This is a genomic window from Bradyrhizobium sp. UNPA324 (assembly GCF_006658635.1).
Lineage (GTDB): Bacteria > Pseudomonadota > Alphaproteobacteria > Rhizobiales > Xanthobacteraceae > Bradyrhizobium > Bradyrhizobium nanningense.
The window spans coordinates 4518987-4630798 of sequence record NZ_LFJD01000004.1 but is presented as its reverse complement, the minus strand read 5'-3'; the positions used below and the strand labels follow the sequence as shown (position 1 = coordinate 4630798).

At 64.9% G+C, this 111812-nt stretch carries 110 protein-coding genes and 1 pseudogene (1 of these 111 only partly in view); 59 read left to right on the top strand and 52 right to left on the bottom strand.

From position 1 onward, the window contains the following. Positions 1-902 carry the 3' portion of a GNAT family N-acetyltransferase gene (locus UNPA324_RS22295; protein WP_141935968.1) on the top strand. Its footprint begins 280 nt before the window's first position, so only the last 902 of its 1182 coding nucleotides appear in the window; its start codon lies off the left edge, out of view; its stop codon occupies positions 900-902. A gap of 236 nt (positions 903-1138) precedes the next feature. Here UNPA324_RS22295 and UNPA324_RS22290 read toward each other — a convergent pair whose 3' ends face one another. The 3 genes from UNPA324_RS22290 to UNPA324_RS22280 all read right to left on the bottom strand — a co-directional run bounded on the left by UNPA324_RS22290 (position 1139) and on the right by UNPA324_RS22280 (position 3637). Next, complete coding sequence (locus tag UNPA324_RS22290; RefSeq protein WP_141935965.1) at positions 1139-2230, bottom strand: TRAP transporter substrate-binding protein; 1092 nt, start codon at positions 2228-2230, stop codon at positions 1139-1141. Between the two features lie 113 nt (positions 2231-2343). Continuing rightward, positions 2344-2601, bottom strand: a complete 258-nt coding sequence (locus UNPA324_RS22285; protein ID WP_024338019.1) for a hypothetical protein — start codon at positions 2599-2601, stop codon at positions 2344-2346. 67 nt (positions 2602-2668) lie between these two features. Then, positions 2669-3637: a DUF2778 domain-containing protein gene (locus UNPA324_RS22280; protein WP_141938977.1), complete on the bottom strand. Its 969-nt coding sequence runs from the start codon at positions 3635-3637 to the stop codon at positions 2669-2671. A 203-nt stretch (positions 3638-3840) separates the two neighbouring features. Here UNPA324_RS22280 and UNPA324_RS22275 point away from each other — a divergent pair, with 203 nt between their 5' ends. Then, on the top strand, positions 3841-4284 hold the full coding sequence (locus UNPA324_RS22275; RefSeq protein ID WP_128917461.1) for a DUF1810 domain-containing protein: 444 nt from the start codon (positions 3841-3843) through the stop codon (positions 4282-4284). Between the two features lie 89 nt (positions 4285-4373). Then, entirely contained in the window at positions 4374-6455 is a 2082-nt protein-coding gene (locus UNPA324_RS22270) for a methyl-accepting chemotaxis protein (RefSeq protein ID WP_141935961.1), read from the top strand. A 42-nt stretch (positions 6456-6497) separates the two neighbouring features. Here the strand turns inward: UNPA324_RS22270 and UNPA324_RS22265 are convergent, their stop codons facing one another. Both UNPA324_RS22265 and UNPA324_RS22260 read right to left on the bottom strand, forming a co-directional pair. Continuing rightward, positions 6498-7088 (bottom strand): NADPH-dependent FMN reductase, encoded by a 591-nt coding sequence (locus tag UNPA324_RS22265; RefSeq protein ID WP_141935958.1) that lies wholly within the window; start codon positions 7086-7088, stop codon positions 6498-6500. A gap of 50 nt (positions 7089-7138) precedes the next feature. Next, entirely contained in the window at positions 7139-8086 is a 948-nt protein-coding gene (locus UNPA324_RS22260) for an AraC family transcriptional regulator (RefSeq protein WP_141935955.1), read from the bottom strand. Between the two features lie 302 nt (positions 8087-8388). Between UNPA324_RS22260 and UNPA324_RS22255 the strand changes: the two genes are divergently transcribed. Genes UNPA324_RS22255 through UNPA324_RS22245 form a run of 3 tightly spaced genes read left to right on the top strand, consistent with a single transcriptional unit; the run spans position 8389 to position 10999 of the window. Further along, positions 8389-9501 (top strand): DUF2336 domain-containing protein, encoded by a 1113-nt coding sequence (locus UNPA324_RS22255; protein ID WP_141935952.1) that lies wholly within the window; start codon positions 8389-8391, stop codon positions 9499-9501. Next, positions 9498-9827 carry a PilZ domain-containing protein gene (locus UNPA324_RS22250; RefSeq protein WP_141935949.1) on the top strand — a complete coding sequence of 110 codons (330 nt, stop codon included), beginning with the start codon at positions 9498-9500 and terminating at the stop codon, positions 9825-9827. Before UNPA324_RS22255 ends, UNPA324_RS22250 begins: the two co-directional genes overlap by 4 nt. A 50-nt stretch (positions 9828-9877) precedes the next feature. After that, positions 9878-10999: an HD-GYP domain-containing protein gene (locus UNPA324_RS22245; RefSeq protein WP_141935946.1), complete on the top strand. Its 1122-nt coding sequence runs from the start codon at positions 9878-9880 to the stop codon at positions 10997-10999. 27 nt (positions 11000-11026) lie between these two features. On the opposite strand, the gene UNPA324_RS22240 is transcribed toward UNPA324_RS22245, so the two are convergent. The 3 genes from UNPA324_RS22240 to UNPA324_RS22230 form a co-directional block, all read right to left on the bottom strand. Continuing rightward, a complete protein-coding gene (locus tag UNPA324_RS22240; RefSeq protein ID WP_128917468.1) occupies positions 11027-11230 on the bottom strand; it encodes a hypothetical protein in 204 nt (67 codons plus the stop codon). 123 nt (positions 11231-11353) lie between these two features. Next, positions 11354-13369, bottom strand: a complete 2016-nt coding sequence (locus tag UNPA324_RS22235; RefSeq protein ID WP_141935943.1) for an FIST N-terminal domain-containing protein — start codon at positions 13367-13369, stop codon at positions 11354-11356. Between the two features lie 271 nt (positions 13370-13640). Continuing rightward, on the bottom strand, positions 13641-14318 hold the full coding sequence (locus UNPA324_RS22230; RefSeq protein WP_128917470.1) for a nitroreductase: 678 nt from the start codon (positions 14316-14318) through the stop codon (positions 13641-13643). A 119-nt stretch (positions 14319-14437) separates the two neighbouring features. Between UNPA324_RS22230 and UNPA324_RS22225 the strand changes: the two genes are divergently transcribed. Next, complete coding sequence (locus UNPA324_RS22225) at positions 14438-15400, top strand: alpha/beta hydrolase (protein ID WP_128917471.1); 963 nt, start codon at positions 14438-14440, stop codon at positions 15398-15400. 126 nt (positions 15401-15526) lie between these two features. Here UNPA324_RS22225 and UNPA324_RS22220 read toward each other — a convergent pair whose 3' ends face one another. Continuing rightward, positions 15527-15985, bottom strand: coding sequence for a cupin domain-containing protein (locus UNPA324_RS22220; protein WP_141938974.1), 459 nt, complete (start codon positions 15983-15985; stop codon positions 15527-15529). A gap of 211 nt (positions 15986-16196) precedes the next feature. Here UNPA324_RS22220 and UNPA324_RS22215 point away from each other — a divergent pair, with 211 nt between their 5' ends. Then, positions 16197-16445, top strand: a complete 249-nt coding sequence (locus UNPA324_RS22215; protein ID WP_128917472.1) for a hypothetical protein — start codon at positions 16197-16199, stop codon at positions 16443-16445. 143 nt (positions 16446-16588) lie between these two features. Here the strand turns inward: UNPA324_RS22215 and UNPA324_RS22210 are convergent, their stop codons facing one another. Further along, entirely contained in the window at positions 16589-17464 is an 876-nt protein-coding gene (locus UNPA324_RS22210; RefSeq protein ID WP_128917473.1) for an MBL fold metallo-hydrolase, read from the bottom strand. Positions 17465-17604: 140 nt separating this feature from the next. Here UNPA324_RS22210 and UNPA324_RS22205 point away from each other — a divergent pair, with 140 nt between their 5' ends. Then, positions 17605-18660 (top strand): glycerophosphodiester phosphodiesterase family protein, encoded by a 1056-nt coding sequence (locus UNPA324_RS22205; protein WP_181769475.1) that lies wholly within the window; start codon positions 17605-17607, stop codon positions 18658-18660. A 389-nt stretch (positions 18661-19049) separates the two neighbouring features. Here the strand turns inward: UNPA324_RS22205 and UNPA324_RS22200 are convergent, their stop codons facing one another. Next, positions 19050-20672 (bottom strand): ABC-F family ATP-binding cassette domain-containing protein, encoded by a 1623-nt coding sequence (locus tag UNPA324_RS22200; RefSeq protein ID WP_128917475.1) that lies wholly within the window; start codon positions 20670-20672, stop codon positions 19050-19052. A gap of 121 nt (positions 20673-20793) precedes the next feature. Then, positions 20794-22353, bottom strand: a complete 1560-nt coding sequence (locus UNPA324_RS22195) for a multicopper oxidase family protein (protein WP_181769474.1) — start codon at positions 22351-22353, stop codon at positions 20794-20796. 277 nt (positions 22354-22630) lie between these two features. On the opposite strand from UNPA324_RS22195, the gene UNPA324_RS22190 reads away from it, so the two are divergent. Genes UNPA324_RS22190 through UNPA324_RS22180 form a run of 3 tightly spaced genes read left to right on the top strand, consistent with a single transcriptional unit; the run spans position 22631 to position 26549 of the window. Continuing rightward, on the top strand, positions 22631-25402 hold the full coding sequence (locus tag UNPA324_RS22190) for a xanthine dehydrogenase family protein molybdopterin-binding subunit (RefSeq protein WP_141935938.1): 2772 nt from the start codon (positions 22631-22633) through the stop codon (positions 25400-25402). After that, positions 25399-25923 carry a (2Fe-2S)-binding protein gene (locus UNPA324_RS22185; protein WP_128917478.1) on the top strand — a complete coding sequence of 175 codons (525 nt, stop codon included), beginning with the start codon at positions 25399-25401 and terminating at the stop codon, positions 25921-25923. Before UNPA324_RS22190 ends, UNPA324_RS22185 begins: the two co-directional genes overlap by 4 nt. Before the next feature lie 8 nt (positions 25924-25931). Continuing rightward, entirely contained in the window at positions 25932-26549 is a 618-nt protein-coding gene (locus UNPA324_RS22180; RefSeq protein ID WP_141935936.1) for an Isoquinoline 1-oxidoreductase subunit, read from the top strand. Positions 26550-26636: 87 nt separating this feature from the next. Here UNPA324_RS22180 and UNPA324_RS22175 read toward each other — a convergent pair whose 3' ends face one another. The 6 genes from UNPA324_RS22175 to UNPA324_RS22150 form a co-directional block, all read right to left on the bottom strand. Beyond that, positions 26637-27341: a hypothetical protein gene (locus UNPA324_RS22175; RefSeq protein ID WP_141935934.1), complete on the bottom strand. Its 705-nt coding sequence runs from the start codon at positions 27339-27341 to the stop codon at positions 26637-26639. Positions 27342-27620: 279 nt separating this feature from the next. Continuing rightward, complete coding sequence (locus UNPA324_RS22170; RefSeq protein WP_007609497.1) at positions 27621-27770, bottom strand: hypothetical protein; 150 nt, start codon at positions 27768-27770, stop codon at positions 27621-27623. Between the two features lie 73 nt (positions 27771-27843). After that, positions 27844-28665 (bottom strand): tetratricopeptide repeat protein, encoded by an 822-nt coding sequence (locus UNPA324_RS22165; RefSeq protein ID WP_141935932.1) that lies wholly within the window; start codon positions 28663-28665, stop codon positions 27844-27846. A gap of 32 nt (positions 28666-28697) precedes the next feature. Next, positions 28698-29381 carry a substrate-binding domain-containing protein gene (locus UNPA324_RS22160; RefSeq protein WP_128917481.1) on the bottom strand — a complete coding sequence of 228 codons (684 nt, stop codon included), beginning with the start codon at positions 29379-29381 and terminating at the stop codon, positions 28698-28700. 18 nt (positions 29382-29399) lie between these two features. Beyond that, a complete protein-coding gene (locus UNPA324_RS22155) occupies positions 29400-30101 on the bottom strand; it encodes a GrlR family regulatory protein (RefSeq protein ID WP_141935930.1) in 702 nt (233 codons plus the stop codon). Positions 30102-30297: 196 nt separating this feature from the next. Continuing rightward, entirely contained in the window at positions 30298-31332 is a 1035-nt protein-coding gene (locus tag UNPA324_RS22150) for a glutamine synthetase beta-grasp domain-containing protein (RefSeq protein ID WP_141935928.1), read from the bottom strand. 540 nt (positions 31333-31872) lie between these two features. On the opposite strand from UNPA324_RS22150, the gene UNPA324_RS22140 reads away from it, so the two are divergent. Continuing rightward, positions 31873-32076: a DUF2735 domain-containing protein gene (locus UNPA324_RS22140; protein WP_128917484.1), complete on the top strand. Its 204-nt coding sequence runs from the start codon at positions 31873-31875 to the stop codon at positions 32074-32076. A gap of 114 nt (positions 32077-32190) precedes the next feature. On the opposite strand, the gene UNPA324_RS22135 is transcribed toward UNPA324_RS22140, so the two are convergent. Continuing rightward, a complete protein-coding gene (locus tag UNPA324_RS22135) occupies positions 32191-32502 on the bottom strand; it encodes an MliC family protein (RefSeq protein WP_128917485.1) in 312 nt (103 codons plus the stop codon). An 87-nt stretch (positions 32503-32589) separates the two neighbouring features. Between UNPA324_RS22135 and UNPA324_RS22130 the strand changes: the two genes are divergently transcribed. Both UNPA324_RS22130 and UNPA324_RS22125 read left to right on the top strand, forming a co-directional pair. Next, positions 32590-33333 (top strand): tyrosine-protein phosphatase, encoded by a 744-nt coding sequence (locus UNPA324_RS22130; protein ID WP_141938971.1) that lies wholly within the window; start codon positions 32590-32592, stop codon positions 33331-33333. 24 nt (positions 33334-33357) lie between these two features. After that, on the top strand, positions 33358-34038 hold the full coding sequence (locus UNPA324_RS22125; protein WP_141935926.1) for an SDR family oxidoreductase: 681 nt from the start codon (positions 33358-33360) through the stop codon (positions 34036-34038). On the opposite strand, the gene UNPA324_RS22120 is transcribed toward UNPA324_RS22125, so the two are convergent. Further along, positions 34039-34386, bottom strand: a complete 348-nt coding sequence (locus tag UNPA324_RS22120; RefSeq protein ID WP_128917487.1) for a GrlR family regulatory protein — start codon at positions 34384-34386, stop codon at positions 34039-34041. 127 nt (positions 34387-34513) lie between these two features. Here UNPA324_RS22120 and UNPA324_RS22115 point away from each other — a divergent pair, with 127 nt between their 5' ends. Further along, positions 34514-35200, top strand: coding sequence for a DUF2161 domain-containing phosphodiesterase (locus UNPA324_RS22115; protein WP_128917488.1), 687 nt, complete (start codon positions 34514-34516; stop codon positions 35198-35200). 95 nt (positions 35201-35295) lie between these two features. Continuing rightward, positions 35296-35601, top strand: a complete 306-nt coding sequence (locus UNPA324_RS22110; RefSeq protein WP_128917489.1) for a hypothetical protein — start codon at positions 35296-35298, stop codon at positions 35599-35601. Between the two features lie 79 nt (positions 35602-35680). On the opposite strand, the gene UNPA324_RS22105 is transcribed toward UNPA324_RS22110, so the two are convergent. From UNPA324_RS22105 to UNPA324_RS22075, 7 genes are all read right to left on the bottom strand, one after another. Next, positions 35681-36286 carry a GNAT family N-acetyltransferase gene (locus UNPA324_RS22105; RefSeq protein ID WP_141935924.1) on the bottom strand — a complete coding sequence of 202 codons (606 nt, stop codon included), beginning with the start codon at positions 36284-36286 and terminating at the stop codon, positions 35681-35683. A 152-nt stretch (positions 36287-36438) separates the two neighbouring features. Further along, complete coding sequence (locus UNPA324_RS22100) at positions 36439-36837, bottom strand: PaaI family thioesterase (protein ID WP_141935922.1); 399 nt, start codon at positions 36835-36837, stop codon at positions 36439-36441. A gap of 247 nt (positions 36838-37084) precedes the next feature. After that, positions 37085-38287: a kynureninase gene (kynU, locus tag UNPA324_RS22095; protein WP_141935920.1), complete on the bottom strand. Its 1203-nt coding sequence runs from the start codon at positions 38285-38287 to the stop codon at positions 37085-37087. A gap of 8 nt (positions 38288-38295) precedes the next feature. Further along, positions 38296-39135: a tryptophan 2,3-dioxygenase gene (gene kynA / locus UNPA324_RS22090; protein ID WP_128917493.1), complete on the bottom strand. Its 840-nt coding sequence runs from the start codon at positions 39133-39135 to the stop codon at positions 38296-38298. Positions 39136-39172: 37 nt separating this feature from the next. Next, positions 39173-39982, bottom strand: a complete 810-nt coding sequence (locus UNPA324_RS22085) for a hormone-sensitive lipase (RefSeq protein WP_128917738.1) — start codon at positions 39980-39982, stop codon at positions 39173-39175. Between the two features lie 274 nt (positions 39983-40256). Further along, entirely contained in the window at positions 40257-41534 is a 1278-nt protein-coding gene (locus UNPA324_RS22080) for an ArgE/DapE family deacylase (RefSeq protein WP_128917494.1), read from the bottom strand. A gap of 53 nt (positions 41535-41587) precedes the next feature. Continuing rightward, positions 41588-42313, bottom strand: coding sequence for a pyridoxamine 5'-phosphate oxidase family protein (locus UNPA324_RS22075; protein WP_128917495.1), 726 nt, complete (start codon positions 42311-42313; stop codon positions 41588-41590). Between the two features lie 74 nt (positions 42314-42387). On the opposite strand from UNPA324_RS22075, the gene pdxR reads away from it, so the two are divergent. Both pdxR and UNPA324_RS22065 read left to right on the top strand, forming a co-directional pair. Beyond that, positions 42388-43860, top strand: coding sequence for a MocR-like pyridoxine biosynthesis transcription factor PdxR (gene pdxR / locus UNPA324_RS22070; RefSeq protein WP_141935918.1), 1473 nt, complete (start codon positions 42388-42390; stop codon positions 43858-43860). Positions 43861-43926: 66 nt separating this feature from the next. Further along, positions 43927-44172 carry a DUF6719 family protein gene (locus tag UNPA324_RS22065; protein WP_141938969.1) on the top strand — a complete coding sequence of 82 codons (246 nt, stop codon included), beginning with the start codon at positions 43927-43929 and terminating at the stop codon, positions 44170-44172. Here UNPA324_RS22065 and UNPA324_RS22060 read toward each other — a convergent pair whose 3' ends face one another. Together UNPA324_RS22060 and UNPA324_RS35245 are read right to left on the bottom strand one after the other, a co-directional pair. Further along, positions 44173-44538 carry a hypothetical protein gene (locus tag UNPA324_RS22060; protein ID WP_141938967.1) on the bottom strand — a complete coding sequence of 122 codons (366 nt, stop codon included), beginning with the start codon at positions 44536-44538 and terminating at the stop codon, positions 44173-44175. A 34-nt stretch (positions 44539-44572) separates the two neighbouring features. Then, positions 44573-44737: a hypothetical protein gene (locus tag UNPA324_RS35245; protein ID WP_181769473.1), complete on the bottom strand. Its 165-nt coding sequence runs from the start codon at positions 44735-44737 to the stop codon at positions 44573-44575. Here UNPA324_RS35245 and UNPA324_RS22055 point away from each other — a divergent pair. Then, entirely contained in the window at positions 44718-45161 is a 444-nt protein-coding gene (locus UNPA324_RS22055) for a hypothetical protein (protein ID WP_141935917.1), read from the top strand. The two genes, UNPA324_RS35245 and UNPA324_RS22055, sit on opposite strands and share 20 nt — an antisense overlap. Further along, positions 45158-45343 (top strand): hypothetical protein, encoded by a 186-nt coding sequence (locus UNPA324_RS22050; RefSeq protein WP_164935986.1) that lies wholly within the window; start codon positions 45158-45160, stop codon positions 45341-45343. Before UNPA324_RS22055 ends, UNPA324_RS22050 begins: the two co-directional genes overlap by 4 nt. Here the strand turns inward: UNPA324_RS22050 and UNPA324_RS22045 are convergent. Further along, entirely contained in the window at positions 45333-45881 is a 549-nt protein-coding gene (locus UNPA324_RS22045; RefSeq protein WP_141935915.1) for a CreA family protein, read from the bottom strand. The two genes, UNPA324_RS22050 and UNPA324_RS22045, sit on opposite strands and share 11 nt — an antisense overlap. A 207-nt stretch (positions 45882-46088) precedes the next feature. Between UNPA324_RS22045 and UNPA324_RS22040 the strand changes: the two genes are divergently transcribed. The 5 genes from UNPA324_RS22040 to UNPA324_RS22020 all read left to right on the top strand — a co-directional run bounded on the left by UNPA324_RS22040 (position 46089) and on the right by UNPA324_RS22020 (position 51623). Then, positions 46089-47690 carry a L,D-transpeptidase gene (locus tag UNPA324_RS22040; RefSeq protein WP_181769472.1) on the top strand — a complete coding sequence of 534 codons (1602 nt, stop codon included), beginning with the start codon at positions 46089-46091 and terminating at the stop codon, positions 47688-47690. A 90-nt stretch (positions 47691-47780) separates the two neighbouring features. Continuing rightward, entirely contained in the window at positions 47781-48350 is a 570-nt protein-coding gene (locus tag UNPA324_RS22035; RefSeq protein WP_141935910.1) for a glutathione peroxidase, read from the top strand. 165 nt (positions 48351-48515) lie between these two features. Then, on the top strand, positions 48516-49538 hold the full coding sequence (locus UNPA324_RS22030; RefSeq protein WP_141935908.1) for a polysaccharide deacetylase family protein: 1023 nt from the start codon (positions 48516-48518) through the stop codon (positions 49536-49538). Positions 49539-49545: 7 nt separating this feature from the next. Then, positions 49546-50097, top strand: coding sequence for a dihydrofolate reductase family protein (locus UNPA324_RS22025; RefSeq protein ID WP_181769471.1), 552 nt, complete (start codon positions 49546-49548; stop codon positions 50095-50097). Positions 50098-50507: 410 nt separating this feature from the next. Next, complete coding sequence (locus tag UNPA324_RS22020; RefSeq protein WP_141935906.1) at positions 50508-51623, top strand: helix-turn-helix domain-containing protein; 1116 nt, start codon at positions 50508-50510, stop codon at positions 51621-51623. A 3-nt stretch (positions 51624-51626) separates the two neighbouring features. Here UNPA324_RS22020 and UNPA324_RS22015 read toward each other — a convergent pair whose 3' ends face one another. The 3 genes from UNPA324_RS22015 to UNPA324_RS22005 all read right to left on the bottom strand — a co-directional run bounded on the left by UNPA324_RS22015 (position 51627) and on the right by UNPA324_RS22005 (position 57962). Then, a complete protein-coding gene (locus tag UNPA324_RS22015; RefSeq protein ID WP_141935905.1) occupies positions 51627-52079 on the bottom strand; it encodes a DoxX family protein in 453 nt (150 codons plus the stop codon). A 342-nt stretch (positions 52080-52421) separates the two neighbouring features. Further along, positions 52422-55016, bottom strand: a complete 2595-nt coding sequence (locus UNPA324_RS22010) for an autotransporter family protein (protein WP_246667196.1) — start codon at positions 55014-55016, stop codon at positions 52422-52424. 636 nt (positions 55017-55652) lie between these two features. After that, positions 55653-57962 carry an NADP-dependent malic enzyme gene (locus tag UNPA324_RS22005; RefSeq protein WP_141935903.1) on the bottom strand — a complete coding sequence of 770 codons (2310 nt, stop codon included), beginning with the start codon at positions 57960-57962 and terminating at the stop codon, positions 55653-55655. Positions 57963-58209: 247 nt separating this feature from the next. Here UNPA324_RS22005 and UNPA324_RS22000 point away from each other — a divergent pair, with 247 nt between their 5' ends. Then, positions 58210-60183, top strand: coding sequence for an aq_1923 C-terminal domain (locus tag UNPA324_RS22000; RefSeq protein ID WP_141935901.1), 1974 nt, complete (start codon positions 58210-58212; stop codon positions 60181-60183). Between the two features lie 144 nt (positions 60184-60327). Here the strand turns inward: UNPA324_RS22000 and aspS are convergent, their stop codons facing one another. Further along, the gene (gene aspS, locus UNPA324_RS21995; protein WP_141935899.1) at positions 60328-62100 is read right to left on the bottom strand and encodes an aspartate--tRNA ligase; all 1773 of its coding nucleotides are present in this window, start codon (positions 62098-62100) and stop codon (positions 60328-60330) included. A gap of 198 nt (positions 62101-62298) precedes the next feature. Between aspS and UNPA324_RS21990 the strand changes: the two genes are divergently transcribed. Continuing rightward, positions 62299-63771 carry a protein adenylyltransferase SelO gene (locus tag UNPA324_RS21990; protein ID WP_141935897.1) on the top strand — a complete coding sequence of 491 codons (1473 nt, stop codon included), beginning with the start codon at positions 62299-62301 and terminating at the stop codon, positions 63769-63771. A 129-nt stretch (positions 63772-63900) separates the two neighbouring features. Here the strand turns inward: UNPA324_RS21990 and UNPA324_RS21985 are convergent, their stop codons facing one another. Further along, entirely contained in the window at positions 63901-64434 is a 534-nt protein-coding gene (locus tag UNPA324_RS21985; protein ID WP_141935895.1) for an REP-associated tyrosine transposase, read from the bottom strand. A gap of 185 nt (positions 64435-64619) precedes the next feature. Between UNPA324_RS21985 and UNPA324_RS21980 the strand changes: the two genes are divergently transcribed. From UNPA324_RS21980 to rnd, 5 genes are all read left to right on the top strand, one after another. Then, entirely contained in the window at positions 64620-65471 is an 852-nt protein-coding gene (locus UNPA324_RS21980) for a phosphodiesterase (protein WP_128917509.1), read from the top strand. Beyond that, positions 65468-66418 carry a carbohydrate ABC transporter permease gene (locus UNPA324_RS21975; RefSeq protein WP_128917510.1) on the top strand — a complete coding sequence of 317 codons (951 nt, stop codon included), beginning with the start codon at positions 65468-65470 and terminating at the stop codon, positions 66416-66418. Before UNPA324_RS21980 ends, UNPA324_RS21975 begins: the two co-directional genes overlap by 4 nt. Beyond that, the gene (locus UNPA324_RS21970) at positions 66415-67284 is read left to right on the top strand and encodes a carbohydrate ABC transporter permease (protein ID WP_128917511.1); all 870 of its coding nucleotides are present in this window, start codon (positions 66415-66417) and stop codon (positions 67282-67284) included. The genes UNPA324_RS21975 and UNPA324_RS21970 overlap by 4 nt, the downstream gene beginning before the upstream one ends. 11 nt (positions 67285-67295) lie before the next feature. Further along, on the top strand, positions 67296-68630 hold the full coding sequence (locus UNPA324_RS21965; protein WP_128917512.1) for an ABC transporter substrate-binding protein: 1335 nt from the start codon (positions 67296-67298) through the stop codon (positions 68628-68630). 453 nt (positions 68631-69083) lie between these two features. Then, positions 69084-70247, top strand: a complete 1164-nt coding sequence (gene rnd / locus UNPA324_RS21960) for a ribonuclease D (RefSeq protein ID WP_141935893.1) — start codon at positions 69084-69086, stop codon at positions 70245-70247. Positions 70248-70537: 290 nt separating this feature from the next. Here rnd and UNPA324_RS21955 read toward each other — a convergent pair whose 3' ends face one another. The 5 genes from UNPA324_RS21955 to UNPA324_RS21940 form a co-directional block, all read right to left on the bottom strand. Further along, the gene (locus UNPA324_RS21955; protein WP_141935891.1) at positions 70538-71920 is read right to left on the bottom strand and encodes an aspartate aminotransferase family protein; all 1383 of its coding nucleotides are present in this window, start codon (positions 71918-71920) and stop codon (positions 70538-70540) included. A gap of 203 nt (positions 71921-72123) precedes the next feature. Then, a complete protein-coding gene (locus tag UNPA324_RS35240; protein WP_181769470.1) occupies positions 72124-72294 on the bottom strand; it encodes a hypothetical protein in 171 nt (56 codons plus the stop codon). A gap of 30 nt (positions 72295-72324) precedes the next feature. Further along, positions 72325-72888 (bottom strand): isochorismatase family protein, encoded by a 564-nt coding sequence (locus UNPA324_RS21950; RefSeq protein ID WP_141935888.1) that lies wholly within the window; start codon positions 72886-72888, stop codon positions 72325-72327. 24 nt (positions 72889-72912) lie between these two features. Beyond that, on the bottom strand, positions 72913-73533 hold the full coding sequence (locus tag UNPA324_RS21945) for a GNAT family N-acetyltransferase (RefSeq protein WP_024338084.1): 621 nt from the start codon (positions 73531-73533) through the stop codon (positions 72913-72915). After that, the gene (locus tag UNPA324_RS21940; RefSeq protein ID WP_181769469.1) at positions 73520-74137 is read right to left on the bottom strand and encodes a hypothetical protein; all 618 of its coding nucleotides are present in this window, start codon (positions 74135-74137) and stop codon (positions 73520-73522) included. The genes UNPA324_RS21945 and UNPA324_RS21940 overlap by 14 nt, the downstream gene beginning before the upstream one ends. Positions 74138-74208: 71 nt before the next feature. Between UNPA324_RS21940 and UNPA324_RS21935 the strand changes: the two genes are divergently transcribed. Beyond that, the gene (locus tag UNPA324_RS21935; protein WP_141935887.1) at positions 74209-75249 is read left to right on the top strand and encodes a LysR family transcriptional regulator; all 1041 of its coding nucleotides are present in this window, start codon (positions 74209-74211) and stop codon (positions 75247-75249) included. A 20-nt stretch (positions 75250-75269) separates the two neighbouring features. On the opposite strand, the gene UNPA324_RS21930 is transcribed toward UNPA324_RS21935, so the two are convergent. Continuing rightward, the gene (locus UNPA324_RS21930) at positions 75270-76433 is read right to left on the bottom strand and encodes an autotransporter outer membrane beta-barrel domain-containing protein (RefSeq protein WP_141935885.1); all 1164 of its coding nucleotides are present in this window, start codon (positions 76431-76433) and stop codon (positions 75270-75272) included. A gap of 370 nt (positions 76434-76803) precedes the next feature. Between UNPA324_RS21930 and UNPA324_RS21920 the strand changes: the two genes are divergently transcribed. Then, positions 76804-77010, top strand: coding sequence for a cold-shock protein (locus UNPA324_RS21920; RefSeq protein WP_007591938.1), 207 nt, complete (start codon positions 76804-76806; stop codon positions 77008-77010). A gap of 92 nt (positions 77011-77102) precedes the next feature. Here UNPA324_RS21920 and purN read toward each other — a convergent pair whose 3' ends face one another. Together purN and purM are read right to left on the bottom strand one after the other, a co-directional pair. Beyond that, positions 77103-77756 carry a phosphoribosylglycinamide formyltransferase gene (gene purN, locus UNPA324_RS21915; RefSeq protein WP_164935990.1) on the bottom strand — a complete coding sequence of 218 codons (654 nt, stop codon included), beginning with the start codon at positions 77754-77756 and terminating at the stop codon, positions 77103-77105. Further along, positions 77756-78829 carry a phosphoribosylformylglycinamidine cyclo-ligase gene (purM, locus tag UNPA324_RS21910; protein ID WP_141935883.1) on the bottom strand — a complete coding sequence of 358 codons (1074 nt, stop codon included), beginning with the start codon at positions 78827-78829 and terminating at the stop codon, positions 77756-77758. The genes purN and purM overlap by 1 nt, the downstream gene beginning before the upstream one ends. A 157-nt stretch (positions 78830-78986) precedes the next feature. On the opposite strand from purM, the gene UNPA324_RS21905 reads away from it, so the two are divergent. The 4 genes from UNPA324_RS21905 (at position 78987) to ppx (ending at position 84179) form a co-directional block, all read left to right on the top strand. Then, positions 78987-79529 carry a CDP-alcohol phosphatidyltransferase family protein gene (locus UNPA324_RS21905; protein WP_128917520.1) on the top strand — a complete coding sequence of 181 codons (543 nt, stop codon included), beginning with the start codon at positions 78987-78989 and terminating at the stop codon, positions 79527-79529. 106 nt (positions 79530-79635) lie between these two features. Then, on the top strand, positions 79636-80313 hold the full coding sequence (locus tag UNPA324_RS21900) for a P-loop NTPase family protein (RefSeq protein ID WP_141935881.1): 678 nt from the start codon (positions 79636-79638) through the stop codon (positions 80311-80313). Positions 80314-80468: 155 nt separating this feature from the next. Continuing rightward, positions 80469-82661, top strand: coding sequence for an RNA degradosome polyphosphate kinase (locus tag UNPA324_RS21895; RefSeq protein ID WP_164936018.1), 2193 nt, complete (start codon positions 80469-80471; stop codon positions 82659-82661). A 15-nt stretch (positions 82662-82676) separates the two neighbouring features. After that, complete coding sequence (gene ppx / locus UNPA324_RS21890) at positions 82677-84179, top strand: exopolyphosphatase (protein ID WP_141938959.1); 1503 nt, start codon at positions 82677-82679, stop codon at positions 84177-84179. 16 nt (positions 84180-84195) lie between these two features. On the opposite strand, the gene UNPA324_RS21885 is transcribed toward ppx, so the two are convergent. From UNPA324_RS21885 to UNPA324_RS21875, 3 genes are read right to left on the bottom strand one after another with little or no spacing between them, the layout of a single operon-like run. Then, on the bottom strand, positions 84196-85563 hold the full coding sequence (locus UNPA324_RS21885) for a sensor histidine kinase (RefSeq protein WP_141935879.1): 1368 nt from the start codon (positions 85561-85563) through the stop codon (positions 84196-84198). Continuing rightward, on the bottom strand, positions 85560-86225 hold the full coding sequence (locus UNPA324_RS21880; RefSeq protein ID WP_128917523.1) for a response regulator transcription factor: 666 nt from the start codon (positions 86223-86225) through the stop codon (positions 85560-85562). The genes UNPA324_RS21885 and UNPA324_RS21880 overlap by 4 nt, the downstream gene beginning before the upstream one ends. After that, positions 86225-86512, bottom strand: a complete 288-nt coding sequence (locus tag UNPA324_RS21875; RefSeq protein WP_502705468.1) for a PepSY domain-containing protein — start codon at positions 86510-86512, stop codon at positions 86225-86227. Before UNPA324_RS21875 ends, UNPA324_RS21880 begins: the two co-directional genes overlap by 1 nt. A gap of 172 nt (positions 86513-86684) precedes the next feature. Here UNPA324_RS21875 and UNPA324_RS21870 point away from each other — a divergent pair, with 172 nt between their 5' ends. From UNPA324_RS21870 to UNPA324_RS21850, 5 genes are all read left to right on the top strand, one after another. After that, complete coding sequence (locus tag UNPA324_RS21870) at positions 86685-86960, top strand: PepSY domain-containing protein (protein WP_128917525.1); 276 nt, start codon at positions 86685-86687, stop codon at positions 86958-86960. Between the two features lie 12 nt (positions 86961-86972). Beyond that, complete coding sequence (locus tag UNPA324_RS21865) at positions 86973-87536, top strand: cytochrome b/b6 domain-containing protein (protein WP_141935877.1); 564 nt, start codon at positions 86973-86975, stop codon at positions 87534-87536. Between the two features lie 281 nt (positions 87537-87817). Continuing rightward, positions 87818-88852 (top strand): efflux RND transporter periplasmic adaptor subunit, encoded by a 1035-nt coding sequence (locus tag UNPA324_RS21860; protein ID WP_245471589.1) that lies wholly within the window; start codon positions 87818-87820, stop codon positions 88850-88852. Continuing rightward, positions 88853-91927 carry an efflux RND transporter permease subunit gene (locus tag UNPA324_RS21855; protein WP_141935876.1) on the top strand — a complete coding sequence of 1025 codons (3075 nt, stop codon included), beginning with the start codon at positions 88853-88855 and terminating at the stop codon, positions 91925-91927. After that, on the top strand, positions 91924-92235 hold the full coding sequence (locus UNPA324_RS21850; RefSeq protein WP_128917529.1) for a DUF3240 family protein: 312 nt from the start codon (positions 91924-91926) through the stop codon (positions 92233-92235). The genes UNPA324_RS21855 and UNPA324_RS21850 overlap by 4 nt, the downstream gene beginning before the upstream one ends. Positions 92236-92241: 6 nt before the next feature. Here UNPA324_RS21850 and UNPA324_RS21845 read toward each other — a convergent pair whose 3' ends face one another. Next, entirely contained in the window at positions 92242-93102 is an 861-nt protein-coding gene (locus tag UNPA324_RS21845) for a TerC family protein (protein WP_141935874.1), read from the bottom strand. 43 nt (positions 93103-93145) lie between these two features. Beyond that, positions 93146-93568, bottom strand: coding sequence for a nucleoside-diphosphate kinase (gene ndk / locus UNPA324_RS21840; RefSeq protein WP_141935872.1), 423 nt, complete (start codon positions 93566-93568; stop codon positions 93146-93148). Positions 93569-93878: 310 nt separating this feature from the next. Here ndk and UNPA324_RS21835 point away from each other — a divergent pair, with 310 nt between their 5' ends. The 3 genes from UNPA324_RS21835 to UNPA324_RS21830 all read left to right on the top strand — a co-directional run bounded on the left by UNPA324_RS21835 (position 93879) and on the right by UNPA324_RS21830 (position 96453). Further along, complete coding sequence (locus UNPA324_RS21835; protein ID WP_027576269.1) at positions 93879-94130, top strand: hypothetical protein; 252 nt, start codon at positions 93879-93881, stop codon at positions 94128-94130. 223 nt (positions 94131-94353) lie between these two features. Beyond that, positions 94354-94527, top strand: coding sequence for a hypothetical protein (locus tag UNPA324_RS35235; RefSeq protein ID WP_164935992.1), 174 nt, complete (start codon positions 94354-94356; stop codon positions 94525-94527). Positions 94528-94590: 63 nt separating this feature from the next. Continuing rightward, positions 94591-96453 carry an ABC-F family ATP-binding cassette domain-containing protein gene (locus UNPA324_RS21830; RefSeq protein ID WP_128917532.1) on the top strand — a complete coding sequence of 621 codons (1863 nt, stop codon included), beginning with the start codon at positions 94591-94593 and terminating at the stop codon, positions 96451-96453. Between the two features lie 167 nt (positions 96454-96620). On the opposite strand, the gene UNPA324_RS21825 is transcribed toward UNPA324_RS21830, so the two are convergent. The 3 genes from UNPA324_RS21825 to UNPA324_RS21815 form a co-directional block, all read right to left on the bottom strand. Beyond that, positions 96621-97112 carry a hypothetical protein gene (locus tag UNPA324_RS21825; protein ID WP_181769673.1) on the bottom strand — a complete coding sequence of 164 codons (492 nt, stop codon included), beginning with the start codon at positions 97110-97112 and terminating at the stop codon, positions 96621-96623. Positions 97113-97277: 165 nt separating this feature from the next. Next, positions 97278-97730, bottom strand: a complete 453-nt coding sequence (locus UNPA324_RS21820) for a DNA polymerase III subunit chi (protein WP_141935871.1) — start codon at positions 97728-97730, stop codon at positions 97278-97280. Between the two features lie 6 nt (positions 97731-97736). After that, the gene (locus UNPA324_RS21815) at positions 97737-99236 is read right to left on the bottom strand and encodes a leucyl aminopeptidase (protein WP_141935869.1); all 1500 of its coding nucleotides are present in this window, start codon (positions 99234-99236) and stop codon (positions 97737-97739) included. A 340-nt stretch (positions 99237-99576) separates the two neighbouring features. Here UNPA324_RS21815 and lptF point away from each other — a divergent pair, with 340 nt between their 5' ends. The 9 genes from lptF (at position 99577) to UNPA324_RS21770 (ending at position 109679) form a co-directional block, all read left to right on the top strand. Continuing rightward, positions 99577-100746 carry an LPS export ABC transporter permease LptF gene (gene lptF / locus UNPA324_RS21810; RefSeq protein ID WP_128917536.1) on the top strand — a complete coding sequence of 390 codons (1170 nt, stop codon included), beginning with the start codon at positions 99577-99579 and terminating at the stop codon, positions 100744-100746. Beyond that, the gene (gene lptG, locus UNPA324_RS21805) at positions 100743-101840 is read left to right on the top strand and encodes an LPS export ABC transporter permease LptG (RefSeq protein WP_128917537.1); all 1098 of its coding nucleotides are present in this window, start codon (positions 100743-100745) and stop codon (positions 101838-101840) included. The genes lptF and lptG overlap by 4 nt, the downstream gene beginning before the upstream one ends. Continuing rightward, entirely contained in the window at positions 101840-104326 is a 2487-nt protein-coding gene (locus UNPA324_RS21800) for an LPS-assembly protein LptD (protein ID WP_181769468.1), read from the top strand. The genes lptG and UNPA324_RS21800 overlap by 1 nt, the downstream gene beginning before the upstream one ends. Before the next feature lie 69 nt (positions 104327-104395). Continuing rightward, on the top strand, positions 104396-105334 hold the full coding sequence (locus UNPA324_RS21795; protein WP_164935994.1) for a SurA N-terminal domain-containing protein: 939 nt from the start codon (positions 104396-104398) through the stop codon (positions 105332-105334). After that, a complete protein-coding gene (gene pdxA / locus UNPA324_RS21790) occupies positions 105334-106374 on the top strand; it encodes a 4-hydroxythreonine-4-phosphate dehydrogenase PdxA (RefSeq protein WP_141935866.1) in 1041 nt (346 codons plus the stop codon). The genes UNPA324_RS21795 and pdxA overlap by 1 nt, the downstream gene beginning before the upstream one ends. Continuing rightward, positions 106371-107228, top strand: a complete 858-nt coding sequence (gene rsmA / locus UNPA324_RS21785; RefSeq protein ID WP_128917541.1) for a 16S rRNA (adenine(1518)-N(6)/adenine(1519)-N(6))-dimethyltransferase RsmA — start codon at positions 106371-106373, stop codon at positions 107226-107228. The genes pdxA and rsmA overlap by 4 nt, the downstream gene beginning before the upstream one ends. 23 nt (positions 107229-107251) lie before the next feature. Next, a complete protein-coding gene (locus UNPA324_RS21780) occupies positions 107252-108310 on the top strand; it encodes an alcohol dehydrogenase (protein ID WP_141935864.1) in 1059 nt (352 codons plus the stop codon). A gap of 77 nt (positions 108311-108387) precedes the next feature. Further along, entirely contained in the window at positions 108388-108624 is a 237-nt protein-coding gene (locus UNPA324_RS21775; RefSeq protein WP_128917543.1) for a hypothetical protein, read from the top strand. Positions 108625-108962: 338 nt separating this feature from the next. Next, positions 108963-109679, top strand: coding sequence for a Crp/Fnr family transcriptional regulator (locus UNPA324_RS21770; protein ID WP_128917544.1), 717 nt, complete (start codon positions 108963-108965; stop codon positions 109677-109679). A 13-nt stretch (positions 109680-109692) separates the two neighbouring features. On the opposite strand, the gene UNPA324_RS21765 is transcribed toward UNPA324_RS21770, so the two are convergent. After that, entirely contained in the window at positions 109693-110430 is a 738-nt protein-coding gene (locus UNPA324_RS21765) for a Crp/Fnr family transcriptional regulator (RefSeq protein ID WP_141935863.1), read from the bottom strand. Between the two features lie 157 nt (positions 110431-110587). On the opposite strand from UNPA324_RS21765, the gene UNPA324_RS21760 reads away from it, so the two are divergent. The 3 genes and pseudogenes from UNPA324_RS21760 to UNPA324_RS21750 form a co-directional block, all read left to right on the top strand. Further along, positions 110588-110827, top strand: a complete 240-nt coding sequence (locus tag UNPA324_RS21760) for a hypothetical protein (protein ID WP_128917546.1) — start codon at positions 110588-110590, stop codon at positions 110825-110827. A 17-nt stretch (positions 110828-110844) separates the two neighbouring features. Continuing rightward, positions 110845-111093, top strand: a complete 249-nt coding sequence (locus UNPA324_RS21755; RefSeq protein WP_141935862.1) for a winged helix-turn-helix domain-containing protein — start codon at positions 110845-110847, stop codon at positions 111091-111093. A gap of 1 nt (position 111094) precedes the next feature. Continuing rightward, positions 111095-111271: pseudogene (locus UNPA324_RS21750) on the top strand (GyrI-like domain-containing protein); the annotation flags it as partial. Between the last annotated feature and the right edge of the window lie 541 nt (positions 111272-111812).

Genomic DNA, 111812 nt, shown 5'->3' with positions numbered 1-111812 from the left:
GCCAAAGCCACGGCGTGCGCACGGCGTGCTTCATGGGCGGCAAGCATACGACCTTCAACATGGGCCTGTGGAACGTCGCGTGCGCTGCGCAGACCGCCATCGCCGATCTCGAGGCGCTGCTGGCGCCGCTGCGCGAGCATGCCGACGTGCTCGCGCTGACGCAGCAGCCGCTGCGCTGGCACGACCAGCAGAACCCGTTTGCGCTGCTGCCGCGGCAGAGCGCGATCAACGGCTGCCCGCAGCTGGTGATGGAGCCGGGCGGGCCGCCGGCATCGCGGATCAGCAATTCCCTTCGCCGCCGTCTCAAGAGCAAGGAAAAGAAGCTCCAGCCGCTCGCCGGCTATCGCTACCACCTCGCCACCACCGACGCCGACATCACCCGCCTGCTCGACTGGTTCTTCCGCGTCAAGCCGGCGCGGATGGCGGAGCAGAAGCTCCCGAACGTCTTCGCCGAGCCCGGCGTCGAACAGTTCGTCCGCAGCGCCTGCCTTGCGCCGCGCGGCGAAGGCCGCGTCATCGACATCCATGCGCTCGAATGCGACGACGAGGTCATCGCGATCTACGCCGGGGTCGCCGACGGCCAGCGCTTCTCGATGATGTTCAACACCTACACGATGTCCGAGCACGCCCGCTACAGCCCCGGCCTGATCCTGATGCGCTACATCATCGATCGCTACGGCGAGCGCGGCTACCGCTCGCTCGATCTCGGCATCGGCTCGGACGAGTACAAGCGGATGTTCTGCAAGGACGACGAAGAGATCTTCGACAGTTTTGTCCCGCTGACCTCGCGCGGAAAACTCGCGGCGATGGCGATGTCATCGCTGAGCCGCGGCAAGCGGCTGGTGAAACAGAACCAGATGCTGTTCGATCTGGCACGCCGGCTGCGGCAGGCGTTCGGGTAGCTCTCTCTTCCCTTCTCCCCTCCTGTCCGCCGAAGCCTTGGCGAAGGCGGATGCGGGAAAAGGTGGCGCGAAAGCGCCGGATGAGGAATTCTCTCCGCCAACACGGATATCGCAGGCTGGGCAAAGCGACGCGTGCCCACCATTGCCAATGAAGCGAAAGAACGTGGGCACGGCGCAAATGCGCCTTTGCCCACCCTACGAGAGCGGGGCGCGGCGTTGTCACCGCGCCCTCCCGCTCAGCTCTTGTTGCGCATCTTGCTGAGCAGGTAGTTGTCGTAGAAGTTTTCGGCGATCTGCGTATAGAACAGCAGCTCCTTCATATACGCGTCGTGGCTCTCCTTGGTCCGCTTGAACAGCTCGCTCTTGGCGGCGAGCTCGTTCAGATGGTCCTGGGTCGCGTTGTAGCAGGCCTCCAGCACCGGTTGCGGGAACGCCTTCAGCTCCGCGCCGTTGGCGATCAGCCGCTTCAGCGCCGCCGGATTCACGCTGTCGTATTTCTCGAGCATCCAGGCGCCGGCCGCCGCGCCCGCCTGGTTGACGATCGCCTGATACTGCTTGGGGAGCGAGGCCCATTTCTCGTCGTTGACGATCATGTGCAGCATGGCGCCGCCTTCCCACCAGCCGGGGAAGTAATAGTACTTGGCGACCTTCTGGAAGCCGAGCTTCTCGTCGTCATAGGGACCGACGAACTCGACCGCGTCGATCGTGCCCTTCTCCAGCGCCGGATAGATGTCGCCGCCCGCGATCTGCTGCGGGACGACGCCGAGCCTTGCCAGCACGTGGCCGCCCATGCCGGCGATGCGGAATTTGAGGCCCTTGAGGTCGTCGACGGTCTTGATCTCCTTGCGGAACCAGCCGCCCATCTGGGTGCCGGAATTGCCGCAGAGGATCGCATGCGCCTTGAAAGGCTTGAGCGCCTCGTTGGCGAGGTCGGCGCCGCCGCCGAAGTGCCACCACGATTCCTGATGGCGATGGTTCATGCCGAAGGGCGCGCCGGTGGCATAGGCCAGCGCCGGCTCCTTGCCGATGTAGAAATAGAGGGGGGTCTGCGCCATCTCCACCGAGCCGGTGCTGACGGCGTCGAGCGCCTGCAAGCCCGGAACGATCTCGCCAGCGCCAAAGGTCTGGATCTGGAATTTGTTGTCGGTGGCCTCCGCAACATATTTCGCGAAGGTCTGCGCCGTGCCGTAGATGGTGTCGAGCGACTTCGGAAAGCTCGAGGTCAAGCGCCATTTGATCTCGGGCGCGCTCTGCGCGATCGCAGGTGCAGCAACCAGCGTCGTCGCGCCGGCGACGGCACCGCCCGTAAGGAATGTACGGCGTTTCATGATGGGCTCTCCTAATAAGTTTCAAGCATATGGACTTGCGGCGACGATCTTCGCGCACCGTTTGCCCGTTCCTGTAGCGGAGTTCAAGATGCGCGGAGAAGGCCTGTAGGCCGTCAGAGCAGCTTCGCGCTGACGAACAGCGCGCGCACGGCGTTGGTGGCCTGCACCGCCAGCATCGCGTTACCGGCCGCGCCTTCCAGGGCCGCGACGGCGTCCTCGTGCAGGGAGCGGAATTCCATCCACTCGACCGACTTGAAGTTGGTGAGGAATTGATAGGCCTGGCCGACAGTCGCGATCGCCAGCGTGTCACCGTTCAGCTTGATCTTGAACGTCGTACGCAGCGGGGTCTCTGAACTTGATGGATCACTCATGGGGCTGCTTCTGGACGATGACGGCTTAACGAAGGGGAAACGGCAGCCCCGCCGTAGCAGGCAAATATCAGGAGTCGGTGCTCGCGCGCTGCGAGGCGGTCGCTGATCCGCTCAGGCTCGGCACCACGACCAGGCGGTTGAACTCGCCATTGTCGTAAGCCTTGAGGAAACGATCATAGTCCTTGATCGAGACGCAGCCGTTGGAATCGCCGCGCGGTCCGAGCATGAAGCTATGGGTGAGAAGGCCGACGCGGCCGAGCGCGCTGGTGCCTTCGGTCGGCGTCAAGCGCAGCGCGCGGATGCCGTGGAACAGCTTCTCGCGCGGCTTCAAATCGTAGATCGCGGGCGGGGTCGCTCCCACCATGCGCTGATCGACATGATCGGGGTCGTCCATCAGCGCGCCCATGCCCGAATGGGCTTCCAGGGCCACGCCGCTCGGCAGGTAAAGCGCCTTGGCCTTGATGTCATAGACCGCGGTGCGCGAATCGTAGCCGAGGGCGGCGAGATCCGGTGCCTTGCCGAACAGGCCGTCGCCGGGCGTCAGCGACGCCAGCCTGATCTTGTCGGTGAACTTTTCGAAGAAGTTGCGGTTGTCGACCCTGGGATTGCTGGTGTCGGCATAGGCCTGGCTCGAGGCAATCTGGGCGGAGAGATCCGCCTGAACCGGGCGCGAGCGCGGCATCGGGACGGCGTCGGCGCGCTGCGAAGGCCTCGCCTCCTCGGTCACGGACCGGTCGTCGTCGGTCAGGGGCGAACGCCAATCATCGCCCTGGAGCTTCTGCGCCAGCATCGCCTTGGCGTCGCGGAGCTTGAGCTGGACCGCGTTCAGGGCAGAACGCTCCAGCGTCCGCAGGCCGAGGTCGCGGGCCGGCGGATTGCCGGACGCCGAAGCGAAGCGGTCCTCAAAAGAAGGGGTATTGGCCGGCGGCAACGCGGCGGAGACCAGCGCGCTCGAATCGCTCAGGTTCGAAGCTCCGATGTCCGCGACCCAGGCGGCGGCGCCCAGCGCCAGCGCGACGGCCGCCAGAGACAGCAGAACGCGCTCGGCCCGCCCAATACGGCGGCGCGGCAACAACAGCCTCTCGGCGCGTGCGCGGTCGGAAACCATCAGATCCCCAAATCGACCCCGGGGGGGCCCAACCCCCGCCCGGAGACTCTATACCAGCTACCACATTGGGAGCCAAAAGTTAGGCATAATCGCGGCCGGCAAGGGCCCGAAAGGGCATCCCAGGGTATCCAATGACCGATCCTTTCGATCTAGAGCGCTTCGTCAAGGCCCAGAATCCGGTTTTTCGCGCCGTCGAGGGTGAGCTGGCCCGTGGCCGGAAGCAGACTCACTGGATGTGGTTCGTCTTTCCGCAAATCACCGGTCTCGGCTTCAGCGCCATGTCGCAGCGCTACGCCATCGGCTCGCGTGCCGAGGCGAAGGCCTATCTCGCCCATCCCGTGCTCGGAGCGCGCCTGATCGAATGCACCGGGCTCGTGCTCGCCGTCCAGGGACGCAGCATCAACGCGATCCTCGGCGCGCCGGATGACACCAAATTCCGCTCGTCGATGACGCTGTTCGGTGCAGTGTCCGATCAGGCCATTTTCGGCGAGGCGCTCGCCCGCTATTTCGCAGGCGAGCACGACGCGGCGACGCTGGAGATCCTGTCGAAGCTGGATCGGCAGGCCTCCGGCTGAGTTGGCGGGATCGGTAGCGTAAACCCCGGATTAACACGCACAAACTATCGTCCGAGCAAAATAATTCTCCGTTATTTGCCGGACAGATCATGAAAATCGGTACGCTCCTGACCACCGCCATCGTCTCGCTCTCGACCGTGGGCGGCGGCCTCGCCGTCTACGTCGCCGTGACGAAATACCAGACGATGGAGCGGATCACCGAGGCCCAGGGGCGGCTGGCGATCGTCCGCACCGTCAGCGACATCCCGCGCTACCTCAATCCCGAGCGCGGCTTTTCGACCAACATCCTCTATGGGCCCGCCAGCATCGACCCGGCGCTGCTCACTGAACAGGACAAGCTGCGCAAACAGACCAACGGCGCCCGCGACAAGATGAATGCGGTGCGCAAGGAGCTGCCCGGCTCGTTCGACGACGGCGTGACCATCGGCAGCAATATCGACGGCATCAATGCGAAATTCAGCGCGCTGCGCGAGGCCATCGACAAGGCGCTCACCGGACCGGCGGAGACGCGCAAGGACGCCGCCAAGAAGATCGTCGCCGATAACGCGGTGCTCAACGGCAGCGTGACCGCGCTGCTCAACGAGCAGGTCCGCCGCATGGCGATCCTCAACGGCGACGCCTATCGCCAGGCCAGCTACGCCAACATCGCGATGACGCTGCGCGACGTCGGCGGCTTCAACTCCAGCCTGCACAAGAATCTCGTCGGCGGCAAGAAACCGGCGACCGACGCCGAGAAGGCCGACATCGCCCGCTCGCAGGGCCGCAACGACCAGCTCGTGATGGCGCTGCAGGAACTGCGCGGCAATCCGACGACGCCGGCGAACGTCGCCGCCGCGCTCGAGAAGTTCAATGCGATTTACGTCGAGGAGTTCGGCCGCGAGCTCAAGCTGGTCAAGGACGGGGCGGTCAGCGGCAAGTACGAACACGACATGGAGACCTATTACGCCGCCACGCAGCGCGGCCTCGGCACCATCATCGAGGTCCGCGACGCATTCTACGACAATGCCGAGCAGATCCTTGCCGGCGCTTCCTCCGCCGCGCGCACCAGCTTCACCATCGCGCTTGCAGGCCTTGCCGCCGTGTTGATCGCCAGCATCGGCCTCATCGTGATGGTCCGCCGCCGCGTCTGCGCTCCGATCGTCAACCTGACGAGCCGGATGTCGCGACTTGCCGAGGGCGAGGTTGCGGACAGCATCCCCGGCGCCGAGCGCTCCGACGAGATCGGGGCGATGGCTGCGGCCGTCCAGGTCTTCAAGGACAACATGATCCGGGCCGACCGGCTCGCGGCCGAGAAGCAGGCCGAGAACGACGGCAAGATGCGCCGCGCGCAGGCGCTCGACGAGCTCACCCGTGCATTCGAGGCCAAGGTCACCGAGCTGGTCGGCGGCCTGTCCCGGGCCTCCTCGACCATGGAAAGCACCGCGCAGTCGATGACCTCGACGGCGGCCCAGACCAACAGCCAGGCCGCCATCGTCGCCGCCGCCTCCGAGCAGACCTCGACCAATGTGCAGACCGTCGCCAGCGCCACCGAGGAGCTGACCTCCTCGATCTCCGAGATCGGCCGTCAGGTCGCACAAAGCACCGAGATCGCCGCCCGCGCCGTCGACAACGCCCGTCGCACCGGCGACACCGCACGCACGCTCGCCGAGGGCGCCCAGAAGATCGGCGACGTCGTCACGCTGATCCAGAGCATCGCCGAGCAGACCAATCTTCTCGCTCTCAACGCCACGATCGAGGCCGCCCGCGCCGGCGATGCCGGCCGCGGCTTTGCCGTGGTCGCCTCCGAGGTGAAGTCGCTGGCGGGTCAGACCGCCAAGGCGACGACCGAAATTTCCGAGCAGATCACGGCGATCCAGGCCGCGAGCGACGAGACCGTGGCCGCGATCCGCAACGTCGCCGACGTCATCGGCGAGATCGACCAGATCGGCACCGCGATTGCCGCGGCGATCGAGGAACAGGGCTCGGCCACCAAGGAGATCGCCCGCAGCGTCCAGGAGGCCGCCCGCGGCACCCAGGAGGTCAACACCAACATCTCCGGCGTGCAGCGTGCCGCCGACGACAGCGGCGCTGCCGCGCGGGAAGTGCTGGTCGCCGCCGAACAGCTCTCGACCCAGTCACGCGATCTCGCCGGACAGTTCGACCGCTTCCTCGGCGAGGTCAGGGCGGCTTGAGATCCGTTGTCTCAAAGACGGTCCCGTAGCCCGGCTTAAGGCTTAATAAGGCGGCGCCTTGCGTGCCCGCTGCGCTTTGGCGGCCTCCATCCACCAGGCGAGATCGTCGGCAAAGCGCGGGAACGCGCGCTCCAATACCTTGCCGCCCTCGCCGATCGGCTCACCCTCGGCCGACAAGGTCTGCGCGATCGGGCCGACGCCGATGGTGCTCGACACCACCACCATGCCCATCTCCGACAGCGTGCCGTGCCAGGCGGTTGCGGCGCGCGCGCCGGACAGGCGGCCGGCCGAATAGCTCACGATCGCGGCCGGGCGCCAGAACCATTCTTCGAGGAAGTGGTCGGTGAGATTCTTCAGGCCGGGCTGGATGCCCCAATTGTATTCGCCGGTGACGAACACGAAGCCGTCGGCGCCGCGAATCTGCCCGGCCAGCCTTTCCAGCGGCTCGGGCGCCGAGCCTGGCGGATATTCCTTGTACATGCGGTCGAGCATCGGCAGGCCGATCGCCTTGGCGTCGATGAATTCGACGTCCTCGCCGCGGCTACGCAGACGATTGATGACGAAATTCGCAAGGCGGATGCCCATGCGGTCGGACCGGTAGGAACCGTAGAGGACGAGAATGCGGTTGCTCATGGTCGGACGGTAACACGAAACCGGCAAGCGACCCTACTCGATTTGTCGCATTACCGTCCGCGACCGCGGTCCAGCGTTTGCGACGGCGCCTCGCCGAACTGGTCGCGGTAGCTTCTGGAGAAATCGCTGAGATGCCAGAAGCCATACGCCAGCGCGACCGCCTTGACGCTATCGGCCCCGGCAAGAAGGCGCCGGCGCACCAGCCACAGCCGGCGCAGACGCAAGTAGCGGTGCAGGCTCATGCCGCGATAGCGGCGGACGACGTCGTGCATGGTGCGAACGGACAGCCCGAGCTTGCGCGCAATCTCGTCGCTATAAATCGGCTGCGACAGGTCGTCGGACAGCAGCGCGCGGATGTCCTGGAATATCCTGAAATTCCGTGCGTCGTTGGGGCCCAGGGTCCAGCGGGCCGGAACGATCGATTCAAAGGCCTCGTCGACGGCTCCGAGCAGGGACTCCTTCATCGCAGCGCCCTTCGACAAGAGCTCCGGTGCCGGGACCGGCCGGGACGCCTCGGCCAACACCCCGCGAACCACGCTGCGCAGCCGCTGCAAGCCGGCCGCGGAAACCTCAAAGATCTTGAAGCTCGAGAGCGTGAGCGGCCAGCCACGATCCTTCACCTCCGGCCTGAAAATAACTGAGGCGATTTGCCGCTGCACCTCCTCGATGGTGGTGTAGGCCGCGCCGCCGTTGCCAATGACCACGACGGGTCGCGCACGTTGCGAGCCGTTGAAACGAATTGGCACGTTGAGATCGTCCATGGTGAAGCCGATCGCAGTGCAATTCTCAACGAGTTGTGCATCAACCACTCGGGGAAAGGCGTGCGTCAAATTCACATCGCAACCGGGCAACGACAGGATCGTCTGCTCGGCCGAAATCTTCCGTACGAAAGGCGTGAATTCGAAATTCAGCCCGCGTATAGCATTTCGAAATTCGTCGACGTCTGAAAAGCGAAATGTCTTGAGTGCCGACCTCGGCACATCATCAATGCTGTTCATGGAAATAGGAAACGCCGCGTCGAGTTACACGTGTGTCCGGCCGCGGTTCCGGACTCGCCTCCTCCGGTTTCTTCGTTGACCCGAAAGAATCAATCCCTAACGTATTCTGACAATTGAAACCGTCTGATTGAAAGAACAATCCGGGACAACCCTGTCTCGCCGAATTTCGATAGCGTTTCCCGCAATCGGCGCGGTGCGACAATACCTGCCGCCCTCGATATTTAAAATCAAATTAACGTCTCTGCGGCGGAATAATCGCTGTTTGATTGTGGATTTGTTTCATTTAATTTCAGGCTCCTGCCATGATGGCAAATTCGCCTGCTGATAGTCTGGTCGAGTTGGAGAACGCGGTTGCGACATGTCCGCTGGACCGGTGCGCTCGCATCATCTCCGGCATATTGCAACTGCTCACCGGCAGCCGCGACCGATCTCAGGAATTGCTCGCAGGCGTGGCCGACGGCGTCCTGCTGCGTTTGATCGAGCGGGTTGACGCCAGCACGCTGGTCAACGTCAGCACGGCGCTCGCAGAGCTCAAAGCGGCTCCGCCGAAGACTGTGCAACGTCTCGCCTCGCACCACGATCCGGAAGTCGCCTGCCCTGTCTTGCTCCGATCGCAGTCACTGTCCGCGGCCGATCTCAAATCGATCGCGGTCGCGAGCGGCGAACGGCAGCAATGTGCGATCGCAGGCCGCGAGCCGATCGATTCACTGGTGATCGAGACGCTAATCAAGGGTGGCGCTCGTAGCGTTTGTCTTGCGCTGATCGGCAACACGGAGGCAAGGTTCTCTGATGCCGCTTACGCTGCGCTGATTGAGAAGTGCCTGTCGGATGACGAACTGACGAAGGCATTGGCGCTCAGGCCGGACACGCCCGATACGATCATGCGGAAGTTGCTGTCGGCCTCGCCAGCGCCGAAATCCGGCCCGGGGTCGGAGGCCACCGTCTCGCATCAAACCGCAACGGCCGCGCCAATCGCCGCCAAGCTGCCTTACGCCGCCGCCTACGCAAGCGCGCGGCCGGAGATCGTCGCGCTCAACCGCATCGGCAAGCTCAACGATTCCACGGTGAACCGCTTCGCCATTCGCGGCGAGACCGCCAACCTCGTCACGGCGCTGTCGGTGCTGTCAGGGGCTCCCATCGAAATCGTCGAGCATGTCATGACCGACGAGGATTGCGAGGGTCTCGTCATGGCCTGCCGCGCCTCGCGGCTGAACTGGCAGACCACGCTCGCCATCCTGAGCAACCGCCGCGGCACAAGGCTTTCGTTCGCCGAGCGCGAACGCGCGCAGCACATTTTCGAGACGCTGCTTCTGTCGACCAGTCAGTGGACGGTGCGTTGGGGAGAAATTGCCGCAAACGCCAAGGAGAGCAGTCGGGGACATCGCGGCGCAAAAAAGATGGGGGTTAGCCGATGAAGTTCGACGGTCGCAAAGCCGTTCGCGTGAAAATGGACCACAGGCAGTCGGTCAATCTCATGGGTTCGGACGGCACCTGGCGGCGCAGCTGCGTCCTGCTCGACGTATCGCAGACGGGCGCGAAGGTCGAGGTCGAGGGCACGCTGGACGTGCTCCAGGCCAAGGAGTTCTTCATGCTGCTGTCGTCGACCGGCCTCGCCTACCGGCGTTGCGAATTGGTCTGGATCGACGGCACAACGGCTGGCATCCATTTCATTACCGCTGACGGCAGGAAGAAACCTGCAAGCTCAGCTGCGCCTGCGCAAAACGCAGCTCAGACCAAATAGCGTCAACAGTCCGCCCCTGACATCGTCACAGTGGCAATCCAGGTGAGACCGTGCAACACGCGCGAACCACATCCGGCTCCGTCAATGGTGAGGTCGGCATCCCAAGGACAGCAACGGCCCGCCCCTTCCTGCATGTGCTGGCCGACACGTCCGACAAGCTCTCAGGCATCTGCTCGATCCTCCAGGAGAGATTCACCATTGCGGGCGAGCGGCTCGATGCCGATTCCAGGCTGTCGCAGACACCGGCCGCCATCGTCATCCGCGCGGAGCTGCGCGACGTCGACAATATCGCCGCCATCAAGCGGCGGGCGGGCAAGCTGGCGAAGGTCAGGAAGCGCATCTTCCTGCTCGAGCACACCTCCCACGTCTGCATTTCGCAGGCCTATGCACTCGGGGCGACGCTGGTCCTTCCCAGCACGGTCGGCCGGACCAAGCTGCTGGCGGCACTGGCCGATCCGGCCGACCGGCCGTCCGCTTCGTCAGGCGATACGCTGCAATCCGACAACGCCGTCGAGACCGCGGCGACCGCGACCGCATCGATGTTCACGGCTGTCACCCTGGGTCAACCGCTCGACATCGACGGCACCAAGGAGGCCGGTCGCCAGATCGCCGATCGCATTACCCGGCATGGCCTGACGGAGTGGCTCATGACTGTGCGGCGCCATCACGAAGGAACCTATCAGCATTGCCTGCTCGTCACCGGCGTTACCATCGACTTCGGACTGAGCCTCGGCGTCGGCAGGGCCGACCTGGAACGTCTCTACACCGCGGCCATGTTCCACGACATCGGCAAGGCGCAGATTCCGCTCGCCATCCTCGACAAGGCGGGCCGCCTCGATGCCGCGGAACGCGCGCTGATCGAGACGCATCCCACCGCCGGCTACGCGTTCCTCAAGGATCATGACGGGATCTCGCCGGAGATCCTCGATGCCGTTCGCCACCATCACGAATACCTCGACGGGAGTGGCTATCCCGATGCGCTCTGCGGCGAGAGCATTGGCGACATCGTGCGGATTCTCACCATCTCGGACATCTTCGCAGCGCTGATCGAGCACCGGCATTACAAGCCGACCATGCCTCGCGCGGAGGCCTACGACGTTCTGTGCGGGATGACAGGCAAGCTCGAGAAGGCGCTGGTCCGCTCGTTCAAGCAGGTCGCGCTCACGCGGTGAGCTCGGGGGAGCAGCCTCGAACGCGGCCTAATGCGTCGCGCGGTAGCTGGCGCGGCGCGGGATGGACCGGCAGGCCAGCCCATCGGCCAGCAGCTTCATGTCCTCGCGCCGGCCGCTGCTAATCAGCCGGCCGAACTCTTCGGGTGTGAAAGGAAGATTTGGATCCCCATCGATCGGGCGCCGCATTCGCGGGCCGAAGAACCGCCGAACCAGGCTAGCCAGCCGCCGCATGTCAATTCCCTCGCGCCAGCAACAAACCTCTCACGAGGCGTATTGTTCCTGCTAGCGCGACGAGATTGCAAGAGCCAAGTGAATGGTCGTCACCAAAATCTGCGGCGGGGCGGACTCTGCGTCCTAGCCGATCCGTTTCAACGTCTCGATGTCGTGCATCGCGCTCGTCAATGCCCCGTTGCGGTCGCGCACGAAGCTTTCGAGATCCGACAGCACCGTGTTGATCATCTGAAGATTCTTGAACATGTCCTCGATCTGGGTCACGATGCTGTTGTAACCTTCCTGGGTCTGGATCAGCTGACTCCGGGTGTTGTCGATATTGGCTCCCAGCGACGCGAGCGAGGTTTCCATGCCTCCGATCGACGCATGGGTGTGCGTGAGGCTGCTCTTGGTGTCCTGCGCGAGCTTCTTCACCTCGGTCGCAACCACGGAAAAGCCGCGCCCCGCCTCGCCGGCGCGGGCCGACTCGATCGTCGCGTTGAGCGCGAGCAGGTTGGTCTGGCCCGCGATCGTGTCGATGATCTTGAGGATGTCGCGCAGCCCGTTCATGGCCTGAGTGAGGCCGGCGAACTCCTGCGACAGTGCCGTGGTGTCGGTCGCCTTCGCCGCGGATTGCGCGCTCGCCATGATGACCGAACGGATCTCCTCCACGATCGCGTTGATCGATGCCGTCTGCTGCAGCGCGCCCTCCACTTTGCCGCTCAGCGTGGCACTGGCGCTCAGATACTCCATCAGACGCTGGACGATGCCGTCCTTGATCCGGTTCAAGAGGACCATGCGGTTGAGATGGGTCCGCGTGAAATACTCGACGAAATGCGCATAGTGGATCGGGAACAGGTCGATGAACGGATCGCTCAACGACTTTTCCGTGACGTCGAAGAACACGATCGCCGTCAGCGTCTGGTTGATGTTGATTCCGAACAGCTCGCCGAAGGTCGAAAATCCCGCAACCGGCATCGGCCACATCCCGCTCATGTTGCGGAGCTGGCTCTCGTTGTTGAGGCGGCGCAGGATGCAGTCGTTCAGGATCGCGCCGATCGCCGGTGGCTTGTCGCGCAGGAAGGCAGCGAGGTCGCGCCGCGTCTGGTCGACGAAATCGGTCGCTTCCAAGAGTTCGAGCCTGTCGCCCGAATTGACGTCGCAGAAGAACGAGATGATTCCGGTCTCCGCATCGATGCCGGCGACCGAGCGCACGAACAGGTCGCCGCCGACCTCGACGCCGAAGGAATGCTTCGTCATCATCGACATCAGCTTCGCCGGCGCCGTGTTCAGTGCCTTCGCCACGACAGACGCGAACGGCTTGATCTCGCTCCCCTCCAGGACGCCCGAGGCGGTGCGCCGATCCGGATCGGCCCCCATGACGACAAAGGACTTGCCGGTTTTCTTGAAGTTCTGGGTCTTGAAGATGCTGTAGGCCCGGCCCGGCGCCAGCTTCATGAAGGCGATGAGGGCATGGTTTTCGAGGATCTGCCTGCCGTCGTAGAGATAGGTGTTCTTGAAATCGAGCTTGCCGCCGGCGGAGCCTCCGACGAAAGCGCACGGAAACTTGCCGCTCCTGTACACCGCCTCCATGAAATAGTTCTCCGACGCGGAGACGCCGTCCACGAGCGCGAAGGCGATGGTGTCGCGCACGTCGATCACGAAGGGCATGCGGATCGTTCCGAGCTCCCGGGCGATCGCCTCGATCCGCACGTCATGCGCCTTGGACGGCGCGCCCTGGCGGATGTCCTCGTTGTGGAGGCGAACGCTGTGGATGCTGACCGACTGAAAGAGGTCAGCGGGGAAGATCTGCACGACGACCGAGGACCAGTTCGCCCCCGTCGCCTTGTAGAGCGACTGACCCGCCGAGCACAATTCGCCGGCGGTCGACATCGCGATCACCGGCATCGAGCCCGCCAGCCTCTGCAACGACGACACCACGCGTGCGAAGTCGCAGTGCGGTGAGATGAACGCGAGGGCGAGCGGCGCGCGCGTGCCCGCGACAACGAAGTCGCTCTCGGAAATATTCTGCAGCCGGTCGTCGCTCTCGAGCACCCGGATTGCGCAAGGCTCACGGGAGGCCGGCGCTTCATCAGGAGCGGCCGGCACGATCGACAGCGCGACTTGCTTACGACTTGCCTGGGAAAAGAACGAGAGCATGGCAATATCCTTGTTCGACGCGAGCAGCGTCTCAAAGGAATCAATTACGGATTCGAAATTGCCATTCGGTTATGAAGCGCGCCGCGCGGTTGCGTTTGCGCAACGGATCGGCCCCGTAGGACTACGGCACCGCACCGGTAACGCGGGCTCATGATACCGATCGCGCCGGCACGTTTGATCTGAATCAAATTCGTGCACCGCAAGGACTCAAGGCGATGCCGAAGCGCGCTTCAAAGGCCAAGTTCGATCGATGTGCGCATGTTTGCGTGCATCAATCGGCGAAGCCGATGAAGCGCACGAAGTCGTCGTTCGCCTCGCGATCCGAGCGCACCGCGTTTGCGGCAAAGCCGTCGTCCGGATAGCCCAGCGCGACGCAAGTCATGATGACCTCGTCCTCCGGAATCTTCGCCACCTCGCGCACGATGTCGGAGCGCATGATGCCCTGCCCGTTGATGACGGAGCCGAGGCCGCGGTCCCAAGCTGCGAGCACGATGCCGTAGCAGAGCGCGCCGAGATCGAAATGGCAGACCGCACCGGGATCGAGCACGCGGTCGTAGGTCAAGACCAGCGACACCGGCGCGTCGAACTGACGGAAGCCGCGCAGCACCCAGTCCTGCCGCATCGGCTTGTCGTCGCGCGCGATCCCCATCGCGCCGAACAGCTTCTTGGCGATGTCGACCTGCCGCGAGCGGTGCACGCCCTGGTACTCGCCGTGACTGATGATGTCGCGCTTGACCTTGGCGCCGCCGACCATCTCCTCCATGTTGCGGCGGCGCACCTCTTCGAGCGGGCTGCCTGTGAGCACGTGGACATGCCACGGCTGAGTGTTCATCGACGACGGCGCGCGCTTGGCGCTCTCGATGATCGCCTCGATCACAGTGCGCGGCACCGGCTCCGTCTTGAAGCCACGCACGCTGCGGCGCGACTGGACCAGCGTTTCGAATTCCACCTCTGAGAACCTCCCTACCCGTTCATCCCCCGGCGTGACGACACGTGGCCGGTTGCCGATGCGGCGCGCAAAATCTATGCTAACCCGCAAGCAAGACCAAGAACCCTGGAGGACTCGCCATGGCCGCGCCGCTCGACCCCGTCATCGCCCAGATCATTCCGCTCATGCCGATGCGCGATCCCACGGTCATGACGCCACAGAGCGCCCGCGATTCCTTGCGCGCACTGGCTGCCTCGCGCGCCGCCATCCCGCCACCGCCCGTCGATCACGTGCGGGATATCACGGTGAAAGGCGGCGCCGGCCCGCTTGCTGCGCGCGTCTACCGGGTTGGCACCACATCCGCGCCGACAGTGGTGTTCTTCCACGGCGGCGGCTGGGTTGCGGGCGACCTCGAAACCCACGACCGGCAGGCGCGCAACCTTGCGATCGAGACCGGTGCCGTCGTCGTCTCCATCGACTATCGGCGCCCGCCGGAAACGCGGTTTCCCGGCGCCTTCGAGGATGCCTTCGCCGCAATGAGCGACGTGTTTGACCGCGTCGCGGAATTTGGCGGCGAGGTCAGACGCCTCGGCGTTGCCGGCGACAGTGCCGGCGGCAATCTCGCGGCGACCACCGCGATTGCCTGCCGGGATGCCGGCATCAAGCTCGCCGCGCAATTGCTGGTCTATCCCGTGACCGACGTCCTCGGCGGCTACGCCGATGCGCGCGAGAACGCGCGCTATCCCTCGCGTGCGGAGAATGCCGAGGGTTACTTCCTGACCCGAGCCACGATGGAATGGTTTTGCGGCCATTATCTCGCCGAGCCCGGCCACGCCGCCGATTGGCGCGTCTCGCCGCTGCGCGCGGCATCCCTTGCCGGCGTCGCGCCTGCGATCGTGACCACCGCCTGGTTCGATCCCCTCCGCGACGAGGGCGCGGCCTATGCGCGCGCGTTGGAGGCCGCCGGCGTGCGGGTCAAGCACCATGAGGGCCCCGGCCTGATCCATGGCTATTTCGGCATGGGCGACGCCTCGGACGTCGCGCGCGCCGAGGCGCAACGCGCGCGGGCCGACTTCAAGGCCCTGCTCACGCGCGGCGCATAGGCTTGCCACGAAGTCCGTAGCCCGGAGGAAGCGCAGCGCAATCCGGGATTCCCGCTACGCGAGCGGTCGAGCGATGCGGTTGGCCGGGCCCGGGATTATGCTGTGCTTCATCCGGGCTACAGGGACTCACTCAATTCTCCGCGCCTTCTGCGCGGCGGTGTGCCCCCAGGTTTCATCCCAATCCTGGCCGGCGGCATCGACGACGCGGCCGTCGGCTTCGAAGAACTTGTTCGGCACCTGGAAGATCGCCAGGATCAGGGCCCCGTCCGGACACCAGGCGGCGTGCCGGCTACCCGCCTCGCGCCAGATGAACTCACCGGCCTTGCAGGCGATGCCCTGAGCAGGTCCCTCCTTGTCGACGAGCGCGCCCTCGATCACCCAGCTCTGCTCGATGCCGACATGCTCGTGGTCAGGCAGCACCGATCCCGGCGCAAACCTCATCAAGGCGGTCATCAGGCCCGTGCGCCGATCGAACAGCAGCGTCTTGGCCTCGCATCCCGGAAAGCGGGTTCTCTGCCATTCCATGTCTTGAGGCCGAACCAGGTGGGAATGCTGATCGGCGGCTTCCTGGTGTTTGGGGATCATTGCGTCCGTCACGATGCTCCATCCAGCTCAGCTGACCAAGCCTAGCAGGATCGCCCAGCGCCGTCAGCGAGCAGTGCAGCAGGCCGCCGCCTGGCCCGACCTCGCGCGCCAAAATCGTCGGGCAGACAGGACGACAGGCCGTCATCAAGCTTGATTGCGCCACGATTCCCGGCTCCAATCTCTTCGCCATTTCTGGCTGACGGAGACACCCATGATGAAGCGGATTTTCCTGGTTGCGATCGTTGCCACCTTTGCAGCGGGCTCGGCCCTCGCGCAAGAAACATGCGAGAGCAAGGCGGTCGGCAAGGACGGCAAGGCGCTCGCCGGCGCCGCCAAGAGTTCGTTCCTGAAGAAGTGCAAGCAGGAGGCCTGCGCGCCCAAGGCCGTCGGCTCCGACGGCAAGCCGCTCGCCGGCGCCGCCAAGAACAGCTTTATGAAGAAGTGCGAGGTCAGCGCGTAAGGCGCTGCCGCGATCTCGCTGCCTCTTTGTCGAACCATCGCTCCACGAACTCGTCATGCCCGGGCTTGTCCCGGGCATCCACGCTCCTTGTGCGGCAAATAAGTCGTGGATGGCCGGGTCAAGCCCGGCCATGACGGAGAGCCTCACTCCCGCCTGAACCGATAATCGAACGCGCCCTCCCGCGGCCTGATCCACCCCACCGTCGGCGCCGGAAAATGAACCGGCAGGATCAGCGTGTCGGTATCCGCAACCGACGCAAAGAATTTTCGCCGCGACACCGCCGACTGCCTCGGATCCCAGTCCGGCCGCGCCGACCAGTCCGGCTCGCGACACTGGATCTGGTGATGCATGAGGTCGCCCGCGACCACCGCGCGCTGGCCTTTCGAGACAATGTTCACGCAGCAATGGCAGGGCGAATGCCCCGGCGTCGGCGTCAGCGTGACGGTGTCGTCGAGCGCGTAGTCGTCGTCGACCAAAAGCGCCTGCCCCGCCTCGACGATCGGCAGACAATTATCGCGAAACACCGTGCCTGGCGGATTGCTACCCTTGGCGTGCTCGGCCTCCCAGGCTGCGTACTCGCCCTTATGAAACACGTATTTCGCGTTCGGAAACGTCGGCACCCAGCGGCCGTCGCGCAAGGTCGTATTCCAGCCGGTGTGGTCGATATGAAGGTGCGTGCAGAACACGTAGTCGATCTGCTCGAAAGAGATGCCGAGCGCGAACAATTCGTTGCGCCAGCGCTCCTTGCCGGGAAAGTCGAAGGGCGGCGGATGGCCCTTGTCCTCGCCGGTGCAGGTGTCGACCAAAATCGTGTAGCGCTGTGTGCGCACCAAGAAGGTCTGGTAGGTGATCACCATCATGCCGCGCGCGGCGTCGAACACCTCCGGCTCCATCGTCGGCAGATGGCGTGTGAAAACGCCCTCGTCGTAGGCCGGAAAGAAATCCTGAGGCCGCCGCCACGGCCCCTCCCGCTCGATCACCGCATCGATGGTGATGTCCCCGATCCTGAGCTGCCGCATCGCTGTTTCGCTCCCCTTTTTCGGGAAGCCTAGCGGCCGGCATGGTAGCGTTCAAGCCATGCACCGCGCCCATGCGTGACGTTCGCCGCAAATCAACCTCAAACACCGCCGACGGTGATCTTGGAAATGGGAAGCATCGAGTGGGAAGGAAACTCAGATTCGCTACGCTGGCGCTGATGGCCGTCGCGGCTGGCGTCTATCTCAACAACACCAGTCTTCTGGCGCCGCATCGGGAAGGCAAGCCGGTGCTGCTCGCGCATCGCGGCATGGCGCAACGCTTTGACGAGCGCGACCTGAAGAACGACACCTGCACCGCCACGCGGATGCTGCCGCCGACGCACGATTATCTGGAGAACACCCTGCGCTCGATGCGCGCCAGCTTCGAGGCCGGCGCCGACGTGGTCGAGCTCGACGTGCACCCGACCACCGACGGCGAATTCGCCGTCTTCCACGACTGGACGGTCGACTGCCGCACCGACGGCCAGGGCGTCACGCGCGAGCAGAGCATGGCGAAGCTGAGAATGCTCGACATCGGCTACGGCTACACCGCCGACGGCAGCAAGACCTTTCCGTTTCGCGGCAAGGGGATCGGAATGATGCCGACGCTGTCGGAGGTGCTTGCCACCTTTCCTGACAAGCAACTCCTCATCAACGTGAAAAGCCGCGACCCCGGCGAAGGCGAGAAGCTTGCCGCCGTGCTGAACGCACTGCCGGCCGCGCGGCGCGGGATGAGCATGGTCTATGGCGGCGACGAGCCGATCGACATGATCCGTCGCCTCACCCTTGGTGTGCGCACCATTTCGCGCGCGGCGATCCAAAGCTGCCTGATCCGCTATATGGGTTATGGCTGGACCGGTCTGGTCCCCACCGCCTGCCGCAACGCGATGCTGCTTGTGCCGATCAACGTTGCGCCCTGGCTATGGGGCTGGCCGGACCGCTTCCTCAACCGGATGGCCAACGTCAACAGCGCGGTCTTCGTGCTCGGCCCCTACAGCGGCGGCGAATTCTCCAGCGGCATCGATACGCCCGAAGCGTTCGCCCGGCTCCCGCAAGGCTATTCCGGCGGCATTTGGACCAACGAGATCGAGGCCATCGCCAAGATCGCCATGATGCCTCTTGGCAAGCTCCGCACGAAAGCTACCATGGCACAGTGCACCATCGGAGAGACGCAGTGGCTATCCCAGCCGAATTGCTAGCGCAGATGGTCGCTTTGTTGCCGCATGCGAAGACAACCAAGCGGCACTCGCCCTTCTAAAACGATCGGACCTCATCAGAATCGTTCCGTCAGGAGAAGAGTCGATCTTCTCGCCCGCAGGAGAGTTTTTGCGAGTTTATCGGATAAGGCAGGCAACCACGACAGAGGCCGGCACGGTCACATACGGCCTTTCGTCTCTGCTATCCGTCCTGGAGAACTTGCAGCCGACGGATCCTCTTGCGGTGACGGTGTTCGCCACGGACGGATGGTTCGGCAGCTTTTGCTCGGACCAAGCCGATAGACTTGTGGGGTTCGTGCTCGTCCAGAGGCGATCTCCCAAAGACGAGCAAGAACGCCTGGAGTGGTTCCGGCAAAACCTGACGTAGCCAACTACGACCGCAGCCCCGGCGCCTCCTGCCCGGTCCGCGCAACGTATTCCGTATAGCCGCCGCCGAACTGGTGGATGCCCTCCGGCGTCAGCTCCAGCACGCGGTTGGAGAGGACGCTGAGAAAATGCCGGTCATGCGAGACGAACAGCATGGTGCCCTCGAAGTCGGACAGCGCGTTGATCAGCATCTCCTTGGTGGCGAGGTCGAGATGGTTGGTCGGCTCGTCCAGCACCAGGAAGTTCGGCGGATCGAACAGCATCTTGGCCATCACCAGGCGCGCCTTCTCACCGCCCGACAGCACGCGGCAGCGCTTCTCGACGTCGTCGCCGGAGAAGCCGAAGCAGCCGGCGAGCGCGCGCAAGCTACCCTGCCCTGCAGTCGGAAACGCATATTCGAGCGACTGAAACACCGTCTGCTCACCGTCGAGCAGATCCATCGCGTGCTGGGCGAAATAGCCCATCTTGACGCTGCCACCCAGCGCCACCGTGCCCTGATCCGGCTCGCTCGCGCCCGCGACCAGCTTGAGCAGCGTCGACTTGCCGGCGCCGTTGACGCCCATCACGCACCAGCGCTCCCTGCGGCGGATCATGAAATCCAGTCCGTCATAGATGCGCTTTGAGCCGTATCCCTTGTGCACGCTCTTGAGCGCAACGACGTCCTCGCCCGAGCGCGGCGCCGGCGGGAAGTCGAACGCCACGCTCTGGCGGCGCCGCGGCGGCTCGACCCGTTCGATCTTGTCGAGCTTCTTCACCCGGCTCTGCACCTGTGCCGCATGCGAGGCGCGCGCCTTGAAGCGCTCGATGAACTTGATCTCCTTGGCGAGCATCGCCTGCTGGCGCTCGAACTGCGCCTGCTGCTGCTTCTCGTTCTGCGCGCGCTGCTGCTCGTAGAATTCGTAGTCGCCGGTGTAGGTGGTGAGCGAGCCTGAATCGATCTCGATCACCTTGGAGATCACGCGGTTGATGAACTCGCGGTCGTGCGAGGTCATCAGCAGCGCGCCTTCGTAATCGTGCAGGAATTTTTCCAGCCAGATCAGGCTTTCGAGGTCGAGATGGTTGCTCGGCTCGTCGAGCAGCATGACGTCGGGACGCATCAGGAGGATGCGCGCCAGCGCCACGCGCATCTTCCAGCCGCCGGAGAGATTTCCGACGTCGCCGTCCATCATCTCCTGGCTGAAGCCGAGACCCGCCAGCGCCTCGCGCGCGCGGCCGTCGAGCGCATAGCCGTCGAGCTCCTCGAAACGGTGCTGCACCTCGCCGTAGCGGGCGATGATCTCGTCCATCTGGTCGGCCTTGTCAGGATCGGCCATCGCGGCCTCGAGCTCGCGCAGCTCGGCCGCGACCTCGCTGACGGGGCCGGCGCCGTCCATCACCTCGGCCACGGCACTGCGACCCGACATCTCACCGACATCCTGGTTGAAATAGCCGATGGAGATGCCGCGATCGATCGAGACCTGGCCCTCATCGGGCAGGTCCTGGCCGGCGATCATCCGGAACAGCGTGCTCTTGCCGGCGCCGTTGGGGCCGACGAGCCCGATCTTCTCGCCCTTGTTGAGGGCGGCGGAGGCTTCAATGAACAGGATCTGGTGGCCGGCTTGCTTGCTGACGTTGTCGAGGCGGATCATGAGGTCTTTTGAGGGGATTGTTGCGTCGCAGCGTCATAGGCCATGCGGGCCGCCAGGGGAAGTCCGGCGGGCACGGATCAGCCCTGTTCCGCAGCCAAATTCGCGCAATTCGACCCGCAACTTAGGGCTTGTAGACCTCCACCGTCTGCATCATGCCCATCTCCTCATGGTTCATCATGTGGCAGTGGAGCATGTAGACACCGGTGAAATCGATGAAGCGCGAGCGGAACACGACCTGGCCGCCCTTGCGCTCCACGATCACGGAATCCCGCCATTCCGGCACGGCCAGCGCCTTGCCGTTGACCGAGACGACCTGGAATGGATTGGTGTGGATGTGGAAGACGTGGTCGTCATGCTCATGCGTATTGACGATGGTCCACTCTTCGACCGCGCCCAACTTGACCCGCTGATCGATGCGGCCCGGATCGAACTTCTTGCCGTCGACGAAGAACTCGAACTCCTGCCAATGGCCGGCGGCATCGGCCTCCGGCGCGGTTGCCGACAAAGTCACCTTGCGACGGTTGGTGATTTCGGAATCCTTGATGGTGGCAAGCGGCGCCGGCGGGAGGGCGCGCGGCAGCTTCATGTCGATCGGCGCACCTGACACCACGACCCGCGCTAGCGGCCCGACGGGCGAAGGATGCCCCTGGTCGTAGGGCGCGGCGTTAAAGGCGTAGGTGCCGGGGCCGCCTGCCTTCACCAGAATGTCCGCGCGCTGGCCGGGCGCGATCAGGACCTGCTTGAGCGGCTGCATGGCGCCGAGCTGGATGCCGTCATAGGCGATCGCATGCAGATCGTGCTTTTCCAGGTCGAGCAGCATGTCGTCCTGATAAGCGGCATTGAGGATGCGCCACCGCTGTACCTCGCCGGGTCGCATGTCGATCATTGGCCGGCGCTGGCCGTTGATAGCGAGAAAGCGCGTCGCGGTCTCGGGAAACAGCGTTTCGAAATTCTCGACCATGCCGTTGGCGTCGTAGACCACCTGAGTGAGCACCATGAGGCGTTCGCGGGCTGTCGCGATCTCGGGAACGTCGGCGAAATCGCCCTCGATGACGACGGCACCGACCATGCCGGAGGACATCTGGATGTCGGCGCTGCCGTGGTGATGCGGGTGATACCAGTAGGTGCCCCTAGTGTGGTCGGCCGGCAGGGTGATCTCGATGTTGTAGCTGCGGCCCGGTGCCATCGAGCGCATGACGTTGTCGGCAATCCCGCTCGGGCTGGTATGCGCGCCGTGGAAATGGAAATTGGTGTTGTTGAACTGGTGCGGATGGCTAATGTCGGCCGGCATTCCATCGCGGTTCGGCGGCAGGTCGTTGATCATCTTGATGCGCAGGGTCTCGCCGGGCTTCATGCGAAGGGTCGGCCCGGGGCTGCCGCCTTCATAGGACCTGACATAGAGCCTGACGCCGCCGATCTGGCGATAGGCGTAGCCAACACGCAGGGTCGTGCTCAGCAGGCCATTGACGGACCGCCGCACCTCGGGCTCGACCAGCGGCTGGTCCATGGCAGGCACGGGCGTTTCAGCGACCATCCCCATGGTCGGCGACATGTCCGCAGTGTGGGAAGTGCCCGCATGGTCGTGCACGGCGTGCTGGGCATTCGCGGCACCTGCGAACAACGACATCGCGCCCGCCTTGAGACCGTAATCGAGCAATTGGCGCCGCGAGAGCTTCGTCATATCCGCTCTGACTGGAGAGACGTCGTTCGGACCGTGCTGCATTTGAGTTTCGCTCCCGTTACCGATCCGTCTTCAGTTTGATTCGATCCTAAAGCAAGCGCGAAAGGACCATTCCGTCCGGGAATCGCGTTGCATTCACCGGTTGTAAACGCCATGCCCCTCTTTATCGTCGCATGACGAATCACGACGGATTCGAGCTAGCATTGGCGCGGACCTTTCCGGGCATCGATGCCGTCGGCATCGTGATGTCCTCGAAACTCTGTACAAGGATCTGATCATGGAGCCTTCGCGACGCGAGTTCGTGAAGTGGTTGTCGGCGGGAGGCATCTCGGTCAGCCTGACGCATCTTGCTTCGGCGACGACAGCTCCCTTCGCAGCCCACGAGACGCTGCCCGGACGCGGCAAGTTCAATCCCGCGACAAAGGGCGCCGGCCGTGTCGACGCCGTCGCCAAGGTCACCGGCGCGAAGCTTTACGCCTCCGACTTCCGGGCCAACGATCTCGCTGGCTGGCCGCAGGCCACCTCGCACGCTATCCTGGTCCGCGCCAACGACGCCACGCACGTCTATACCGGCATGGATCTCGCGCGCCTTGGCGGCGCACTCAAGCCGTCGGTGGTGGTGACTGCCGCTGATCTCGACCGGATCGGGACGCAGGTGCCGGAATTCTATGCGGGCGATCTGTTTTGTCCGGTCGGCAAGACGCCGCTCTATCTCGGCCAGCCGGTCGCGCTTTTGATCTTCGAAAAGTTCGACGCCTTCGACCAGGCGCGTCTCGCGCTACGGGAGGGCACGTTCGTCCAATTCGGCGAGGAGACCGGGCCCGTCGTCGTGCCCGATTATGGGGCCTTCCGCTTCACCCGCGTGGCAGGTCCTTCGCCTGACAAGCCGGATGTCTATTCCCCGCTCCAGGCGGGCTGGGTCTCGCCCAAGAAGGTGCAGAGCGCGGCGCTGCCGGTGTGGTCGCCCCTCGCGAAGGAAATGCCGGCGGATTACGCCAAGGCGGCGAAACATGGCGAGCAGATCCGCGCTGAGCTCGCCGCAGACGACGCCTCGCTGCTCGTGCTCGACCGCGAGTTCGAGACGCAATCGGTCGACCCGATGTTCCTGGAGCCGGAATGCGGGCTCGCCTGGTACGACGGCAAGGGTGGCAATCTCGAACTGCTGCTTGGCGTCCAGTCGCCCTACGAGGCGGCGGAGTCGATCGCGCATCTGTTTGGCAAGGCCCGCGCGCCCTACAAGCCGGCGCACATCAACGCGCAGTTCGCCCATGTTGGCGGCGGTTTTGGTGGCCGCGATCACACGCCTTTCATTCTCTATGTTGCGCTCGCGGCGGTCTGCTTTGCCGGTAGGCCCGTGCGGCTGGCGCATGACCGCTACCAGCAGTTTCAGGGCGGCATCAAGCGCCACTCGATCAAGATGCGCTCGCGCATCGGCATCGATCGCGCGACCGGCAAGATCAAGGCGTTCGCCGCCGACCACGTGCTCGACGGCGGCGGGCTCGCCCATTTCTCGGCCAGCGTCGCCGTCGTCGCGGGCACCGGCGCGATCGGCATTTACGACATTCCGAAGGTCGACGTCAGGACCGTCGCGCTGCACTCGCGCGGCGTGAGCGCGGGCTCGATGCGCGGCTACGGCATCCTGCAAGCCATGACGGCGCTGGAGGTCCTGATCGACGAGGCGGCGTCCGAGCTCAAACGCGATCCGATCGAATTCCGGCGGCGCAATGCGCTGCCCCAGAACGGTCGGACCATGACCGGCAATCCCTACATCGTCTCGGTGCGCACGCCCGAAATCCTCGACAAGCTCGAGAAGCATCCGATCTGGCAGCAGCGGGCACAATTCAAGCAGACGTCGTCGGGTCGGCTGGTCGGCACCGGCGTCGCCTGCGTGACGAAAGACTATGGCTCCGGCGCGGACGGTTCGCTCGGACGCGTGGAGCTTACCCCCGACGGCAAAATCGCAATCTATTGCGATCATGTCGAGATGGGCAACGGCATCGGGACGGCGCTAGCCAACCGGGTCGCAAGCCATCTCGGCGTCATCGCCGACGAGGTCTCGGTCGCCCGCGTCGATAGCTATGACGTACTCGGGCTGGTCACGTCCGGCGATCCCTCCACCATGGACCAGAAGACCCAGGATGCCGCGGAGAAAAATCCGCGCTGGGTGCCCGCGATCAGTTCGCCGACAAGCTCCTCGATTGGCGCGCATGTCGGCACGCATTCCTCCGCGGAAGCCGCCCGCGTCATTTTCCGCTTCGGCCTGTGGCCGGCAGCGCTTGAGCTGTGGCGCATCGCAAGGACTGATCCGCGCGCGCGCCAACGGGACGCCGCAAGCTGGCAGAATGGGCAGCTGACCATGCCCGGTCTCGAACCGCTGTCGCTGCCGGTACTGGCCGCAACAGCTCATGCGCGCGGCTTCGTTACCGGTGCGGTTGCGCACAGCTTCTCGCGCTGGGCGTGGTCGCGGGCACGCTTTCCGCTGTTCGGCGAGCAATACCGCGCCGACATCGACGCGCTTGCGATCCGCCGCGGCAACGGCAAGTTCGAGCGGATCAACCGCACCAGCGTGAAGTTTCCGCCGACCGACAACAACCGGATCGGCACCGCCTACACCTCGATGTGCGGCACGGTCGTCCGCGTCGAGATCGAGCGCGCGACGGGCGCCTTGCGTATCGCCAAGGCCTACAGCGTGCTCGAATGCGGCACCGCACTCGTACCCGAGGTGGTGATGGGCCAGGCCCAGGGCGGCTTCGCCATGGGCGTCGGCTACGCGCTCCTGGAACATTTACCGCCGTTCGAGGGCGGACCGGGCGGCGGCGATTGGAATCTCGGCCGCTATCTGGTCGCGCGCGGCTCCGACCTGCCGCTCCGCGATCTCGAGATCGAGATGCTAAAGCCGCAGACGCCAGACGAAGCACCGAAGGGCATGGCGGAGGTCGTGATGATCCCGATCGTGCCGGCGCTCATCAACGCCATCCACGATGCCACCGGCCATCGCTTCCGCTCGCTGCCGGTCAGCTCAAGCCTTTTGAAGGGAGTGCTCGCGTGACGACCCTCAGCCTCACCATCAACGGCCAGAAGCACGGCCCGATGGACGTCCGCGACGATCTCTCGATGAACGATTTTCTGCGCGAGATGCTCGGCATGACCGGGACCAAGTTCGGCTGCGGCGCCGCACAATGCCTGAGCTGCGCCGTCATCGTCGACGCGCCCGATGGCACCAGCTACACCAGCCCGACCTGCGTCGCGCCGGCCGTGAACTTCGACGGCAAGTCGATCCGCACCGTCGAGGGTCACGCCAAGGACGGCCAGCTCTCGGCGCTGCAAAAGGCCTTCGTCGATCATTTCGCGTTTCAGTGCGGCTACTGCACGGCGGGCTTCCTCAACGAAGGACAGGTCCTGCTCGAACATCTCGCACGCGCGCCGGTGCCGCGCGAGGCTCTGGAGCAGACGATCGCGGACGCCCTTGATGGCCATCTCTGCCGCTGCACCGGCTACATCAAATATCACGAGGCGGTGCGCGACGTGATCCTCGCCGATTCAAACCGCTACCTCATCGCCACCAAGTGACACGAGCCATGTTCTCTGACGCGCGCTTCAAGACGGCGGCCGTGATCGCGGCGCTCGCCAGCAGCCTTTGCGCGGGCTACGCGGCCTCCGAGACAGCGAGCCATGCTCTGGCCTCGCCCGACAGCTTTGCCAACATCACCGATGCCGAAAAACGCTCGGCGGCGATCTTCACCGAGCTCGGAAAGGTTCTGACGCACCCGCGCTGCACCAACTGCCATCCGGCCGGCGACAGCCCGCGGCAGGGCGACAATCCCCGCCTGCATCAGCCGCCAGTCACGCGCGGCGCTGACGGCCACGGGCTCGAGCCGATGCGCTGCCACACCTGCCACCAGAAGGCCAATTTCGAGCCCGGCCGTATGCCCGGGCATCCCGAATGGCATCTCGCCCCGCGCGAGATGGCCTGGGAGGGCAAGACCGCCGGCGAGATCTGCGAGCAGATCAAGGACCCCAAGCGCAATGGCGGGCGCAAGGTGGAAGAGCTGATCGACCACATCGGCAAAGACACGCTGGTCGGCTGGGCCTGGCAACCCGGCTTCGGCCGCTCGCCCGTACCGGGCACGCAACAACAGGCCGGCGCGCTGGTCGAGGCCTGGGTGAAGGCGGGGGCGGCCTGTCCGGCACCGTGATGAGGCTGGCGCAAGTCCTCATAATCGTCGGCTTGAATGCTGAATGGACACGGCCCATGTGCGCGCGGGCCAATCGAGTTTGTGAGCCTACGCCCTTCGCATGAGCTTGAGCGACGCCGCCAGCCGCAGGCTGCGCTTCCCCGCCAGCGCGATGCCTTCGAGTTCGCCGCTATCGGCCGTGCACGTCCCGGAGAAGCCGATCCCGACCTCGAAGCCGCCGAACACGGGATTCTCGCCCTTCGCCGGCGTATGTTCCTGGTTCAGCATCTCGCCCTTCCAACGGCCGCCCGCGGAGGAATAGGAGCCGAGATAGTAGAAGAACGCATCGCCGCCGAGGATGCGGCCGTCGATCAGCAGCATCACGCCGGACAGGCCGGCATCGACGCCGTCGAGTGCGCGCAGGCTCATCCCGTAGAGCCCGTTGGCGATGCCGCCCTGCCCGGTCGTGCCGCGCGGCGGCAGCGCGCCGTCATCGAGCCGGGTGAGATTGGCCCAGAAATTGGCGCCAGGCATCGTGTCGGCGCCGCCCTGCAGGCGGATCTGGTTGCCGTGAAGTCGCCCTCGCGCGCCGATCCTGGCGACGTCGGCGCCCATCAGCGGCTTGTAGTTGGGATCGAGATTATGCCGCTCGGTAATCACCTCGGCGACGATCTCGCCGCCCTGCTCGGCATAGGTGCCGAGATGCGCAAAGCCCGAATTGCCGCCCAGCATCTTGCCGTCATGCAGGCACATGATGCTGCGCCCGAACGCATCGTTGACGCCGTATTCAACCTTGTAAAGTCCGTCCAGCAACGCAATGAGCCCACAAAATCGGAAAAGAACCACGGGCTACCTAGCATTGCCGCCGCAGCTCGGCCACCCGGCTTTTGCGCGCAGAGGCATTGCGTATCCCCCGCTGCCGCGACGCCACCATCGCCCCTGTTTTGTCCGACGGGACAAGACATCTTCGCCAAAACCGCAATGAGCGACGGCGACCGACAAGTGATTTCAGCGACCGAGTGATTTCAACCACTTGGCTACTGTGCATGGGGTTGTTTTCGCGTTTATTGTCTGCTGCGAGGCTCGCGCGCGTCAGTGACGCTTGAAATACTGCACCTCGCGCTCGTGCTTCTCGGCGGCCGCACGGCTCTTGAAGGTCCCGAGGTTTCGGCGCTTGCCGGTCTTCGGATTGACCTTGCGTGAATAGAGGCGGTATTCGCCGGATGCCAATTTGCGGATCATGGTTGCGCCTCCGTCTTGTCCGGATATCAACGGCGTTTGCGCAATAGAGGTTCCGTGGCGTTTCGGGCTCTGCTCAGAAGCACAGCGTGGTGACGAGCTTGCCCTGCTTGTCCTTGATTGCGTAGGGGCAGCGCAGCCGCTCCAGCGCCTTCTTGGCGTCCTCGTCGCCGAGCGCGGCGGCGCGGTCGTAATAGGCCTTTGCGGCGTCCTTGTCCTTTGCGCCGCCGCGGCCACCTTCCGCGAAGGCCCCCATCCGCTCCAGCGCGCCGGGATGGTTTTGTGCGGCCGCCTTCTCGAACAGCGCACGCGCCGCGACGTCGTCCCGCGCGCCGCCCGTGCCTTCGGAGAGCATCAGGCCGAGCTGGTACTGCGCTTCCGCGTTGGTCTCGGCGGCCTTGCCTAGCAGCGCGCGCGCCTGCGCGGGATCGGCCGGTGCGGCGCCACCCGCGCCGCCGAGCGCAGCGAGGTTGCTGACGCCGCGGGGATTGCCTGATTGCGCCGCCTTCTCGAACAGCTTTCGCGCCTGGGCTTCGTCCTTCGCAACACCCGAGCCGGTGCCGTAGGCGACGCCGAGCTCGACCATCGCCGCGCTCGATCCTTTGTCGGCCGCCTTGCGCCAGGCGGCGATCGCCTCGCCGGCCTGCCGGTTGGCCGCATAGGCGCGGCCGAGCGCGAACATCGCACGCCGCGAGGACGCTGCCGCCTGCTTGCAGAACTTGATCGCGGTCGCGACGTCGGAGGTCGCGATCTCGGCGACGCCCCTCACGTCGGCCGGCTTGTCTGGATCGCTGGGATCGGCGGCGACGCGGTCGCACAGCACGAGATCGGCCGATTGCGCATACGCAGTCATGGGGGCGGCGAGCGCGAGCACGATGGCAAGGAGATAACTCCGCATGGACAATACGCTGCGTCCCCGCTCCGGCAAATTCATGGCTCGAGTCCCGATTGGCGCAGCACGGGCACGACCTCCGGCGACGCCAGATAGCGCAGCAGCCGGTCGGCGGCGTCGGCCTGTTTTGCGCTGGCGATACGGCCAGCCGAGAACACCGCTGGCGTCTGCAAGTCGTACGGGATCGGTCCCACCACCTCGATGCCTTCGACCTGCTTCAGCTCGCTGATCTGCTGCACGGCGAGATCGGCCTCGCCGGTGACGAGGCGCTGCGCCGTGAACCCCTGCTCGACGATGGTGGCCCTGGCGTTGATCTCGGCTGCGATCCCCATCCGGACGATCAACTGCGCGAAATAGACACCGCTCGCGCCCAGCCGCGAATAGGCAACTGACCGCGCTGCGAGCAGCGCCTTGCGCAGCGCCGCTTCGCTTCCAATGTCGGGGTGCGCCTGCCCTGCCCGCACGGCGATGCCGGCATAGGAGCGCGCCAGATCGGCTGCGCTGCTTGCGATCACGCGGCCCTCCGCGATCACCTCGTCCAGCCCCTCGCGCGTGAGGATCACGAGATCGGCGGCCTCGCCGTCGCGCAAGCGCTTCAGCAGCGCCAGGGTCGGCGCGAAGTCGGCGTCGACAAGGATGCCTGTTTCAGCCTCGAAGGCGGAGGACAGGCTCCGCATCGCGCCCATCAGGCCGAGCGTCGAAAGCATGCGAACTTTTTCCATGTGCGCTTCCCGTAGCGATCAGGCGCGATGCATCAGCTTGAGCGCGGCGGTCAGGCGCAGGCTGCGCTTGCCGGCAAGCGCGGTCGCCTCCAGCACCGCCTCCTCCGCGTCGTAGCGGCCGGAGAAGCCGATGCCGACCTCGTGTTCGCCGAAGATCGGATCGTCCTTGGCCGGCGTGTGCTCCTGGTTGAGGATCTGGCCTTTCCAGCGGCCGTTCGCGGCGGCGTAGCTGCCGAGATAGTAGAACGAGGCATCGCCGCCGAGGATGCGGCCCCGGTTGAGCAGCATCACGCCGGTGAGGCCGCCGTCGAGGCCGTCGAGCATGCGCAGATGGATGGAGTAGAGACCGTCGGCGATGCCGGCTTCCCCGATGCCACCGGCGATCGGCACCTCATCGTCGGCGATCGGCGTCATCACCGACTGGAAGGGAATGCCCGGCAGCTCCTTCAGCTCGCCCTTGAAGCGATAGAGGTCGCCGTCGGCCCAGCCCTTGGCGAGCAAGGTGGCATCGTCGGTCCCCGCCATGGCGCGGTAGGTCGGGTCGGGATTATGGCGGACTGTGCTGATCACGACGTCGACGCCCTCGTCGGTCTTCTCGTAGGTGCCGATATGGGCGAAGGCCGAATTGCCGCCAAGCATCTTGCCATTGCCCGCATGCATCACGCTCCGGCCGACGGCGTCGCCGAGCTGAAATTTCACCTTGTAGAAGCCTTCAAACACCAGCCGTGTCCCCGGCTCTCGCGCGCATCCCGAGACAATCTATCGCGCTTTCAGCGGCATTGGACAAGTTTCGCGCGGCCGAGCGAGGCAGGTACGGGAATGACCGTCATCCAAATGCAAAAATCCGCCGGAGCCTTGCAGCTCCGGCGGATTGAGCACCAACCCGGGCCAGCCCCCAGCCCGGGCCGGGAGGATGTTAGGCCGCAGCCGTCTTGTCGGTCGGCACGGACGCGATCGTCTTCAGGATCTGCGAAGCGATCTGGTATGGGTCGCCCTGCGAGTTCGGACGGCGGTCTTCCAGATAACCCTTATAGCCGTTGTTGACGAAAGAGTGCGGAACGCGGATCGAGGCGCCGCGGTCGGCAACGCCGTAGCTGAACCTGTTCCACGGCGCGGTCTCGTGCTTGCCGGTCAGACGCTTGTCGTTGTCCGGGCCGTAGACGGCGATGTGGTCCATCAGGTTCTTGTCGAAGGCGGCCATCAGCGCCTCGAAATACTCCTTGCCGCCGACATTGCGCATGTACTCGGTCGAGAAGTTGGCGTGCATGCCGGAGCCGTTCCAGTCGGTGTCGCCGAGCGGCTTGCAGTGGAATTCGATGTCGATGCCGTACTTCTCGGTGAGGCGCAGCATCAGATAGCGGGCCATCCACATTTCGTCAGCGGCCTTCTTGGAGCCCTTGCCGAAGATCTGGAATTCCCACTGGCCCTTCGCGACTTCGGCGTTGATGCCTTCATGGTTGATGCCGGCCGCCAGGCAGAGGTCGAGATGCTCTTCGACGATCTTGCGGGCGACGTCGCCGACGAACTTGTAACCGACGCCGGTGTAGTACGGGCCCTGCGGAGCGGGATAGCCGTATTCCGGGAAGCCGAGCGGACGGCCGTCCTTGTAGAAGAAGTATTCCTGCTCGAAGCCGAACCAGGCGCCGGCGTCGTCGAGGATGGTGGCGCGCTTGTTGGACGGATGCGGGGTCTTGCCATCGGGCATCATGACTTCGCACATCACGAGCACGCCGTTGGTGCGGGCGCCGTCCGGGAACACCGCGACCGGCTTCAGCACGCAATCGGAGCTGTGGCCTTCGGCCTGCTGGGTGGAGGAGCCATCGAAGCCCCAGAGCGGAAGCTGCTCGAGCGTCGGGAACGACGCGAATTCCTTGATCTGAGTTTTGCCGCGCAAATTCGGAGTCGGCGTATATCCGTCGAGCCAGATGTACTCGAGCTTATACTTGGTCATTGAGCCTCTCTGTAGATGATGCGAAAGGTTTGGGGGCCCGGAGGCCCCTGAACGTTTTGTACCCGGCCATCATCGGCCGGCGCTTTACAAGCATTTTACGTGCCAAAAGGCCGCAGTGCGGGAGGTTTTCCACCGCGGTCGGGCTCAACCTGCCATGAGCAGACCGCCTCCGACGCTATGCGTCATAGCCGCGCACCTTCGCGTGAAGCTGCACCGCAAAAATCCCGCGGAAATCGCCCGTTTCTGAAGCAGGCGATGCGGTGCCGGACGCTGCCGATCAAACGCGCATCAACCGCCGGCAATTTTCGCAAAGTCTCCCACCCCTACGCAGCAACCTTTGGAATGGCCTCCGCGTTGGCCTCCAGCTGGCTGCCTTGGGGGATGCAGACCTCCAGCTGCCTACAAATTGGGCGGCGACTGATTTCCTTTTCAGCACTTTCCAATCCAGGGGACGCGGCCGATATGGAGATTCCGGTAACCACAATCGAACGAGTCGGGCGCACCATGGAGGCCAAGGCGCTTCGACCAAGGAGAATCGCAATGATGAACAATGGTCTGAGTCACGGATCGGCAACGATCTACCAATTCCCGGTCGGGGGCCGCGCAGCTCTCGCCGGACGCCGCTATGACGAGACCCGCCTTCCTGCCGATCATGCCTCGCATCCCGCGAACGCCTCGATCTGCAGCGACAGCTGGTACCACCAGGACGCGGTCGACGACGCCAAACCGAAATGGGATCGCTGATGCCTGTGATTGGTTTGAAACCGCCGCGCTCGCGCAAGCGCCTGGCGGCAGTTGAAAAAGGGCCGAAACAGCGATGTTTCGGCCCTTTTTGATTCATCCATGAAACGACGCCGTTCAGATCACCGCGCAGGCCGTCGCAGGCCGCTTCAGATGCTTGACCGCGGTGGCGCCGGCTTTGCTGATGGTCAGCGTGATGCCAGCCCCCGAATAGCGTATGCCGGACACCGTCAGCCGCTTGGCCAGCGTGACCGGTTCGCCGTCGATCTGGAGAAAGGCGCGCTTGTCGTGATCATAGAACCCAACAATGAACTGCGTCCCGTCGATGCAGCGATAGGTCTGGAACGTCTGCGCATCAGCCTGCCGCGCGCTGAAAATTCCGGCCGCCAGCATGGTGATCCCCAAAAGAATGGCCTTGTGCCGGCTCATGATCGCCCCCTGTAATAGACTTCAAGGACGCCCCCTCGTGCGTCCCATGGAACCATAACCGAAGCCGCTCCCATGCAAGACTCCTCTCTGAAAGACTCCCCTGCCCGTCACCTCGCCCTGCAAGGCGCCAGTAATTTTCGCGATCTCGGCGGTTATCCGACAAGCGATGGCCGCACCACACGCTGGCGGCACATCTTCCGCTCCAACCATCTCGGCCAGCTCACCGCTGCCGATGTCGAGATCGTCCGCGCGCTGGGCGTGCGAAGCGCGTTCGATTTCCGCGGGCTGGAGGAGCGCGCGGCCGGCGTCTGCGTCGTGAACGAGATCGCGGTGCATTCGCTGCCGATCGAGCCGACCGTGGTCGCAGCGCTACGCGCCGAACTCGCCAGGGGGACATTGACCGCGCCGGTTGCACTCGAACTGATGCGAGAATCCTACCGCAACTATGTCCGCCACAACACGCATAGCTTTCGTAACCTGTTCGGCCATCTGCTGGAAGACCGCGCGCCGCTGGTGATTCACTGCACCGCGGGCAAGGACCGCACCGGCTTTGCCAGCGCGCTGATCCTGCATGCGCTCGGCGTGCCCGATGAAATCATCGCCGAGGACTACCTCCTGACCAACCGGCACTACAAGCGTGACGCAACCAACGCCTCGGACCTTCCCGCCGATGTGCTCGACGCCATCGGTAGCGTCGAGGCCTCATACCTCGCGGCTGCCTTCGAGGCCGTGGGTACCGAATACGGCGATCTCGAAACCTATCTGCGGGACGGGCTCAAGCTCGGCGCAGCCGAGCGGGCCGCGCTGAAGGCGCGCTATCTGGAAGCATAGGCCGCTATGTCGGGGAGAGCGATGATGCAAGACAAGGTTCTGGTCGTGACCGGCGCGCGCGGCGCGCTCGGCAAGGTGGTTGCGGAGATCGCGCGGTCACGCGGCGCTCGCGTGGCCGGCATCGACCACGCGCCTTCGCAAGTGCCCGCGACGCCCGACCGTATCGAGATCGGCGGCGTCGACTTGTCGGACGCGGCCCAGGCGAAGACGGCAGTCGATGCGGCGGCAAAGCATTTCGGCCAGCTCGATGCGCTGATCAACATCGCCGGCGGCTTCGCGTTCGAAACCGTCGGCGATGGCGACATCAAGACATGGCAGCGCATGCACGCGCTGAATGTCCTGACCGCGCTGAACGCCTCGCGCGCCGCACTGCCTCATCTCGCCGCGTCCAGGGCCGGTCGCATCGTCAATATCGGCGCCATGGGCGCGCTCCAGGCAGGTTCAGGCATGGGGCCCTATGCGGCATCGAAAGCCGGCGTGCATCGGCTCACCGAAGCGCTCGCCCACGAGTGGAAGGGCAAGGTCACGGTGAACGCAGTGCTGCCCTCGATCATCGACACCGCCGCCAACCGCGCCGACATGCCGAAGGCGGACTACTCCAAATGGGTGACGCCGCAGGAACTCGCCGAGGTCATTCTGTTCCTCGCCAGCGACGCCGCCAGCGGCATTACCGGCGCGCTGATCCCGGTGGGCGGGCGGGTGTGATCAATCCGGAACCAGCAGCCTCAGATTGCCCTTGAAACGGATGCTCTGCTTGCCGGCGAGCGCGATGCCCTCGCCATACGCGGTGTCGTCGGTGTAAGTGCCGCTGAAGCCGATCGTCACCACTTTGCGACCCCACACCGGGCGCTCGTCGAATGAGGGCGAGTGCTCCTGGTTGGTCAGCTCCCCCTTCCACTTGCCGTTGGCCGAGGTGTAGGTGCCGTAGGCAAAGAAGAATGAATCACCGCCGCGCATGGTGCCGTCGCGCAGCACCATCACGCCCTGATTGCCACCCTGCACGGCGTCCAGCATCTCGATGCGGATATGATAGAGCCCGTTCTTGATCGTCATCTTCGTGAAAGCGCCCCGCTGTCCCGGTCGCAGGATAATCGCACTGCCCGTTCCCGATCAAATGGCGCGGAGGCCGAGGTCCGATCCAGGCTAGACTGCCGCAACTGATTCTCCGATCGGATACCCCTTGGAAACCGCGCTCTACCTGCCCGTCAAACGCTTCCTCGAAGAGCTCGGCTTCACCGTGAAGGGCGAGATCGGCGGCTGCGATCTCGTCGGCCTCAGCGCCGGCGATCCGCCGGTGGTGGTGATCGGCGAGCTCAAGCTTGCCTTCAACCTCGAGCTGATCCTACAGGCGGTCGACCGCGCGCCGGCCGGCGACGAGGTCTGGATCGCGGCGAAGATGTCGATCCGGGGCAAGGGGCGCGAGAGCGATGCGCGCTATCGCAATCTCTGCCGCCGCCTCGGCTTCGGCATGCTCGGCGTCACCGACCGCGGCCAGGTCGAGGTGCTGGTGAAGCCGCCGACGGCGGCGCCGCGCCGCGAGCCGAAGGTGCGCTCGCGCCTCGTCGCGGAGCATCAGCGCCGCCAGGGCGATCCCGTACTCGGCGGCAGCACCCGCGCGCCGATCATGACGGCCTATCGGCAGCAGGCGCTGGCCTGCGCCTCGGCGCTCGCCGACGGGCCGCGGCGGGTGCGCGACCTGCGCGACCGCTGTCCTGATGCCGGCAAGATCTTGCTTAACAATGTGTATGGCTGGTTCGAACGGGCCGACCGGGGAATCTACGGGCTCACCGAGGCCGGGCACGCCGCCCTGAAACGCTGGCCACAGCAGCGCCTTGAGGTCGATGCCGGCGTTGCGTCACTCCCATGACACCCGACCGGTGCATAGCTGAGATGCCACACCAATTTCATATTGCAATGCAACATTAGCGGCACTAGGTATCCCGGCATCAAAACGAGGCCGTTATGAGCGCAGACTGGAATACCAAATATGGCACGCGGCGCGTCCGCCATGATCCGCCCACCCTGGACGAGGCGATCTTCGCCGCCATCGGCATCACCGACGATCAGGAGCAGCAGGCCGAGATCGCCGCAGCCTTGATGGGGATGCCGCTCGATGTCGTGCAGGCCGAGGTAAAGAAGCAAGCGCGCACCAACAGTCGCATCACGGCGACGCGTGTGATCGCCGGCGAACAGGGCGCACAGCGCTCCGTGGTGGTCGAACGCCGCATCGTCCGGCGCTTCGGCACCGGCACGCGCACCGGCACCTAAGGCGTTCGTTTCAAACTTTCCGAATACGAAAGCGGACCGGCCATGCCGGTCCGCTTTTTGATTCAGCCCGCGATTGAGATCAGGCGGCGCGATTGTCGTACATGCTGGAGATGATCTTCCAGCAGGTCGAGTTGAGGCTGAGAAGCGCGCGCCCGGCCCTGAAGGGCGAAGCCGCGAGATCGGCGAGCTCGGCTTCGGGCGTCTTGGCAAGATCGATCGTGCCGGTCGATTCGCCCTGGCGGAAAGCCAGATGCGCCCCGAACTTCCTGGCAAGTGCCCGCATCGCATGATTCTCGGCGCCCGTTGTGATGCGCAGACGCTTGTAGCCTTTCCAGCGCGCCTCCTCGATCAGGCGACGGAACAGCACGGTGCCGACACCCTGGCGCCGCGCCGAGGCTTCGACGCTGAAGGCGACTTCGGGCAAGGCCTCATCTTCCGGCGGATGCAGCTCGGCCGCACCGCGGACAACGCCGTCGACGATATAGGCAACGATCACGGTGCCGTCCTCGGCACAGCGGGCGGCGTAACGCTCGATAAAGCTGTCGTCGAGATAACCGTTGAAACGGTCGTGCCGGCTTGCGGCATCGAGCCTCAGCAGGTGATCACGCAGGAGCGGCAATTCTTCCTGCTGGATCAAGGTCCGCACATAGCCCGGAGCCGTGCGGACGGTCTCTTCAAGTACCACGTCAAAACTCCTCTTGGTGTCCCTCGAGGAGGCGTTCGAATCCCTAGAGCCCCTATATTGTGCATCGCAGCATCTTTTGCAAGACGGGAACCTGCCTAACTTAGAGGCATAGAGGACGACTAATTCGTTAATGAAATCAAAGCCTCGTAGTCTTACAGGACCAGCTGCGTCTGGGTCACCACGGCCACTAGCTTGCCGTCCTCGGTCTCCAGCCGGGTGGTCCAGACCTGGGTCCGCCGGCCACGATGGACCGGGGTCGTGGTGGCAATGATTGTGGTTCCCTCCTTGGCCCCACCAATGAAATTGGTCTTGCTCTCCAGCGTGGTCGTACCCTTGGCGTCGTCAGGCAGGTTGATCACCGTCGCGGCCGCGCCAACGGAATCGGCCAGCGCCATCACCGCCCCGCCATGGATGGTGTGATGCAGCGTGCAGAGATCGGGCCGGACCGTCATCCGCGCCACCACGCGGTCCTTCCCGGCCTCGACGAACTCGACGCCCTTGAGCTCGGCGAACGGCATCTTCATCGCTTTAAGTTTCTCGAGCGGCGTCATCAGATCTCCTCCCAATACGTTGTTGTCGCAGGGTGAATTGCTTCATGCGGCAAAGCAATGACGTCCGAGGTAATCGCCGTGCCGACATCGGCGGGCTGCGCCAACATTCTCGTGTCCCGGACGCCCAGCATTGCTGCGCTGAGCCGGGACCCATCTCGCGGCGATTTCGGTGCGGCGTGGGCCCCGGCTCTGCAGTGCTCACGTCGCAGGTGCGGCGCGCTGCGCTGCGTCCGGGGCACAGCTTGCCTCACGTCACCGCATTCACGACCTGATATTCCGGCCGTCGCCACACCTCGCCGACGATCACCTCCTCGATGATCTCGGCGGCACGGATGATTTCACTCTCACCAATATACAGCGGCGTGATCCCGAACCGCATGATGTCGGGCGCGCGAAAATCGCCGATGACGCCGCGGGCGATCAATGCCTGCATCGCGGCATAACCGCCGTCGAAGGCAAACGACACCTGCGAGCCGCGGTGATCATGCGCGCGCGGGGTGACAAGCTTGAGCTGCGGGCAACGGCGTTCGACCTCCGCAACGAGGAGATCGCCGAGCGCCAGCGAGCGCGCACGGACCTCCGCGATATCGACGCGGTCCCAGATGTCGAGCGAGGCTTCCAGCGCCGCCATCGCCAGCACCGGCGGCGTGCCGACGCGCATGCGCTCGACACCGCCGGCGGCCGCATAGGCAAGCTCGAACGCAAACGGCTTGGCGTGCCCCATCCACCCCGACAGCGCGGCGCGCGCGTTGTCGGCGTGGCGCGGCGCAACGTAGAGGAAGGCCGGTGCGCCGGGGCCGGCGTTGATGTATTTGTAGGTGCACCCTGCGGCGAAATCCGCGCCGCTGCCGGCGAGATCGACCGGCAGTGCGCCGGCGGAATGCGCGAGATCCCAGACCGTGACGATGCCGAGGGCGTGGGCTTTCGCAGTCAGATGCGCCATGTCGTGGCGGCGGCCGGTGCGATAATCGACCTCGGTGATGTAGAGCACCGCGATCTCCTCCGACAGGGCGGACTCGATCTCCTCCGGTGCCACCAGACGCAATTGATGGCCGCGCCCGAGCGTCGCGATCAGGCCTTCGGCCATGTAAAGGTCGGTCGGGAAGTTACCGGTGTCCGACAGGACGATCTTGCGGGACACCGTCATGTCGAGCGCGGCGGCGAGCGCCTGATAGACCTTGAGCGACAGCGTGTCTCCGACCATCACCGAGCCGGCTTCCGCACCGATCAGCCGTGCGATGCGATCGCCGAGATGGCGCGGCTGGACGTACCAGCCTGCGGTGTTCCAGGCGCGGATCAGCTCAACGCCCCACTCCGTGGTGATGACGCGGTTGACCCGCTCGGCAACGCCTGACGGCAGCGCACCGAGCGAGTTGCCGTCGAGATAGATCACGCCGTCAGGCAGGTGGAACAGAGCTTTGGTATCGTCATAGACGCGATATTTGGTCATGGGCATTTCTACAGAATGGTGCGGACGCGCCAGAGCTCGGGAAACAGCTCCACCTCCAGCATGCGTTTGAGATAGCTGACGCCACCGGTGCCGCCGGTGCCGCGCTTGAAGCCGATCACGCGCTCGACCGTGGTGACGTGGTTGAAGCGCCAGCGGCGGAAATAATCTTCGAAGTCGACCAGTTTTTCCGCGAGCTCGTACAGCATCCAATGCGTCTCCGGAGCCTCGTAGACGACGCGCCAGGCCTGCAGCACGCCTTCGTTGAAGCTGTGGGTCTCGCGGACATCGCGCGCCAGCACCGCGGCCGGCATCTTGAGGCCGTTGCGGTCGGCGAGCCGCAGGACCTCATCATAAAGGCTTGGCGTTGCGAGTTCGGCCTCGAGCAGCTTCGTCGTCTCAGGATCATGCGCGTGCGGCTTGAGCATGGCGTGGTTGCGGTTGCCCAGCAGGAATTCGATCAGCCGGTACTGGCGCGACTGGAAGCCGGAGGACTGTCCGAGCTGCGAGCGGAAGCGGGTGTACTCGCTCGGCGTCATCGTGCGCAGCACGTCCCAGGCGTTGTTGAGCTGCTCGAAGATGCGCGACATCCGCGCCAGCATCTTCATGGCGGGCGACACTTCGTCCCTGGCGATGGCGCGGCGCGCGGCACTGAGCTCGTGGATGGCGAGGCGCATCCACAGCTCCGTGGTCTGATGCTGGATGATGAACAGCATCTCGTCATGCGCTTCCGAGAGCGGATGTTGCGCGCTCAGGATCGCATCCAGCGCCAGGTAGTTGCCATAGGACATGCGACGGGTGAAATCGGTCTCGGCCCCTTCGCTCGTGGGATCATAATCGCTGGACGACATGGGCAGGCCCTTTCGATCGATCTTACCCCGGCTTTGCTCAGTCGAGGCCGATCAGCCGCGCGGTGATCGGCGAGGCGGGATCCTTCAGTCCGTCGATCACGGTAAAATGGTTCAGCCCGGGATCGACGACGAGACGGGTCGGCACGTCGAAACCGGTCCAGATATTGGCCATCAGATCGGACTGACGGATGAATTCGGGCCGCTCGCCGCCACCGACCCAGGCGGTCACAGGCGAATGCCCGCGCGGCAGGTGCAGCGCCGCGCTTTCGAGCGCCGCTTCTTCCACGGTCATGCGCAGCGTCTCGTTCATCCGGGTCTTGAGCAGCGGACGCAGATCGTGCAGGCCGCTGATCGAGAGCGTGCCGCTAATACGGTTAAAGACGGCGGGCTCCAGCCGGCTGTCGTCGCACAGCATGCGCGTCACGAGATGACCACCGGCGGAGTGCCCAGCAAGCCGGATCGGTCCGGCGACGAGCGAAGCCGCCTTCGCGATCGCGGCGGTGATTTCGGCAGTGATGTCGGAGATGCGCGCGACCGGCGTCAGCGTGTAGCTCGGCAGTGCCACGGTCCAGCCGTGATGGCGCGCACCTTCGGCGAGATCAGTCCAGGCCGACTTGTCGAAGCGCATCCAGTAGCCGCCATGCACGAAGACGACGAGACCCTTGCTGTCGCCGTCGGGCAGGATCAGGTCGAGGCGCTGGCGCTCGCCGGCGCCATAGGCGATGTCGGCGCGAAAATCCTTCAGCCCGGCCCGGTAGACCGCCGCCCGCTCCGCCCATTGCGCCGGCATCTTGTCCGAACCCGGGATATGGGCCGAATTGGCATAAGCATCATCCCAATCGCGCATCATGACTCCCGAGGACTCGTCCGGCGAACAGCCGCCAGTCTGCCACCGTCGCGGCCGGCATCCTAGTCTTTATTTTAAGCTTAAAGGATCTGACCGCCAGTGAATCGGATAGGCAATCGGTCCGGCACGTTCCCCGGGCGCAGCGCAGCGTGCAACGATGCGCTGCTGAACCGGGGTCCAGCGCGTGGGCAAGATGGGTCCCGGCTCTGCGGAGCACCACGCGGAACGATGCTTCGCATCGCCCGCGCGCTGCACCGCGTCCGGGACACCAAAACTAAGCCTTCTCCACCCCGCACCATTCCGCGATGAACAGCGCCATCGCCTTGGTGGTCTTCTTCAGCGATTCCAGCTCGACATATTCGTTGAAGCCGTGCATTTCGCCGCCGCTGGCGCCGAAGCAGAGGCTCGGGATGCCGTGGTTGAGGCCGTAGAAGCGGGTGTCGGTGAGCGCGGTGAAGACGAGATCCTCCGGCATGCCGCCATAGACCTTGCCGAACGCTTTGCCGAACGCGGCCTCCGGCGCGGCGGCGTCGGTCAGCTCATAGCCTTCCGACAGGAAGCCCGACCATTCGATCTCCGGTGGATTGTTGGCGAGGAAGCGGTGGTTCCGCGCCGCAGCCGCGACGCAGGCCACGATCTCCTTCTGGTGATCGGCGATCGACCAGCCCGGCAACACTGCGATCCGGCAATCGACATCACACCAGGCCGGCACGCTGGAGGCCCAGTCGCCGCCCTTGATGAGGCCCGGATTGAAGTTGATGGGATGGTTGAGCGTCTTGAAGTGTCGATCGGCCTTGGCGCGCTCGTTCCACTCGACCTCGAGCTTCTGCAGCGCCTGGATCAAATGATAGGCCGCCATGATCGCGTTGGCGCCGGAGCCGGCGAACGCCACGTGTGTCGGATGTCCCTTCACGCGCAGGCGAAACCAGATCACGCCGACCTGCGAGCGCACCATCTTGCCGCCGGTCGGCTCCGGGATGAAGCAGGCATCCGCGCGGTAGCCGCGCTGGAGCGTCGAGAGCGCGCCGACACCGGTGCTCTCCTCTTCGATGACGGATTGGAAATGAATCCGCGCCGTCGGCTTGAATCCCGCAGCCTTGATCGCGTCCAGCGCATAGAGCGCACCGATCGTGCCCGACTTCATGTCGCAGGCGCCGCGGCCGAACATCTTGCCGTCCTTGATGACCGGCGAGAACGGCGGTGTGTCCCACAATTCCAGGGGGCCGGCGGGCACCACGTCGCAGTGGCCCTGGAGGATCAGCGATTTGCCGCCGTTCGTTTGCGGACGGTAGGTCCCCACCACCGAACGCGCCTTGGAGAAATCATGCTCGATCGGGCCGAAGCCGCGCAGATCCTTGAGATCGTCGACGTCGATGTGCCAGTCGTCGACCTCGTAGCCACGCTCGCGCAAGAGGTCGCCGATCATGTCCTGGCACGGCCCCTCCGCCCCGCGGGTCGAAGGGATCGCGACGAAATCGCGTGTGGTGGCGAGCTGGGCTTCGAAGCCGGCATCGACGGCGTCGAGAATCCTCTGCTGCGTTTCGGCATTCATCAGGCAACTCCAGGCATTCCAATGGTCCCAAGGAATGCGCAAGCTAGCCGATTTCAGCCGTTCGGGTACTCCACAAAATATGCATCCCGCAATGCATCTTCGAGCAGTCGGCCTTCCGAATAGCCGTTCAACGTAACAGGGCGCGTCACCCCGTCGAGCAGGCGTGGACACGGCTCCGGAGCGCCGAGCACCGTGCGAACGGGAATACGCTCGGCATAAATCGGCAACGCATAGTCCTCGTCATCGTCAGCGACACCCTTGGCGCGTATCTTGGCCGAGGCTTCCTCGATTTCCATCGCGATGAAGGAGGTCGCCTTGATCTCCTGGGTGTTGCTGGCCCGAAGGCTCGCGGTGCGATCCGGGAAGAAGCGGTCGACCATCGCGATCACAGCGCGCTCCTTTTCGCTCGGATCGGTGACGAGATAGGCGGTGCCGAACGCCATCACCGCGCGATAGTCGGCGGAATGGTTGAAGCCGCAGCGCGCCAGCACAAGGCTATCGAGATGGGCGACTGTGAGACACACGCGCTCGCCCCTGGCCTGGTTGCGCAGCATCCGGCTTGCGCTCGAGCCGTGCCAGTACAGCTTCGTCCCCTCGCGCCAGAAGAAGGTCGGCGTGCAATAGGGCTGGCCGTCGATCACGTAGGAGACGTGGCAGAGCATCGAGGAATCCAGGATGCGATGAACCGTGTCGTGATCGTAGAAGCCGCGATCGTGCCGGCGCTTCACCTGGTTGCGCGCCGATGTCGGATAGGAATTCGAAGTCTCGGTCTGGCTCACGGCCGCTCCTGATCGGATTGGAAAGATCTGGAGCAGTTGTAGCGGCGCATTTGGTCTGCGATAGTTCCAATTCCATGCAAAAAATTCCGACCAATTCGAATCCCTCACCGGCCAAGACCGAGCTGCCGCTCGATCTCGCCGGCCCGCACGTCACGGCGGGCGCCTCCGCCGCGCACCGGCTCTATCAGGCCTTGTGCGAGATGATCGTCTCCGGCCTCGTCAAGCCTGGCGAGCCGCTGCCGCCGTCACGCACGCTGGCCAAGCAGACCGGCTTTCGGCGCAACGCCGTCGTCACCGCTTATGAGCGCCTGATCGCCGACGGCTTTGCCGAGGCCAAAGTCGGCTCCGGAACGTTTGTCGCCGCGCGCATTCCTGCGCGCGCGGCCGCGCCGAACAAGCCCAAGGCGGTTGTCGAAACGCCCCAGCAAGGCGCGTTCGCGCTCGGCTGCACCCATGTCGATGAGCGCGCCGTGCAGCGCTTCCGCGCCTTCGTCGGCCGGCGCATGCGCGCCTTCGGGGCCGAGCATCTGCATTATGGCGATCCGCGCGGCAGCCGCGAGCTGCGCGCGGCCATCGCCGATCACCTGCTGTCGGCGCGCGGCCTGCGCTGCGATCCCGATCAGATCATGCTGACGTCGGGCACGTTGCACGCGCTGCGCATCGTGCTGAGCGCGATCCTCAAGCCAGGCGATCAGGTCTGGTGCGAAGACCCCGGCTATCCCGCCGCGCGAAAGACCTTCGCGCATTGCGGCTATCGCGCCGTAGCCGTTCCCGTCGACGAGGACGGCATGCGGATCGCCAAGGGCCGCTCTGGGGCGCCGACAGCGCGCGCGGCCTATGTCACGCCGTCGCACCAGTTTCCGCTGGGCGTGCAGATGTCGATGCCGCGGCGGCTCGAGCTTCTGGACTGGGCCAAGCAGGCCGGCGCCTTCGTGCTGGAGGACGACTACGACAGCGAGTTTCGCTATGACGGCGCACCGCTGATGTCGCTCGCCGGCATCGATCGTCTCCAGCGCGTGATCTACCTCGGCACGTTTGCCAAGACGCTGTTTCCAGGCCTGCGCATCGGCTATTGCGCCCTGCCCGAACGCCTCATTGCGGACGTGACGGCTGCACGCGCGGCACTCGACCGCTTCCCCGGCACGCTGATGGAAGGCGCGGTGGCCGACATGCTCAACTCGGGCGCGTTCGCCGCAAACCTCAAGCGCGTGCGAAAACTCTATCGCGAGGCACGCGATGTGCTGGCCGAAACGCTGGAAGCCGCTTCCGATGGCGCGCTCTCGGTGCCGGTGCCGTCGCAAGGCCTGCATCTGGTCGCCCGGTTCGATCCGTCGGTCGACCTGTCGGTCGCCGCGCGGGCCAAGCAGGCGGGCGGCGCCGAGGGCTGGCTATTGGCCGACACCTATTCGCGCGCGCGCCCTCTGCCCGGCTTCGTGCTGGGATTTTCCGGCCATGCGGTTCCACAGCTCAAAGCCTCCGCCGAACGGCTCGCGCGGGAATCGCGCGCGGCCCTGCGCACGAAGGCCAGGGCGGCTAGGAGCGCGTGACGAACGTTCACTATGAGAATCGTCGGCCAGGCCCTACATTGCGACATCGATTCCGAGACCTTTGTCATGCTGGTACGCCACACGATCTGCCTCTCGTTCCTGATCTCCATCGCACTTGCCGCGACGGCACATGCCGGCTCGGTTGGACGCGAGCAGGACATCGGCGATCTCAAGCTGGGTCAGCGGGTGCAGGTGGATGACGGAACCTGTCCCGCCGGACAGGTCAAGGAAGTGCGTGGGGCGAAGATGTCCGATAAGGGCGTCGTGCGCACCGCCACCTGTGTGCCGCGGTACGGTCCGAAGACGAAATAGCTACTGCTTCGCCGGATCGAACATGCATTGCAAGGTCGGCTTGGCGATCTTGGTGAAGGTCGGGCCGATCTCGCTTTGCTTGGAAGCCGGCACCCAGTCGGTCTCGATGGTGGGCACGCCGGTTTCGCTGATGCCGCGCAACAGCGCTTCGCGAAGGTCGCGGTCCTCGACGGCCGCGGCGGCGTGATCGTGCAGGCAGCCGCAGACTTCCTCGGGATGTTCCCACCGCCCGAGCATCCGCGGCGCGCACTGACGCACGAACTCAGTGCGGGGATCCGGTAGTCTGGAGGGCGCGCGCACCTGCGCCTGAGCGGCGCCGATCGTCAGAACAGACAGGAACGCAGCGGCGCAAAATCGAACGATCATGACGGCCTTTACCGGCTGATTTTCTTGTTGTCGATCAGAAGCGCGCGGCAACCACCATGGGCTGCGACGTCGCAGTGGTGATCGGCGAGCCACTGTACTGGAAGGTGCCGATACCGGGCAGATTGCCATCCGGCGAGCCCGCGAACGAGGAGCCGGCAACCACGAAAGCGAAAGCAAGGATGAAGCTGAGCGCGCGCATGATCTTGTCTCCGAGTGCCGTGGCCGGCGGTGCGCCGTTCGTCGTTCTGAAGCTGATAACCATGGGCGGTTTCGCGCGTGATGCGCCAAAAGCGCAAAATGGTTTCATCTTGCGTAAGAATTGTTTCGTCCGGTTCGGGACGACGACACAATTCTCGGAAACGGCCAATCATTTCAGCGGGGTCGCGCCGCAGCTCAAAGCGGCCCGCCAAGTTCCGGATCCGCTGCGCAAGCGCACCCTGCGCCGCCGTCGTCACGGTCCCGCCTTGCGCGCTTCACACGCATTTTACGTTTTTCTGCTGAAGAGAGGAACGAACGAAGGCTGGGTCCTGTCGAACCGGGGGCGCTTCGGCCGCGACCCAAGCCATCGAAATCGAGACGCCGGGATCACCGGGCGCGTTCAGTTTGAGGGATGGCCATCATGATGGTGCAAGATCGCGCAACGCCGCGCGAGGCGGACCAACGAACCGACCGCGGCGATCAACACCCTAGGCGCGTCGCCTCGGCCGGCGCGATGTCGCTACAATCCGGCCGCGGCTTCGAGGCCGCGCCGCAAGCATTCGTGCGGTTGACCGGCTCGCACCTTGCCAAGCACGTCACTGCGTGAAGAACTCACCGCACTTCTGGACGTTTGCGTCTGCCGGCCCCCACGGCATGATCGGCACGGTCGAGGTCGAGTTCTTCGGCGAACCCTCGATCAGCCTGTCCGAATAGACCATGTAGACCAGCACGTTGCGCTTGGCGTCGCAGCCGCGCACGATCTGCATCTTCTTGAAGAACAGCGAGCGGCGCCGGCGGAACATGTCATCGCCCTGCTCCATCTTGGTCTTGAACTTGATCGGGCCGACCTGGCGGCAGGCCAGCGAGATGTCCGAGACCTCTTCGGCAAGGCCTAGCCAGCCCTTGAAGCCGCCCTTCTCCGGCACCGTGAAATGGCAGGCGACGCCCTCGACTTCGGGATCGTCGAGACCATAGGTCGCGAGCTTGTCGTTCGGGCTCATCAATTTGAACACGGTGGAGCGACGGAAGATCAGATCGGGCTCGTCGGCAGCTTGAACGGACGCCGCTGGCACAGCCAAGGCCAGGAGGAATAAGGCGAGTCCTTTCAAGCGGATGCCGCCAAGACCAGGGAAACGAGATGACATGAAGTTCTCCGCTAACAAGTCCCCGCAATGTAGGAACGCCTCAGCCCGACAGGAAGACGACAGCAGCTCGACGCGGCCGCCGTTTACCGCTCTGTGAGGCTTTTTTGTTACGTCTTGAACAAAAGTCGCTGACGGCAGAACCACCCTGCTGGTGAACGCGTATTCCCTTTGCGAGACTAACGTCTGATTTGGATTATGGATTCGAGGATGAACAGCGTGAATGGGTCGGGTCTTTCTGCCAAGCCGGGGCGGCTCTGGCAGGTCGCCATTTTGACGGCGGCGAGTGCGATCGGCGCGACCAGCCACGCAGACGCAGCATTTTATTATTGGACGGATTATTCCGACGGGTCCTATTACGCCCGGCAGGACCGGCATCCCGAGATACCGCGCCAGAGGCCGCAGAAGCGTAGCGCGACCGGCAAGAAAGAGGTTGTCGCCGAAAAGGAAGCCGGTACCAAGCCACAGGGGCCGCTGGTCATCGTCGTCTCGATCGACCGGCAGAAGGTCACGATCTACGACAGCAATGGCGTGTTCGCGGAATCTCCGGTGTCGACCGGCATGAAGGGCCATTCGACGCCGATGGGTGTGTTCAGCGTCATCCAGAAGCACAAGTTCCACCATTCCAACATCTATAGCGGCGCGCCGATGCCGTACATGCAGCGGATCACCTGGTCCGGTGTCGCCATGCATGCCGGCGTGCTGCCGGGCTATCCGGCTTCGCATGGATGTATCCGGATGCCGATGGCGTTCGCGGTGAAGATGTGGAATTGGACCAGGATGGGCGCGCGCGTCATCGTCGCGCCTGGCGAGATGACACCGCACAGCTTCTCCCATCCCCTGCTCGCCTCCGTGCGTGTGCCGCCGCAGCCCGCCGCCAGCCTGGAGCCGCAGACCAATGTCGGCGACAAGGCCGACAAGGGCGCGGCGCAAACCAAAGCGGCCGAAGCCAAACCGATTGAGACCAGGACCGCCAGCGCCGACTCCGTGCTCGAGCTGCGCGCCTCCGTCGGCCACACCGTGATGTCGGATGCGACCACGGGCAACGCGCCAGCCCATGAGGAAGCCGCCGCTCCCGCCGACAAGGCCATGACAGCCGAGGCATCCGATGCGGCCAAGCCTCAGTCGGAAGAAGCCGTCAAGTCGGCCAACGAGGACAAGCCCGCCGACAAGGTCGAGGCCGTCAAGGCCGAGCCAACCAAATCTGAACCGGCCAAGACGAACGCCGCGGACGCCGCGAAGACACCCGATGCACCTGCGATCGCCGCCTCGCCCGACGCCAAGAAGGACGAGGGCCGCCTTGCCGAACCGGCGCCGGCCGCAAAGCCGGAAGCACCCAAGCGGACCGGCCAGATCGCCGTCTTCATCAGCCGCAAGGATTCCAAGCTTTACGTGCGGCAGAATCTTGCGCCGCTGTTCGAGGTCCCGGTCACGATCGCTACGAGCGACCGTCCGCTCGGCACGCATATCTTCACCGCCGAGCTCGACAAGACCGATTCCAATGCGCTGCATTGGTCGGTGGTATCGCTGCCCGTGTCCGCCCGTTCCGCCGCACGCGAGGACGACGGTCGCCTCACCCGCCGCCAACGTGGCGCTGACGTGATCCCCGTCGCCGCCAAGCCCGTCACTGCCAAGCCGGTGGTCACGCCGGACAGCCCGGCCGAGGCGCTCGACCGCATCTCCATCCCCGCCGACACCATGGCGAAGATCAACGAGATGCTGACATCGGGCGGCTCCATCATCGTCTCCGACCAGGGCATCAACCAGGGCGAGACCGGCGAAGGCACCGACTTCATCGTTCGCCTGTACTGACTTGTTTCACTGCCCCCGATAACGCGGTGTTGACGAGGCATGTCGCAGCCGCGGAGTAACATCCCCTCGGATCATTTCGGGGGCGCCGTCATGATGAACCGTAGGACCATGCTCACCATGGCGCTGGCCGGCGCGTTCGCGCCGGCGACGCGTGCTTTCGCCGATGGCGGCATGAGCCGAATCTCGGCCTATGCCTTTTCTTTCTCCGCTTTGTCCGGCGACGACATCCGCCTCGCCGCTTTCACCGGTAAGCCGCTGCTGGTGGTCAACACTGCCTCGCTCTGTGGCTACACGCCGCAATATGCCGGCCTGCAGGAGCTCTGGAATGAGTTTCGCGCGCGCGGACTCACCGTGATCGGCGTGCCCTCCAACGATTTCGGCGGCCAGGAGCCGGGCGGTACCAGCGAGATCGCGGAGACCGCGCACCACCAATATGGTGTTACCTTTCCGATCACGGCCAAGGCTGCGGTGGTCGGCGCCAAGGCGCATCCCTTCTACAAATGGGCCGCCGAGGCGCGACCGAGGGAAGTTCCGCGCTGGAACTTCCACAAATACCTGATCGGTCGCGACGGCTATATTGCCGCGGTGTTTCCGTCGGCGGTCGAACCGGCCGACACGCGGATCAAAACAGCAATTGCCAAGGCGCTGGCCGACGTTTGACGCGAGGCGCGCCCAATCGGGTTGGGCACAATTATGGCGGGATGCCAAACAGCCGTTGCAGTGGCGATGGCCCACCATCTAGGCTAGGATCGTTTGGGGCAGGATGGTTTTGCCGGCGGCGAAAAGCCGCGGCGGAACAACGGGATCAATCTCGAGGACAACACCATGCGCGTGGCGGCAGGACTGATTTTTTCAAGCGCGATATCTCTGGCCATGACCGGCGCGGCGTGGTCGCAGACTCCGGCAAAGCCCGCAGCCGCGACGCAAGCCGCACCAGCGGCAACGCCGGCCGCGGCGACGCCGGCTGCTACTCCGCCCGCAGCTCCCGCGGCAGCCGCCGCACCGGCGGGTTTCGTCAATCCGCCCCCGCCCAAACAGGCGCCGCAGCCGGCGCGCGCGGCCTGCAACAATCCGGGCGCGCTCGGTGTCGCCCGCACCGTCGAGATCGACACCACGGGCGGTCCCGGCTTCGGCTTCGAGCACTTCAAGGAGCTCGACTTCCTGCGCGACAAGGAGGTGGTGCTGACCTTCGACGACGGCCCGTGGCCGCGCAACACGCCTGCAGTGCTGAAGGCGCTCGCCGATGAATGCACCACCGGCATCTTCTTCTCGATCGGCAAGCACGCGACCTACGAGCCGGAGATCCTGAAGCAGGTCTACAACGCGGGCCACACCGTCGGCACGCACACCTGGTCGCACGCCAACCTCAACAACAAGAAGCTCACCGAGGCACAGCGCAAGGAAGAGATTGAGAAGGGCCTATCCGCGGTGAAGTGGGCGCTCGGCGGCATCTCGCCCTCGCCGTTCTTCCGTTTCCCGGCACTCCAGCATCCGCCGGAGATGGTCACCTATCTCGGCAACCGCAACACCGCGATCTTCTCCTGCGACATCGACTCGTTCGACTTCAAAGCCTCCAAGCCCGAGAAGGTGATCGAGACCGTGATGAAGAAGCTCGATGCCAAGGGCAAGGGCATCATCCTGATGCACGACTTCCAGAAGCACACCGCCGAGGCTCTGCCCGAGCTGCTCAAGCGCCTCAAGGCCGGCGGCTACAAGGTGGTGGCGATGCGCGCCAAATTCCCGGCGTCCTCGTTGCCGGAATACGACCAGGAGCTGCTCAAGGACGCCAAGTTGCCGACGGTGAGCCAGCGCCCGGTCAATTCCGTGGTGACGACCGTTTCCGAATAGACGGCTCTTGTCTTTCCGCATCGAAGGCTATGTCATCGTCTCGGCGGACGGCATGCTCGCCGACGCCGGTCATGTCATGCCCGACAGCCTGAAGTTCGACGGCGACAAGCTGTTCTTCGAGCAGGCACTCGATCGCGCCGCGCTGATCGTGCATGGCCGCAACTCGCATGAGCAGCAGCCGAACTCGCCGAAGCGCAAGCGGCTGATCCTGACCCGCAAGATCAAGGCGCTCACCGTCGATCCGGAGCTGCCGAATGCGACGTTGTGGAATCCGGCACACGCGAGCTTCGAGGAGGCCTGCGCTTTTGCCGACGTCGCCTCCGGCATGATCGCCATCATCGGCGGCCCAGTCGTGTTCGACCTATTCATGGACCGCTACGACACATTCTGGCTGTCGGAAGCCCCGCACGTGCGCCTGCCCGGCGGCGAAGGCTGTTTCGTCGGCGTACCGGCGCGGACGCCGCACGAAGTGCTGGCTTCGCACGGACTGAAGCCGGGCGCGCCGTATGTGCTCGACGCGGCGCACGAGGTGACCGTGACCCCGTGGCGGCCAGGCTAGCTCCTCGTCAAAATCGGAAGAACAACCCCATGCAAAGTACCGGCATTGTGATACCACTCCGTATCTTGCCAAAACTACGCTAAAATTAGTCCCGCCGTCGGCCCGCGCAAAGCCGGCCAGCATATTTGCCGAGAACCAATAATCGGCCCCGACGGCGGTGATGGCGCTATAGCCAACCTCTGTGACGCTGCGTCAAGACGAGCCGACCATTCCGAAACACCGCATCAATAGACTGAGACAAAAGCGCAAGACTGGACGGCTTTGGCTCGCCGCTGCCGCCGCACGGCGGCAGGACCGCTACGCAACGAACCATTTCCCTTCGCCGGATATCAACCTCCCGCCGGGTATGACTGGCCCGGCTCCGCCCCTCCCGCCCCCTCACTGACGATCAAGACGCGACCACGACCATCATGAGCGACGACGCTACGACGACGGGTTCGACGGACGCCTCCGGACCGACTGCCGATGCAGCCCCGATTTCATCCCTGCTCCCCGCATTCGGCTTCCGCGCCGACCAGATGGAGGCCCATGCAAACGTCGCAGCCTGGCGAGAGGCCGTCGCCACGCTATTCGACGTCGACGAGCTCGCCGCCGACGAACCGGGCCCATTCCGCGCCGACATCAGCTCCTACGCCATGGGACCGGTGCTGATCGGACTGAGCCGGGCCAGCGGCCAGCGTTTCCGCCGGACGGCCGAAACGATTGCGCGCAGCGGCGTCGACCACATCATCCTCCAGCTCTATCTGAGGGGCGGCTATCACGGCGTCGCGGGCACCCGGCCAATGCGGGTGCGCGCGGGCGACATCTGCCTGTTCGACCTCGCCCAGACCCTGGAGACCAAGGCGACAGCCTTCGAGAATGTCACGCTGGTCGTCCCGCGACCGATGTTCGGCACCCATCTCCTGCGGGTCGACGATTTGCACGGCCTCGTCTTGCCGGGCAGCAGCGTGATCGCGAGGCTCCTTGCCGGGCATCTCACCGCCCTGTTCGAATTTGCGCCGCGCATGAGCCTCGACGAGTGCCAATCGGTGGTCGAGGGCACGGTCTCGCTGCTAGCGGCGTGCCTGCGCAACGAGCTCGAGCGTAGCGATCCTGACGCCGACCATGCCGTCACGGCTGGTCCGTCCTTGATGCGGATTCGCCAATACATCGAGGCCGGCCTTGCCCGCGACGATCTGTCGGCCAGCTCGATCGCGGCCCATTTCGGCCTGTCCCGGGCTTCGCTGTACCGGCTGTTCGCGCCGGTCGGCGGTATCGCCGACTACATCCGCAGCCGGCGGCTACATCGCGCCTTCTTCGATCTCGCCAATTCGGGCGCGCGCGGCCCGCGGATCAGCGAGGTCGCGCGGCGGTGGCAGCTCGGCACCGACGCGCATTTCGCGCGCTCCTTCAAGGCAGCCTATGGCATCACGCCGCGCGCCGCGCGCGAGGCCGCATTGCTCGGCATGCAGCGCGGCACCGATACAGCGAACGGCGCGACGATCTCCCGATGGATGCGTGAGATCGCACCCCCGCGTGCAGATTGATCGCTACACGTCGCCGTAAGCGGCTTCGGCCGGACGCGTGGTGCGGCCGTAGCCCATCAGCATGAACAATGCGCCGATGATCGAGAGGTTCTTCAACGCGTCGACCACCACCTTCGCATTGTCGGGGGCAGCCTGGTTCCAGAAGTCGTCGAACAGCACCGTCGCAACCGCGACGTAGATGATCATCAGCATCGCGAAGAACCGCGCGCCGAAATTCAGCGCGATCATCAGCCCCGCGATGATCTCGAGCCCGCCGACCGTGATCGCCAGCAGCTGCGGCGTGGTCATGGCGGTCGCCGTCTCGATCTGCTTGGCGTAGGGCGCGACGATGTCGGGCACCACGACCTTGGTGGCGATGAAGTCGGCCGTCGCCTGGATGGCAAAGAGCTTGGTCGCGCCCGAGTAGATGAACAACACGGCGAACAGAATCCGCCCGAAAGTCACGAACGCTGGCATGATCGGCCTCTTGGCAAAGCGCTACCGCACGGAACGCGTACGTGGATTATGAAGAGTCGTGCGCCGGTTTACAAACGGGGAAATGGAGAACTGCGAGGAATTCAATGGTGGCGGCCGCGTTGTTCGGTTGGCGCCATTCAGAACAACATTGCGAACTCTTGTGTAGTTGAAATTGCTTTGCAACGTAAAATCGATTCTGACACATGAACGGGCTCGTCCGGCAGCGCCTGCTGAACGGCCGCTTTCGAACGCTCAAGTCGGACGTCACGCCAGGCCCGAAAAGGCCATTTCCGACTTACGCGTTACGGCTAAAACCGCGAGGCAAGCAAAGAGGCCCGATCATCACCAGACGACGCGGAAGCCGGCCGTGCCCTTGTAGCTGTGATCATCACCATGGGCGAGACTCGCATTGTAGGAGACTTCGCCGAAGACCGCATAGCGGCCGCTGGCCCAGCTATAGGTGCCGCCGCCGCCGATGCTGCCCCACAGCCGGTCATTGGCATTGGCGAAGCCGGTTCCGGAGACCAGCACATTCGTTCCGTCCAGGAATTCGTAGTGGACATTGGCAATGCCATAGACGTCGGAGCGAACCAGTTGACCGGACTGATCCCGCCAGCTTTTGATATGTTCGAAAGCAAGCCCGGCGCGCCCGACCAGGCTGTCGGCATTCAGGAGCGAGACCGCGGCCGCAAAGCGATCCGCGAACGGATCGAAATCGACCTTCGAATAGGTGAGCTGCGCCTGCGGCGTCAGTGCAAATCCATTGCCGATGCCGATGCGCTTGCCGCTTTCGATGCCGAACGCATAGCCCATGCCCTCGTTGCCGTGGGTCATGCTGCCGGTCAGCACCGAGCTGAGGTCGCTGCGATAGAACATGCCCTGCGCCTGGCCATCGACATAGAAGCCGTTGTCGCCATACCAGGTGAGCGAGGCGCCCACGCCCGAACCCGCGGCGTGAATTGTGCCGTTGCCGTAGAACGAGCTCACATTCGCGTTGGCCGTGCCATATTGCGCGTTGATGCCGACGATCAGCTTGCCCCAGCCGTTCTCCAGCAGCAGTCCGTCGATGCCGGCCTGCGCCTTCCACTGATCGGTATTGTAGGTCGAGCCGGTGGTGTTGCTCGGGCTGAACGCGCCGTGCTGCCCCTCGATCCGGCCCCAGACCGGGGTCGGCTGCGCCGGCACGCCGCCCATTGACGCATAGGCAAGGCCCGCGCGCTCGGTGGCGTCGCTGCCGCCCCAATAGCGGTTGCCGGCGCGCTGCTGCAACGTCGGCAGTGCGTTCATGCCGAGCAGCACCGCCGCGTAATTCTCGTAGAGGGGAACGCCGGGCTGGTACAGCGGCCCGGCTGGCGCCGAGGCCGGCGGATTGATGAGACTGGAGCGCAGATACCAGTCGCCGTCGGTCGGCGTGCTGATGCCGTTCTTCTGCAGCGTGTAGGCGTAGGCGCCGCCGACGACGGCCTGCTGGCCATTGAGCACATAGTCGCCCTGCAGGGTGAAGCTGCCGTTTGAGGCGCCGGCGACGTCGATCACCTTGATGCCGCTGGCCGTCTGCGCGCCGGAGCCGCCGACATTGGTGATCCGCAGGGTCGATGCGCCTGATGTAGTTCCCTGCACGACCATGCGGTCGGTGGCCGAGCTGTCGCCGCCGAGCACGGTGTTGAGGACAAGCGTGCCGCCATTGCCGATATAGTTGCCGGCGACCGTCAGCGTGGTCGCTCCCGCGCCGCCGGTTCGGACGATGCCGGCATTGCTGAGCGATGCCATAGTCTGATCGAAGCCGTTCAGGTCGAGCGTTCCGCCGGCGTTGGCGACATAGGCGGAAGCGGCGCTGAACGCGCCCGCAGCGCCGGCGCGCAACGTGCCGCCGGCCACCGTGGTCGTGCCATTGTAGGTGTTGACGCCCGACAGCGTCTGCGTGCTGCCGGTGACTGTCAGTCCGCCGGAGCCGCCGATAACGCCGGCGAACGTATCGCTCGCATTCGTGATCGTCAGGGTCTCGGCACCGAGATTGACGGCGCCGGTGCCGGCCAGGCTTTGAATGCTGGTCCCGGCGCCCGTCACGCCGGAAATGTCGAAGGTCGCGTTCGCCACGACGCGGCTGGAGCTGGCGATCGAGCCGGTGCCCGTCAGCGCGAGCGTGCCGACCTGGATCACCGTTGCGCCAGTGTAGGTGCTGGTGCCGGATAGGGTGAAAGTGCCGGCGCCGATCTTGGTCAAGCCGCCCACGCCGCTAAATCCAAGCGCGCCGATCGCAAAGCCGTTCGTATCGAATGTCAGCCCACCGGCGGCGAGATTGAGCTGCGAGACCGTAAAATTGTTGAAGAAATTGGCCGAGCCGGCCGTGGCTCGCAGAATGCCGTCATCGATATTGACCTGCGCATTTCCAAGGCTCCTGATCAGGGATGTGGTCTGCAGGATGCCGCCACCGCTGATGTTGAGCGTGCCGGAGCCGGTCGCGTTCACTCCAAGCTGCATCCCGTTTTGAGCAGCGACCGTGGCGCCGTTCAGGATGTTGAGCGTACCGATGCCGGCGAACCCCACTGACACAATGGCAACGGTCGCGGTCCAGTGCGATCCGGCACCGGTGACGGTCAGCGTGCCGATGCCTCCATTGGCGGCTGCAATTCGGATGGTGGCGCCGCTACTTGTGAGCGTGCTGCCGTTTTGGATCGTCAGGCTGCCGACTGCTCCGTTGCCGACGATGAGGTTACCCGACGAGCCGGTCGCTGCGCCGTTCACGCCGAGTACAGCCCCTGGCGATACATTGTTGATGGTGACGGTGCCATTGGTCGGGACCACACCCGCCTGCCAGTTGCTTCCGACGGTCCAGTCGCTGCTGGTGGCGCCGATCCAGTTTTGCGCCGCCGCCAATCCTGCGGACAGGGTTATAAGCACCGCCGCCAGGACGCCCATCAGCAACAAGCGCGGCAAGCCAGCTCGTTGGCGAACGGACCATGGCCGAGCCCGGTCCGGACTCATACGCAGCGTGTCATCTGCCCATCGCCGAAACATTGTCGCCCCGATGCATTTGCGCATGGGTGCCCCTTCCCATTTGCCCAGCGGCCGAACGCGTGTACATCTGACACAGTTCGCGCCGCACGGGATACCGTCACAAGTCACGCTAAGTCACTCGCACGCATCCGACAACGAACATTCGTCGTCTCCACGACAGAAAAGGCGACATGTGTTGTCGAAGCAACGTTAGCGCGAGGGAATTAACGATGAGGCCACTACACCGCGTGCAACGGATATACGCCTGGCGCTCGCTTCGACGCAGCGCACGACCCGAACGGGGCTTCGCAAAATTTAGCGAGAAATCGCAGAATGGCGCTCCCTAGCGGAATCGAACCAAGAGCAGTGTGATTGGCCGCAACCCTCTCGGCGTCATGGCCGGGCTTGACCAGGCTTGACCCGGCAATCCACGACTTGCCTCGCGGGACAAAGAACGTGGATACCCGGGCCTTCGCTGCGCCGAAGCGGCTACGGCCGCGCAGGCGGGACAAGCCCGGGCATGACGAGTCTTGCGGTGCGAACGCCTCACGAAGACGTTGAGGGAGTGCCAAGCAACTACGTGAACAATGTCGGCTGCTGCCGTGCCGCGCGCTCCTGCGCTTCCACCACGGCCACGGCCGTCATGTTGAGGATACCGCGCGCCGTCACCGAGGGGGTGAGGATGTGTGCCGGGCGCGCCGGGCCGATCAGGATCGGGCCGACGGGCAGCGCGTCGGCCAGCGACTTGATCATCTGATAGGCGACATTGGCGGTGTCCAGCGTCGGCATGATCAGGATGTTGGCCTCGCCCTCCAGCTTGGAATGCGGCAACACCATTTTTCGCGCGGCAGCGGAGAGCGCGGTATCACCCTGCATCTCGCCGTCGGCCTCGATCTCCGGATGCTTGTCCTTCAACAGCTGGGTCGCCAGACGCATCTTGCGCGAGGAATCGGTGTCGTAGCTGCCGAAATCCGAATGCGAGACGAAGGCGATCTTCGGCTTGATGTTGAAACGCTGGACGTGGACCGCGGCGAGCGATGCGATCTCGGCCAGCTCCTCCGCGCTCGGATTGGGGCGAACTTGCGTGTCGGCGATGAAGAAGGCGCCCTTGGTCGTGATCAGCAGCGCCAGCGCCGCGTAGTCGCTGATGCCGGGACAGAAGCCGACGATCTCGCGGACATGGCGCAGATGGCTCATATAGCGGCCCTCGACGCCGCAGAGCATGGCGTCCGCCTCGCCGCGCGTGACCGCGAGCGCGGCGATCACCGTGTTGTTGGTGCGCACCACGGTGCGGGCCGCATCCGGCGTCACGCCGCGGCGGCCGGCGACCTCGACATAGGATTGCACGTAGGAGCGGTAGCGCGGATCGTCCTCGGGATTGACGAGGTCGAAATCCTTGCCGGCGCGGATCGAAAGGCCGAAGCGCTTGATGCGCGCCTCCACGACCGAGGGACGGCCGACCAGGATCGGCCGCGCCAGGTTCTCCTCCAGCACCACCTGCGTAGCGCGCAGCACGCGCTCGTCCTCGCCTTCGGCGTAGATCACGCGCACCGGCTGGGTCTTGGCCTTGGCGAACATCGGCTTCATGACGAGGCCGGAGCGGAAGGCAAAGCGCATGAGCTGCGCGGCATACTCGTCGAAATTGGTGATGGGGCGCGTCGCGACGCCCGACTCCATCGCAGCCTTCGCAACCGCCGGCGCCACGCGCAGGATCAGCCGCGGATCGAACGGGCTCGGGATCAGCGAGCCCGGACCGAAACCGCCCGCTTCGTTGGTTTCGACCCCCAGCGCCACCGCATCAGACGGCGCCTCGCGCGCGAGCTGCGCGATGGCCTCGACCGCGGCGTGCTTCATCTCCTCGTTGATCGCAGTGGCGCCGACGTCGAGCGCGCCGCGGAAGATGAAGGGAAAGCACAGGACGTTGTTGACCTGGTTCGGAAAGTCGGAGCGGCCGGTGCAGATCATGGCGTCGGGACGCGCTTTCCGCGCCTCCTCCGGCATGATCTCCGGGGTCGGGTTGGCGAGCGCCATGATCAAGGGCTTGTCGCCCATCGCCTTCGCCATCTCAGGCTTGAGCACCCCCGGTGCCGAGAGGCCGATGAAGATGTCGGCGCCGCCGATGACGTCGCCGAGCGTACGCTTGTCGGTCTTCTGCGCATAGACCGCCTTCCAGCGGTCCATCGTGGTGTTGCGACCCTCATGCACCAAGCCGTCGATATCGCAGACCCAGATGTTCTTGCGCTGCGCTCCCATCGACACCAGGAGATTCAGGGTTGCGATCGCAGCCGCTCCTGCCCCCGACGCCACGATCTTGACGTCGGACAGCTTCTTGCCGTTCAGCCTGAGGCCGTTGGTGATGGCAGCGGCGACGATGATGGCGGTGCCGTGCTGGTCGTCATGGAAGACCGGGATCTTCATGCGCTCCTTCAAGCGCGTCTCGATCTCGAAGCACTCAGGTCCGCGGATGTCTTCCAGATTGATGCCGCCGAAGGTCGGCTCGAGCGCCGCCACGGTCTCGACCACGCGGTCGATGGTATCGGCGGCAATCTCGATGTCGAACACGTCGATGCCAGCGAACTTCTTGAACAGGACCGCCTTGCCTTCCATGACGGGCTTGGAGGCCAGCGGGCCGATATTGCCGAGACCAAGCACCGCAGTTCCGTTCGAGACCACGGCGACCAGATTGGCGCGGGTCGTCAGGGTCGCGGCTTCGGCCGGGTTCTTGGCGATCTCGGTGCAGGCGGCGGCAACGCCCGGAGAATAGGCCAGTGCGAGGTCGCGCTGGTTGGCGAGCGGCTTGGTCGCCTGGATCTCGAGCTTGCCGGGGCGCGGCAGACGATGGTAGGCGAGCGCCGCCTGGTGGAGATCATCAGAATAGGACGACATGCGGTTGTCTCGCCTCGCGTTACCGGCCTCAAAATGCACGATCCGGAGCCGCTGTCCAAGCGAACCGAATTTCCGGGTCATGGAAACGGGATGAAGCACGCCGGGTGCCCCGGTGGCAACATCCGATTGCGCGCCCATCAACAGGGCGTGCCGTCAAATATATGAAAACCATAGCTTTCCCTGGACCGCGCGGCGTTTCGCGAATATGGCAGGTTGCGCGGTGCAAGACGAGCAACTGGAGCTGGGAATGAAGCGAATCCTGATCGGCCTGATCGTGGCAGCCGGGCTCGCAGCGGGCGGCTGGTTCGGCTTCAACCTCTATGTCCAGCATCGGGCGACCAGCGAGGTCGAGGCGGCCTTCGAGCAGCTCCGAGCAGGCGGCGGCAAGGCGAGCCATGGCAAGATCGGGTTCGAGCTCGCGACCCGAACGCTGACGATCGAGGACATCAATGTCGAGCCCGCCCAGCCGCAGCTCGCCAACGTCAAGGTCGCAAAGGTCACGGCGGTCGGTATACGCCAGCCGGATGAGGCCCATTTCTCGGCCGACAGCATTGACGTATCCGGGGTCGAGGTCGCCTTCACGTCCACCGAGCGGGCGAAGCTCAAAGCGAATTACAAGATCCCGCAGATCAGCGCTCGCGACTTTTCCGGCCCGACCCGTGCAGACGGCCCGCCGCTGTCCGGCTCGATCATCGACATATACCGCTTCATGCTGGCGCAATACGCGACCGTCTCGGCGTCCTCGATCGCAGTGCCGACCTTAGGGGTCAACGTCGATGCGGGCACCGGCAACCCCGGCAGCGGCGAATATGTCTATTCGGGCCTGTCGATCCAGAACGTCAACCGCGGCCAGATCGAGACGGCGAAGACGGACCGCGTCACCTTTGCGCTCGAGCTGGGCAAGCCCGGCAAGCCTACGAAAATGACCGGCGAACTGTCCGGTCTGGCCATCTACGATGTCGACGCAACCCCAGTGAGGGCCGCGCTCGATCAGCAAGTGTCGAGCGACGACAGTTTCCACCGGATCTATCGACGCATCTCGGCCAATTCATACGTGATCACGACGGCCCCTGGCGTGCGCGTGCAGATCGACGGATTCACCTTCGACGACATTGCCATCCGGCCGTCGAAATTTCGGCCGGCCGAGATCATCGCACTGGTGCCAGCTGACGGCTCGATCCTGACGCCGGCGCAATCGCACGACATGATGGAGAAGGTGGCGGACTTCTTCGAGGGCTTTCAGATCGGCAAGGCTGAAATCGGCAAGCAAACGGTCGAGACGCCGCAAGGAACGGGGCGGCTCAGCGCCCTCAAATACGATCAAGACAAGATAGCGCTGGAAGGCCTTGAGATGCCAATGCCGCAGGGCCAGCTCAAGATGGAGCGCTTCGCGCTAAAATCCTTCAGCGCGGCGAAACTGATGCGCTGGGCGGCAAACCTCCGCCTCCGAACGCCAGGACAGCCGCCATCGCCCGACCAGATGCTCGGACTGTTCGGAGTGCTCGAGGGCGCCGAGATCAAGGGCGTGGTTGCGCCCTACAAGACCACGCGGCAGCACTTCACCGTCGACACGATCAGCCTGAGCTGGGGCCAGCTGGTCGGATCAATTCCGAGCAAGGCCAATCTGCTCGTGAAGATGGTGACGCCGACCGATCCGGCCAATCCGGCGCTGCAGCCGCTGATCATGGCGGGCGTGGACAAGCTCGCGATCGACCTCGATCTCGGCGCGGCCTGGACGGAATCGTCAGGCGCGTTCGCGCTCGCGCCGGCCACGATCGATCTCGGCAACCTCGCCAAGGCGCAGGCTCGCCTCGCGTTCGCCAACGTGCCGCGCGGCCTGTTCACAACAGACCCGGCGCAGGCGATGGGTCAGGCGGCCCAGGTCGAGACCGGTACGTTCGAGCTGTCACTGCGCGACAGCGGCGTGGTCGATCTCGTCGTGGCGCAGTTCGCGCGCACGCAGAATGTCAGCCGCGACGCCGCGCGCAGCGCCATCGTCGAGATGATCCGGGCGCAGGGCGAGAAGATCGCGGGGTCCAGCGTCGATGCCGGCGGCGCGGTCGATGCGCTCGCCGGCTTCGTCGAGACGTCAGGGCAGACGCTGACCGTGAAGCTCACACCGCGCGCCAAGGTGCCGCTGATGCAATTGATGCAGCTCTCGCGAAGCGACCCCGAGAGCGCGCTGGCGCAGTTCAAGATCGAGGCGTCGACGGGGTTGTAGTTTGATCTCGTGTCCCGGACGCGGCGCGGCACGAAATGACGCGACGCAGAGCCGGGACCCAGAAAGCTTGCGGTTCACCGCGACATGGGCCCCGGCTCAGCAGCGCATCACTGCGTGGCGCGCTGCGTCCGGGGCACGCACCACTCACTTCTGCGGCAGGTTCACCCGCACATGCAGCTCGCGGAGCTGCTTGGTGGTGGCCTCCGACGGGGCGCCCATCAAGAGGTCCATGGCCTGCTGGTTCATCGGGAACAGCGAGATCTCGCGCAAATTCGTGGTGCCGCACAGCAGCATCACGATGCGGTCGACGCCCGCGGCCATGCCGCCATGCGGCGGCGCGCCGTACTGGAAGGCGCGGTACATGCCGCCGAAGCGGTCGACCACTTCCTGCTCGCCGTAACCTGCGATCTCGAACGCCTTCACCATCGCTTCCGGCACGTGGTTACGGATGCCGCCCGAGGCGATCTCGTAGCCGTTGCAGGTGATGTCGTACTGGAACGCCTTGATGGTCAGCGGGTCCTGGCCCTTCAGCGCCTCGAGGCCGCCCTGCGGCATCGAGAACGGGTTGTGCGAGAAGTCGACCTTCTTGTCGTCCTCGTTGTACTCGTACATCGGGAAGTCGACGATCCAGGCGAGCTCGAACCGCTCCTTGTCGGTGAGGTTCAATTCCTCGCCGACCTTGTTGCGGGCAAGGCCTGAGAACTTCCAGAACTTGTCGGGATCGCCGGCGACGAAGAAGGCGGCATCGCCCTCCTTGGTGCCAAGCTGCGCGCGGATCGCGGCGGTGCGCTCCGGACCAATGTTGTTGGCAAGGGGACCAGCACCCTCGCCGCCCTCGCGCCACATGATGTAGCCGAGACCGGGCTGGCCCTCGCCCTGCGCCCACGAGTTCATGCGGTCGCAGAACGCGCGGCTGCCGCCGCCCGGCGCCGGAATCGCCCAGACCTGGTTCTTGGGGTCTTCGAGCATGCGCGCGAACACCTTGAAGCCGGAGCCGCGGAAGTGCTCCGAGACGTCCTGCATCTCGATGGGGTTGCGCAGGTCCGGCTTGTCGCTGCCGTATTTGCGCAAGGCCTCGGCGAACGGAATCCGCCGCCAGCCCTTCGTCACCGGCTTGCCCTTGGCGAACTCCTCGAACACGCCGGTGATCACCGGCTCCATCGCCGCGAACACGTCTTCCTGCGTGACAAAGCTCATCTCGACGTCGAGCTGATAGAACTCGCCGGGCAAACGGTCGGCGCGCGGATCCTCGTCGCGGAAGCAGGGCGCGATCTGGAAGTAGCGGTCGAAGCCCGACATCATCAGCAGCTGCTTGTACTGCTGCGGCGCCTGCGGCAGCGCGTAGAACTTGCCGGGATGGATGCGCGAGGGGACGAGGAAGTCGCGCGCGCCTTCCGGCGAGGACGCAGTCAGGATCGGGGTGTTGAACTCGAAGAAGCCCTGCCCCTCCATCCGCCGGCGCATCGACTTGATGATCTCGATGCGCGTCATGATGTTCTGGTGCAGCTTCTCACGACGCAGGTCGAGGAAGCGATATTTCAGGCGGATGTCCTCGGGATATTCCTGGTCGCCGAACACCGGCAGCGGCAGGTCGCCGGCCGGGCCCAGCACCTCGATCTCGGTGACATAGATCTCGATCTTGCCGGTCGGCAGATCGTCATTGTCGGTGCCTTCGGGGCGGCGGCGGACCTTGCCGTCCATCCGCACCACGAATTCCGAGCGCAGCTTTTCGGCCAGCGAGAACGCCGGCGAGTCCGGGTCGACCACGCACTGGGTCAGGCCGTAATGGTCGCGCAGGTCGATGAACAGCACGCCGCCATGGTCGCGAACGCGATGGACCCAGCCCGACAGACGGACCGTCTCGCCGATGTTGCTCTCGCGGAGCGCGCCGCATGTATGTGACCGGTAGCGATGCATGGTCGTCCCAAAATCAATGTCGGAAGGATAACGAATCGAACCGCCTGTCATGGCCGGTCCGAGATTGCGGCAGGGTTTACCCGACGAGACCCAAGGCGGCAACCAAGGGAACGGCCTGTTTTGGACCCGAAGGGCCCATTTTTGGCTTATCGGAGGCCAAGCCTTTGCCATCAGGCGTTCCAGCCCTATCTTGAGCCCATGACGGTCCATTTCCCCTTCCAGAACTCCTATTCGGCGCTGCCCGACAGCTTCTTTGCCCGCGTGGCGCCGACCCCGGTCGCGGCGCCCCGGCTGATCAAGCTGAACCGGCCGCTGGCAGTCCAGCTCGGGCTCGACCCTGATGTGCTGGAGAGCCCGGAAGGCGCGGCGATCCTGGCGGGCAAGACGGTTCCCGACGGGGCCGACCCCATCGCCATGGCCTATGCCGGCCACCAGTTCGGGCAATTCGTGCCCCAGCTCGGCGACGGCCGCGCCATCCTGCTCGGCGAGGTCATCGACAGAGACGGCGTCCGCCGCGACATCCAGCTCAAGGGATCTGGCCCCACTCCGTTCTCCCGCCGCGGCGACGGCCGCGCCGCGCTCGGGCCGGTCTTACGCGAATACATCGTCAGCGAAGCGATGTTTGCGCTCGGCATCCCGACGACGCGCTCGCTCGCCGCCGTCGTCACCGGTGAGCACGTGATCCGCGAGACCGCGCTGCCCGGCGCGGTGCTGACGCGCATCGCCGCGAGCCACATCCGCGTCGGCACCTTCCAGTTCTTCGCCGTCCGCCGCGACACCGAGGCGATCCGCGCCCTCGCCGATCACGTCATCGCCCGCCACTATCCGGAGCTGCGCGAGGCGGAGCGGCCCTATCACGCGCTGCTCGCCGCCGTCGTCGCACGGCAGGCCGATCTGGTCGCACGCTGGCTGCTGGTCGGCTTCATCCACGGCGTGATGAACACCGACAACAGCTCGATCTCCGGCGAGACCATCGATTACGGCCCCTGCGCCTTCATGGACGCCTACAATCCCGCGCAGGTGTTCTCCTCGATCGACGAGATGGGCCGCTACGCTTATGCCAACCAGCCGCGCATCGCATTGTGGAATCTGACGCGCCTCGCCGAGTGCCTGCTGCCGCTGTTTTCCGATGAGCAAGAGAAGGCGGTCGCGGAGGCCCAGGACATTCTTGGCGCCTTCTCGGACCAGTTCAGCGCCGCCTACCAGGCGGGTCTGCGCAGGAAAGTCGGCCTGTTCACGGAACGCGACGGCGACGAGGCGCTGATCCAGGACCTGCTCGACGCCATGGCGAAGAACCAGGCCGACTTCACCCTCACCTTCCGCAAGCTCAGTGACGCCGCGGGCGACGACGGCGCAGACGTGCGCGCGCAATTCATGGAGCCCGCAGCCTTCGACGAATGGGCCGGCCGCTGGCGCGCACGCATCGCGCTGGAGCCGCAGACCGCAGCCGAGCGGCAGTCCGCCATGCATGCCGTCAATCCCATGTTCATCCCGCGCAACCACCGCGTCGAGGCCGTGATCCAGGCCGCGGTGCACGACGACGACTACGCGCCGTTCGAGGAGCTGGTGCAGGTGCTGGCGAAGCCGTTCGAGGACCAGCCGGAGTTTGCCGCCTACGCCGATCCGCCGCTACCGGATCAGCGGGTGCTGCGGACGTTCTGCGGGACCTGAGACCCAAACTCGGTGCGTAGGGTGGATTAGCCGGAGGCGTAATCCACCGCTTCTCTCGACAAAGGGGGTAAGTAAAGAGGTGGATTACGCTTCACTAATCCACCCTACAGGCTGTTGCTGCCGCAATCATCATCCCCGCTCTCCGAACTCGCCGACGACCTTCGTGTCTCCGCCCCAATCCTCCGGAAACAGTCCCGCACGGACGTCGCGGTGAAACGATGAGTACGGCCAGTCGCTCACCTTCGAAACGTGCCCGTGCTTCACGGGGTTGTAGTAGCAATACTCGACATGGCGTGCGTAGTCGGTCTCGTCACGGATGAGATGCTCCCAGAACCGACGTTGCCAGATGCCGCACTCATTGCGGGCAGCACGAACAGCGCTCAGCGGCTCATTCGCAGGGAGTGCCTTGGCAAAACGTATCTTGATCAAGCGCCATCGCACCGAGAAATTGGCGTCGCCTGGCGGCAATTGCCAAATCGCGTGGAGATGATCCGGCAGAACCACAAACGCATCGATCTCGAACGGATGGCTTCGGCGCGTTGCGGCCACCGCGTCACGCAGGATTTCGATCTGGTCGGTCAAAAGAGCCTTCCTCCGATCGAGCAGATTCACGGTGAAGAACCAGCATCCTCCGGGAACGAATGCGCGGCGATAGTCGGACATGAGGTATCAGTAACACAACTTGAAGTTGGCTCACAGCGGTGGATTACGCTTGGCTAATCCCCCCTACGACGTCCGCGTTGTGGAGACAGGAACCGCTGTCATCAAACTGAAACACACGCGCTCTAACCGCCTGTCAGGGTCGTCTTGTCGGAGGCGCCCGCCCTCCAACAGTCCTGACAAGCGCCATGCCCTTTAAGTTCATCCACATCACCGACACGCACCTCGCCAATCCGGGACTGAAGCTCTATGGCCTCGATCCGCGCGCCCGGCTGGACGCCGCGATTGCCGATATCAACCAGCATCAGTCCGATGCCGCCTTCGCGGTGGTGACCGGCGATCTCACCCATTGGGGCGAGGCTGAATCCTACGCCAATTTCGCCGACGCGATGGCCGCGCTGAAGATCCCCTACATCGCCATGGTCGGCAATCACGACAAGCGCGTCACTTGCCTCGACGCGCTCAAAGCCGCCCCGCGCGATGCCAACGGCTTCGTGCAGGGCACCCGCACCACCGAACACGGCCTGTTCGTCTTTCTCGACACGCTGGACGAGACCAGCCATGCCGGCGAAATGTGCGCCAAGCGTTTCGACTGGCTTGCGAGCACGCTTGCGGCCGCGCCCGCCGACCGCGAGTTCGTCGTGTTCATGCATCATCCGCCCTTCCCGGTCGGCGTCCACGCGATGGACGAGATCGGGCTGAAGCAGAGCGCCGAATTCGCCGAGGTGATCGCCCCCTATCGCACGCGCATCCGCCACCTCTTCTTCGGCCATGTGCACCGGCCGATCTTCGGCAGCTTTGGCAAGATCCCGTTCTCGACGCTGCGCGGCACCAACCACCAGGTCTGGTTCGAGCTCGATGCGAACACGCCGCACCTCGCAAGCCACGAGCCGCCGGCCTATGGCGTGGTGCTGATCGACGACGAAAATCTCGTCGTGCACAGCCACGACTTCCTCGACGACAGTCTGCGCTTCCCGTTCGAGCCGCCCGCGGGAATGGACGGGCGCGACTATGCGCTCAAGTTCGCGGCGGTGAGATGAGCCTCGCTGAACCCGCGGCTCTCCCGGTCGCGACCTCGGCGGCGCCGCGCCTCGATGTCTTGAAGCGCCTCACCACCCGCTTCAAAGCCTCGCTGCCGGCCTACCTCCTGCTGCTGCCCTCGCTGGTCTTCCTCGCGCTGTTCACCTACGGCGCGATGGGACGCGTGTTCGTCGACGCGCTCTATCAGCGCGCCACGCCGAAGGCGCCGCTCCATTTCGTCGGCCTCGACAATATCAGCGCGGTGCTGGCGGACTCCGCCTTCACCGGGGCGGTCGTCAACAATCTGATCTACGCGGTCGGCACCGCGATCCCGAGCATCGGACTGGCGCTATTGTTCGCACTGGCGCTGTCGCGCACCAACGCCGTGAGCAGCGCGCTGCGCGCCGCGCTGTTCCTGCCGGTGCTGATCCCGATGGTCGCGGCCTCCGCGCTGTTCATGTTCATCTTCCTGCCCAATGTCGGCCTGCTCGACTATTATATCGGCCGCCTGCTTCCGGTGCTGCCGAACTGGCTCGGCGATCCTGATATCGCGCTTTACGCGATCATGATCATCACGATCTGGAAGAACGCCGGCTATTACATGCTGTTCTTCCTGGCCGGTCTCCAGGCCGTGCCCGAAGACGTGATGGAGGCCGCACATCTCGACGGCGCCGGGCCTTACATGCGCCTGCGCCACATCATCCTGCCGGAGCTCAAGCCCACCTTCCTGTTCGTCACCGTCATCGCGATCCTCAACGCGGTGACGCAGGTCGACCACGTCTTCGTCATGACCCAAGGCGGACCGTCGAATTCGACCAATCTCGTGCTGTTCTACATCTACCAGCAGGCGGTCGAGCATTACGACGTCGGCAAGGCCTCGGCGGCGACACTGCTGACGCTCGCCGCGCTGATGGGGCTGACCGCACTCTCCTTCCGCACCATGGCGACCCGCGAGGGCGGGCCATGAAGCTGATCGACCGGCTCTACAAGGACGCCCCGCTCGCCACCCGGGGCGAGATCACACCAAAGCTCGGCTTCCTGCTGACCGTGCTGCTGGCGATCGTCTGGCTGATTCCGTTCCTGTGGATGGGCGTGGCGACGCTGCGCCCGGCCTCCGACGGCATCAACACCATGGCCGAGTTGATGCCGAGCGTGAAGCCGACGCTCGACAACATCAGGGACGCCTGGGAGATCGGCGATTTCCCGCGCTACACGCTCAACACCACGATCATCTGCGCCGGCATCTTGCTGGTGCAGTTCGTCACCATCACGCTGGCGGGCTTTGCCTTCGCGCGCCTCGCCTTCGCCGGCAAGACGCTGATCTTCTACCTGTTCCTGATGCAGCTGATGCTGGTGCCGGTACTGCTGATCGTGCCGAACCTGTCGCTGGTGGCACAGCTCGGGCTCTACGACACGCTCACCGGCGTGATGATGCCGTTCTTCGCCTCCGCCTTCGGCACCTTCCTGATGCGCCAGGCGTTCGAGGCCATCCCGACCGAGCTGGAGGACGCCGCGCTGATCGACGGCGCCAGCCTGCTCCAGCGCATCCGCCACATCTACGTGCCGCTGTCGATGCCGAGCTTCTCGGCCTTCGCCATCATCTCCGTGACCAGCCACTGGAACGACTTCCTGTGGCCGCTGATGGTGATCAATTCGCCGGACAAGCGGCCGCTCACAGTGGGCCTGTCCGTCTTCACCAAGACCGCCGAAGGCACACAGGCCTGGGGCACCATCGCGGCCGGCACGCTGATGGTGATCGCCCCGCTGCTCGTCACCTTCCTGATCTTCCAGAAGCGCTTCATCAGCTCTTTCGTCACCTCAGGCATCAAATAGGAGATTTTTCGATGCTGTTCTCCCGCAGGCTCATGCTCGGCCTTGCTATGGCAGGCACAATGGCAGGCGCCCTCGCCTTCCCGGCCCTTGCCGGCGAAGGCCCGACCGAGATCGATTTGTTCTTTCCTGTTCCCGTCGACGGCAAGCTCGCCCGCGACATGGGCACCTTGATCAAGGAGTTCAACGACGGCCACCCCGATATCAAGGCGACCGCGGTCTACACCGGCTCCTATGACGACACGCTGATCAAGACGCGCGCCGCCATCAAGGCCGGCAAGCCGCCGTCCGCCGTGATCATGTCGGCGAACTTCCTGCTCGACATGCAGATCGAGAACGAGCTCACCAATCTCGATGCCCTGATCAAGGCCGATGGCACCACCAAGGAGCAGTTCCTCGGCCAGTTCTTCCCGGCCCTGCAAGGCAACGCGGTGATCAACCGCTCGGTCTATGGCGTGCCGTTCCACAACTCGACGCCGCTGCTCTACATCAATGCCGACAAGGCCAAGGAAGCCGGCCTTGATCCGAACAAGCCGCCGCAGACCTGGGCCGATCTCACCGACTGGGCCAAGAAGCTGACCAAGCGCGAGGGCGACAAGGTGACCCAATGGGGCCTCGAGATTCCCTGCGCCTACGACTATTGCGGCTGGATGATGGAAACGCTCACCATGAGCAATGGCGGGCGCTATTACAACGAGGAGTTCGGCGGCGAGGTCTATTACGACACGCCCTCGATGCTCGGCGCGCTGACCTGGTGGAACGACCTCGTCACCAAGCACAAGGTCCACCCGCCCGGCGCAACGCCTGGACCGGCCGTCAGCACCGCCTTCATCTCCGGCAACGCCGCGATGATGATGCTGTCGACGGGCTCGCTCACTTACGTGCGCGACAACGCCAAGTTCGCCTACAAGGTCGCCTTCATCCCGCGCAACGTCCGCAACGCCGTGCCGATCGGCGGCGCCTCGCTGATCGTTCCGGCAGGGCTTGAAGCCGACAAGCAGAAGGCCGCCTGGACGCTGATCAAGTGGATGACCTCGCCCGAGAAGAGCGGCTGGTGGAGCCGCGCCACCGGCTATTTCGCGCCCAACATGGCCGCCTACAAGACGCCTGACATGATCGATTTCCTGAACAAGAATCCGGACGCCAAGACCGCCGTCGAGCAACTCGACATCGCAAAGCCCTGGTTCGCGACCTACAAGACCGTGCCCGTTCGCAAGAATCTCGAAGACGAGGTGATGCTGGTCCTCAACGGCAAGAAGCAGCCGAAGGAAGCCCTCGCCGCCGCCCAGAAGGCCGCCGACGAGACGCTGAAGCCGTACAATGCGGAGACGTCACTGAAGCTGCCCTGAAGCCGCAACCTCGTCATGCCCGGGCTTGTCCCGGGCATCCACGAGCTTGCTCGCGCGTGAAAAGAACGTGGATGGCCGGGGCAAGCCCGGCCATGACGCCTGAGCGAAATCGCCCCCATTAACTCCCCGTGCACCATCCGGCCGCCCCCGCCGCCGGTAACCATTGCAATTAACAGACCCTCAACGCACCCCCGACAAATCTATCGATGTTTCTGGAGATTTCGCCGTGGATCTGTTGGTTTTCGAGTTCCTGGGGCTGGCGCTGGTCGCCATGTGCGTGGTCGTGGTGGCGCTGCCCTGCGCCCGCAAATCCTCGCACCGGGTCCGCTACGAATAGGAATTTCGTCGGAAAAAGCGATTCCAGCCCAAATGCAAGGCTCGAATTCGCATCGAGCCCCTTGACATCACAGCACTTTCGGCAGAACGGCTGATGTCAAGTGTCATGGGCCGTTCATGGATTTGATTACCACCACCGCTGACCTCGCGGCTGCCTGCAGCCGGCTGGCCAAGTACCCCGTCATTACCGTCGATACCGAGTTCCTGCGCGAGACCACCTACTACCCGCTGCTGTGCGTGGTGCAGATGGCCAGCGCCGAGGAAGCCGTCGTCATCGACACCTTGGCCGCCGGCATCGACCTCAAGCCGTTCTTCGAGCTGATGGCCAATGAACGCGTGCTGAAGGTCTTCCATGCCGCCCGTCAGGACATCGAGATCATCTGGCACCAGGCCAATATCATCCCGCACCCGGTGTTCGACACCCAGGTCGCCGCGATGGTGCTCGGTTACGGCGACAGCATCGCCTACGACGCGCTGGTCGAGAAGGTCACCGGCCACCGCCCGGACAAGACCCATCGCTTCACCGACTGGTCGCGCCGGCCGCTGACCAAGGAGCAGATGCATTACGCGGTGTCCGACGTCACCCACCTGCGCGACGTGTTCGCGGCGCTCGACGCCGACCTCAAGAAGCGCCGCCGCAGCGAATGGGTCTCAATCGAGATGGAGGTCCTCACCTCCCCCAGAACCTACGACTTCCATCCCGAACGCGCCTGGGAGCGGCTGAAGACGCGCGTGCGCAAGCCGAAGGATCTCGCGGTGCTGATGGAGGTCGCGGCCTGGCGCGAGCAGGAAGCGCAGAGCCGCGACGTGCCGCGCGGCCGCGTGCTACGCGACGAGGCGATCACCGACATCGCGACCCACGCGCCGACGAGCCTGGAAAAGCTCGCCCATCTGCGCTCGGTGCCGAAGGGGTTCGAGAAATCCAGATGGGGCGCGGACATCGTCGCCGCGGTCGAGCGCGGGCTTAAGCGGGATTTTGCCACACTGCCGAAGCTGGAAAAGCCGCGCAACAATTCCAATGGCGCGGCCATCGTCGAGCTGTTGAAGGTGCTGCTGCGCATGACCGCCGAGCGCCACGCCGTCGCCAGCAAGGTGATCGCGACGGTCGACGATCTCGAGGAGATCGCGGCCGACGACGAGGCCGACGTGCCCGCCTTGCGCGGCTGGCGCCGCGAACTGTTCGGCGATGCCGCGCTGAAGCTGAAGCGCGGCGAGCTGGCGCTGGCGATCGAGAAAGGCCGCGTGATCGGGCTGCAGCGGGCGGAGGCGGTTAGCCGCTAACTGCCAACGCGGAATAACTGCCAGACCGTCATCCTGAGGCGCGAGGCGTGCGGTGCAAAGCACCGCATGGCGAGCCTCGAAGGATGAACGGCCGAGATGCAGCCGGGCCGGCGCCCTTCGAGGGCCGCTGAAGAAGCGGCCACCTCAGGGTGACGGTGTTAGATATAGTGCTGCCTCCTACACCGTCATTGCGAGGAGCTCTTGCGACGAAGCGTCCAGAGTCTTTTCGCGGAGGCAGTCTGGATGCTTCGCTACGCTCGCAATGACGGAATTCGACGCGACAGTGTGGCTTACGCCGGCGTCAGCTTGGCTACTTCCACCTTCATGTCGTCCAGCACGCCCGAGATCGCGGCGACCAGATCGTCGATGTGGGACCTGTTGACGATCAGCGGCGGGCAGATGGCGATGGCATCCAGCATGTTGCGCGAGATCACGCCGCGCTCCTGGAGCATGCGGCTGGCGATGCCGCCGACCGCGCCCGGCGTTGCCGCTGCCGTCTTGCGGCCCTTGTCGAGCACCAGCTCGAGCGCTGCGATCATGCCGACGCCGCGGACCTCGCCGACCAGCGGATGACTGGTGAGCTCGCGTAAGCGACCCTGCATATAGGCACCGAGCTCGGCGGCATGCGCGACCAGGCCGCGCTCTTCGATGATCTTGAGGTTTTCCAGCGCGATCGCCGAGCCGACCGGATGCCCACCCGCCGTGAAGCCGTGGCCAAGCACGCCGATCTTGTTGCTCTCGTCCGCGATCGGCTCGAACATGCGCTCGTTCAGCATGATCGCCGACAGCGGGAAATAGCTCGACGTGATCTGCTTGGAGACCACCATCGCATCCGGCTTGATGCCGTAGGTTTCGCAGCCGAACATCTTGCCGGTGCGGCCGAAGCCGCAGATCACCTCGTCAGCGACCAAGAGGATGTCATACTTCTTCAGGACCGCCTGGATCTTGTCCCAATAGGTTGCCGGCGGCACGATGACGCCGCCCGCACCCATCACCGGCTCGCCGAAGAACGCCGCGATCGTATCGGGCCCTTCCTTCTGGATCAGGGCATCGAGCTCCTCGGCCCGGCGCGTCGCAAACGCCTCCTCGCTCTCGCCGGCGGCGCCGTCCTTGTAGAAGTGCGGCGAGCCCGTGTGCAGAATGTTCGGCAGCGGCAGGTCGAACGAGCGGTGATTGTTCGGCAGGCCCGTGAGGCTGGCGGAGGCGATGGTGACGCCGTGATAGGCCCGCATCCGGCTGATCACTTTCTTGCGCTGCGGCTGGCCGAGCGCGTTGGAGCGATAGGCGATCAGCTTCAACACGGTGTCGTTGGCTTCCGAGCCCGAATTGGTGAAGAACACCTTGCTCATCGGAACAGGCGCAAGCGCAACCAGCTTCTCGGCAAGGTCGATCGAGGGCCCGTGCGACTTGGCGGAGAACGTGTGATAGAACGGCAGCGCCTGCATCTGCTTGTGTGCGGCCTCGACCAGCCGCTTCTCGTTGAAGCCGAGCCCGACACTCCACAGGCCGGCCATCGCCTCGAAATAGCGCTTGCCCGACGCATCGAAGACGTAAGGACCATCACCGCGCTCGATCACCAGGGGACCGGCCTGCTGGTGCGTGCGCGCGTTGGTGTAGGGATGGAGCTGATAGGCCACATCCCGGGCCTCTTGCGAATTGGGCAGCATGGGCATTGCTAGAGATCCTTGAAAGCGTCACGTCGCAGGCATAGCCGGCGTCATCACCCGATGATCAAGTACCTTGGCTATTGCGACAGCACAGAACTTGCAACGCCAATTCGTCGGCAGCAAGCGCTCAGCAGCGTTGCACAAAACCGCAGATGACAAAGCCGCGCATCACGGAACGGCACATCGCAGAACCACAGCTGAGGCGCCTCTCACGCCGCGTCGTCGTCATGCCCGTCGTCGGCACCGGCGGCGGCCTCACTCACTTCCACCAGCGCCATCGAAAGCAGATAGACCGTCGTCGGCAGACCAAGCCTGCGCGCCTTCTCGGCGGCATGCGACAGGTCGCTCGCCAGCTCCTTGAGCTCGTCTCCCCGTGACAATCTCTCACCCCATCCGCGGGTCGCGGCCGCCTACACCGCAACGGCGCCACTGGTTCTGATCAGTTCGGCGCTCGTTTGGATTGTAGCAAAATTCCCGATGACATTCACTACCGCATGCTTATAGGCGGCGGCATCACCGGTGCCCGGCTGCCGGCAAGCCACGGCGTCGGCGACGACCTGGTAGCGATGGCTGCGGTGAAACCCGTCGGCGGCAGTGGCGAGGATGGTCTCGTCCAGGGAAAAACCGACCAGAATGCAGCGCACATTGCGGATATTGGACATGTAGTCCACAAACCGCGACGAGCTGTAGGCCGACGGCAGCGGATGCTCGAGCGTCAGCTCCCCCGGCCGCGGCTTCATCTCCGCGATCCAATCGGTCAGCCTGGATGCCGGATTGAACCAGGCGGCCTGCGCGATGCGCTTCAGGTGCATCACCGGCCACAGATTGCCGCGCCACAGCGTCAGCAGTTCCAGGCAGCGTGCCGTGGCAGCATCACCATCGAGGATGACGTGACGGCGTCCGGGGGTCAGATATTCGATCTGGAGATCCGCGCAGATCAGAATCGGCGGATCATCGTGGATGGAAGCCAGCATTGTCTGCGCCAGACTGCACCAATTTCAGCGGTCGGCGAGCGCGAGGTCCCGCAGCGGTGAAGTCACCGCCCGCCCCGCCGAGGCGTCGAGCACACCCGGCCGGTCCCAATCGCCCTCGGGACGGATGATCACATAGGGATCGCTGTCCAGCGTGATCGCGTCCGGGCCCGGCTCGATCTCCAACAGCATCTCCGTGTAGGAAAAATCCGAGAACGTGATCTTGCGATTATGGCCGAGCGGCTTGGCGCCGAAATGCGCCCAGAAATCGACCAGCCTGTCCTGCGCCTGACCGTAGATCTTGCGAAATCCCTTCCGCTTCACGTAGTCGACGCTGGCCTGCACCAGCTTGAACGAGACGCGCGAGCGCCGGTATTGGTGACGCACCGCGAGCCGCTCCACCTTGGCGAAATCGCCGAAGAAGCGCACCCGCAGGCAGCCCGCAGGTTCGTTGCCGACGAAGCCGATGAAGTGCGCCGCGACCATGTCGTTACCGTCGAACTCCTCCTCGAACGGACAATCCTGCTCGGCGAGATAGACCGCGGAGCGAATGGCGGTGACCAGCATGAGATCGTTCGGATCGCGCGCAAGGCGGATGGTGATGGCGCGTGAACAGGGCTTGGCGACGGGAATTCTAGTACCGTGCATCTGCAACACTCCTTGCTTGGATAATCGCGCCCGGCATGCGCATCGGTAGCCGGTGCCAAGGCCGCTCGTAGCACCAAAGGTCGGGCTGGAAGCTCGGGACCGGCGCAAAGCCGGTCGCCTTCATGATGTCGGCTCCGGCCACCGTTGACGGCTGCGCATAGCAATTCGCGCCGCGAAACCTTAGCTGTCGCAGATGTGCCGCCGCCTTGCCGAGACCGGCGATGCCGCGCCCCGTCGCCGCGATCGCCCAGATATAGATGGCGGCGACGTCTTCCCTTGCGGAAGCGAGATAGTGCGTCTCGGGCGCAGTGAGGCAGATCTCGTCGAGCAGCAGCGCATCGTGCCCGCGGTCATTGAGAAACAGGAAGGCCATGCCGCCGACGAGATGGCCCTTACGGCTGAACGTCAGGATGCTCTGGGGATCGAGCGTGGCGTATCGCGTAAGCTCTTCTGCCCCGATCCGCACGCCCGGCACCAACCGGTGCGCCATTTGCGCAAGCGCGGCAATTTCGGACAATTGCGCGCAGCGGACATCGATATCCGGGCTCAGCGGCAAGGCATCGAAATCATGCCTTGCGGCAAACGAGCCCCTTTCCATACCCATATCACGCCTCTATCGTTTGAGGTTTTCGTGCCCCGCTACGCCGACGACTTTAGCGGTTGGAGATCAGGAATATGCAGCAGTTATTGCACCGGGGTGCTGCGATGATGCAGCACCGTGAAGAGTCCCTGGATGCGTCCTGGGACGATTTGAAGCTGTTTTTAGCGTGCGCAAAATATAAAAGTTTTCGCAATGCCGCTGAGGAGCTCGGGCTCACCTCGACCACGCTGATGCGCCGGATCGACCGGCTCGAAGAGAGCATCGGCTGCAAGCTGTTCCTGCGCGACCAGAGCGGGCTCACGCTCAGCGATGAAGGCACCGCGATGATCGCCGACGTTGCGCATATGGAGCGTCATGCCTTCAACGTCTTCCGGCGCGCTTCGCGATCGTCGAACAACACTTCGGGCACCGTACGCGTCGCGGTGACGGAGGGTCCTGGCAATTTCTGGATCCTGCCGCGCCTGATCGACTTCCAGAAAACCTACCGCAGGATCACAGTCGATCTGCGCTGTGCGATGGAGCAGGCCGACGTCGCACGGCTTGAATCGGACATCGCGATCCAGCTCGAGCCGCCGACCAATCCCGACCTGATCGTCGCCAAGCTCGGCCGTCTGCACATCTATCCCTTCGTCTCCAAGGAGTATGAAAACCTCTACGGTGTGCCGGCGACCCTCGCGGAGCTGAAGGACCACCGCATCATCAAGCAGAGCGCACCGCAGGTCGACGACGGCGCCTACGCCCGCGTGCTCGGACTGAAGTCGCTGGAGGGCATCGTCGGGATCAAGACCAATTCCTCGGTCGGCGTGCTCTATGCCGTCGAACGCGGCGCCGGCATCGGCTTCCTGCCGACGGTCTCGATCGCCCTCGGCGCGCCGCTGATCGCCGTCGATCTCGGCGTCAGCCACCACGCCGATCTCTGGCTCACCTATCACAAGGAGTTCCGCGCCTCCGAGCGCCACAAGATCGTGGTCGACTGGCTGAAGAAGATCTTCGATCCCAAGACCTATCCCTGCTTCCGCGACGAGTTCATCCATCCGAACGCGCTGGTGCCGATGATCACGGCCGCGCGCGAGGGTTTTGGGCTGACGGGATATGTCGCGGCAACGCCGGCCTAAACACCTAAGCGGGCTACCGCTCACCATTTGTATTCGAAGCCGACCGTGCCCTGGTGCGAGGTCAGCTGGCTGCGAAACTTGCCGTCGTAATTGAGGTAGAGCCGCGCCACGTTGGTCAGGCTGAGCGAAGCCGAGGCGCCGGCATCCGCGCCGTAGCGGCTCTCGCCGATGCCGGGAACGACGATGCTCTGGGCTCCCAGGCTGACCTGGATCGACCCGAGATCCTGGTGGAAATTGTCGACGAACTTGCCGTAGGCGGACAGGTCGAGGATCTTCTGATCGATGATGAAGTAGCGGCCGATCTCGGCCCCGATCATGACGCGCGCGCGTGAAAGCGCCGTCGAGCCGACGTTGAGCGGATCGAGGCCGCCGGTCTCCTGGAACGCCGCGCTGGTGGCACGCACATATTCCAGCGCCCCCTTGGGCACGATGCGCATCTGGTCCTTGGTCCAGTAATAGCTGATCTCGGTCAGCGCGCCGTCGATCGCGGCGCGGTAGCCCGCGGTCGCAAGACCGAGGCCCGTGTCACGGCTGGAACGGACCTTGCCGAAGCCGTGCACCACGGCAAAGGCCCAGGTCCACGGGCCCTTGTCGACCGAGCCGTTGACGCCGATTTGCGTCAGGTCGAGCGTCGCCGATTGCAGCGCCAGCGGCACATCGACGTCGGTGTGGCTCTGGTCGACGGAGAAGCCGAGATTGACACCCGGCCCCACGCGCGCGCCAAAGCCGGCGACGCCGCCAACCGTCTTGCGCCTGTCGCCGACGAAGTCGCCTTGCGCGTCGGTACGGACCGAGATGCCGTAGCCCTCGAACCAGGTACGATAGCGCGGATCTTCCGTGCTCGCCGATGCGCCACCGCCGCCGGGATTGGTGCGGAACGCCCGGTTGAAACCACCCGATGCCTGGTTGCCGAGCCGCTCCAGGAAGCCGGAGCCGAGATTGAGCGCGCTGTTTCCGACCGACTGATCGTAATTGGTCGATGTCGGCGACGGGATCGGTATCGGGGTCGGTGACGGCGTGGGCGTGGGCGTCGGCGTAGGCGTCGGGCTTTGCGCGAAGACTGGCGATGCGGCCGACATCATCACGACGATCGCAAACGCCATCGCGATCGCCGCTGCAACCCTGCGGACGCGGTCCAGCCCGATCGTCTGCCGTGTCCCGGAGGGCTGCGACGTGCAGCACATGACGACAAATCCCGAAAGCAAATGGCGGCGCGCAAAAATGTAACACGCGCGGCGCACGCATGCCGCGATTTGTGCCGAACTGCCACGGAGCGTCAACCGCCTGGCCCTGTCACCGAGGCTATTGCCCTCGATTGTGGTTCCGCGGCCACAGGTCGGAAATTGCAAATCGGCACAGCCTGCCTGCCCTTGAAATTCGTGCACGGCTTGCTAACGGGCGATTTTCATGTTGCAATATTGGACACAATCGGAATTGGCCGCTCGCTGTGCGTTTCGCGACGTTGAGACTCAAACAGACTTCGGAAGCCCGTTTGTGGCGTGGCACGCGAAACAGCGGCCGCGTCTTTTTTATATCTAGTGGAGGAGACTAGCGATGCCGCAAAAGGGCACCGTCAAATGGTTCAACCCGACCAAGGGCTATGGGTTCATCAAGCCGAACGGCAGCGACAAGGACGTGTTCGTCCATATCTCGGCCGTCGAGCGTGCCGGACTCTCCACCCTGAACGAGAACCAGGTGGTTGAATATGACCTCGTGGAGAACCGCGGCAAAGCATCCGCGGAGAACCTCAAGGTCTCCTGATGTCTCTCGACGTGAAGCGCGAGAGATCATGACGTGGCCCCCCGGCTCTGCCGGGGGATTTTGTTTGTGAAGACCGCCGCGAGGACGGCGCTTCAGCGCACCACCGGCGCAACCAAAAAGTTCTCAGAGGGTCCGCTTCCATCCGTCTTGCAGACATCGCCCTCGATCCGGACCTTGCCGGTCGCAAGCAGCCGCAGCGCTTCGGGATAGATGCGGTGCTCGACCTCGAGGATGCGCTCCGACAGCGTATCCGCCGTGTCGTGATCGCTGACGGGGACCGCGCCCTGCATCACGATCGGGCCGGCATCGGTCTCGGGGATCACGAAGTGCACCGTCGCACCGGACAGTTTCACTCCGGCGCGCAAAGCCTGGCCGTGCGGATCGAGGCCGGGGAAGGACGGCAGCAGCGAGGGATGGATGTTGAGCATCCGCCCGTACCAAGCCCTGGTGAACTCGGGCGTGAACAGGCGCATGAAGCCGCCGAGACAGATCAGCTCGATACCGTGCTGATCGAGCGCCGCCTGCAGCACTTTCTCAAAACCGGCGCGGTCCTTGCCGAACGGCTTGCTCTCGATCACCAGCGTGTTCACGCCGGCCGCTTTGGCCCGTTCAAGCCCGAGCGCATCGGCCTTGTTCGAGATGACGAGCGAGATCTCGGCCGGGAAATCCGCCGAGCTTGCGGCCTTGATCAGCGCGGCCATGTTGGAGCCGCGGCCGGAGATCAGGATGGCGACGCGACGCTTCATCACAATGCCAGGTCGAGATGGCCGTTATAGACGACGCGGTGCTCGCCGTCGGCCGGGATCACCGTGCCGAGCTGCGCCACCGTCTCGCCGGCATCGGTGAAGACCTGCATGACCTGCTCGACCTTGTCGGGCTCGACGATCGCGATCATGCCGATGCCGCAATTGAACGTGCGCAACATTTCCAGCTCGGCGATGCCGGCCTGCGCCGCCAGCCATTTGAACACCGGCAGCACCGGCAGGCGCGCCAGATCGATGCCGACGCCCAGGTTCTGCGGCAGCACGCGCGGAATGTTGTCGGTGAAGCCGCCGCCGGTGATGTGGGCAAGACCCTTCACCGCACCGGTCTCGCGGATCGCACGCAGGCAGGATTTGACGTAGAGCCTGGTCGGCGTCAGCAGCGCGCCGCCGAGCGTCATGACCGGGGCGAACGGCGCCGGCGTCCCGAAGCCAAGGCCTGATTGTTCCACGATCTTGCGGACCAGCGAGAAGCCGTTGGAATGCACGCCCGACGAGGCGAGGCCGATCACGGCATCGCCCGCCGCGATGTCCCTGCGCGGCAGCAGCGTACCGCGCTCCGCGGCACCGACGGCAAAGCCGCCGAGATCGTAATCGCCGTCCTTGTACAGGCCGGGCATCTCGGCGGTCTCACCGCCGATCAAAGCGCAGCCGGATTCGCGGCAGCCTTCCGCGACGCCGGCGACGATCGAGGCGGTGGCCTCGGGGTCGAGCTTGCCGCAGGCGAAATAGTCGAGGAAGAACAGCGGCTCGGCGCCCTGCACCACGAGGTCGTTGACGCTCATGGCGACGAGGTCGATGCCGATCCCGCCGTGCAGCCCGGTCTCGATCGCGATCTTGACCTTGGTGCCGACGCCGTCGGTCGCGGCCACCAGGACCGGGTCCTTGAAACCGGCCGCCTTGAGGTCGAACAGGCCGCCGAAGCCGCCGATCTCGGCGTCGGCGCCCGGCCGGGCGGTGGCGCGCACCATCGGCTTGATCAAATCGACCAGGCGGTTGCCCGCGTCGATATCGACGCCTGAATCGGCGTAAGTGAGGCCGTTTTTGCGGTCGGTCATGCCCGATTTCCAGTGGGTTTGCGGCTGGTTACGTCGAATTCCGGGGACGCGCAATGGCTCGCATGGCGCACCGCCATATACTATGTAGAGATATCAACCGGTTCAGCCTCCCGAGAGGCCGGATTCGAGGTCAGACCGGGTGCCGGGAAGCGCTTTCGTGAGTATTCCGAATATCATTACCCTGGGCCGCATCATGCTGGTCCCGATCATCGTCTGGGCCATCGTGTCGAGCCAAATGGAGGTCGCGTTCGCCGTCTTCCTGATCGCCGGCATCAGTGATGCCGTGGACGGCTTCCTGGCCAAGCGCTTCAACATGACGAGCGAGCTTGGCGCCCTGCTCGATCCGCTCGCGGACAAGGCCCTGCTGGTCTCGATCTACATGGCGCTGGGGATCTGGGGCGCAATTCCGCGCTGGATCGTGATCCTGGTGGTGTCGCGCGACATCATGATCGTCGCCGCCGTGATCGTATCCTGGCTGTTCGACCGGCCGGTCGAGATGAAGCCCTCGAAAGTGTCCAAGCTCAACACGGTTGCGCAAGTGGCGTTCGCAGCGCTGGTGCTGGCGGCGCTTGCCTTCGGCTTCAAGCCGGCCCCTTATGATATCATCCTGATGGGCCTCGTCACGATCTTCACGCTCTCCTCGGTGTCGCTCTATCTCGTCGGGTGGCTGCGGCACATGAGCACGATCGAAGCCAAGTGAGAGCGGACCAGGTGAGAGCGGAAGCGGCCCCGCAAAAGGCCAATCCGCTCGATCAGGTCGAATTCTCTTCAAACGGGCCGGCGCGCCGGCATGGAGCAAAGCAAGCGTGGCAAGCCGCGTCCATCCCCGACAATTGGCCTTTGCGCTTCCGCATGCGGAGAGCCTCAGCCGGGACAACTTCCTTGAAGGCCCCGCCAACGCGGCGGGTCTGGCCCTGATCGACAGCTGGCCGGAATGGCCGAACCGGATCATGTGGCTGGCCGGCCCGGAAGGCAGCGGCAAGAGCCACCTCGCCGCGATCTGGGCTGAAATATCAGGCGCCCGCTCGACCGTTGCCAACGTCTTGACGGCCGCCGGCGTTCCGGGCGCGCTCGCCACCGGGGCGCTGGTGGTCGAGGATATCAGGGCCAAGGACTTCGACGAACGCGCCCTCTTCCACCTGATGAACCTCGCCCGCGAGGACGGCGCCTATGTGCTGTTCACCGGACGCGAGGTGCCGGCCGCGCTGGAGATCGAGCTTCGCGACCTGCGCTCGCGCCTGCGCGCCGTGCCTGTTGTCACGCTGCTGCCCCCCGACGACCAGCTCTTCCGCGGCCTGATCGTCAAATTCTGCGCCGATCGCCAGCTCAATGTGGACGAGAGCGTGGTCGGGTACCTCGCCACCCGCCTGGAGCGGTCCTCGGCTGCCGCCCGCCAGGCCGTGGAACTGCTCGATAGTGAAGCCTTGCGGCTCGGCCGACCCGTCACAAGGGCGCTGGCCGCCGAGCTGCTCCGGGACGTCTGACCCCGCTGGCCCGCCCGGCGGCCGCGCGAAGCCCGCTTGACGCCGCGAAGCGGCGGAACATCAATGTCATCGAAACGTCATCGCTCTAACACATGCTCCCGCGGGTTTTGCGCATAGATCGCAAAGTGAGGCGAGACAGGATGGACCGACTTCTGATGGACTCTGCGCAAGCTATTGAAACCAAAGAAAAAGTCCCGGAAACCGAGGGTCTGCCGGCGATCGCATCCAGCCCCGAACGATTCATCAACCGCGAGCTCTCCTGGCTGCATTTCAACCGCCGCGTCCTGGAGGAATCGGTCAATTCCAGCCACCCCATGCTGGAGCGGGTGCGATTCCTGTCGATTTCGGCGAATAACCTCGACGAATTTTTCATGGTCCGCGTCGCCGGCATCAAGGCCCAGGTGCGCGAGGGCATTGCCGAACGCAGCCCCGACGGGCTGACGCCATCCGAGCAGCTCGCGCTGATCAACCGCACCGTCTCCGAACTTGCCTCCGACCAGCAGGCGATCTGGCGCGACCTGCGCGGCACGCTGGCCGATGTCGGCATCGTGCTGGTCGACGGCAAGGACGTCACCAAGGCGGAACGGACCTGGATCGAGGACTACTTCCTCAACAACGTGTTCCCGCTGCTGACGCCGCTGGCGATCGACCCGGCGCACCCCTTCCCGTTCATCCCGAGCCTCGGCTTCACCATCGCGCTCCAGCTCACGCGCGCCGCCGACGGCAAGCAGATGAATGCGCTGATCCGCATGCCCGGCAAGATCGACCGCTTCATCCGCCTGCCGGCCGACGGCAAGACCGTTCGGCTGATCTCGCTGGAACAGGCAACCGCCCTGTTCATCAACCGCCTGTTCCCCGGCTACAATCTGCACGGCCAGGGCGCCTTCCGGATCATCCGCGACTCCGAGCTCGAGATCGAGGAAGAGGCGGAAGACCTCGTCCGCCTGTTCGAGACGGCGCTGAAGCGCCGGCGCCGCGGCTCGGTGATCCGGCTCGAGATCGACGCCAAGATGCCGGAGCAGTTGCGCAGCTTCGTTCAGCACGCCCTCTCGGCCGCCGACGACGAGGTCTTCCTGGTCGACGGCGTGCAAGCGATGAACGAGCTCTCACAGCTCACCCGCCTCGACCGCCCCGATCTCGAATTCACCCCTTACGTGCCGCGTCACCCCGAGCGCGTGCGCGAACACGGCGGCGACATCTTTGCCGCGATCCGGCAGAAGGACCTTGTCGTCCATCACCCCTACGAATCCTTCGACGTCGTGGTGCAGTTCCTGCAGCAGGCCGCGCGCGACCCCGACGTCGTCGCGATCAAGCAGACGCTCTACCGCACCTCCAATAACTCGCCGATCGTGCGCACGCTCGCCGAAGCCGCCGAGGCCGGCAAATCCGTCACGGCGCTGATCGAGCTGAAGGCGCGCTTCGACGAGGAAGCCAACATCCGCTGGGCGCGCGACCTCGAACGCGCCGGCGTGCAGGTCGTCTACGGCTTCCTCGAACTGAAGACGCACGCGAAACTCTCGATGGTGGTGCGCCGCGAGGGCGGCAGCCTCACCACCTATGTTCATACCGGCACCGGCAATTATCACCCGGTCACCGCGCGCATCTACACCGACCTCTCCTACTTCACCTCCGATCCGACCATTGGCCGCGATGCCGCGCGCGTGTTCAATTTCATCACCGGCTACGCCGCGCCGAGCGATCTGGAAAAGATGGCGGTGTCGCCGCTCACCTTGCGCAAGCGCATCATCGAGCACATCCAGGGCGAGACCGCGCATGCCCGGCACGGCCGGCACGGCGCGGTCTGGATGAAGATGAATGCGCTGGTCGACCCCGACATCATCGACGCGCTCTATGAGGCCTCCCAGGCCGGCGTGCAGGTCGAGCTCGTGGTGCGCGGTATCTGCTGCCTGCGCCCCGGCATTCCCGGCCTGTCCGAGAACATCCGCGTCAAGTCGATCATCGGACGCTTCCTGGAACACGGCCGAATCTACTGCTTCGGCATGGGTCAGGGTCTGCCGAGCGCCAAAGCGGCTGTGTATATCTCGTCCGCCGACATGATGCCGCGCAACCTCGACCGCCGCGTCGAGGTGCTGTGTCCGCTGCAAAATCCGACGGTGCATCAGCAGGTTCTCGAACAGATCATGGTTGCCAACCTGAAAGACAATGAGCAGAGCTGGCAATTGTTGCCGGACGGGTCCTCAACGCGTATGAAGGCCGCGAAAGGCGAGGAGCCTTTCAACGTCCACAACTACTTCATGACAAATCCGAGTCTGTCTGGCCGTGGAAAGTCGCTCAAGGAATCCTCGCCGCGTCGTCTCACGCGCCGGAACGAACGCCATCAATCCTGATCGGAGATGTCCGACGTGAAGCGGCCGCGCAAGCGCGGCTCGAGCGTCGCGGTCATCGACATCGGCTCCAACTCCGTCCGTCTCGTCGTCTACGAGGCGCTGGCGCGGAGCCTCATTCCGATCTTCAACGAAAAGACGCTGTGCGGGCTCGGGCGCGAGGTGCAGAGCACCGGCCTGCTCGCCCCCGACGCCGTCGACAAGGCGCTGACTTCGCTCAAGCGCTTTCGCGCATTGTGCCGCGTGATGCAGGTCGGTCGCGTCTTCGCGATCGCGACCGCGGCCTGCCGCGACGCCTCCAACGGCCCCGATTTCATCGCCAAGGCCGAGCGCATCTGCGCCGTGAAGATCGAGATCCTGTCGGGCCCGCGCGAGGCGCGGCTATCGGCGCTCGGCGTGATCTCCGGCATTCATCATCCCGACGGCATCGTCGGCGATCTCGGCGGCGGCTCGCTCGAATTGATCGACGTGCGCAAGAACAGCGTGCGCAGCGGCGTGACGCTGCCGCTGGGCGGGCTCGCGCTGCAGGATCTCGCCCACAAATCGCTCAAGCGCGCAGATCGCATCGTGCGCGAGGAGCTCGACGAGGTGCCGCAGCTCACCGCGGGCCGTAGCCGCACCTTTTACGCGGTCGGCGGCACCTGGCGCGCCCTCGCGCGCATTCACATCATCCAGAGCGGCTATCCGCTCCAGGTGATGCACGGCTATTCGCTGTCCGCGGCTGAAGCGCTCGACTTCTCCCGCAGGCTGCGGCGCCTGGCGGCCGCAAATATGCTCGCCGACATCGAGAGCGTTGCGGACGCGCGCCGCCCGCTCCTCACCTATGCGGCACTGGTGCTCGAGCACATCATCCGGGTGGCGAAGCCGAAGACCATCGTGTTCTCGACCTTCGGCGTGCGCGAGGGTCTGCTGCACGAGAAGCTGTCGGAGGCGGAACGCAACAAGGACGGCCTGATCTGCGCCGCGGAAGAGCTGAACCAGTTGCTGTCACGCTCGGCGAAGCACGCCCACGAGCTGATCGCCTGGACCGATCGCCTCGCGCGCGTGGTGAAGCTGCGCGAAACCCAGGAGGACCGGCGGCTGCGCCACACCGCGTGCCTCTTGTCCGACATCGGCTGGCGCGTGCATCCGGATCACCGCGGCGAGCAGACGCTGAGCCTCGTCGTCAACGGCAATTTCGGCGCGATCACCCACACTGAGCGCGCTTTCGTCGGCCTGTCGGTGTTCTATCGCTATGCGGGCCTGAGCGAGGAAAACCAGCCGCCGACCAACATGCAGGAACTGCTGACGCCGGCGCAGCTCGAACGCGCGCGCCTCTTGGGCGCTGCGTTCCGCGTCGCGCATTTGATCTCGGCGGCACGTCCGGGCGTCTTGCCTGCCACGCATTTCCGAAGCCAGGGCCGCAAATTGATGCTGGTGTTCGAGCACCGCCTCGTCGACCTCGTCGCCGATCGCGTCGGCAGCCGCTTCCGCCAGCTCGCCCGCCTGATTGGTCGCGCCGGCTCGATCGTGCGGCGTTGACTAACCGAACAGCGCGTCAAGCGAGGGATTGGGGGCTGCCCTCTGGCGCGACGATGGCTTTCAGTCCGCCGAGTTCGGAATCGGCAAGAATAAGCTGCCATCCGTAGGCACTGAGCACGTCCTGCACGATGGCGAGGCCAAGGCCGGCCCCTTCGCCACGCTCATCCAGCCTTACCCCGCGTTCGAGCACGCGTGAGCGTTGCGCGAGCGCGATGCCCGGGCCATCATCCTCGACCGTGATCGCCGGTTTCGCCGCATCCGCACCAACGCGCACCTGGCTCTTGGCGTGACGGGCGGCGTTTTCCAAGAGATTGCCCAGCACTTCCGCCAGATCAGTGCGATCGATCGGCACGCTCGGCTCGCCCGTCATGCAGGTCTTGAATTCAACGCGCTGCGCAGCTGGCGTTCGCGCCAGCGTCAGCATCAGGGACTGGACAAGCGGTCTGAGCGGCGTGGAAATACCGGCGCGCAGTCGAGCCGTCCCCCTCGCCCGCGCACGTGCCAGCTCGCGATCGACGTGACGGCTCATTGTCTCGCCGACGGCTTCGATCGCCTGCGCGACCTCCTCCTCACCGCGCTGACGCAAGAGTGCGACATCGGCCGCGAGTGCGGCGAGCGGCGTCTTCAGCCCGTGCGCCAAGTCAGCGGCGCGGCTGCGCGACCGCTCGATCTCGCATTCCTGGGCGTCGATCAGGCTGTTCACCTCTTCCACCAGAGGCTTGACCTCGGCTGGGACATCGATGGGGAGATGCTTGAATTGCCCGGAACGGACGTCCGCGACGCCGCGGCGAAGCGCATCCAGCGGACGCAGGCCCAGCCCGACCTGGATCGAAGTGGCCGCCGCCAGCACCAGCCCCAGTACGCCGAGCGCCCGCGCCAGATCCCTGGCGAAATGCGAGGTGGCGGACGATACGCGGGCGAGATCGGCCGCCACCGCGACGCGCACCGGCGCGCGGCGGTCGCCCAGGGTGAGCAGCACGCGGCGTTCACTGACCAGGAGCCGTGCATTTGCGGGCCCAGGAATGACGTGGCGGTGTAGTTCGCGAGGCGACGGCTCATCCCGCGGCAGGTCCAACGCCGTGTCCCATAGCGAACGTGAACGCAGCAGCTGACCGCCGTCGTCCGATACCTGCCAGTACAAGCCCGAAAGAGGGTCAGCAAAACGAGGATCGGCCGGCGGCCGGCCGACCACCAGCTTGCCCTGCGCATCGGCGTCGATACCCGCGACGAGTTGCTTCAGATAGACGTCGAGGTCGTCGCCGATGGTGCGCGTGACGTGGCGTTCGAACAGCAACGTCAGCCCCGCGCCGGCGATCGTCAGCGCGATCAGGATGGCTAGGAGTCCGCCAGCGACCAGCCGCAGCCGCAGCGAGCCCCAGCTCATGGCGTCGTCTCCGGTACCAGATAGCCGAAGCCGCGCCGGGTCTCGATCAGGTCGGCGCCCAGCTTCTTGCGCACGCGGCCAACCAGCACTTCGAGCGCGTTCGACTCGTGGTCCTCGCCGTGGCCATAGACGTTTTCCTCGAGCTCTTGCTGCGACACCACGCGGCCGCGATGGTGCAAGAGAAAGGCGATCAGACGGTATTCCAGCGGTGACAACGCGACGGGTACGCCGCGCAGCGTCACCTTCATCTGACGCTCATCGAGCTCGACCTCGCCCGCGACAATCCGTGGGGAGGCATGCCCCGCCGAGCGGCGCACGATCGAGCGCAGCCGCGCCAGCAATTCCTCCATTCGGAACGGCTTCGGCAGGTAGTCGTCCGCGCCCGCGTCGATGCCATCGACGCGCTCGGCCCAGCTGCCGCGCGCCGTCAGGATCAGCACCGGCATAGACCGCCCATTCGCGCGCCAGCGCTTGAGGACCGCCAGGCCGTCCATGCCGGGCAAGCCGAGATCGAGCACGATCGCGCCGTAATCCTCGGTGTCGCCGCGGAACCAGGCTTCCTCGCCGTTGCGGACGGTCTCGACCACATAACCGGCCGCGCGCAGCGCCCTCTCCACATCGGCCGCGATCCGTCGGTCGTCCTCAACAAGCAGCAGGCGCATCACTTCTCCTTGATGCGTTCGATCTCGCCGCTGCGAGCGTCCACGTGCGCTTCGTAGAGCCGGCCCTTGTCGTCGACCAGGCGAAACTCATAGATCCAGCGGCCGCGCTCACGCTCTATCTCGACCCCGGCAACCTCGCCCGGCAGCTTGCCACGAAGCGACGCGAGAATGTCGGCGAGCGACTTGATCTCGCCCGCCTCGACTGCGCGGCGAACCGCGTCGGGCGGGCCTTTATCGTGATCGCCCGCGGCCACAGGCATCGGCGCCAGCAGGACGCCTGCCAGCAGCGGCACCGCGACGAATTTCAGAAGACCTGAGGATCGCATTGACAGAGCATGCTCCAATCAACCTGACAAATTGCTGACGTGGATCAACAGGCGCCGGTCAGGGTTCTTCTGCCAATGTCCGCTCATCGCCTCGCCGCATGACGCGGCCGGGCGCCACAAGCCGGAGAGAACCATGCGCAAGATCACCATCATCGCCGCTACCGCCGCCTTGCTTGCAGCCGCCGCGACGGCCCATGCCGGCAGCTTCGGGCGCCCCTGCACCACAGCGCCACAGACGAACTGGCTGTCGCTCGAACAACTGCAGGCCAAGGTCGAAGCCCAAGGCTACAAGGTCCAGAAGGCCAAGCTCAAGAATGCCTGTGGCGAACTCTACACCATCGACAAGTCCGGCAGCCGGGTCGAATTGTTCGTCGATCCGACCAGCGGTCAGATCGTCGGTCAGCTGTAAGGGGCCGCAACCATGAGCGCCATTCACGACGCGATCGAGGCCGGCGGCGACAAGCCGCCGGCCACGGTCAAGGTCTGGGATCCCTTCGTGCGCGTGTTCCATTGGTCGCTGGCCGGGCTGTTTCTGCTCGCTTATGCGACCGGGGACGAGATCGAAAAAGTCCATATCGTCGCCGGCTACACCATTGCCGGGTTGCTTGCGCTACGGATCGTGTGGGGCTTCGTGGGACCGCGCCATGTGCGCTTCAGCGACTTCGTGCGCGCGCCGCGCGCGGTGCTCGCCTATATGCGCGACGTCGCGCTGCTCAGGGCGCCTCGTTATCTCGGCCACAATCCAGCCGGCGGCGCGATGATCGTGGCGCTGATCGTCATGCTGATCGGCACCTGCATCACCGGTTACATGATGACGACCGGCAGCTTCTGGGGGGCAAAATGGGTCGAGGAGGTGCACGAGGCGTTCGCCAACCTCACGATCGGCCTCGTGGTCGTCCATGTGCTTGGCGTCCTGGTGGCGAGCTTCGAGCACCGCGAGAACCTGGTGAAGGCGATGATCACGGGAAGGAAGCGTCCGTCGTGAGCGAGCTTGGTTCGCCTGACCGGTGCCTCGCCGAGAGCTGCCGATACGCCCCACGAACGGCGAGCAGCCTTCCCCAAGGGCTGGCCCGCTTGAGGCAAATCAACCCACCAATGCGCCGGTGGAGTAATCGAAACCTGCAATCGAGCGGCACTTCGCTCACCCGTGGGCGTGGATCATTCCTCATGCGAGTCCGTCGCGGAACTCTCCTTCTCACCTCTTCTGGAGGCGTGCTCGTTCGTACACTCTTCGTCATTGCATTGAGCTTGCTGCCTTCGGTATCGATGGCGCAAGACGAAGTGAAGCTGAGCGATGCGCAGGCGCGCAATCTCGGCGTCCGCGTGACCCATCCGGTCGCGAGCCGGACCGATCTGACGTTGCCCTACCCCGTCCAGATCGTGATCCCCACGCAGCAATTGTGGGTCGTCAGCGCACCGGTGGCCGGCATGGTCGCCAATCTGCTGGTCGGGCGCGGTGATCGCGTCACGGCCGGCCAGCCGCTGGTCACCCTGGAGAGTCCGAGCTTCGTTTCCCAGCAGCGCGATTATTTGCACGCGATCGCACAGGAGCGCCTCGCCAACCAGCAGCTCAATCGCAACGTCGACCTGTTCGAGGGTAAGGCCGTGCCGCAGCGCGTGCTGGAGGCCAGCCAGGCTGAAGCGCGCCAGGCCGCGCTCGTCGTCGCCGAACGACGTCAGATGCTGCGTCTGAGCGGGATGTCCGACGAGGCCATTTCCCGGCTGACCCAGGAAGCGGCGATCAGCGGCACGCTCACGGTCAATGCGCCGCAAACCGCGTCCGTGGTCGAGGTCGCGGTGTCGCCGGGGCAGCGGCTCGAACAATCCGCGCCGCTCGTCAAGCTGGCGCGGCTCTCGCCGCTTTGGGCCGAAATCGCGGTGCCTGCCGCCAACATTCGAGCAATCCGCACCGGCGCGAAAGTCGAGGTCGAGGGCTATGCCACCCCCGGCAAGGTCGTGCTGGTCTCAGAGACCATCGACCCCGCCACCCAGACCATTCTGGTTCGCGCGGAAGTCCCCAACGACGGCGAGCTGCATCCCGGTCAGACCACAGCTGCCCGCATCGGCTTTCTCTCCGCCGGCGAAAGCGCCTTTGAGATTCCCTATAGCGGGCTGATCCGGCGGGGCGAGCAGACCTCGGTCTTCGTCGCCTTCGACGGCGGCTTCCGCCTGGTTCCGGTCAAGCTGCTTGCGGAAGATCAGGATCATGTCGTCGTGTCAGGCCCGATCACGGACCAGGACGCGATCGCGATCGGCGGCATCTCGGCGCTTCGCGGCATTCTCTCGGGACTGGGGCAGTAGATGCTTCGCCGGCTGGTTGCGTTCGCATTGTCGCAGCGACTGTTCGTCATGCTGGGCGTGCTGCTGGTGATCGGCGCCGGCGCCGTCCTCCTGCCCGGCCTGCCGATCGACGCCTTTCCCGACGTTTCGCCGGTTCAGGTGAAGATCATTATGAAGGCGCCGGGCCTCACCCCCGAAGAGGTCGAGCAGCGCATTACCGTCCCGGTCGAGCTCGAGCTGCTCGGATTGCCGAACAAGAAGGTTCTTCGTTCGGCCACGAAATATGCGCTGGCCGACATCACCGTCGATTTCGAGGACGGCACCGACATCTACTGGGCGCGCAACCAGGTCTCGGAGCGCCTGTCGAACATCTCGCGCGATTTCCCGGAAGGTGTGAGCGGCGGCCTGGCGCCGATCACAAGCCCCCTCGGCGAGATGTTCATGTTCACGATCGACAGTCCCGAGCTTTCGCTCGCCGAGCGCCGGACCCTGCTCGATTGGGTGATCCGCCCCGCGCTGCGGACGGTTCCCGGCGTTGCGGACGTCAATGCGCTCGGCGGCTATGTCCGCGCCTTCGAGATCGTGCCGCGCAACGATGCGCTGGCCGCGCGCGGCATATCCTACGACCTGTTTCGCCGGGCCATCGAAGCCAACAGCCGCAACGACGGCGCCGGGCGGGTCAACCAGGGCGAGGACAGCGCTCTGGTTCGGATCGAAGGCAGCATTCGTTCGATCGAGGACATCAAAGCCATCGTCGTCGACACCCGCGATGGCGTGCCGATCCTGGTCAACGACGTCGCAACCGTCAAAGTCGGGACGCTCACGCGCTATGGCGCCGTCACGGCGGACGGCCGCGGCGAAACCGTCGAGGGGTTAGTCCTCGGCTTGCGCGGCGCCAATGCGGGCCAGCTCATTCGCGACGTGCGAGCCCGGCTGCTCGAGCTACAGAGCTCACTGCCCAAGAGCGTTTCGATCAACGTGTTCTATGACCGCAGCCGCCTGGTCAACCGCGCCGTCGGCACCGTGGTGCGGGCGCTCGCCGAGGCCACGATCCTCGTCATCGTTCTTCTGCTGCTTTTCCTCGGCAATTGGCGGGCCTCGCTGGTGATCGCGCTCAGCCTGCCGCTCGCCATCGTGATCGCATTGATCGTCATGCGCGTGGTGGGAATGTCGGCCAACCTGATGAGCCTCGGCGGTCTTGCGATCGCAATCGGCATGCTGATCGACGCCCTGGTGGTCGTGGTCGAGAACATCGTCGGCAACCTCGGCAAGCACGAGCCGGGCAAGGGTCTCCCGCTGATCCACTTGGTTTACCGTTCGGTTTGCGAAGTGCTGGAGCCTGTTGCCTCGGGCGTGCTCATCATCATCATCGTGTTCGTCCCCCTGCTGACGCTGCAGGGGTTGGAGGGCAAGCTGTTCATCCCGGTCGCGCTGGCCATCATCTTCGCACTGGCCGGTTCGCTGCTGCTGGCGCTCACGGTGATTCCGGTCGCGACGTCCTTCGTGCTCAAGTCCGCCTCGCATCGCGATCCCGTGCTGGTGCGTGCGGCCCAACGGGTCTACGCGCCGGCATTGGATTGGGCCTTGAACAACGAACGCAAGGTGATGGCCGCGGCGCTGATCGGCCTTGTCGCGGCGGGCTTCGCCTACACCAAGCTCGGCAAGACCTTCATGCCGACGATGGACGAAGGCGATGTCATCGTCAGCGTGGAGACGCTGCCGTCGGTCAACCTCGACGAGTCGCTTGCCATCAATGCCAGGCTCCAGACCGCGCTGCTGGCCGTGCCTGATATTGCCGGCATCGTCGCCCGAACCGGCTCGGACGAGCTCGGCCTCGACCCCATGGGTCCCAACCAGACCGACACGTTCCTCGTGCTCAAGCCGGCCGCCGAGCGCGCGACCGACAATCGCGAGGCCTTGCTGCAGAAGCTCCGCGAGGTCCTGACCGGCTTTCCCGGCATCTCGCTCAGCTTCACCCAGCCCATCGACATGCGCGTGCAGGAGATGATCAGCGGCGTGCGCGGCGACGTCGCCGTCAAGATCTTCGGCCCCGACATCGCCCGGCTGAATGAAACCGCGGCGAAGCTGTCGGCGATCCTGTCCGGCATCGACGGTGCCGAGGACGTCTACACCACGCTGAACGAAGGCGCCCAATATTACACGGTCGCGGTCAATCGCATGGAGGCCGGCCGCCTCGGCCTGACCGTGGACTCCATCGTCAATTCGCTGCGGACCCAGATCGAGGGCCGGACCATCGGCACCGCGCTCGAGGAAGGACGCCGCACGCCGATCCTGGTCCGGGGTAGCGAGACGACGCGGGAAGCGCCGACGCTGCTGGCGAGCCTGCCGCTGACGCTGGCGTCCGGACAGCATGTCGCGCTGTCACAGGTCGCCCGCATCCAGCGCGTCGACGGCCCGGTGAAGATCGACCGCGAGGACGGCGCCCGTATGAGCGTGGTGCGCGCCAACATCCGCGGCCGCGACATGGTCGGCTTCGTCGAAGCGGCGCGTCAGAAGGTGGCGAGCGAACTCCCGCTTCCGAACGGCTACCGACTGACCTGGGGCGGACAGTTCGAGAACCAGCAACGCGCCGCCGCGCGCCTGTCCGTCGTGGTCCCCGTCGCGATCGGCCTGATCTTCGTGCTGCTGTTCACAACGTTCGGTGCCATCCGCCAGGCCTTGCTGGTGCTCGTCAACATTCCGTTTGCCCTGATCGGCGGCGTCTTCGCCCTGGTGGTGACGGGTGAGTATCTGTCGGTGCCGGCCTCGGTCGGATTCATCGCGCTGCTCGGCATCGCCGTCCTCAACGGCGTCGTCCTGGTCTCCTACTTCAACCAGCTCCGCGCCCACGGCCTTGCCGAGGATCGCATCGTCATCGAAGGCGCCATGCGCAGGCTTCGGCCGGTGCTGATGACCGCGAGCATCACGGCGCTGGGCCTGATCCCGCTGCTGTTCGCATCCGGCCCCGGATCCGAAGTGCAGCGGCCGCTCGCTATCGTCGTGATCGGAGGATTGCTGTCCTCCACCCTGCTCACCCTGATTCTCCTGCCGATCCTGTATCGCCGCTATGGCGGGACGTCGAAGGTGGCGAAATGATCGACCAGCCCGTCTGTCTCACGCTGATCGTGCCGCATCGGCTCCGCGACGAGGTGTTCGACTATCTCACTGAGCAGAGCGACCTGGTTTCAGGATTCACGGCCGCACAGGGCTCAGGTCACGGCACCGAAGTCCGATTGCTGACGGCCGCCGAACGCGTGAAGGGCCATGCCGATCAGACCATCGTTCAAGTGGTGCTATCAGGGACCGATGCCAGCCGGCTGCTCGACCGTCTGCGGGTTTCGTTCGCTGGAACCAAGCTCGTCTACTGGACGATACCCGTGACGGAACGCGGCGCGATCGACTGAGCCGGCCTACTCTGCCGACGCCCGGGCGTGCCGCTCGGACGATTCCAGTGCAGCGGCGGTCAGGCTGCGCCGGCGCCAGATGGTGCCGGCCACCAGCACGACGACGACGCCGAGCGCGGCGCAGAAATATTCGGCGCCGGCGCCGCCATGGCCGAATTGCGGCGGGATGTGCAGGGCACCGAGCATGGTGTCGAGCGAGGTACCGAGGGGACCGTCGAACAGCGTGTGCAGCTTAGGCGCGACGCCGGGATCGGTCGCGATCACCTCGCCCGCGATCCAGCCGAGCAGCGCCGCACCGGCCCAGACCAGCACCGGCAGCTTTTCGAGCAGCGCCATGATCAGCGCCGCGCCGGCGACGATCAGCGGCACGCTGATGGCAAGGCCGAGGATCAAGAGCGGCACGCTGCCATTGGCCGCGGCGGCCACCGCAATGACGTTGTCGAGACTCATGACGATGTCGGCGACCACGACGATCTGCACGGCCTGCCACAGATGCGAGGCGGACTCGACGTCGTCCTCGTCCTCGTTTTCCGGCACCAGGAGCTTGGCCGCGATCACGATCAGCGCAAGACCGCCGACCAGCTTGAGATACGGCAGTGCCATCAGGCTGGCGACGATGCCGGTGAAGATGATCCGTAGCACCACTGCGGCGCCGGCGCCGAAAATCATGCCCCACAGCCGATGCCGCGGCTTGAGGCCGCGGCAGGCGAGCGCGATCACCAGCGCGTTGTCGCCGGACAAAAGGATGTTGATCCAGATGATCTTGCCGACTGCGATCCAGAAGGTCGGTTCGGCCATCTCGTTGCGAAACTGGGTGAAGAATGCCCCGATCGTGGCGGGATCGAAGATCTGCCCGAGCCAGTTCACAATACGTCCTTTCGCCCCGTCGTCTTAACTTAACGGCTGATTATCAGCCGACGATCTCGTTGCCCGAGAAGAATTGCGCGATCTCGATCGCGGCGGTCTCCGGGGCATCCGAGCCGTGGGCGGAATTCTCGCCGATCGACTTCGCGTAGAGCTTGCGGATGGTGCCGTCGGCGGCCTTGGACGGATCGGTCGCGCCCATCACGTCACGATATTTGGCGACGGCGTTCTCGGCTTCCAGCACCTGGACAACGACCGGACCCGAGGTCATGAACTCGACGAGCTCGCCGAAGAACGGCCGCGCCTTGTGGACGGCATAGAAGGTCTCGGCCTGCTCCTTGGTCATGCGGATGCGCTTCTGCGCGACGATGCGCAGGCCCGCCTTTTCGATCACGGCGTTGACGGCGCCGGTCAGGTTACGCGCGGTCGCGTCGGGCTTGATGATCGAGAAAGTGCGTTCGATGGCCATGATCTTGTCCTTGGGAAGAAAAGCGGTGGTTGGGAGTTGCGGGGCTTATATCGGCGCCTTTGCCGGACGGCAAGCGACGCCGGGATGACGCCACAGGCGCTTCGCCGCAGGACCGGGCCCGACGATGTCACCATGGTTACGACAATTTCACCCAGATGAACCCAATCTGAAGGCGTCATTCAGGCTTTGGTTCGGCCTCGCGGCTTAAGCTCCTTCCATCGAAACCAAAGCCTGATCATCAGGCGGACCGTTTCGGCGGCCCTTCCATCGACGCGGATCAGCCCGCGCCGGCAGTTTTGAGGAGATCACCATGTTGAGGAAACTTTCGCTTGCCGCTGTCGCCGCGGTTGCGCTCGGTGCCGCGCTGGCGCCGACCTCGGCCTCCGCGCACTGGCATGGCGGCGGCTGGGGCTGGCACGGCGGCGGCTGGCACCACGGCTATGGCTGGGGTGGCCCGCGCTTCTATGCCCCCGTCTCTTATGGCTATGGCGGCTGCTATGTGCGCCGGCTGGTCCCGACCCCCTGGGGACCCCGCTGGCGGCTGATCAACCGCTGCTACTGAGCCCGTCAGCACCTTTCCAACACCTAAGGGTATCTGCGCCCCCCACAGGTACCCTCCAAGAGGAGCCCCGGCGATCCCCCCGCCGGGGCTTCATTTTTGACGGATATGGCGCGGTTCATGCAATTTCAACGAGAATGGCAGTGATCCCCAGGGAGCGGCGAAACCATTTTGGGGGTCAATGACTTGATACCATGTCTTTACTTTGAGAACACGGAACCATGTGATGGCTGGGCCTTTTGCCAATGACAGCGAGCAGATCGACCGGCGCACCAGCCGATCGATTTGCGATGCCGTGGGCGAGCGGCTGCGGCAGAGCCTGCGTCCCGAGACCCGGCTCCCGACACATCTCGAGCAGCTGCTCAACGAGCTGGAGCGGCGCGACCGCGAACCGCACTAGGGCGCGGGCCAAGCAGTTGCAGAAACGAGTTGCGTTTGCCCCCGCCTGCGGTGACAAGGCCGCATGCTGTCCATTACCGACCTCTCCATCCGCCTTGCCGGACGCCTTTTGATTGACCAGAGTTCCGTGCAGATCACGCCCGGATCGCGCGTCGGTCTGGTCGGACGCAACGGCACCGGCAAGTCGACGCTGTTCAAGGTGATCCGCGGGGAACTCGCCGCCGAGCACGGCTCGGTGACCCTGCCGCCGCGCTGGCGCATCGGCAGCCTGGCCCAGGAAGCCCCGAACGGACCCGAAAGCCTGATCTCCGTCGTACTCAAGGCCGATCTCGAACGCGACGCGCTGCTCACTGAAGCCGAGAGCGCAACCGATCCGCACCGGATCGCGGAGATCCAGACCCGGCTCGTCGACATCGACGCGCATTCGGCGCCGAGCCGTGCCGCCGCGATTCTCTCCGGCCTCGGCTTCTCCGCCGCCGATCAACTCCGCCCCTGCGCCGAATTCTCCGGCGGCTGGCGCATGCGCGTCGCGCTCGCCGCCACCCTGTTCGCGGCGCCCGACCTGTTGCTGCTCGACGAGCCCACCAACTATCTCGACCTCGAGGGCACGCTGTGGCTGGAGGATCACCTTGCGCATTATCCGCGCACGGTGATCGTGATCAGCCACGACCGCGACTTGCTGGAGAGTTCGGTCGACCAGATCCTGCATCTGGAGCGCGGCAGGCTCACGCTCTACAAGGGGACCTATTCCTCGTTCGAGGAGCAGCGCGCCGCGCGCGAGCTGCTCGATGCCAAGGCTGTCAAGCGCCAGGAAGCCGAACGCGCGCGCCTGCAGGCCTTCGTCGACCGCTTCAAGGCCAAGGCCTCCAAGGCCCGCCAGGCACAGTCTCGCGTCAAGATGCTGGAGCGGCTGAAGCCGATCACGGCGCTGGTCACCGAGGACGTGCGCGAGATCAGCTTTCCTGCCCCGGAAAAAATCCTGTCGCCGCCGATCATCGCGGTCGACAACGCCTCGGTCGGCTACGATCCCGCGGCGCCCGTGCTCAATCGCGTCACCTTACGCATCGACAATGACGACCGCATTGCGCTGCTGGGTGCGAACGGCAACGGCAAGTCGACACTCGTCAAGCTGCTCGCCGGACGACTCGCGCCGTTCTCCGGCAAGGTGACGCGCGCCGACAAGCTGTCGATCGCCTATTTCGCGCAGCATCAGCTCGACGAGCTCAACGAGGACGCCTCCGCCTACGACCACGTCCGCAAACTGATGGGCGACGCGCCGGAAGCGAAAGTGCGCGCCCGCGCCGGCGCGATCGGCTTCTCCGGCAAGGCGGCCGACACCAAGGCCGGCAAATTGTCCGGCGGCGAGAAGGCACGGCTGCTGTTGGGCCTTGCAACCTTCTTCGGCCCCAACATGATCATCCTGGACGAGCCGACCAACCATCTCGACATCGACAGCCGCGGCGCTTTGGCCGAAGCCATCAACGAATTCCCCGGCGCGGTGATCATGGTCTCGCACGACCGCTATCTGATCGAGGCCTGCGCCGATCGGCTCTGGATCGTCGCCGACCGCACCGTGACCAATTACGACGGCGACCTCGACGAATATCGCCGGCTGGTCCTATCCACGCGCAACGCGGAAGGCCCCCCGCGCGAGCGCAGTGCGCCAGCTGAAAAGCCGCAGCGCGCAAGGTCGGACAATCGCGGCTCGCTGAAGAAGCGCATCGCGGAGGCCGAAGCCGAGATCGCCCGCGTCAGCGAGATCATCACCAAGATCGACACGGCGCTGGCCTTGCCCGACATCTTTACGCGCGATCCCAAGCAGGCCGCACAGCTGTCGAAGGCACGCGCCAATGCGGCCGACGCGCTGGCGCGGGCGGAGGAGCAGTGGCTCGAGGCGAGCACGCAGTTTGACGAGGCGGCGGGGTAAATGATCTCGCTCGTGTCCCGGACGCCGCGCGGCATGAAATGACGCGACGCTGAGCCGGGACCCACGCTTCAGCGTGCACGCGCCTCCTGGGACCCAGCTCGACTGCGCATCGCTCACGCGCGGCGCAGCGTCCGGGGCACGTCTACGCCGATAGCGGCGGGTATGCCTTACGCCTGCTTCTTCTTCGGCTTCGGCTTCACCGCCTTCGGCACCGGTTGCGGCTCCGGATTGCCTTCGATCGAAGACAGGCGGCCCGACGTGAACGTGTAGATGCCCGCGCGCGGGCCGGTCGTCCAGGTCACGACAGCGACGCGGCGGCCGGCGGCATCGTTGGAGAGATTGACATTCGACGGCGCGCCGATGCCGCGCACCACATCGCATTCGGTATGGCCGAGCGCGACCGTGCCGCCCACCGGGGCCGGCGCCGTCGTCGAGGCGTTGGCATCGGCCGGACCGGGCGGCGGCGCCATGCCGGGACAGGCGCCATCGGCGCTGACGAGATCCTCAGCTCCCACCGGCTTGTCGGGGGTCAGCGGCGGCGACTCGATCGAGATGTTCTTGATGAAGAGACGGCCCGGCTTCTGGAACCATTCCGCGTCCTTCGACAACAGATCGGCCCCGCTCGAACAGCCCGCGACCAGCGGTGCTATTGCAGCCAACGCAACGATGAGCGACCTGGGAAGCTTTTGATGTCGCACGATAAACCAAATTCCCCGCGTGAAGGACCAGCCCTAAGCGATTGTCCCAACATCACTTTGCGGCACGAAGGTGACCAAAGCCAGCATCGCCCGAAAAGTGCAAATTATCATTAATTGCGAAGGACGCTAGTTCCGACGCTGCCACCGGCCCCGCTCGTCGGCCTGCCAATAGGTGACATCAAATCCCCGCGCCTTGCAATCGGTCCAGGCGCTGCGGGCGAGCGCGAGCGCATCCGGATCGTCGCCGTTGAACAGCAGCACCATGCGCGCATAGCCCTGCGCGTCCTCTGGGAGGGCGGCATTGTCGACCAGGAAGCGGACATGGGCGCCGTTGGGATTGCCCTCCTCGATCGCCAGTACGATCGGCTGATCGGCGGCGTCGTTCACGCGCCATGTCGCGTGCGGCAGGAAGGAATCGTCGCGATAGGTCCACAAATGCGCGTCGAGCGCATCGGCGCGCTCTTCCGAGGTTGACTGCACCACGACGCGCCAGCCGCGCTCGAGCGATTTCTCGAGAAGCGGCGGCAACACGTTCTCCACCGTCATGTTCTGCAGATGATAGAACAGGACTTCAGTCATTTCGGGTCATTTGCGCTCGTAATGATCGGCGACCAGACGGTCGAGCAGACGGACACCATAGCCGCTGCCCCAGCTCTGGTTGACGTCGGTCTTCGGCGCGCCCATGGCGGTGCCGGCGATGTCGAGATGGGCCCAGGGCACCCCGTCGATGAAGCGCTGCAGGAACTGCGCGGCGGTGATCGAGCCGCCATGACGGCCGCCGGTGTTCTTCATGTCGGCGAACTGGGAATCGATCAGCTTGTCGTATTCGGGACCGAGCGGCATGCGCCAGACCTTTTCCCCGCACTCGATGCCGGCCGTCAGCAGGCGTTCGGCCAGCTCGTCATTGTTGGAGAACATGCCGGCATGCTCGGTACCGAGCGCGACCACGATCGCGCCGGTCAGCGTCGCCAGATCCACCATGAATTTCGGCTTCACCTTCTTGGCGACATACCAGAGCACGTCGGCCAGCACGAGGCGGCCTTCCGCGTCGGTGTTGATGATCTCGATGGTCTGGCCCGACATCGAGGTGACGATGTCGCCCGGCCGCTGCGCATTGCCGTCGGGCATGTTCTCGACGAGGCCGATGGCGCCGACCACATTGGCCTTGGCTTTCCGCGCCGCCAGCGCGTGCATCAGGCCGACGACGCAGGCCGCGCCGCCCATGTCGCCCTTCATGTCCTCCATGCTGCCGGCCGGCTTGATCGAGATGCCGCCGGTGTCGAAGCAGACGCCCTTGCCGATGAAGCCGACCGGCGCCTCGCCCTTCTTGCCGCCGTCCCAGCGCATGACCACCATGCGGCTCGGCCGCGCCGAGCCCTGACCGACACCGAGCAGCGCGCCCATGCCGAGCTTCTGCATCGCCTTGACGTCGAGCACCTCGACCTTGACGCCGAGCTTGCGGAGCTGACTGGCTCGGCGCGCGAACTCCTCCGGGAAGAGCACGTTCGGCGGCTCGTTGACGAGGTCGCGCGCGATGATCACGCCGTCGACGACATGGCCGGCCGCGACAAACGCCTTCTTCGCGGCAGCGGCATCGCCGACCGCAAGCGAGATGTCGGCCCGCGAGCCGCCCTCCTCGCCGTCCTTCTTCTTCGTCTTGTAACGGTCGAACTTGTAGGCGCGCAGGCGCAGGCCGGAGGCGATCGCAACCGCCTGCTCGCTTCCCATCGCGCCATCGGGCAGCTCCGCCATGATGGTCATGGCGGCAGTCCCGGCGGGAAGCTTGCTCGCCGCCACACCGCCGAATTTGAGGAAATCGTTCGCCTTCAGGCCGGTTGCCTTGCCGGCGCCGATCACGAGCAGGCGGGTGGCCTTCACCCCTTCCGGCGCCAGGATGTCCAGCGCGGCCCCGCTCTTACCTTTGAAGGCGGCAGCGGCGGCCGCGCGCTTCACGAGGTCGATGGCGCCGCCCAGCGCCTTGGCCGTTGCGGGACCGACTTTCAGGCTGTCGTCACAGAACACGACCAAGATACCACGGGCGGCGGCAGACAGGGGGACGAAGCCGACCTTGATGGCATCGGACATGGGTAACTCCTTCAAAACGTGGGGCTTCTTTCCGGTGGGACGACCCCGGCCACGGGCCGGGCTGAACGACGATTCACTGAACGTTGTGCACTATGGGCCAGCGGCCCGGCAGATGCCAAGCACCCCCGTGGCCTCACGGCCACAACCAGCGAAATATTAACCATATATTGAGGGTGCCACGGGGCAGCCATTTTGTTGACGGATCAAAGGGATGGTAGTGAGAGAGTACGCTGGCGGAAGAGCCTGCTGGCCAACCTTGGGGATCCCCTGATCGGGGATTGGTTGGACAAGCGGAATTCCGGCCGACATTGGGGACTTGGTGGGATTCGTGCGGTAGCGCATGGGGTCGATCGATAGGTATATCTTCCGCACGACGCTGGCGTCGTTTGCGCTGGTCCTGGTCAGCCTCACCGGCGTGATCTGGATTACGCAGGCGTTGCGCGGCATCGACCTGATGACGAGCCAGGGTCAGACCATCCTCACCTTCCTCGGCATCACCAGCCTCGTCATCCCCGCCCTGGTCCTGATCATCTCGCCGATCGCGCTGATGATCGCGATCTCGCACACACTGAACAAGCTCGCGACCGATTCCGAGATCATCGTGATGAATGCCGCCGGCTTCTCGCCGTTCCGGCTGTTCTATCCGTTCTTCTACGCCACCTGCGTGGTGGCGCTGCTGGTTGCCTTCATCGCGGCCTATCTCGCCCCTGACGGCATGCGGCGGATCAAGCAATGGGACGCGGAGATCACCGCGGACGTGCTCACCAACATCCTGCAGCCCGGCCGCTTCGCCCAGCTCGACAAGAACCTCACGATCCGGATTCGCGAACGCCAGCCCGGCGGCATTCTTGCCGGCATCTTCATCGACGACCGCCGCGATCCGAACGAGCGCGTCTCGATCGTCGCCGAACACGGCGAGGTCGTGAAGAACGACACCGGCTCGTTCCTGGTGCTGGAGACAGGCAATCTCCAGCGCTTCGAGGCGGGCAAGCGCGATCCGGCGCTGGTGGCTTTCGGCCGCTACGGCTTCGACATGTCGAAATTCTCCAACCAGGGCCGCGACGTCACCCTGGGCATCCGCGAACGTTATCTCTGGGAGCTGTTCTCGCCGTCCGAGGACGACCCCGTCTACAAGCAGATCCCCGGGCAATTCCGCTCGGCGCTGCATGACAGCCTGCTCGCGCCGATCTATCCCTTCGCCTTTGCCGTGCTGACCTTCGCCTTCCTCGGCGCGCCGCGCACCACCCGTCAGAGCCGCAACTTCTCGATCGGCGGCTCGGTGCTCGCGGTGTTCGGCCTGCGCATGGCCGGCTTCGCGTGCTCGGTGATGGCGGTGAAATCGCCGGCCCCGGTGCTGGTGCAATACGCGATGGTTCTCGGCTCCATCGGCATCGGGCTGTGGATGATCGTCGGCGGCGTCGTGGTCGAACCGCCCCCCGGCCTGATGGAAGCCATCAACAGGTCGAACGCGCGCATCGCGCGGCTGTTCGGACGTCCGGCCACCGCATGAGCATGCTCACCAACACACTCGGGCGCTATTTCGCCGGCCGCTTCGTGATCGCGGCGCTCGGCGTGTTCGCGGGCATTTTCCTGCTGCTGGTGCTGGTCGACTACATCGAGATGGTGCGCAAGACCTCGGGGTTGGCCTCCGCCTCGGCGCTCATGGTGGCCGAGACCTCGCTGTTCCGGGTGCCGCAGCTTCTGGAGAAGCTGACGCCGTTCTGCATGCTGATCGGCGCCATGACCTGCTATCTCGCGCTCTCGCGCCGGCTCGAGCTCGTGGTTGCGCGCGCCGCCGGCGTCTCCGCATGGCAGTTCATCTCGCCGGCGCTGGGCAGCGCGCTGCTGATCGGGGTGATCGCCACCGCCGCCTACAATCCGATGTCCGCCAACTTACGCGAAGCCTCCAAGCGCATGGAGGCCGAGCTGTTCGGCTCGGCACCCGGCGGCGGCATCCAGGACGCCTCCGGCTTCTGGCTCAATCAGGTGACCAACGACGGCCAGACGATCATCAATGCGGCGCGCAGCGAGCAGCAGGGCGTCCGGCTCACCGGGCTCACGCTATTCCGGTTCGACCCTGACCAGCACTTCAAGGAACGGGTCGAGGCGCGCGAGGCGACGCTCGAGTCCGGTCGCTGGCTGTTCAAGGGCGTTCGCCGTTTCTCGCTTGATGCCCCGCCGATCGACCAGGCCACCTTGGAGATTCCGACAACGCTGACCGAGGCCCAGGTCCGCAACAGCTTTTCCACCCCCGAGACTGTGTCCTTTTGGCAACTACCGAGCTACATCCGCTCGTCCGAAAGCTCGGGCTTCGCGACAGCCGGATACCGACTCCAGTATCAGAAGCTTCTGGCACAGCCGTTTTTGCTTGCAGCCATGGTGATGCTAGCGGCCTCCGTGTCGTTGCGCTTCTTCCGGATGGGCGGCGTGCAAAAGATGGTTTTGAGTGGCGTGGGCGCAGGCTTTCTGCTCTACGTTCTGTCGAAAGTGACTGAAGACTTGAGCAAGGCTGAGTTGATGCATCCGATCGCTGCGGCGTGGTTGCCCGTGGTGGTGGGCGGCCTGACCGGCTTTTTGGCCTTGTTGTACCAGGAGGACGGTTAGTGACTGCCGTCCGTCGAGGACCCGTGTCTCGTTTGACGCGCCGCATTGTGATGCGCGCGAAAGGGTGTGGCTGGTCCATTCGCAGGCTCGTGATGGCTGTCGCTGCCGTGGCATCGCTCGGCGCGCTGATCGACGTTGCCGCCGTGGCGCCGGCCTCCGCCCAATACACCTACAATCCGCTGCCGCCGCGTCCGAAGCCGGCGAAGGCCGCCAGCGACAACCAGATGCTGGTTCAGGCGACCGAGGTCGATTACGACTACAACAATTCGCGCGTCTCCGCGGTCGGTAACGTCCAGCTGTTCTACAACGGCACCAGCGTCGAGGCCGACAGGGTCATCTACGACCAGAAGACCAAGCGGCTGCATGCCGAAGGCAACATCCGCATGACGGATGCCGACGGCAAGATCACCTATGCCGAGATCATGGATCTCTCCGACGATTACCGCGACGGTTTCGTCGATTCGCTGCGCGTGGACACCGCCGACCAGACCCGCATGGCCGCGAGCCGCGCCGACCGCTCCAGCGGCAATTACACGGTGTTCGAGAACGGCGTCTACACGGCCTGCGCGCCCTGTCGGGACGATCCGAAGAAGCCGCCGCTGTGGCAGGTCAAGGGTGCGCGCATCATCCACGACCAGCAGGAGAAGATGCTGTATTTCGAGACGGCCCAGCTCGAATTCTTCGGCGTGCCGCTCGCCTACATGCCCTATTTCTCGACGCCCGACCCGACCGTGAAGCGCAAGAGCGGCTTCCTGATGCCGGGCTACATTTCCGGCACGACCAACACGGGCTATGGCGTCGAGGTTCCCTATTATTGGGCGATCGCGCCCGACATGGACGCGACCATCACGCCCCGCTTCTTGTCGCGGCAAGGCGTGCTGCTGCAGGGCGAGTTCCGCCAGCGCCTGATCGACGGCGCCTACCAGATCCGCGCCTATGGCATCGACCAGCTCGATCCCGGCGCGTTTGCCGGGCAGCCCGGCGACCGCCAGTTCCGCGGCGCCATCGACACCAAGGGTCAGTTCGCGCTGAACGACAAATGGGTCTGGGGCTGGGACGGCGTCCTGATGTCCGACTATTATTTCTTCTCGGACTACCGCCTCTATCAGTACCGCGATCCGCTCGGCTCGTTCCTGCTGCTGCCGACGGAGGCGCTGTCGCAGCTCTATCTGACCGGTGTCGGCAACCGCAGCTTCTTCGACGCGCGCACGATGTACTGGCTGAGCTATTCGGGCAACCAGAGCCAGGTGCCGATCGTCTATCCGGTGATCGACTATTCCAACGTGCTCAACTATCCGGTCTTCGGCGGCGAGTTCAGCTACAAGACCAATTTCGTGAACCTGTCGCGCGATCAGGCGGTGTTCGATCCGATCACGACGATCGCCAACACCAACAGCCTGTGCACGACGGCATCGGCCGATCCGCTGGCCCGCACGCCCTCGCAGTGCCTGCTCCGCGGCTTCCCCGGCACCTACACCCGCCTCACGGCGGAAGCGCAATGGCGCAAGTCCTTCACCGATCCGCTCGGCCAGATCTGGACGCCGTTCGCGAGCCTCCGCGCCGACGCGATCAACTCCTCGGTCTCCAACCAGCCGGGCGTGTCGAACTATCTTCCCGTCGGCGACACCCAGGCTTTCCGCCTGATGCCGACCGTGGGCCTCGAATACCGCTACCCCTTCATCAACATTCAGCCCTGGGGATCGACCACGGTCGAGCCGATCGCGCAGATCATCATCCGGCCGAACGAGACCTATGCCGGCAAGCTCCCGAACGAGGACGCCCAGAGCATGGTGTTCGACGCATCGAACCTGTTCAGCGTCGACAAGTTCTCCGGCTACGACCGCGTCGAGGGCGGCGGCCGCGCCAATGTCGGCGTGCAGTCCACCACGCAGTTCGACAAGGGCGGCGCCGTCAAGGTGCTGTTCGGCCAGTCCTACCAGCTGTTCGGCATGAATTCCTTCGCGGTCCAGGACACCATCAATACGGGCATCAATTCCGGCCTGGACAAGCCGCGTTCCGATTACGTCGCGAGCGCCAGCTATTCGCCCAACAGCACCTACACGTTCAGCATCCGCTCCCGCATGGACGAGCAGACCTGGAACGTGCAACGCTTCGAGGCGGAGGGCCGCGCCAACTTCAATCGCTGGTCGGTCAGCATGCTGTACGGCAGTTACGCAGCGCAGCCGGAGCTCGGCTATCTGACCCGCCGTCAGGGCATCCTGACCTCGGGATCGCTGAAAATCGCGAACAACTGGGTGGTGTCGGGCTCGGCGCGGTGGGATCTAGAGGCCAACAAGATCAACCAATATGTGGTCGGTGCCGGCTATGTCGACGATTGCTTCGTGCTGGCGGCGAACTACGTAACTTCGTATAGTTATTCTGCGGGCACCACGCCGCCCGTGCTGAGCCACGCGTTCATGTTCCAGATCGGCCTGCGCACGCTGGCGAACTCGTCGACGACCAGCAGTTCCTCCGGCCTCCAGTGAACGGTTTGAAGTGCCGGCCGCGCTTGCCCCCATCACAGGCTCGACGCGGCTGACATGCGAGCGACAATCATGACGACTCCATTGCCCGTCTTCCGCCTCCTGCTCGCCATCAGTGCCGGACTGATCCTGACCGGACTGCCCTCGCCGTCGCGAGCGCAGAACATCGTCGTCATGGTCAACGGCGATCCGATCACCGATTTCGACATCGAGCAGCGCTCCAAGCTCGACCAGCTGACGACGCAGAAGACCCCGAGCCGGCAGGACGTCATCAACGAGCTGATCGACGACAAGGTGAAGACGAAGGAGGGCAGGAAGTACGGGGTCGATCCCGGCGTCTCCGACCTCAACCAGTCCTATGAGGGCATGGCGCAACGCATGCGCATCACGCCGGACCAGCTCACCAAGTCGCTCGAATCCAAAGGCGTCCGCCCCGAAACGCTGAAGGCCCGCATGAAGGCCGAGATGGTCTGGACCAGCCTCGTGCGCGGCCGCTTCAAGGAGAAGCTGCTGGTCGGCGAACGCGACGTCGCGCAGGCCGTGCAGGCCGAGACCGGCGACAAGCTTCAGATCGAAGGCACCGAATACAAGATGCAGCCGATCGTGCTGATCGTGCCGCGCGGCTCGTCCGCGGCGTTCCTTGAGACCCGGAAGAAGGAAGCCGAGAGCTACCGTGCGCGCGTCGGAAGCTGCGAGGAAGCCAATTCGCTGTTCCGCTCGACGCCGAACGCCACCATTCGCGACAGCGTCACCAAGACCACCGCGGAACTGCCGGAAGCGCTGCGCAAGGTGCTCGACGATACCCCGATCGGCCACCTGACCGCGCCCGAGATGACCAAGAACGGCATCGAGATGGTTGTGCTGTGCTCGCGCAAGCCGACCATGATCGACACGCCGAAGAAGCGCGAGGTCCGCGAGAAGATGTATCAGGAGAAGTACGAGAAGACCCAGAAGGCCTATCTCGACGAGCTCCGCAAGGCGGCGATGATCGAATATCGCAACCACCGCTGATGGCCGATCGCGCAGCAAAGCCGCTTCCCCTTCCCCTTGCCCTGACCCTGGGAGAGCCCGCCGGCATCGGCCCCGACATCACGATCGCAGCCTGGCTGCGACGCCGCGAGCTGAACCTGCCCGCCTTCTATCTGCTCGGTGACGAGGCGTTGATCGCGCACCGCGCCAAGGCGCTCGCTCCATCGCTGGGGGCCGAGATCAAGACCGCGGCGGTGAGTCCCGGCGAAGCCGCTTCTGCCTTCATCGATGCCCTGCCCGTGGTCGCCACCGGCGAGCGCGCGACCGCCGAGCCCGGCAAGCCCAACGCATCAAGTGCGCCGGCCGCACTCGCCTCGATCCGGCAGGCGGTCACCGATGTTCGCGAGGGCCGCGCCGGCGCAATCGTCACCAATCCGATCGCCAAGAGCGTGCTCTACCGCTCAGGCTTCCGTCATCCCGGCCACACCGAATTCCTCGCCGAGCTCGCCGCAGAGAACGGGCGCGTGCCGCAGCCGGTGATGATGCTGTGGTCGCCGCAACTCGCTGTGGTGCCCGTGACCATTCACGTCTCGCTCCGCGATGCGCTGGGAGAGCTCACCAGCGAGCTGATCGTCTCGACCGTGCGCATCGTCGCAACCGAACTGAAATCCCGCTTCGGAATCGCGCGGCCGCGCATCGCGGTCTCCGGCCTCAATCCGCATGCCGGCGAGGACGGCTCGCTCGGCCACGAGGAGCAGACCATCATCGCCCCCGCGCTCAGGACGCTACGCGGCGACGGCATCGAGACCAGGGGCCCGCTGCCCGCCGACACCATGTTCCACGAGGCCGCGCGCAGCACCTATGACTGCGCCATCTGCATGTATCACGACCAGGCGCTGATCCCGATCAAGACGGTCGCCTTCGACAACGCGGTCAACGTCACGCTCGGCCTGCCCTTCGTCCGCACCTCGCCCGATCACGGCACCGCCTTCGACATCGCCGGCACGGCCAAGGCCAATCCGGCGAGCCTGATCGCAGCGCTCCGGCTCGCCAGCCGCATGGCGGCTTCGCAAGACAAATGAGCGCGATCGACGACCTCCCGCCGCTGCGCGAGGTCATTCGCCGGCACGCGCTGTCGGCGCGCAAATCGCTCGGCCAGAATTTTCTGCTCGATCTCAATCTCACTGCGCGCATCGCGCGCGCCGCAGCGCCCCTCGAGGACTCCACCATCGTCGAGATCGGCCCCGGCCCGGGCGGACTGACGCGCGCGCTTCTCGCGCTCGGCGCCAAACGCGTCATCGCCATCGAGCACGACGAGCGCGCGATCCCAGCCTTGCAAGATATTTCCGCGCGCTACCCTGACAGGCTCGAGATCGTGCATGGCGACGCCATGACATTCGATCCCCGCCCGCTGCTCGCTGGCGAACGAGCAAAGATCGTCGCCAACCTGCCCTATAACATCGCGACCCAGCTCTTGATCAACTGGCTTACCACCGAGCCCTGGCCGCCCTGGTACGACATGATGGTGTTGATGTTCCAGCGCGAGGTCGGCGAGCGCATCGTGGCGCACGAGGACGAGGAGGCCTATGGCCGGCTCGGCGTGCTCGCCAATTGGCGCTGTGAGACCAAGATCCTGTTCGACATTGCGCCGTCCGCCTTCGTGCCGCCACCGAAGGTCACCTCCTCCGTCGTGCGCCTCAAGCCGCGCGCAGAGCCGCTGCCGTGTGATCGCAAGCTACTCGAACAGGTCGCAGCCAGCGCCTTCGGCCAGCGCCGCAAGATGCTGCGGCAGAGCCTGAAGTCGCTCGGCGTCGATCCGGCGCGGCTTGCGCAGGCCGCCGGCGTCGATGCGACGCGGCGCGCGGAGACCATTCCGATATCGGGCTTTGTTGCCATGGCGCGCGAATTGGCGGATATACGCAGCGAAACCGAGTAACCAAGAATTCCGGAGGAAAGAAAATGGCGCTGATGCGCAGGCAGTCCCTGGTCAAGTTCGACGCGCCCTTGTGCGAGACCATCGTCGACACACCGAAGCCGCAAGGACGCGAGGTGCTGGTGCGCATCGAGCGCTGCGGCCTCTGCCATTCCGACCTGCACATCCAGGACGGCTATGCCGATCTCGGCGGCGGCAGGAAGCTCGACACCACGCGCGGCATGACGCTGCCGTTCACGCTGGGCCACGAGATCGCCGGCGTGGTCGACGAGGTCGGCCCCGACGTGCCGGCAAGCCTCGTCGGCACGAAGAGAGCCGTCTTCCCCTGGATCGGCTGCGGCCAGTGCCGCGATTGCGCCAATGGCGACGAGAATCTCTGCGTGAAGCAGCGGTTCCTCGGCGTCTCCATCGACGGAGGCTTTGCCACCCACGTGCTGGTGCCCGACGCGAAATATCTGCTCGACTACGACCCCCTGCCCGTCAACCAGGCCGCGACGCTGATGTGCTCCGGCGTCACCGCCTATGGCGCGCTCAAGCGCCTGGTCGACCGTCCGCGCCAGCGCAACCTCTTGCTGATCGGTCTCGGCGGCGTCGGCATGATGGGACTGTCGTTCGCCCAGGCGATGTTCAAGCAACCGATCACGGTCGCCGACCTCTCGCCGGCCGCGCGCGACACCGCGCTAAACAACGGTGCCGCAGTCGCCTACGACCCGTCCGAGCTCGACGTGATCAAGCGCATCCTGAAGGAGACCGAAGGCGGCTTCGATGAGATCGTCGATTTCGCCGGCAACGAGAAGTCGATGGCCTTTGCGGTCGCAGTCGCCGCGCGCGGCGGCAAGATCGTGGTCTCCGGCCTGATGGGCGGCCAGTTCACGCTGCCGATGGTGCAGTGGGTCTATAAGCGCATGACCATCGAGGGCTTCATGGTCGGCACGCTCGCTGAGGCCCACGAGCTGATGGCGCTGGCGCGCGCCGGCAAGATCAAGCCGACGCCGATGCGCGAGGAGCCGATGGGCGACGTCCAGAAATGGATCGACGAGCTTCGTGCCGGCAAGGTCGTCGGCCGCATCGTGCTGAAGAACTGACCGATCGCTGGCTGCGGGCCCGACGCAAGTTGCGCCCGCCGCACGGAACGCCTTCGACCCCGCCGCGTTGGCAGCGCATGTCCATTCGCTGCACTGTCGAAAGCGCATTCTTCATCGCCTGGAGCTGCCTGGAGCAGAGCGGCGAGCTCGGCCCGCCGGACGAGAGCGCGAACTTCCTTCTCGACGCGATCGAAGCCCAGCTCAGGGCCGGCGAGCGCCGGCAGCTGATGCTCGCCAACAGGGCGATCGACGCCTATCGCGCGCACGCGGCCGAACGCCGATCCACAGCGGACCGCGAAGCACGGGTCGGGTGACGATCATCGCCGCCCCCTCGGGCCCGCCGGCCCGGCGGCGTTCGGGCGGATCCCGGCGGTCCGTCGGGCAAAACGCACGGGGTGCGGCGCCTGGCGCCGACACGCTACGCCAATCCGCACGCCCGCTATGTTCACTCCTGAACAGGCCTTGCGAAGACCCACGCGGCCGGGCCGGCGTGCAAGCGGCCTGCTCCCACAATTTCCGGATTCCGGAAAGCCGGCGCGCGAACTTTTCGGCCCTCAGTGAGGCCTTGTGTGCACTTTGGAACCGTTGGTTCCGCCACGGAAACGTAGGGTTCTGAGCGGCGCCGATTCCCGGCCAGCCAAGAGAAGAAACTGTGACCGGTCGGCCCCAGAACGATCTGCTCCGGCAGCTCACTCCCCGAGATTTCGAACTTCTCGCACCCTACCTCCAGCCGGTCGAAGTCGAGGCCAGCCACATCCTGCATCACGCCGGCGACGCCGTGGCGGCAGTTCATTTCCCCTGCGGCCCCACGCTCGTGTCGTTCGCCGTTCCGGTCGAGGATGATCGCGAGGTCGAAAGCCTGCTGGTGGGACGCGAGGGTGCGGTGGGCGTCGCCGCCGGCCGCAATCCCTCACTCGCCTATTCCCGCATCGTCGTGAAGCTGGGCGGCACGCTCGTTCGGCTGCCGCTGCGCGCGCTCGAGCAGGCGCAGCAGCGGTCGGCCGCGCTGCAAGAGGTGTTTTCGCGCTATGCCGACTGCCAGTTTGCGCAATTGCTGCAGACCGCGGCCTGCAACGCCGCGCATTCGATCGAGCAGCGCGCCGCCAAGTGGATCATCTCCGCGCAGGAACATATCGGCCAAGCCGAGATTCCCCTCACCCACGAGCAACTCGCGGGCATGCTGGGCGTCTCTCGCAGCTATGCCAGCCGCGTCATCCAGATGTTCAAGGCGAGGCGCATCCTCGCCACCCGCCGCGGCGCCATCCTGATCCTCGACGCAGCGGCGCTCGATGCCAGAGCCTGCTGCTGCAACGATTGGGTGAAGAAGCATTTTGACGAAGTGCGGGGCGCGGCACCCGCCGATGGCTAGCACGCCGGCGGTCTCACGCACGCGGCGGCGACTGCCGTTTCTGGTGCAGATAGGCCGGGCTGAAATCGCCGAGCCGTTGCAAGTCGCGCCATTTCAGCACGATCAGTTCGCCCTCGCGCAGATCCATGGCTCCGCTGCGCCTGAGCTCGCCGAGCGTCCGGTTCACGGTCGCGATCGCCATGCCCAGCGTCTCGCCGAGCTGCGCCAGGCTGATCGGCAAGGGGCAGCGATTGCCGCGGACGAGCTGCGCGGCGCGGGCGCGGTAGAACAGCTCGCAGAACAGGTGCGCCATGCGCGCCTGCATCGGCCGGGCACTGTTGTTGGTGATGGCTTCGCGAAAGATCGCGGCATCGAGCAGCGTCTCGCGCCAGACGGCCATCCCAAAGCTTGGCCGCCGCCGGAACGCGATGAACAATTCGCGATGCGGGACGAAGGCGACCGAGGCGGGCCCCAGCGCGCTCAATCCGTGGTCCATCTGGTCGATGAACAGGCCCTGCGCGTCCGGCAGGTCGCCGGTGATGTGGAACGCGAGATATTGTCGGCCGCCGCTGCCGAGCAGATGGTAGCGCGCGACCATGCCCGAGACGACCAGCGCCGAATGTTCGGGTTTGTCGCCCTGCCGGATGAAATCCTCGTTCGACTCGAAATCGCGCAGCGTGAAGGTCAGCGCGCGGATCTCGGCAAGATCCTCCTCTGCGAGCGCGGTGTGCTCGCACAAGTTCCGGATCAGCACGTCGTGGGCTCTTTCCATGAGGCCGCCAAAAATCGCGCCGGTTCTATCAAATGATACGTCCGGCTTGGGTTCAGCGGACTAGAACGCGTCTCGATAGCACAGGTTGCTAACCGATCTGCGATCGTACCGGTCGCATCCAACCCGTCACCTCGACGACGAGCCGAGCCGTCCCTTCATGAGCCCTACGACGATCCTGGACCGCATCCGCAGCCTGTTCAGGCCGGATACGAGCGAGCACTTCGACAGCATCAGCGATGCCTTGCGCGCGGGCACGCTGAAGGAGCCGGTCCGGCCGATGTCCGATCAGGAGCTCGCCCGCGCCATTCGCGAGTTCCGCTCTGCGCCGGTCTCCGACTGGACAATCGCAAAACTCTCGCGGCGCTTCGTCGAGGCGTCGGTGCCGCGCGACGACTGAAGCAGCACGCGAGGCTCATGCCGCATCCGAAGTTCATCGCGCGTCTGCAGGCCATCGAAGCCCTGTCCGAGGACGAACGCCGACAGATCGCCGCCCTGCCCTCCACGCTGCGCCAGGTCGCCGACGGCGAGATCGTTCACGTCAATCGTACCATCCAGGAGCTGAGACATCGTGGATTGATCGCCTGGGAGGGCAGCGAGATCGGGCTGCTGCAACCCGATGAGCTGCGCAAGCTTGCGGATTTCGCGCCGGACTATCTGAGCTGAGCGCGGCGTCGGCAACACCGACAATCTGGAGCCCGCCGCGCTCTACCTTTATCGCGACTGGCTTCCGGCCAGCGGCGAGGAAGCACGCGACTTCCCGATCTATTGCCAGCGGCTGAGCTTCGTCCCTGAGGTCGCCGAGCACGAAGCGACCGCGGATTTGTTCCTGCCGCTGAAATGAAAACTGTGACCGCATCCACCGTCATTCCGGGATGCGTACGCAAGCACGCAGGCCCGGAATCCATCGGGCCGCGCATCGTGCCATACGATGGATTCCGGGTTCGCCCTTTCGGGGCGCCCCGGAATGACGGGCGGAGATCGAGACGGCCGTTCGCGAGGCGTCGGGCAAAACACCCTGGTCAAGTCACCTCCTCAAAAATATTCCGCTTTCCCGAATTTCGGATTTGTGGCATACAGCCGCCTATCCCGGCCCCTGCCAAAGGGGCGCTTCGCGATCGTCACGAGATGCGGGCCGGGTTGCGGTGGACGCGGTAGCGCCGGCGCGGCATGCGTGACGACAGGGCGGGCAACCGTGAGTCTTCAGGCGGCGCGATACGACCCGGCGCGGTCACAGCGGTTTCGTTGATGCCTGGAAGCGAGCACACGCAAGCCTTCAGGTGTTTCGGCGGGATCGTCCGCGGACGGAGAAGTCGTGTGGTCCTGACGCCCGGGGTCTGTGCGTCAAGTCTCAGCGGTGATGCGGCGGTCCGACCGGGTGCGCA

What these genes read in the sequence shown, in the direction of transcription:
- UNPA324_RS22290 (WP_141935965.1), bottom strand. Translation starts at nt 2,230, where the DNA reads ATGAAACGCCGTACATTCCTTACGGGCGGTGCCGTCGCCGGCGCGACG.
- UNPA324_RS22285 (WP_024338019.1), bottom strand. Translation starts at nt 2,601, where the DNA reads ATGAGTGATCCATCAAGTTCAGAGACCCCGCTGCGTACGACGTTCAAG.
- UNPA324_RS22275 (WP_128917461.1), top strand. Translation starts at nt 3,841, where the DNA reads ATGACCGATCCTTTCGATCTAGAGCGCTTCGTCAAGGCCCAGAATCCG.
- UNPA324_RS22270 (WP_141935961.1), top strand. Translation starts at nt 4,374, where the DNA reads ATGAAAATCGGTACGCTCCTGACCACCGCCATCGTCTCGCTCTCGACC.
- UNPA324_RS22265 (WP_141935958.1), bottom strand. Translation starts at nt 7,088, where the DNA reads ATGAGCAACCGCATTCTCGTCCTCTACGGTTCCTACCGGTCCGACCGC.
- UNPA324_RS22260 (WP_141935955.1), bottom strand. Translation starts at nt 8,086, where the DNA reads ATGAACAGCATTGATGATGTGCCGAGGTCGGCACTCAAGACATTTCGC.
- UNPA324_RS22255 (WP_141935952.1), top strand. Translation starts at nt 8,389, where the DNA reads ATGATGGCAAATTCGCCTGCTGATAGTCTGGTCGAGTTGGAGAACGCG.
- UNPA324_RS22250 (WP_141935949.1), top strand. Translation starts at nt 9,498, where the DNA reads ATGAAGTTCGACGGTCGCAAAGCCGTTCGCGTGAAAATGGACCACAGG.
- UNPA324_RS22240 (WP_128917468.1), bottom strand. Translation starts at nt 11,230, where the DNA reads ATGCGGCGGCTGGCTAGCCTGGTTCGGCGGTTCTTCGGCCCGCGAATG.
- UNPA324_RS22235 (WP_141935943.1), bottom strand. Translation starts at nt 13,369, where the DNA reads ATGCTCTCGTTCTTTTCCCAGGCAAGTCGTAAGCAAGTCGCGCTGTCG.
- UNPA324_RS22225 (WP_128917471.1), top strand. Translation starts at nt 14,438, where the DNA reads ATGGCCGCGCCGCTCGACCCCGTCATCGCCCAGATCATTCCGCTCATG.
- UNPA324_RS22220 (WP_141938974.1), bottom strand. Translation starts at nt 15,985, where the DNA reads ATGATCCCCAAACACCAGGAAGCCGCCGATCAGCATTCCCACCTGGTT.
- UNPA324_RS22215 (WP_128917472.1), top strand. Translation starts at nt 16,197, where the DNA reads ATGATGAAGCGGATTTTCCTGGTTGCGATCGTTGCCACCTTTGCAGCG.
- UNPA324_RS22210 (WP_128917473.1), bottom strand. Translation starts at nt 17,464, where the DNA reads ATGCGGCAGCTCAGGATCGGGGACATCACCATCGATGCGGTGATCGAG.
- UNPA324_RS22200 (WP_128917475.1), bottom strand. Translation starts at nt 20,672, where the DNA reads ATGATCCGCCTCGACAACGTCAGCAAGCAAGCCGGCCACCAGATCCTG.
- UNPA324_RS22195 (WP_181769474.1), bottom strand. Translation starts at nt 22,353, where the DNA reads ATGACGAAGCTCTCGCGGCGCCAATTGCTCGATTACGGTCTCAAGGCG.
- UNPA324_RS22190 (WP_141935938.1), top strand. Translation starts at nt 22,631, where the DNA reads ATGGAGCCTTCGCGACGCGAGTTCGTGAAGTGGTTGTCGGCGGGAGGC.
- UNPA324_RS22180 (WP_141935936.1), top strand. Translation starts at nt 25,932, where the DNA reads ATGTTCTCTGACGCGCGCTTCAAGACGGCGGCCGTGATCGCGGCGCTC.
- UNPA324_RS22170 (WP_007609497.1), bottom strand. Translation starts at nt 27,770, where the DNA reads ATGATCCGCAAATTGGCATCCGGCGAATACCGCCTCTATTCACGCAAG.
- UNPA324_RS22165 (WP_141935932.1), bottom strand. Translation starts at nt 28,665, where the DNA reads ATGCGGAGTTATCTCCTTGCCATCGTGCTCGCGCTCGCCGCCCCCATG.
- UNPA324_RS22160 (WP_128917481.1), bottom strand. Translation starts at nt 29,381, where the DNA reads ATGGAAAAAGTTCGCATGCTTTCGACGCTCGGCCTGATGGGCGCGATG.
- UNPA324_RS22150 (WP_141935928.1), bottom strand. Translation starts at nt 31,332, where the DNA reads ATGACCAAGTATAAGCTCGAGTACATCTGGCTCGACGGATATACGCCG.
- UNPA324_RS22140 (WP_128917484.1), top strand. Translation starts at nt 31,873, where the DNA reads ATGATGAACAATGGTCTGAGTCACGGATCGGCAACGATCTACCAATTC.
- UNPA324_RS22135 (WP_128917485.1), bottom strand. Translation starts at nt 32,502, where the DNA reads ATGAGCCGGCACAAGGCCATTCTTTTGGGGATCACCATGCTGGCGGCC.
- UNPA324_RS22125 (WP_141935926.1), top strand. Translation starts at nt 33,358, where the DNA reads ATGCAAGACAAGGTTCTGGTCGTGACCGGCGCGCGCGGCGCGCTCGGC.
- UNPA324_RS22120 (WP_128917487.1), bottom strand. Translation starts at nt 34,386, where the DNA reads ATGACGATCAAGAACGGGCTCTATCATATCCGCATCGAGATGCTGGAC.
- UNPA324_RS22110 (WP_128917489.1), top strand. Translation starts at nt 35,296, where the DNA reads ATGAGCGCAGACTGGAATACCAAATATGGCACGCGGCGCGTCCGCCAT.
- UNPA324_RS22100 (WP_141935922.1), bottom strand. Translation starts at nt 36,837, where the DNA reads ATGACGCCGCTCGAGAAACTTAAAGCGATGAAGATGCCGTTCGCCGAG.
- kynU (WP_141935920.1), bottom strand. Translation starts at nt 38,287, where the DNA reads ATGACCAAATATCGCGTCTATGACGATACCAAAGCTCTGTTCCACCTG.
- kynA (WP_128917493.1), bottom strand. Translation starts at nt 39,135, where the DNA reads ATGTCGTCCAGCGATTATGATCCCACGAGCGAAGGGGCCGAGACCGAT.
- UNPA324_RS22085 (WP_128917738.1), bottom strand. Translation starts at nt 39,982, where the DNA reads ATGCGCGATTGGGATGATGCTTATGCCAATTCGGCCCATATCCCGGGT.
- UNPA324_RS22080 (WP_128917494.1), bottom strand. Translation starts at nt 41,534, where the DNA reads ATGAATGCCGAAACGCAGCAGAGGATTCTCGACGCCGTCGATGCCGGC.
- pdxR (WP_141935918.1), top strand. Translation starts at nt 42,388, where the DNA reads ATGCAAAAAATTCCGACCAATTCGAATCCCTCACCGGCCAAGACCGAG.
- UNPA324_RS22065 (WP_141938969.1), top strand. Translation starts at nt 43,927, where the DNA reads ATGCTGGTACGCCACACGATCTGCCTCTCGTTCCTGATCTCCATCGCA.
- UNPA324_RS22060 (WP_141938967.1), bottom strand. Translation starts at nt 44,538, where the DNA reads ATGATCGTTCGATTTTGCGCCGCTGCGTTCCTGTCTGTTCTGACGATC.
- UNPA324_RS22055 (WP_141935917.1), top strand. Translation starts at nt 44,718, where the DNA reads ATGAAGCTGAGCGCGCGCATGATCTTGTCTCCGAGTGCCGTGGCCGGC.
- UNPA324_RS35245 (WP_181769473.1), bottom strand. Translation starts at nt 44,737, where the DNA reads ATGCGCGCGCTCAGCTTCATCCTTGCTTTCGCTTTCGTGGTTGCCGGC.
- UNPA324_RS22050 (WP_164935986.1), top strand. Translation starts at nt 45,158, where the DNA reads ATGATGGTGCAAGATCGCGCAACGCCGCGCGAGGCGGACCAACGAACC.
- UNPA324_RS22045 (WP_141935915.1), bottom strand. Translation starts at nt 45,881, where the DNA reads ATGTCATCTCGTTTCCCTGGTCTTGGCGGCATCCGCTTGAAAGGACTC.
- UNPA324_RS22040 (WP_181769472.1), top strand. Translation starts at nt 46,089, where the DNA reads ATGAACAGCGTGAATGGGTCGGGTCTTTCTGCCAAGCCGGGGCGGCTC.
- UNPA324_RS22035 (WP_141935910.1), top strand. Translation starts at nt 47,781, where the DNA reads ATGATGAACCGTAGGACCATGCTCACCATGGCGCTGGCCGGCGCGTTC.
- UNPA324_RS22030 (WP_141935908.1), top strand. Translation starts at nt 48,516, where the DNA reads ATGCGCGTGGCGGCAGGACTGATTTTTTCAAGCGCGATATCTCTGGCC.
- UNPA324_RS22020 (WP_141935906.1), top strand. Translation starts at nt 50,508, where the DNA reads ATGAGCGACGACGCTACGACGACGGGTTCGACGGACGCCTCCGGACCG.
- UNPA324_RS22015 (WP_141935905.1), bottom strand. Translation starts at nt 52,079, where the DNA reads ATGCCAGCGTTCGTGACTTTCGGGCGGATTCTGTTCGCCGTGTTGTTC.
- UNPA324_RS22005 (WP_141935903.1), bottom strand. Translation starts at nt 57,962, where the DNA reads ATGTCGTCCTATTCTGATGATCTCCACCAGGCGGCGCTCGCCTACCAT.
- UNPA324_RS22000 (WP_141935901.1), top strand. Translation starts at nt 58,210, where the DNA reads ATGAAGCGAATCCTGATCGGCCTGATCGTGGCAGCCGGGCTCGCAGCG.
- aspS (WP_141935899.1), bottom strand. Translation starts at nt 62,100, where the DNA reads ATGCATCGCTACCGGTCACATACATGCGGCGCGCTCCGCGAGAGCAAC.
- UNPA324_RS21990 (WP_141935897.1), top strand. Translation starts at nt 62,299, where the DNA reads ATGACGGTCCATTTCCCCTTCCAGAACTCCTATTCGGCGCTGCCCGAC.
- UNPA324_RS21985 (WP_141935895.1), bottom strand. Translation starts at nt 64,434, where the DNA reads ATGTCCGACTATCGCCGCGCATTCGTTCCCGGAGGATGCTGGTTCTTC.
- UNPA324_RS21980 (WP_128917509.1), top strand. Translation starts at nt 64,620, where the DNA reads ATGCCCTTTAAGTTCATCCACATCACCGACACGCACCTCGCCAATCCG.
- UNPA324_RS21975 (WP_128917510.1), top strand. Translation starts at nt 65,468, where the DNA reads ATGAGCCTCGCTGAACCCGCGGCTCTCCCGGTCGCGACCTCGGCGGCG.
- UNPA324_RS21970 (WP_128917511.1), top strand. Translation starts at nt 66,415, where the DNA reads ATGAAGCTGATCGACCGGCTCTACAAGGACGCCCCGCTCGCCACCCGG.
- UNPA324_RS21965 (WP_128917512.1), top strand. Translation starts at nt 67,296, where the DNA reads ATGCTGTTCTCCCGCAGGCTCATGCTCGGCCTTGCTATGGCAGGCACA.
- rnd (WP_141935893.1), top strand. Translation starts at nt 69,084, where the DNA reads ATGGATTTGATTACCACCACCGCTGACCTCGCGGCTGCCTGCAGCCGG.
- UNPA324_RS21955 (WP_141935891.1), bottom strand. Translation starts at nt 71,920, where the DNA reads ATGCCCATGCTGCCCAATTCGCAAGAGGCCCGGGATGTGGCCTATCAG.
- UNPA324_RS21950 (WP_141935888.1), bottom strand. Translation starts at nt 72,888, where the DNA reads ATGCTGGCTTCCATCCACGATGATCCGCCGATTCTGATCTGCGCGGAT.
- UNPA324_RS21945 (WP_024338084.1), bottom strand. Translation starts at nt 73,533, where the DNA reads ATGCACGGTACTAGAATTCCCGTCGCCAAGCCCTGTTCACGCGCCATC.
- UNPA324_RS21940 (WP_181769469.1), bottom strand. Translation starts at nt 74,137, where the DNA reads ATGGGTATGGAAAGGGGCTCGTTTGCCGCAAGGCATGATTTCGATGCC.
- UNPA324_RS21935 (WP_141935887.1), top strand. Translation starts at nt 74,209, where the DNA reads ATGCAGCAGTTATTGCACCGGGGTGCTGCGATGATGCAGCACCGTGAA.
- UNPA324_RS21930 (WP_141935885.1), bottom strand. Translation starts at nt 76,433, where the DNA reads ATGTGCTGCACGTCGCAGCCCTCCGGGACACGGCAGACGATCGGGCTG.
- UNPA324_RS21920 (WP_007591938.1), top strand. Translation starts at nt 76,804, where the DNA reads ATGCCGCAAAAGGGCACCGTCAAATGGTTCAACCCGACCAAGGGCTAT.
- purN (WP_164935990.1), bottom strand. Translation starts at nt 77,756, where the DNA reads ATGAAGCGTCGCGTCGCCATCCTGATCTCCGGCCGCGGCTCCAACATG.
- purM (WP_141935883.1), bottom strand. Translation starts at nt 78,829, where the DNA reads ATGACCGACCGCAAAAACGGCCTCACTTACGCCGATTCAGGCGTCGAT.
- UNPA324_RS21895 (WP_164936018.1), top strand. Translation starts at nt 80,469, where the DNA reads ATGGACTCTGCGCAAGCTATTGAAACCAAAGAAAAAGTCCCGGAAACC.
- UNPA324_RS21885 (WP_141935879.1), bottom strand. Translation starts at nt 85,563, where the DNA reads ATGAGCTGGGGCTCGCTGCGGCTGCGGCTGGTCGCTGGCGGACTCCTA.
- UNPA324_RS21880 (WP_128917523.1), bottom strand. Translation starts at nt 86,225, where the DNA reads ATGCGCCTGCTGCTTGTTGAGGACGACCGACGGATCGCGGCCGATGTG.
- UNPA324_RS21870 (WP_128917525.1), top strand. Translation starts at nt 86,685, where the DNA reads ATGCGCAAGATCACCATCATCGCCGCTACCGCCGCCTTGCTTGCAGCC.
- UNPA324_RS21865 (WP_141935877.1), top strand. Translation starts at nt 86,973, where the DNA reads ATGAGCGCCATTCACGACGCGATCGAGGCCGGCGGCGACAAGCCGCCG.
- UNPA324_RS21860 (WP_245471589.1), top strand. Translation starts at nt 87,818, where the DNA reads ATGGCGCAAGACGAAGTGAAGCTGAGCGATGCGCAGGCGCGCAATCTC.
- UNPA324_RS21855 (WP_141935876.1), top strand. Translation starts at nt 88,853, where the DNA reads ATGCTTCGCCGGCTGGTTGCGTTCGCATTGTCGCAGCGACTGTTCGTC.
- UNPA324_RS21850 (WP_128917529.1), top strand. Translation starts at nt 91,924, where the DNA reads ATGATCGACCAGCCCGTCTGTCTCACGCTGATCGTGCCGCATCGGCTC.
- ndk (WP_141935872.1), bottom strand. Translation starts at nt 93,568, where the DNA reads ATGGCCATCGAACGCACTTTCTCGATCATCAAGCCCGACGCGACCGCG.
- UNPA324_RS21835 (WP_027576269.1), top strand. Translation starts at nt 93,879, where the DNA reads ATGTTGAGGAAACTTTCGCTTGCCGCTGTCGCCGCGGTTGCGCTCGGT.
- UNPA324_RS35235 (WP_164935992.1), top strand. Translation starts at nt 94,354, where the DNA reads ATGGCTGGGCCTTTTGCCAATGACAGCGAGCAGATCGACCGGCGCACC.
- UNPA324_RS21830 (WP_128917532.1), top strand. Translation starts at nt 94,591, where the DNA reads ATGCTGTCCATTACCGACCTCTCCATCCGCCTTGCCGGACGCCTTTTG.
- UNPA324_RS21820 (WP_141935871.1), bottom strand. Translation starts at nt 97,730, where the DNA reads ATGACTGAAGTCCTGTTCTATCATCTGCAGAACATGACGGTGGAGAAC.
- UNPA324_RS21815 (WP_141935869.1), bottom strand. Translation starts at nt 99,236, where the DNA reads ATGTCCGATGCCATCAAGGTCGGCTTCGTCCCCCTGTCTGCCGCCGCC.
- lptF (WP_128917536.1), top strand. Translation starts at nt 99,577, where the DNA reads ATGGGGTCGATCGATAGGTATATCTTCCGCACGACGCTGGCGTCGTTT.
- lptG (WP_128917537.1), top strand. Translation starts at nt 100,743, where the DNA reads ATGAGCATGCTCACCAACACACTCGGGCGCTATTTCGCCGGCCGCTTC.
- UNPA324_RS21795 (WP_164935994.1), top strand. Translation starts at nt 104,396, where the DNA reads ATGACGACTCCATTGCCCGTCTTCCGCCTCCTGCTCGCCATCAGTGCC.
- pdxA (WP_141935866.1), top strand. Translation starts at nt 105,334, where the DNA reads ATGGCCGATCGCGCAGCAAAGCCGCTTCCCCTTCCCCTTGCCCTGACC.
- rsmA (WP_128917541.1), top strand. Translation starts at nt 106,371, where the DNA reads ATGAGCGCGATCGACGACCTCCCGCCGCTGCGCGAGGTCATTCGCCGG.
- UNPA324_RS21780 (WP_141935864.1), top strand. Translation starts at nt 107,252, where the DNA reads ATGGCGCTGATGCGCAGGCAGTCCCTGGTCAAGTTCGACGCGCCCTTG.
- UNPA324_RS21775 (WP_128917543.1), top strand. Translation starts at nt 108,388, where the DNA reads ATGTCCATTCGCTGCACTGTCGAAAGCGCATTCTTCATCGCCTGGAGC.
- UNPA324_RS21765 (WP_141935863.1), bottom strand. Translation starts at nt 110,430, where the DNA reads ATGGAAAGAGCCCACGACGTGCTGATCCGGAACTTGTGCGAGCACACC.
- UNPA324_RS21760 (WP_128917546.1), top strand. Translation starts at nt 110,588, where the DNA reads ATGAGCCCTACGACGATCCTGGACCGCATCCGCAGCCTGTTCAGGCCG.
- UNPA324_RS21755 (WP_141935862.1), top strand. Translation starts at nt 110,845, where the DNA reads ATGCCGCATCCGAAGTTCATCGCGCGTCTGCAGGCCATCGAAGCCCTG.